Here is a 99,275-nt window from a genome sequence, read left to right on the forward strand (position 1 = left end):
TTTGGGGTCTATTTTTTTACGCTTGCGCCGGCCGCAATTTGCACCCCAACTTTTTGTGGTTTTGGTCGCCACCCTGGGGGTCGCCCCGACCGATGCGGGGCTCCGCCCCGCACCCCGGAGTATTTTCACCAAAATGAAGGGCAGCTTGCCACGATCTCACCTTGGAATGGGATCCTCCTCGCCTTGCGCCCGGCGCCACTGAATGAGGAGTTCCGGCACGCCACAACGATGCGCGACGATATCGCCCATCAGAAGCGGCGGGTGTCGGCGCGGGTTCTCTGCGTGATCGCGCATTGTGTCGGCGTCGTCCCAGAAGCCCGGGACAAGCGTGCTCTCGGCCATGGGTGAATCCTAGCGCGGATTTTCGGCGCCTGCTACGCGCGGCGGAGAAAAGTGATGTGCGTGCCACCGTATTGGCGGTGATCCGCCGTGACGAAACCAGGGGGCGCAGGCATTTCCGCCTCTTCCTCCCAGACGATCAGTGCATCCCTGCCGATCCACCCCGCCTCAAGCGTGGAGGTCAGTGCCCGTGATCCGAGCCCCCTGCCATAGGGCGGATCGAGGAAGACGAGTGTCGCCGGACCGGCAGGTGCCGCGAAGAGCCGGGTCGCATCATGGCGGACAAGGCTGGCACGATCTCCGGCCCGGGTGCGCGCGATGTTTTCGGCAATCAGCCTTTGGGCCGGCCGGCCGCTTTCCACAAAATCGGCATGTTCCGCCCCGCGGCTCAGGGCTTCGAGACCAAGCGCACCGGTTCCAGCGAAGAGATCGAGGACGCGCGCACCCGGTACCGGGTCGCCGAACCCGCCATGCTCCAGCGTCGAGAACAGGCTCTCGCGCACCCGATCGGATGTTGGCCGGAGATGTGCCGCGGGATCTCCCTTGCCCAGGCCGGCAAGTGCAAGCCCGCGCCATTCTCCGCCAACGATCCTCACGGGTTGAGAAGTGCCTTCAGATCGGTGGCTGGATCGCCGATTTTCGCCGGATCGGGGCTCTTTCCGGCCTCGATCAGCCGCTTGCCCACCATATAGGCGCGCGGGTCATTCATCGCGTCGACCGCAAGAAGCTTCCCCCCTGCATAGTACCAGTGACTCACCGCACCGTCCCGGTCGCCCGGGCGTACCGCCACGTGGTCATGGCCTGCGCCAAGCCCGGCGATCTGGAGTTTCACGTCATACTGATCCGACCAGAACCAGGGATGCGGATCGTATCCCTTGCCCGCGCCCAGCATGTTTTCGGCCACGCATTCCGCCTGGTCGATGGCGTTCTGGACGCTTTCAAGCCGCATCTGTACGCCGCGCCAGGGGAAGGACGCGCAATCGCCGGCGGCCCAGATGGCCGGGTCGGATGTCCGGCCTTCGGTATCGACCGCGATGCCATTCTCAAGGGTCAGCCCGGCGGTCTCGGCCAGCCGTGTGTCGGGCAGGATGCCGATTCCGACGATCACCAGATCCGCGGGAAGCTTCGTTCCGTCCGACAGGATCGCACCTGTGACACGGTCTTCCCCCGTAAGTCGCTCAAGCCCCATACCTTCGATGATCCGCACGCCCTGGGCCGTGTGCAGCGCCCGAAAGTAATCCGATGTCGCTTCCGCCGCCACGCGTTGCAGGATACGGGGCGCCATCTCGACAAGTGTGACATCCATGCCCCGCTGGCGCGCCACCGCGGCCGCTTCCAGCCCGATATAGCCGCCTCCGACGATCAGGGCTTGTGCCCCTTCGCGGACGGCCGGGGCCATAGTGTCGATATCGGCAAGCGTGCGAACGACATGGACGCCGGGCAGGACGCCCCCGATCGTGGCCGGAAGAGCCCGTGGGCGGGACCCCGTGGTCAGCGCAAGCTGATCGTAGGACAGCACGGCGCCTGAGGCGAGCGTCACGGTCTTCGCGTCCCGGTCGATGCCGGTCGCCGGATCGCCCGTCAGAAGCGTGATGCCTTCCTCGGCATAATAGCTTTCGGGGCGCAGGTAGAGGCGTTCGACCTCCATCTCTCCCAGCAAGTATTTCTTCGACAGGGGCGGTCGCTGATAAGGCGGCACCGGTTCGTCGCAAACAAGCGTCACCGCGCCGTCAAACCCAAGCGCCCGCAATTTCGCGACCAGCGAGGCGCCGGCCTGTCCGCCGCCCACGACGACTATCCCGCCCATGCCGCCCTTCCTTTTCCGGTGGTCTGTTCCGAGGCCGGACCCTATATGCCGGGGGAACGGAAACGCAATCGCTTGGGAGGCGAAATCATGACAATCGAGGTGGGGACACCCTTGCCCGCGGCGACGCTGGTGCGGCTTGGCGATGACGGGCCGGAGGCGATCGATACCCGCGACTATGTGGCGGGGCGGAAAGTCGTTCTCTTCGGGTTGCCCGGGGCGTTTTCGGGAACCTGCTCGACATCACATGTCCCAAGTTTCATGCGTACCGCGGAGGCGTTTCGCGAAAAAGGTATAGACGAAATCATCTGCGTCAGCGTCAACGACGCCTTCGTGATGAAGGCATGGGGCGAGGCGACCGGCGCGACGGCGGCAGGGCTGACGTTTCTTGCTGATGCCGATGCTTCGCTCACAAAGGCGCTTGGCATGGAATTCAGCGTTCCGGTGCTTGGTTTCTACGATAGATCGAATCGCTACGCCCTCGTGCTCGACGACGGAATTGTGACGGTCGCCAATGTCGACGAGCCCAACACCTGCAACCTCTCCACCGGTGAGAGCCTTCTCGAGGCGATGGCGATATGATCGCGGTTGGGGATAGAGTGCCGTCGGGAACGCTTCGCTGGAAAGACGGCGAGGGTGGGGTTCACGCGCAGGACATCACCGAACGATGCGCGGGCCGTACGGTTGTGCTCTTCGGGTTGCCGGGCGCCTTCACGCCGACATGCGACGGCGCGCATCTGCCCGGGTTCATCCGCGTGGCGGATGACCTCAGGGGCGCTGGCGTGGACGAGATCATCTGCCTCAGCGTGAACGATGTGCATGTGATGAAGCTTTGGGGTGAACAGAGCGGGGCGGAGGATGCCGGTATCGCGATGCTGGCCGACGGCGATGGCAGCCTCGCGCGGGCCATGGGCCTCGCCTGGTCAAACGCCGATGTCGGGTTTCACGACCGTTCGCGCCGCTATGCCATGCTTCTCGTCGATGGCGTCGTGAAGGTGATGCACCTGGACGAGCTTGGCGTCTGTGCCGTGTCCACCGGCGAGGCAATGCTTGAAGACGTGAAATCCGCGCTCTGACGCGGGTCCCTGCGGCGGGTTTCCATCGCCGCGGGGCTCTGGCACTCTCCACGCAGCATGTTTCTGCCGTTTTTCGATCAGCTTCGCGCTCACCGCGTTCCCGTCTCGCTGCGCGAGTACCTTAGTTTTCTCGAAGCTCTGACGCGGGATATCGTGACTTATGACATCGACGGTTTCTATTACCTCGCCCGCGCGGCGATGGCGAAGGACGAACGCGTGTTCGATCGGTTTGATCGTGCTTTCGCGGCTGCCTTCGAGGGGCTCGAAGCGATCAGCGCGGAAGACGTAATCGAGGCGATGGAGCTTCCCGAGGAGTGGCTTCGTAGGCTGACCGAAAAACATTTGAGCGAGGAAGAGAAAGCCGAGATCGAGGCGCTGGGCGGATTCGACAAGCTGATGGAGACGTTGCGCCAGCGACTCGAAGAACAGAAGGGCCGGCACCAGGGCGGTTCGAAGTGGATCGGAACGGGCGGCACCTCTCCCTTCGGGGCATATGGCTATAACCCCGAGGGGGTGCGGATCGGGCAGAATGAAAGTCGCCACCGGCGCGCCGTGAAAGTCTGGGATCGGCGAGAGTTCCGAAATTTCGACGATCAGGTCGAACTCGGTACCCGCAACATCAAGGTCGCGATGAAGCGGCTCCGGCGCTGGGCGCGTGACGGGGCGGAGGAGGAGCTTGATCTCGACGGCACGATCCGCGCGACGGCGGAACACGGCTACCTCAACGTTCAGACCAGACCCGAGCGTCGGAATGCTGTGAAGGTCCTGCTTTTCCTTGATGTGGGCGGATCGATGGACCCGCATGTGAAGCTGGTGGAAGAGCTTTTTTCCGCCGCACGCGCCGAATTCCGGCATCTTGAGCATTTCTATTTCCACAACTGCCTCTACGAAGGCCTGTGGCGGGACAACCGGCGGCGCTGGAGCGAACAGACAGCGACGTTCGATGTACTGAACACCTATGGCCCCGACTGGAAGTGCATCTTTGTGGGCGACGCCTCGATGAGCCCCTACGAGATCGCCATGCCCGGCGGGGCGAACGAACACTGGAACCGCGAGGCCGGGGCGGTCTGGCTGCAGCGTGTTCGGGATCACTGGCCCCATCACCTCTGGATCAACCCGGTGCCGGAGCAATACTGGGATTACACCCAATCGATCGGGATGGTGCAACAGATCTTCGGGTCCGATGCCATGGTGCCGATGACACTCGATGGGCTCGACCGCGGCATGCGCTTTCTCGGGCGGTAGCAGCCGTTCGCGGCCAAAAAAGGTGGATGACCCATCGCTTCGTTGGAAACCTGCGGGGGATTTTGTCCAGACGGAAGGGGCAGTGACGATTGCCTTGGCCCTGCCGGGGCCCCATATCCAGCCCATGATCAAGTTCCTGCCGATTCTTCTTGCGGTGGCCTACGGGCTTGCGATGTACCGTTTCTCGGTATGGCGCACGTCTCGGGAGCTTGATGCACGCTCCACCGAACTGGCCGACCCTAGGCTGAGGCGGATCTGCCAGGATCTTGCTGCGGCGCTCGATCTGCCAAGGGTCAAAGTACACATCTATGAGATCGACCCGGTAAACGGCCTGGCTGCGCCCGATGGGCGGATTTTCATTACGCGTGGTTTCTACCGCAAATACGCCAATGGCGAGGTCACGGCCGAAGAGATGGCAAGCGTCATCGCTCACGAGCTCGGGCATGTGGCGCTGGGGCATGCGCGAAAGCGGATGATCGACTTTTCAGGCCAGAACGCGCTTCGAACCGCGCTCGCGCTGATCCTGTCTCGGTTCATCCCGTTCATCGGCCCATGGATCGCAAGCTTTCTGACGATGCTCCTCGCCGCAAGATTGAGCCGCGGGGACGAGTACGAGGCGGATGCCTATGCGGCGGCGCTGCTGACGAAAGCGGGAATCGGGACCGGGCCGCAGAAGTCGCTTTTTGGGAAACTCGAGGCGCTCACACAGTCACGATCCGGCACGGCACCCGCATGGTTGATGAGCCACCCCAAGACGGAAGAGCGGGTGCAGGCCATCGAAGCCCTTGAAAAGAAATGGTCTGTGGTCAGCGCAGAGTAACTTTCGGCTATCCCGAAGCTTCGATTCACATTTTTTGCAGGTTTTGTTCGCGACCGTGAAACAGTTCGCAGATGGCGGACGGCGACTCAGTCATATTGGAAGCATACAAACCGGGGCGGATCGCGCCCACGACAAGGAGATTAAAAAAATGACATCGATCCCCCGTTCAGTGACCACACCCATTTTCGCCCGCATGCGCCATCGTGCCGAAGCCCGGAGGGCCATGCAGGCCATCCAGGAGATGCCGCGTCAGGAACTCGATGATATCGGCCTGACACCGGAACAGGCCGCAGACGCGATGTTCCTCAGCCGGATCGTCTTCTGATCATGGTATGATGTGATGCCGCCCGGGCGCCGGGCGGCACGGAAAGAGGCCCGACCTTACTGTCCGGTCGGTGCGCCGCAGTCGCCCACAAGTTCTTCATAGCGGGCGACGATCCAGCCCGGGGCTTCTTCGGGAATGTTATCGGCAACCGTATCCTGCAACTCGCCGAAGACCATGACGGTGCGGCTGTCGTCGACCGCTGCAATCGGATCGCCGATCAGCACCCGGTCGTAAATGATCAGCGCTACGACAACCAGAAGAACGCCGCGCAACACCCCGAAAAGAAACCCGAAAGCCTGGTCTATTCCGCTGACGCGCGATCGTTGCACGGCGCCCGAAAACAGCGGAATGAAAATCGCCAGAACGATAAGGCCGAGGACGAAAACGACTACGAATGCCGAGATGATCGACAATTCGCAGCTGTCGGCCAGGACCTCGTTGATGACGGGGATTTCCTTTACAAGCGGCTCCGCCATGGGAGTGAGGAAGAACGCCGCAACGGCAGCCGCAACCCAACCCAGGATTGCCAGAACCTCGCGCACGAAGCCTCGGGAATAGGCGAGGATCGCCGAAATCAGGATGACGGCCAGTACAACGCCGTCGACAATGGTGAACCCATCCATGTGCTCGCTCCGTTCGCGGGATTAGCCCGCGCCGAATATGCCCCCTACGAGCGCCGGCAGGTCGGGTATCTCTTGCACCCTGAGCCCTGTCGCCGACCCCGTTTTGCTTCGTTCCGGCAGAATGGCATGCGCGAAGCCGAGCTTCTGCGCCTCCTTCAGCCTGCTCTCGGTCTGCGTCACGGGACGCAGAGCCCCTGATAGACTTATTTCCCCGAAAACAACAGTCTCCGGGGGCAGGGCGGTGTCCTCGCGCGCCGAAAGTAGCGCCGCCGCCACAGCAAGATCGGCGCCCGGTTCGCTGATTCTCAGGCCGCCGGCGACGTTCAGATAGACGTCGAGACCGGTAAACGGGATGCCGCAGCGCGACTCGAGAACGGCAAGGATCATCGCAAGCCGCCCACCGTCCCAGCCCACGGTGGAACGTCGGGGTTGGCTGTGCGGCGTGGGAGCGACAAGGGCCTGGATCTCGCAAAGAAGTGGCCGCGTGCCCTCGATCCCGGCAAAGACGACCGATCCCGGCGCCTCGCTCTCGCGACCGCCGAGGAAAAGGGCGGAAGGGTTGGAGACTTCGCCAAGCCCTGTGCCCGTCATTTCGAAGACGCCGATCTCGTCAGCCGGGCCGAAGCGGTTCTTTACCGATCGCAGGATCCTGAACTGGTGCCCGCGCTCACCCTCGAAATAAAGCACGGTGTCTACCATGTGTTCGACGACACGGGGCCCGGCGATCTGGCCTTCCTTCGTAACATGGCCCACGAGGATGACGGAAACGCCCTTGCGCTTGGCGTGTGCAACCAGCTCATGGGCCGCCGCCCGCACCTGGCTGACGGAGCCGGGGGCCGCCTCGACGCTGTCGAGCCACATGGTCTGGATTGAATCGATGATTGCGAGATCCGGGGCCTCGGCGTCGAGCGTCGTGAGGATATCGCGCAGGCTCGTTTCGGCACCCAGCTGCACTGGCGCATCCTCAAGTTCAAGGCGGGCCGCGCGAAGGCGGATCTGCGCCGTCGCCTCTTCGCCGGAAATATACAAGACCTTCAAGCCCTGCTCGGCGAACTTCGCCGCGGCCTGCAGAAGAAGTGTCGACTTTCCGATCCCGGGATCGCCGCCCACCAGCGTGGCTGATGCGGGAACAAGGCCTCCGCCCAGCACGCGATCAAGCTCTGCGATCCCGCTTTCGGTGCGCGGGGGCGGGGCCTCTTCCGCCGAGAGGGCAGAAAGCTTGACGGTCCGACCACGCCGCGCGCCCACGGCCGCCTTGCCGTCAGGCCCCGCCGAAAGCGGCGTTTCCTCGGTTATGCTGTTCCAGGTTCCGCAGGCATCGCAGCGTCCCGACCACTTTGAGTGGACCGCGCCGCAAGCCGTGCATGCGAATGATGGAGATTTTCCCATGACGTGTCGTCTATCCCGCGCGCTTCGACCGGCGCAAGACCGTACAAGGGCGGGCGCTGCCATATCGTTGGCCAGTCCGCGAAATAGGCCGTGCTGGAGCCGGTGGTGCGGGCAAGTGTACAGGCGACAAGCCAGTACCAAAGCGAGCCGTAGGAAAGAACTCGGGTCGCCAAAAACATCTCCATGCTGCCGTCATCGAGCCTGTCGACGGCCGAGATCGCGGCGCAGGTGTAGAGGGCGACCGTGACGTAGAGAAGGCGGTTGAAACTTCGCGACATGACGGAGCGCCGGACGGAAACCCAAAGCACGGCAAGCGGCACGATGTAGATCAGGAATTTCTCGACATTGAGGGCGAACAGTATGGCCATATCGTCTCATTTTCTCGTCACCGCCCCGCGGCATAGAATGAGAGGACATGGTTAACAGGGGCTTAAGACGGCCTCGGTGACGGGGATTTTCGAGGTCGCTGTCAGCGTACGGCTTCGATCGGCCCCTCGGCCCGGCCATTGATGAACTGCTCGACGTAAGGGTCGCCGCAGGCATCCATCTCGCCCACGGGTCCCGTCCACCGGATCTTCCCGGCGTGAAGCATCGCCACCTTGTCGGCGATCGCACGCACACTCGTCATGTCGTGGGTGATCGTCATCGCGGTTGCCCCCATTTCGACGACGATCTCCCGGATCAGATCGTTGATCACGCCGGACATGATCGGGTCCAGGCCGGTGGTCGGCTCATCGAAGAAGATTACCTCGGGCTCGGCGGCGATCGCACGGGCGAGGCCCACGCGCTTCTGCATCCCGCCCGACAGTTCGGCGGGGTAAAGATCGGCCACATCCGGCGTCAGCCCCACGCGCCGCAGCTTCTCGATTGCGATGTCACGCGCTTCCGCCCGCGGCCGCTTGAGCGATCCGCGCAGAAGACGGAAGGCCACATTCTGCCAGACGGTCAGGGAGTCAAACAGCGCACCTCCCTGAAACAGCATGCCGAACCGGGCAAGAAAGGCGTCGCGCGGCTCTTTCTCCACATCCTTCCCGTCAAGCAGGATCTTCCCGCCATCGGGATGGATGAGCCCCAGGATGCATTTGATCGTCACCGACTTCCCCGTGCCGGATCCGCCGATGATCACCATGCTTTCGCCCGTGCCTACGGTCAGATCAATGCCGCGCAGCACCTCCTTCGGCCCGAACGCCTTTGTCACGCCCTTCATCTCGATCATGCGGAGAAAAACACCTCCGTCAGAAGGTAGTTCGAGGCGAGTATCAGAATGGAAGCGGAAACGACGGCCTGCGTCGTGGCGCGGCCCACGCCTTGTGCGCCCCGGCCTGAACTCATCCCGTGATAGCACCCCATCGTGGCGACGATGAACCCGAACACCGCCGCCTTCACCAGGCCAGACACGACGTCGCCTGTTTCAAGGAAGTTCAGGGTGTTCGTCATATACGCCCCGGCATTGAAGTCGAGCCGCAGCGTGCCGACGAGGTATCCCCCCATAATTCCAATGATATCTCCGATCGCGACCAGGATCGGAAGCGTCACGACCGCCGCAAGAATTCGCGGGACAGTGAGGTATTTCATCGGATGGGTCGAAAGCGTCGTCAGCGCATCGATCTGTTCGGTCACCTTCATCGTGCCGATCTCGGCCGCGATCGAGGCCGCCACGCGGCCGGCAACCATCAGCCCGCCAAGGACGGGGCCCAACTCCCGCACGATCCCGATCGCAACGATTGAGGGCACGACGGTTTCGGCATTGAACCGCGCGCCGCCGGCATAGATCTGAAGTGCCAGCGCGCCGCCGGTAAAGAGTGCCGTCAGTCCAACGACCGGAAGCGACAGCCAACCGATCAGAAACAGCTGCTGCACGAATTCCTTCGGATAGAATGGCGGCCGCACCACATGGCTCACCGCCGTCCCGGCATAGATCGCGATCCTGCCGATGGTGGCCAGCATCGAATGCGTGCCTCGGCCGATTGCGGCGAGCGGGTTCATGGCGCGCCTCCCACATACCGCCGCTCGTAGCGCGACCCGAGCGAGGTAAGGATCTCATAGCCGATCGTACCAGCCGCATGGGCCAGGTGATCGACCGTCTGTTCGCGCGACAGAAGCTGCAACGTGTCGGGCGTTTCGTCCAGCCCCGTAATGTCCACGGTCAGAAGATCCATCGAAACGCGCCCGGCAAGCGGGCAGGGCCGTCCGTCGTGCCAGAGGCGTGCGCGCCCGCCCATGGCGCGGATCAACCCATCCGCGTAACCCGCCGCAAGTGTCGCGATCCGCACGGGCCGCGTGGCGGCCCAGGTGTTGCCGTAGCCCACCGTTTCGCCCGCTGCGACCTCGCGCACCTGTATGACGGGCAGATCGAGCGTGACGACTGGCTCCGCCGCCGCGAAGGGTTCGCCGCCATAAAGGCCCACGCCCGGCCGGGTGCGGTGGAAATGAAATGCCTCGCCCAGAAGCGTCCCGCCGGTCGCGGCCAGCGACAAGGGCGCCTCCACCCCCTCGGTCATCCCGCGGAAGGCGTCGAGCTGGCGGGCATTCATCGGGTGATCCGGCTCGTCGGCGCAGGCAAGGTGGCTTGCGATGAGGCGCGGGTTTCGCGCCAGAAGGTCGTCCCGAAGCGCCGCCCATTCCGCGGGCTCCATGCCCAGCCTGTTCATACCGGTATCAAGTTGCACCGCGAAGGGGCGGTCGGCCATGCCCGAGACATGCCGTTTGACCTGCGCGCCCGAATTCAGCATCGGGATCAGATCGAGATCACGGATCATGTCGTGATCGCCTGCCATGTGGCCCGCGAAGACATAGATTTCAGGCCCCGGCCCAAGCGCCCGCCGAAGCGCGCCGCCCTCTTCGGCGACCGCGACGAAGAAAGCATCGGCACCTGCACGCCTGAGAACCGGCGCAACTTTCTCTGCGCCAAGGCCATAGGCATCCGCCTTCACCACTGCGCCCGCCCGGCCGCCGGCGCGCGCGTCAAGCGTCCACCAGTTCGCGGTGATCGCGTCGAGATCGATTGTCAGCCTGCCCGTGCCCATGGGCCTCTTCTGACAGGCCCGGGCGTGGCGTCAAGGCCTCCGCTCAGGGGCCCTCCCAGAAGCGGCGGTTCCGCTCCCAGATCTTTTCACCGATCATGCAGTCATAGCCGTCCGGGCCGGCCCCTATATGCTGGGCGTGCCAGAGCCGTGGCTGGCGTTCTCCGGCGATCTCCCAGACGAGTTTCTTGCGCACGGCGCCCGCGAATTCCGACCAGTCGCGAACAGGAATCGAGAAGGCGCCCGGCCCGCCGATCACGCAGGATGCATAGTAAAGATCCAGGTCCTCCAGGTGCCAGCGCACGCCAAGCCCGTCACGGGTCATGAGCGGCAGGCCGTTGATCGTTATGCCGCGTTCAAGCACCACACGGCGGGCGGCCAGAACCGGCGCGCCCGAATTGTTCGGCCCGTCACCCGAAACATCTATAACCTGCCGCAACCCTATGAATTCATTGTTCCGAAGCCCTTCGGCGGCATATCGTAACGCCCCCGAGATCGAGGTGCGCCTCAGCCCCGGATCAAAATGGGTTTCAATCCGGCGGGCGAAGGCCTCGGCTTCGGCGCGGTTGCGGATCAGCGTCCATGGCACGACCTCCCGCTGCGAGGTCGATCCGGCCCATTCGACATAGGTGAGTGCGATCTGCCCGATCAGCCCGCCTTCGATCGCCGCGATCACCTCGTCTGACCGAAGCGCCTCGGCATATCCCCTTCGCTGGATCTCGAGTTCCGCAGGCGACATCGAGCGCGACACGTCGACCGCAAGGAAAAGTTCCACGTCGACCTCCTCGGCCCGGAGCGGGGCGGTAAGGAGAAGAAGGCAGCACAAAACGAGGATCCGCATGATCCGATCATGACGCGGGCCCGAGGCCTCTGTCTATTCACTTCATCTTGGGCAGACTGCGCAAAAGGCATGACCTGGCCGCAAGGCCAGGCAATTCCCTTTCGCTCAGAAGTCGCTGTCGCCGCCCTGTTGCCACGGCTTGACGAGGTTGCCGAAACGGGTGAACCGGCCCTCGAAGCTCAGCTCAACGGTGCCGATCGGCCCGTGGCGCTGCTTGCCTATGATTACTTCGGCGCGGCCATGGAGGCGTTCCATCTCCTCCTGCCACTGCGCCATCTTCTCCAGCTCGTGATCGCCGGGCTTCTCGCGTTCCTTGTAGTATTCCTCGCGGAAGATGAACATCACCACATCCGCGTCCTGTTCGATCGATCCCGATTCCCTCAGGTCCGACAGCTGCGGGCGCTTGTCCTCGCGCGACTCGACCTGTCGTGAAAGCTGCGAGAGCGCGATGACCGGAATATCGAGTTCCTTCGCGATGGCCTTCAGACCTTGCGTGATTTCCGAAACCTCATTCACCCGGCTGTCCTTCGCGCTCGCGGGCCGCACAAGCTGCAGGTAGTCGACGAAAAGAACGTCAAGCCCATGCTCGCGCTTCAGTCGCCGCGCGCGGGCGGCAAGCTGGCTGATCGGCAGGGCTGGCGTGTCGTCGATGTAAAGCGGGCAAGCCTCGAGCGTCTTCGCGGCCTCGACGAAGCGCCGGAACTCCGCTTCGGTCATGTCGCCCCGCCGGATCTGTTCCGACGGCACTTCCGAAGCCTCCGACAGGATCCGCGCGGCCAGCTGTTCGGCACTCATTTCGAGGGAAAAGAAACCGACGCAGCCACCTTCGACTGCGCCGGTACTGCCATCAGGCTTCTGCCCTCGTTTGTAGGCTTTCGCGATATTGAACGCGATATTCACGGCAAGAGAGGTCTTGCCCATAGATGGACGGGCGGCGAGTATCAGAAGGTCGGACTTGTGAAGCCCGCCCAGTTTCTTGTCGAGGTCGATCAGGTCGGTGGGAATCCCCGCCATGCCGCCATCGCGCTGATAAGCGGCGTTCGCCACATTCACCGCATCCGTCACAGCCTTGAGAAAGCTCTGAAATCCCTGGCTGGCCTGGCCGGCTTCGCCAAGCTGGTACAGCGCCTGTTCCGCCTCGACGATCAGGTCCTTCGGTTCGCGGGCCACATCGACCTGCTGGGCTGAATCGGTCATCGACCGGCCGATGTCCATCAGGCTCCGCCGGATCGCCAGATCGTGGATCATCTGCGCGTAGTCGCGGGCGGCGAAAGATGAGATCGCGGCACCTGCAAGCCGCGCGAGATAGGCCGCGCCGCCAAGTTCCTTCAACCCCTCGTCGTCCTCAAGGAACGCTTTAAGCGTGACGGGTGAGGCCAGTGCATTCTTCGAGATCCGAGCCGCCGCAACCTCCCAGATCCGGGCATGCACCGGTTCATAGAAATGCGCCTCGGAAATGATCGAGGCGACCCGGTCGTAAAGCTCGTTATTGGTAAGGATCGCGCCAAGAAGCTGCTGCTCGGCTTCGACATTATGAGGGACCGTCGCCGCCTCTTCGGCAGGCACGTCACCTACACGCGCAACCTGGTTCATACCCGCTCCCGCCTTCTTTTCTCGTTAGGCCTAGCGGCGTAGCCCGAAGGCCAGGCAATTGGCAATCTGGAAATCCCTGTGGATAGCCTGTGGACCACCTCTATAACACAATATCACGTGGAAATCACGCAGTGACACACATGATACTGTGGGAATGCTGTTTAAAAAATTGTTACGAATGAGCCACTGCTCAATCGGCGATCTTCGCGCCTCGCGCCTCCTGCCAGGCCCGTGGTGCGGCCAAAAAGGCCTTCACTTCCGACAGGGTCGCAGCGTCGAATTTTCCTTCCGCGCGGGCCACTTCCACAACATCCTTCCAGGTGCACAGACGGTGGAGTCTGACGCCTTCCGAAGCCAGTTTCTCCTCCGCCCCGGGGAAGATCCCGTAGAAGAAGATCACGGCCGTGTGGCCGCAGCTTGCCCCCGTTTCCCGAATCGCCTCGACGAAGGAAAGCTTCGATCCCCCGTCGGTGGCGAGGTCCTCGACAAGCAGAACCCGGTCGCCTTCGCCCATCACCCCTTCGATCCGTGCGTTCCGCCCATAGCCTTTCGGTTTCTTCCGAACGTAGGTCATGGGAAGCGCCAGGCGTTCCGCCATCAGTGCGCCGAAGGGGATGCCTGCCGTTTCGCCGCCGGCCACGTTCGTGAAGGCTTCGAACCCGGCTTCCCGCATGACTGTCACCGCCAGGAAATCCATCAGCGTCGTCCGCACGCGCGGGAAGCTGATCAGCTTGCGGCAATCGATATAGGTGGGCGAGGGCAGGCCGCTCGAAAGCGTAAACGGCTCCTCTGCATTGAAATGGATCGCCTCGACCTCCAGAAGCATCGACGCGGTCAGCCGGGCGATTTCGTCTTGCGGGGGGAAGCTCGTGGGGATCATCTCTCGTTCCTTTGCGTGGTCCTCGGGGCAGTGTCTTCCAGTGGCGCTGCGTCTTCCAGTGGCGCTGCCCTCAGTCGACGACCCTCCAGTAAAGCGGCATGCCGGGGTCGAAAACGGTCACCGGGCCGTCGCCCGTCTCGATCTGGGCGGGGTACTCGACCGGCGGGCCCTTTTCGAGCGTCACCGTGCCGTCGTTCAGCGGCAGGCGATAGAAGCGCGGCCCATACTCCGAGACAAACCCTTCCAGCCGGTCCAGCGCGCCATCCTCCTCGAAGACCTGAGCGAGGATCGAAAGCCCATTGGGTGCTGTGAAACACCCGGCGCACCCGCAGGGTTGAAGCTTCGCCGCATCGGTATGGGGGGCGGAGTCTGTGCCGAGGAAGAAGGTCGGATCACCCGAAGTCGCGGCGGCCCTGAGGGCGATGCGATGCTCCTCGCGCTTCGCGACCGGCAGGCAATAGTAATGGGGCCGGATCCCGCCTGCGAGAATGTGGTTTCGGTTGATCACGAGGTGGTGGACGGTGATCGTGCCTGCGATCGTGTCGCCGCCCCCGGCCACGTAATCCACCCCGTCCTTCGTCGTAATGTGCTCCATCACCACCCGAAGCTCCGGAATCTCGCGCCGGATCGGGTCAAGCACGCGTTCGATGAACGCCGCCTCGCGGTCGAAGATGTCAACTTCCGGGTTGGTAACCTCGCCGTGCACGCACAACGGCAAACCGATCTGCGCCATCGTCTCCAGAACACGGGTGACCTTCTTGAAGTCGCGAACGCCGGACTGGGAGTTCGTCGTGGCACCTGCAGGGTACAGTTTCAGCGCGTGGATCAGGCCGATCTCTGCCGCCGCGCGCACGTCGCGCACCTCCGTGTCCTCCGTCAGGTACAGCGTCATCAGCGGCTTGAAATCAGAATTCTTCGGCTTCGCCCACATGATCCGGTCGCGGTAATCGGCGGCATCAGCGGCCGTGACCACCGGTGGAACGAGGTTCGGCATGATGATCGCGCGTGCGAAGTGGCGTGTGGTCTCGGGAAGGACGGCCTTCAGCATCTCACCGTCGCGCAGATGCAGGTGCCAGTCGTCGGGGCGGCGGATTGTAAGACGATCGGTCATGGGGCCGGGGCGTATCCGATACCCTCGTCAGACACCAGAGGCGAGGTTTGCATGTTTTTTGGGCACACGCCCGCGAAGGCGGCGAGCGCAGGCGAAATGACGCCGGGTGCCATTGCACCTCCCCTTGGCGTGACTAGGGTGGGAGCACCCGCAGTCACGGAACACCGCGCCGCCTTCTATGCTCGACACCCAGATGACAGCAATGCAGCGTATGCGCGGCCGCGCTGCGGTTTCAATCGGCACGGGCGGGCTTGAGCGCCTGGCGCAAGCCGGTTCCGCCAAGGCCTTCCTGCCGCGAACGCACGCGGCCACACCCGAGATCGTGTTTCTCAACACAGCCGGCGGTCTGACGGGCGGTGACCGGCTGAGGTATGGCCTGTCCGTGGGAAAGGGCGCGTGGATCACGGGCACCACACAGACGGCCGAACGCGCCTACCGCGCCGGTGCGGGCGAGGCAGATGTCGATGTTGACCTGCGCGTGGGCGCGGGCGGGCGCGTTGACTGGCTTCCGCAGGAGACGATTCTTTTCGAAGGTGCAGGGCTCGCCCGGCGGACCGAGATTCATCTCGATGCGGGGGCCGCTTGCCTGCTGTCGGAAATGGTCGTGCTTGGTCGGGAAGCCATGGGCGAGACGGTGACGAACCTGTCTTTCACCGATATGCGGCGCGTCTTTCGCTCGGGGCGCCCGGTCTGGACCGAGCCGCTCGAGATCGGGACATCCCAGCTGTCAGAGCCAAGCGCATCGGCCGGGCTCGAGGGCGCGCGGGCGTTCGCGACAGTGGCCTTCATCGCGCCCGCGGCCGAAGACAGGCTGAGCGCGCTCAGGGCGTGCATCGACGGGGCGCCGGACGGCCTGCGCGTCGCAGCAAGCGGATGGGACGGAAAGCTCATCCTGCGCGCCGTCTCAACGGAACCGGCGGCTTTGCGGCGTGTCTTGCGCAATGTACTTGAATACCTCCGGGGCGCACCGCTTCCCCGGGTTTGGCAAGGATAGGGACGGGACATGAACCTGACACCTCGGGAAAAGGACAAGCTTCTGGTCAGCGTCGCGGCCATGGTCGCACGCAACCGGCTGGCGCGCGGGGTAAAACTCAACCACCCCGAAGCGATTGCGCTGATCACCGATTTCGTCGTGGAAGGCGCGCGCGACGGCCGCTCCGTCGCCGATCTGATGGAGGCGGGCGCCCATGTCGTCCGCAAGGATCAGTGCATGGAGGGAATCGCCGAGATGATTCATGATGTACAGGTGGAAGCGACCTTTCCGGACGGAACGAAGCTCGTGACCGTCCACCACCCGATCCGCTAGCTGGGAGAATCCAGATGCTTGCAACCGTCATTCTCGGGATCGCCGCCGGTGCGGCAGCGCCCTACGCCGAACCTCATGTAAAGAAACTCCTCGAAGGCGTGCTCCTTTCCGATGCGCCGATGAGCGAACTCGAACTCCGTGTTTTCAGCTTCGCGATCTGCCTGATCGGCGCAGCTATCCTGGCCTCTGTCTTCGGCAACGGTTCGGCTTTCGCGCTGGCGGTCGGCGCTGCTCTTGGCGTCTTCGGGCCCCGGATCATCGATCGTATCCAGAAGCGCCAGGCGCCCGACTACGGAGACGAGCTGTGATCCCCGGAGAAGTCATCACCAAGCCGGGTGACATCACGCTCAATGCGGACCGGCCGCAGATCACTCTCGAGGTCGCGAACACCGGCGACCGGCCCGTTCAGGTCGGCAGCCATTATCACTTTGCCGAAACAAACGCCGCGCTCTCCTTCGATCGGGCGGCCGCGCGTGGCCACCGGCTCGACATCCCTGCCGGTACGGCGGTCCGCTTCGAACCCGGACAATCCCGCGAGGTGCGGCTTATTGCCTATGGCGGTTCCCGGATCGTCCAGGGGTTCAATCAGACCGTTATGGGCCCCCTCGACTGACCAACGATTCTCCCCACGAAAGGAATGCTCCCGTGAACTTTCCCGACCCGATGGACGCTTTCAGAAATCCGGTGCAGTTCTACACCGATCTCGCCCTCTTCCAGATTGATTTCGCGCGCCAGAGCTATGCCCTGGCCTGTGCCATGAACCCGTTTCTGCCCGAGGGGCTTCTCGCGGGCACGCCGGCCGCGGCGCCGTCGCGACGCTCGGCAGAGCGGAAAGCCTCCGCGCGCCGCGCCGCCGCCCGAAGCACAACAGCGCGGCAGGCCGCTACACCGGTCGCGAATGCGGTTGTGGAAGCGCCGAAGCCGGCCCCAAAACCGCCCGCCAAGATCAAGGCCAAACCTGTCACGAAGAAGCCCGCGGCCAAGAAGGCGGCTCCCAGGAAAAAAGCAGCCCCGAAGAAGGTGGCATCCAAACCCGCATCAGCGACACCCGCACCCTCGAAACCCACGCTCGTTCAGGTATCGCCCGCGCCGAAGCCTGCGGCGCCTGCACCTGCCCGCAAGAAGCCGGTCTCGCTCGCACCCGATCTGCCGCCCGCAAAGACTGCCGGCGACGGGTGATCGCAAACCACCGCGAACAATCACCGCTCTACGCATCCTGCCAGCCCTGAGGTGACAAATGCCCTCCAGTCTTTCCCGCGCCGCCTATGCCGACATGTACGGCCCCACGACCGGCGACATGGTGCGCCTCGCCGACACTGAGCTTTTCGTCGAGGTCGAGCGTGATCTGACGATCTACGGGGAAGAGGTGAAGTTCGGTGGCGGCAAGGTGATCCGCGACGGGATGGGGCAGGCCCAGACCACCCGCGCAGACGGCGCGGTGGACACCGTCATCACGAACGCGCTGATCATCGACCACACCGGCATTTACAAGGCCGACGTCGGCCTGAGGGGCGGGCGGATCGCGAAGATCGGCAAGGCGGGCAATCCCGACACCCAGCCCGGCGTCGATATCATCGTTGGGCCGGGGACAGAGGCGATCGCGGGTGAGGGCAGGATCCTCACTGCTGGCGGATTCGATGCGCATATCCATTTCATCTGCCCCCAGCAGATCGAGGATGCGCTCCATTCCGGGCTCACCACCATGCTCGGCGGCGGAACCGGGCCCGCACATGGCACGCTGGCAACAACCTGTACCCCCGGGCCCTGGCATATCGGGCGGATGCTTCAGGCGGCCGATGCCTTTCCGATGAATCTGGCCTTCGCGGGGAAGGGCAACGCCTCGCAACCCGCTGCCCTCGAAGAACAGATCAAGGCTGGCGCCTGCGCGCTGAAGCTCCATGAAGACTGGGGCACGACGCCCGGTGCCATCGACTGCTGCCTCTCCGTCGCCGATGCGATGGATGTGCAGGTGATGATCCACACCGATACCCTGAACGAAAGCGGATTCGTCGAGAACACGATCAAGGCCATGGCAGGCCGCACGATCCATGCCTTCCACACAGAAGGCGCGGGTGGTGGCCATGCGCCTGACATCATCAAGGTCTGTGGGCTCGACCACGTCCTGCCGTCTTCCACGAACCCGACGCGGCCCTATACGGTCAATACGCTCGAAGAGCATCTCGACATGCTTATGGTGTGCCATCACCTCGACAAGGCGATCCCCGAAGATGTCGCCTTCGCCGAAAGCCGGATCCGGAAGGAAACCATCGCTGCGGAAGATATCCTTCATGACATGGGCGCGTTTTCGATCATCGCGTCGGACAGCCAGGCCATGGGCCGTGTGGGCGAGGTGATCATCCGCACCTGGCAGACCGCCGACAAGATGAAGCGCCAGCGCGGGCAACTGGCCGAGGAAACCGGCCCGGCCGACAACCTGCGCGTCCGCCGCTACATCGCGAAATACACGATCAACCCTGCCATTGCGCACGGGCTGTCGAAGGAAATCGGCTCGGTGGAAGAAGGCAAGCGCGCCGATCTCGTCCTCTGGAATCCGGCGTTCTTCGGCGTGAAGCCCGAGATGGTGCTGATCGGCGGGTCGATCGCCTGCGCGCAGATGGGGGATCCGAACGCCTCGATCCCAACGCCGCAACCGGTTTATTCGCGACCCATGTTCGGGGCCTACGGGCGGGCGGTCGAACGCTCTGCCGTCACTTTCGTGTCGGCGGCGGCTATGGACGATGCCATCGACGACCGTCTTGGTCTCTCGAAGGCCGTGCTGGCGGTGGAAAACACGCGCGGCATCGGAAAGCGCGACATGGTGCTGAACGACGCGACGCCGGAGGTGGAGGTTGATCCCGAAACCTACGAGGTGCGCGCGAATGGCGAACTCCTGACCTGCGAACCGGCAGAGGTTCTTCCCATGGCGCAGCGCTATTTCCTGTTCTAACGTTTGTTGACGCAGGATGTTGTCCCGCCGCCGAAAGAGGATTGACCCATGGATCAGATGACCCGGCCGCATCGGACGATGGCGGAACTCAAGGAAGCAATGCCCCATATCCTCGACGCTCCGAAGGAAGAGGGTCGCGTCGACATGATCATTTCGCGCCCGGATCATGGCGAGCGGACGCTGCCTCAGCGCGTGCGCGTCACCGCCGAATTCGGGGTGGAGGGCGATCACTGGTCCCGCGGCTGCTGGATGACGGCGGACGATGGCACGCCTCACCCCGAAGTTCAGATCTGCATGATGATGAGCCGGGTGATCGAGGCGATCGCCGGTGCGCCCGAGAACTGGCCGCCCGCCGGTGACAATCTGTTTCTGGAGATGGATCTGACGCCCGCCTCGATGCCTCCCGGCACGCGTTTTTCGATCGGCAGTGCCGAGTTCATTGTGACGCCGGTCCCGCATAACGGCTGCGAAAGCTTCATTGAACGCTATGGCAGGGATGCCTGCGTCTTCGTGAACACCGGTGAAGGCAAGGCACACCGTCTGCGCGGCATATATGCGCGCGTCACGAGAGATGGAGAGATCGCGGTGGGCGATACCGTCCGCCGCCTCTGATCCGCCGGTTCGCTCTGCAAAGAAACCTGAAGGTCTTGCGCGGGGCGCAACCCGGCTTTGCCGATCTGTCCGTTGTTATGCGCAACCTGCGCGGGCACATACCCAGGCAACGACACAAAGCAAGGACCGGGTCGATGAACCTCCTCAATGGCATTTCTCACCTGTTCGGCGATATCGCCGAGGCCAAGCGCATGGCGCATCTCTTTTCGCTGACCGACGACGAACTGGCCGCCCGCGGGCTCACCCGCGACGCGCTCCGGAAGCAATACATCGCCGGTCTCGGCGCCCGCTGAGACTGCCCGCTTGCGCCTTCCCGCCAGTCCGTGCTTTCTGGCGGCGAACCGCAACCGGGAGAGGTCCATGAAGCGCATCCTGCCACTCGCAATCCTGGGGCTCGCAGCCTGTGAGCCTGCCTCCCCGCTCGTGGACACCTCGGGTGTGCGCGTCGTAACCCAGGCCGAGGTCGTGGAATGCACACCGGTCTCGACCATCACCACGACCACGGGTGTTTCAGGAGAACTTGTGCGGGAAAAGGCGCTGGAACTGGCGCGAAACGAGACGCTTGAAGAAATCCGCGCGACAGGTGCCGACACAGCGGTTCTCGAAGCGGGCGGGCCGGGCTCCGACGACTTCTTCGTCCGCGCCGCGGGCTACCGTTGTCTCGGCTGAGGTTATCAGCCTGCTGAATTTCCGGGCACCGCCGCTGCAGTGTGGTGTCCGACGCGGTGATGCTCTTGCCCTTCCTTTCTGAAGCCGACACTCTCTCTCCGGATAAGACGAGGCGGAGTGCCCAGATGACCCTTCCACGCGCCACGGGGATCGTGCCTGCCGATGCGGGCGGCGATTACGTTGCGCTCGATTACGAGGCACGGCTGATCCGCAGGAAGCGGCTTCAAAGCGTGGGGGGGCTCGGTTTTCTCGTCGACCTGCCTGAGGTGGTTTCGGTCGGCAGCGGCGAAGCGTTCCAACTCGACGATGGCCGCCGGATCCGCATCGAACCGGCCGCAGAGCCGCTCCTCAGGGTCGAAGGCGATCTGGCGCGCCTGGCCTGGCACATCGGAAACCGCCACACCCCCTGCCGCATCGAGGCCGACGCGCTCTACATTCGCGAGGATCACGTCTTGCGGCAGATGCTGGAACAGCTCGGCGCCCGCGTCACGGCCGTCACAGGCCCCTTTTCGCCGGAAGGCGGCGCCTACGGTCACGGGCGCACCTTCGGGCACTCCCACGATCACGGCCATTCGCACGCCTGATGCCGATCGACGAAGACACCGCGCTGCTGACCTTGACGCAATGGCTGTCACCGGCCTTTCCCGTCAGCGGCTACGCCTATTCACATGGGTTGGAGGCCGCTGTGTCCCGGGGGCATGTCAGCACCGCCGAGGATGCAAGGCGGTGGATCGGTACGGTCGTCTCCGACGGCTCGGGCCGCACCGATGCGGTGCTTCTCTGCCATGCGCTCCGGGACGGGGCCAACCACGAGGCTCTGAACGACCTCGCCTTGTCACTGAGCGCAAGCCGTGAACGGCATGACGAAACCCTGGCCCAGGGCCGTGCCTTCACCGAAACCGTGAACGCGCTGACGGGCCGCACCGATCCGCCCCTTGCCATGCCGCTTGCCGTCGGTCGCGCTGCCGCCGGTCTGGGCCTTCCGGCCGAGCTTGTGGCGGCCCTCTACCTTCAGGCTTTCGCCGGCAACCTCGTCTCCGTGGCGGTTCGCTTTATCCCGCTCGGCCAGACGGTCGGGCAGGGCGTTCTGCAAGCGCTGCGCCCTCTGATCCTCGCCACCGCCACGCGCGCTGCGGCCCCCCCCCTCGACAAGATCACCGCCTCGGCCTTTGGGGCCGACCTCGCCGCCATGGAACACGAAACGCTCGACGTCAGGATCTACCGCTCATGACAAGCGCGAACGGCCCTCTCCGCGTGGGCATCGGTGGCCCCGTGGGCGCCGGCAAGACGACGCTCACCGCAGCGCTCTGCGCCGCGATGAAAGACGACTATTCGGTCGCCGTCATTACCAATGACATCTACACCCGCGAAGACGCGGAATTCCTCATGCGGGCGCAGATCCTGCCCGAAAACCGCATCAGCGGTGTCGAAACCGGCGGCTGTCCGCATACTGCGATCCGCGAGGATGCCTCGATCAACCTCGCCGCGGTTGCGGCCTTCCGCGAAAGTATCCCCGATCTCGACGTGATTTTCATCGAATCGGGCGGCGACAATCTGGCGGCGACCTTCAGCCCCGAACTGGCGGATCTCACGATCTACGTCATCGATACGGCCGCCGGACAGGACATTCCGCGCAAGCGCGGCCCCGGGCTCGCGAAATCCGATCTGCTGGTCGTCAACAAGACAGATCTCGCGCCCCATGTGGGCGTCGACCGCACGCTTCTGGAAAGCGACACGGCGGCGGCACGGCAGGGGCGGCCCTACGTTATGGCATCCCTGCGCCAGGGTGTGGGTGTGCCGGAAATCGTGGATTTCTTGAAAGAGGCCGGGGGGCTTTAGACCCGGACGCGGGCCGCTATTCCCGCAGTTCCGGGAACCTGTCCGCTGCCCGCCCTTTCCGGTGGCGTGGCGGAAGCTTTCGGCCTTCTTCGCTCAGGCGATGCTCGCTCAGTTCCAGGTGATGGCGGAAGCGTGGCGCATTCTTCCGGTCAAGTACGGAACGGCAAAGCAGCGCGATCAGGTAATGGCGCTCTTCCACATGCAGCCGGTTCAGAACGTTCCGTAGGTAGGGCAGGTAATCGTGCCGCTTGCGCAGCGCGCGGAACAGCGTGCGCTCGCTCAGGCTTCCTGCGGCGGCGGCCCGGAAGATCTGGCCAAGAATGCTCATCTCCTGAACCGTGCGCCCAAGATTGCCGCCCCCGTGGCGCAGGCGGATCTTGTGGATTTGCTGCCCGCGGAACAAGGCGGCATGCATCGCGTCAAGCTCATCGAAGGGATCGTATATGATGTAAGCCGCCTGCGCGGCTTCGAGCATGTCGGGTGCGAAGCCGTAGCGCGAGGTGAAATCGCGCCGCCGTTCGGTGGCAAAGCGATCATCCCAGGATGCGATGGACGGGTCGAGGGTGGCCTGGGGCGACACGGCAAGAACGATTGCGCCCGGTGCAGCGACGGAAAAGGCAGAAGCCGCATAGCCGGACATACCTGCGCCATAGAAGATCACGGTTTCGAAGTCTTCGAAGAACGCGTCGTCCACCAGGCGGTCGAAATAGGCGAAGACGGCCGGATCGCGAAACCAGGTTGGGGTCTGCGCGATCAGGGAAAGATGGGACCAGCCGTTGATTTCCGCCTGAAGCATGCCGTGCGGAATACCCGATGCGCTTCCGGCACGGGCCGACGCGATCGTGTCGAAACTGACAAGAAGAACGTCAAGCGACTCATCGAGGAACAGCGCGGCATGACGATCGCCCACGCGCTCGAAATACCCGCGGTCCTTGCCGATCTCTTCTATCTCGGAGAGCCATTCCTCATCGGTCAGCTGTTCCGACAGAGTGACAAGCTCTGACATCGTTACTCACCCCAACCCTTACGACCGCCAAACTAGCGGGCGCCCCGAACCCATGGCAAATGAACCTGAATGGATGGTCAAGACTGTTTATGAAATAGAACCAACCCGCACGGTGTCGACCTTCCGTTTCGAAAACGGCACCGGATTGCGGCGGAAGCGCGACGGTCGGCGGGGGTTTGCTTAAGAAAAGCCGGTGTTGGAACCACGGCTGCCGCGCCAGAGTTTCCTGTGCAAGTCTTGGCCGTCAACGAAGGAGATGACTGGTGCCACACGTAAGATTCTTGCTATCCACGACCGTCGCGAGCGGGCTCTTGCTGGGGCTGTCCGGAGGCGTTTCCGCCCAGTCCGGACTGCCGGAGTGCGGCCCGGGCGGGGGGGTGCCCTGCCTTCTTGACGGCGAGAGGGTCAACATGCTGCAGGCACGCCGGCTCCCGGCCTGTGAAGCCGGTGAGGCTGCCGAATATCCCTGTCTGAGCGACGAAGGCGATGTGCTTGCAAGCGCTGAACAGGCGTCAGAGGCATCCGGTGCCGAGCCGACGGCTGAAGCGCAGGCAGACACGGGTGCAGCTGAGTCCGAAACTGCCGAAGCACCGCCGGCGGTCCCACCGGCACAGGAGCAACCTGTCGAGCAGGCGGCGGAGACGGCTGCACCCGCTGCCACTGATCCCCCTGCGGAACGTCCCGCTGAAACCGCCGAAACCGATGCACCTGCCGATGCCCCGGTTGCCTCCGCTGAAACAGAAACGCCCGTGGACTCAGCGGAAGATAGTGCGGCGGACGGAGACGCGACAGGAAAAACTCTGCGCGAGAAGCTCGAAAGCCGCGCGGCGGCGCGCGAGGCGACAGAGGAACCGGCCGACACAGGGCAAGCTGCGGAAACGGGTGACGGCGCAGATACTGCGTCGGCTGACACGGCCGTGCCTGCCGCCGAGGGTGCAGACACGCCCGGCCAGAAGCTGAGGGATCGCCTTGCCGAAGCTTCGGAGGCTGCCGCTGCAGCTGCCGCGGCATCCGCAGATACCGAGGCTGACACCGCCGACGTCGTCGTGGAAGAAAGCACTGTCGCTGAAGGAGAGACGCGACGCGCATCGGAAGAGTTCGATCGCACCGTTTCGTCCGGTACGGATGCCGCCACGGCTGCGCCCACAGGCCAGAAGGACGAAGGCCTCAGCACCTTCGAGAAGGCGCTGCTCGTCGGTCTCGGCGCCATCGCGGTTGGCGAACTCCTCGACAACGGCGACCGCATCGTCTCGAACACCGGTGACCGGGTCGTCGTCCAGCGCGGCGACGAGTTCCGCGTTCTGAAGGATGACGACACCCTGCTGCGTCAGCCCGGGTCCGAGGTCCGGACAGAACGGTTTTCCGACGGCTCGACGCGCGAGACGCTGATCCAGCCCGATGGACGCAAGATCGTGACGATCCGGGCTGCCGACGGCCGCGTCCTGCGTCGCGTCCGGGTGCTCGAAGACGGCACGCAGGTGCTTCTCTTCGACGATACCGAAACCTACGAACCGGTCGATGTCGCCACGCTGCCGCCCCCGGCAACCGAAACGATATCGCTTCGCGACAGTGCCAGCGACGATGCGCTCCGCGCCGCGATCGAGGCGGAACTCGCGCGCGATTTCGGGCGCAACTTCTCTCTCGCGCAGATCCGCGAGATCCGCGCCGTTCGCGAACTCGTTCCCACGATCGAGGTCGAGGCGATCACCTTCGCGCTGGGCTCCGCCGCGATCCGGCCGGAACTTGCGGGCGAACTCGCAGATCTGGGGATCGCGCTCAGGGATCTCATCGATGCCCGCCCCGGCGAGGTCTTCCTCGTGGAAGGGCATACGGATGCAACCGGCTCCGCCGCGCTGAACCTCGCACTTTCTGACAGGCGGGCCGAAACCGTGGCCCTCGCCCTGACGGAGTTTTTCGATGTGCCGCCTGAAAACCTCGTGGTGCAGGGCTATGGCGAAAGTGCGCTGAAGATCCAGACAGAAGCCGCGGAAGAGGCGAACCGCCGCGTCGTCGTGCGCCGGATCACGCCGTTGCTTGGCGATCGCCGGATCGCGAAAGACTTCTGATTGCCCGGCTTGAAGGGGCAGGGCGGCGTCGCCGCCCTGTCCCGCCACAACGTCTCGGGCGTGTGAGAAATCAGCTCATTTCTGCCTTGAGCCGTGCAAGAATTGATCCCCACCCGCGCTCGTGATTGTCGCGGATCTCTTCGTTCTTGAACCGTTCGTGGACGAGCGTCACCTCCGTCCCCCCGTCCTTCGGTGCGAAGGTAAGAGTAACCACGCTGTCCTCGAGTGACCATTCCGATACCCAGGTGAAGACAAGCCGTTTCGGCCGGTCGATCACCTTGTAGATCCCCCAGTGCGGCAGGTCGCGATCGGCTTTCATGATGATGTCGAACCGCCCGCCCTCGCGCGGGTCGTTCGAAACTTCGGGCTCGGCGAAGCCCGGGTCCGGCGTGATGAATTTCGTCAGCATCCTGGGGTCAAGCCAGGCGTCGAAAACGCGCTCGGGCGGGGCAGCAATCTGCTGGGTAACTTTCAGGGACAGGTCGGTTGTCATGTCTCGGGGTCCTCCAGAACCTCCTGAAGACGGTTCAGCCGAAGCTCCCAAGCAGAACGGAGTTGGCGGAACCAGGCGTCGATCAGGCGGGTTCGCTCCAATTCGGCGGCGATCAGGTGTTCACGCCACCGGGTTTCGCGGCTGACGAGACCGGCAGTTTCAAGAACGCGGATGTGTTTGGAAATCGCGTTCAGGCTCATATCGAACCGTGACGCGAGATCGGTGACCCGCAGGGGCCCCTCCTGGACAAGAATGGTCAGAAGGGCCCGGCGCGTCGGGTCGCTCACGGCCTTGAAGACTTCTGAAAGACTGTCCGATTCTCGTTCAACCATATGGGTGAATAAAATGCCAAATCCCTTCAGTCAACCAAAATGGTGAATGAGAAGCGGCATCGACGACGGGGCGGGGAAGGGGGCTCGTCGGAAGATCAGCGTCGAAAGACGAGAAGGCGATTGTCGGCGGGCATCGCCAGAATGTCCGGTGCGGTGAAGCCAAGGGGCGTAGCGATCCCGGCCAGATCCCCGACATCGCGAATTCCCCAGGCCGGATTGCGCGCCCGAAGATCCGCGTCGAATGCCGCATTGCCGGGGCCCGTATGGCGCCCGCCAATGGCAAACGGCCCATAGAAAAGCAGAAGCCCGCCAGGGGCCATCGCGGCGGCCGCACCGCAGATAATGCCTTGGGTCACCTCGACAGGGGCAATATGGGCGACATTCATGGAAACGACAGCGGTCAGCGGGCCCAATTCCCGAACCTCAGGCGATTCGGCCCAGTTGTCTGCCGCATCGATCTCCAGGGGCGGGCGCTCAGGCGCGCGAAGCATCGCTTGCCAGGCCGCGATCGAGGCGCGGTGCTGCGGGTCGGGATCGGACGGCACCCAGTCGAGTTCCGGGAAGGCGAGCGCAAAGGCGGCGGCATGCTGGCCCGTGCCCGCGCCGATCTCCAGAACCGGCCCGCGCCGCCCGTCAAGCAGACGGGCGAGGCGGGCCACCATGGGGGGATTGTTCCGCAGACAGGTGGCATTGAAGATCCGACCGTCCGGGAAGCGTTCGAAGTCTGAATAGGTGAAGCGCGGGTGCGAACCAGCGCCGGCCATCTACTTGGCCGGCCCGATCATCATCACCATCTGGCGCCCTTCCATCTTCGGCATGTTCTCGACCTTGCCGATCTCGACGACATCGGCGGCCACACGCTCCAAAAGATCGCGGCCAAGCTCCTGGTGGGCCATCTCACGGCCGCGGAATCGCAGCGTGACCTTCACCTTGTCACCGTTTTCGAGGAAGCGAACCACGTTGCGCATCTTGACGTCATAGTCATGCGTGTCGGTGTTGGGCCGGAACTTGACCTCTTTCACCTCGATGGTCTTCTGCTTCTTGCGGGCTTCGCTCTCACGCTTCTGCTGTTCATACTTGAACTTGCCGAAGTCCATGATCTTGCACACAGGCGGCGTTGCGTTGGGTGAAATCTCGACAAGGTCGAGACCGGCCTCTTCGGCCAGTTCCATCGCGCGCTCGGGCTTTACGACGCCGACATTTTCCCCATCTGCTCCGATGAGGCGAATTTCAGGGGCCCTGATGCGATCGTTGACGCGGGGGCCGGTGTCCCGCGTGGGCGGGGCGTTGTGGGGTCTGCGGGCTATCTCAAGCCTCCTTGGTTGCTAACAAATATGGCCCGGGAAAGTAATCGCTCCCGGGCCGGGCTTCAACAGGCAAACGTGTTTGAAGGCAATAGGTTTCAGCCGACGAAGGCCTTTTCCACCACGTAATGCTTCGGATCGCTGTTCGCGCCCTCCTCAAGCCCGAAACCTTCGAGGATTTCCTTGAGGTCGAGGTTCAGCCCCATGGAGCCACAGACCATCGCGCGGTCTGTGTCCGGCGAAATCCCGTCGATCCCCATATCTTCCAGAAGCGTGCCATCTTTCAGAAGCGTGGTGATCCGGCCCATCCTGGGGCTCTGTTCCCGGGTTGTCGTCGGATAGTAGGTCAGCTTGGCAAGGTGCTCTTGACCAAGCAGTTCCTGCATCAGCTCGTCGGATTTCAGGTTGTCGACAAGATCGCGGCTATAGGTCAGCTCCGCCACTTCGCGACAGGTATGGGTGACGATGACCTGTTCGAAGCGTTCGTATGTCTCGGGGTCGCGCAGCAGCGAGGCGAAGGGGGCAAACCCCGTGCCGGTCGCGAAAAGCCACAAGCGTTTGCCGGGCAGAAGCGCATCGTGAACCAGCGTGCCCACGGGCTTCGGCCGCAGGATCACCTGATCACCGGGCTTGATATGCTGAAGCTTCGAGGTCAGCGGCCCATCCTGCACCTTGATCGAATAGAACTCAAGCTCCTCGTCCCAGGAGGGCGAGGCGATGGAATAGGCGCGCAAGAGCGGCTTGCCGTTGTCGCCCAGGAGCCCGATCATCACGAACTCGCCAGAGCGGAACCTCAGCGAGGCGGGCCGCGTCGTGCGGAACGAGAACAGGCGGTCGGTGTAATGCCGGACGTCCGTCACGGTCTGGGCATCGGGGAGGGTGGGGGCCTTGGTGGCGGTGACTTCGTTCACGGGGCGTTGCTCGGTCATCTCATACAATCGGGCGCCGGGCGCCCGCCTTCGTTCGTATACCAACGGTTTCGGGGTGGAAAGTGCGCCTAGCCGCGCAGGCGCGCCTGATAGTCATGGCTGCGCCAGTCGGCCCGGCGCAGCCACTGTTCTTCCGGCTGTCGCGCGGCAAGATCCTGCGAAATCTCGATCTCGTCGAACCCCGCGCGGCGTGCCATGGCGTATTGATCGGCAATGACGTGGCCCGTGGCCCTGAGCCGGCCCTTGTAGCCCATCAGCCTCAGACGCCGCGCGATGGTGAACCCGCGGCCGTCGGCGAAACTCGGGAAGGCCACACGGATCAGATCCAGAGAGTCGAGGTGACGCCGAAGTGTCTCAGGGTCGGCATCGGATCCCAGGTTCACGGCGCGGGCCGGCGCATTCGCCGCCAGCGCTTCGGGCGCAACGATTTCCCCGGCCCAGTCGTCGGGCCCAAAGCCCGCGTCGTTCACAATCACAGTGGCTTCGCTCATCTCGGTCGTCCCATATCCTGGCTCACGTCCGCGACAGCACAGGCACTGCCTTGCCGTTCACGAAGTGTATGCCGCATTCCAGTTTCTCGCGTCCCCGCCAGCGCCCCGCCCGAGGGTCTTCCCCCTCGGCCACGCGCGACGTGCAGGGAACGCAACCGATCGATGGGAACCCCCGCGCGACCAGCGGATGCCGCGGCAGACGGTTGTTCGTCATGTAGTCAGCCACGTTCTCGGGGCTCCAATGCGCCAGCGGATTCACCTTGATCCACGATCCCGCCGCCTCGAAGAAATCCAGCGCCACGCGCTTGCCCCCGTGAAACCGCTTCCGCCCCGTGATCCAGGCATCGAAGCCGTCCAGCGCATCCTCCAGGGGGTCTATCTTCCTCAACGCGCAGCAGGCATCCGGATCCGACAGATGCAACTCGTTCTCAGGATCCCGCAGAAACAGCTCCGTCGGATCGGGCCGCGTGATGCGCAGGTTTGTCAGGCCCAGCCGCTCCGCCACCGCGCACTGGTAGTCGAGCGTCTCGGGAAAGATCATCTCGGTGTTAAGAAAGACTACCGGCACGTCCGCGTCGATCACCGACACCATGTGCAGCAGCGCCACCGATTCCGCCCCGAAGGACGAAACCACGGCGATCCGCCCCACCTGCGGGTCGGTCAGCGCATGCTCCAGCACCTCGGTCGCCGCATGGTGCCGATAGCGGGCGTTCAGGTCGGCGACACGTTCGGCCACCGGGGCAAGTGGGATCTCAAGCGGCATTGCGCGCCTCCGTTTCGGGGTAAAGGGCCGCCTTGAAGGGCGCGAGGCCGAGGCGGCGATAGGTGTCGAGAAACGTCTCTTCGGCGTCCGCGCGGTGATCGAGATAGGCCCCGATCAGCCGCTCGATCGCGGGCACGATCTCCTCGGCGGAAAAACCGGGCCCCGCGCGTTCACCGATGGCGGCCGTCTCGCTGCCATCGCCGCCCAGCGTGATCTGGTAATTCTCCACACCGGCCCGGTCGAGCCCGAGGATGCCGATATGGCCGACATGGTGATGCCCGCAGGCGTTGATGCAGCCCGAGATCTTGATCTTGAGCGGCCCGATCTCGTGCTCGAGCTTAAGTTCGTCGAACCGCATCGCGATCTCCTGCGCGATCGGGACAGATCGTGCGGTGGCCAGCGCGCAGTAATCCATTCCGGGGCAGGCGATGATATCGCTGACAAGCCCGATATTGGCGGTCGCAAGCCCCGCGTCGCGCAACGCGGCATAGATCTCGGGAAGGGCGTCGCGCGGCACATGCGGCAGGATCACGTTCTGCTCATGGCTGATCCGCAATTCGTCATAGGCAAAACGCTCGGCGAGGTCGGCCATCACCCGCATCTGATCGGCACTCGCATCCCCCGGCGTCGCGCCATGAGCCTTGAGACTGATCGAGACGATGGCGTGATCGTCCCGCCGGTGCGGCGCGATATTGGTGTCGAGCCACGAGCGGAAGCCGGCGCCAGGATCGGTTGTCGGCATCGGGCCCGCATCGCCGAATGCGGGGGGCGCGAACTGCGCTTCGATCCCGGCCAGCACGTCCTGGTCGATCCCGCTGAACGCTGGCCGGATTTCAGCGAAACGTGCCTCGACGAGGCGCGAAATCTCTTCGATCCCGTGCTCGTGCACGGTGATCTTGATCCGCGCCTTGTATTTGTTGTCCCGCCGTCCGAGAAGATTCCAGACCGAAACGATCGCCTCGACGTAGGGAAGCAGGTCTGCTTTCGGCAGGAAGTCGCGGATCACCTTGCCGATCATCGGCGTCCGGCCCAGGCCGCCGCCCACGATCACCTCGAACCCGGCTTCGCCGTCCCTCTCGACCATCCGAAGACCGATATCATGGGCCTTCGTCACCGCCCGGTCATTCGGGCTTCCGGTGATCGCGATCTTGAACTTGCGCGGCAGGAACTGGAATTCGGGATGGTCGGTCGACCACTGGCGCAGAAGTTCCGCCACCGGCCGGGGATCGGCGATCTCATCGGCAGCCGCGCCGGCGAAATGGTCGGCGGTCACGTTCCGGATCGTATTGCCCGAGGTCTGAATCGCGTGCATCCCGACATCGGCCAGCGCATCGAGGATATCGGGCACATCCCTGAGCTTGGGCCAGTTGAACTGGATGTTCTGGCGCGTGGTGAAATGGCCGTAACCCTTGTCCCACCGCTCCGCGATCATCGCAAGCTGACGCATCTGGCGCGCATTCAGCGTGCCATAGGGGATCGCGACCCGAAGCATGTAGGCGTGAAGCTGAAGATAGAGGCCGTTCATCAGACGGAGCGGTTTGAACTCGTCCTCGGTAAGCGATCCGTCGATGCGGCGCTCCACCTGGGTGCGGAACTGCGCGACACGTTTGCGAACGAAGGCTTCGTCGAACTCGGAATAGGTGTACATGCCTGGTATCTCCTTTGGCGTCCGTGGTGCGGGCTTCCCTCGAAGCCTGCTGACGATCCTCGGCGGATCTTCCTGTGCGGGGCTCAGACGCTCTCCTGTTTGCCATGGGCGTAGTTCGAGGGGCCGCGCGTGCGGAACGCCTCGCGAAAATGGGTGGGCTCGGGGCCCGAACCTCCCGAAACGGCATCGGCAAGGTAAGCGCCGACCACCGTATCCGGCTGGCTTTCAGCATGAAGAAGCCGAAGCTGCGCATGGGCCTCGTCATCCAGAAGCTCTGCCTCGCGCATGTCCCGTGTCCAGCGGTCGTCTTCCGTGAGCCAGACGGCATCGCCGTCGAGAAGGTGATTGGCGGTGACGACTTTCGGTGAAAAGGCGCGGCTCATCGGGCGATCTCCTGCACAGGAAGCGTTTCGGTTGCGGCAAGTGCCGCACGGGGGGCGAGGCCGTAAAGGGTGAGAGCAGGGCCCGTGAGGTTCGCCGCGCTCAGATCGGGTTCAAGGCACGCGAGCGTTGTCTCGAGCACGCGCTCATCCGGGCGCGAGGCATTCTCGATAACGGTGACGGGGGTCGCCGGATCTGCGCCATGCATCATCAACCGCCCCTGGATGAAGCGGGCGGTGCGCTTGCCCATGTAAATCGCGGCAACCTCGCCGGCACGGGCGAGGGCGGCCCAGTCGTGCTCGGCGAACCCCTTCATGTCGTGCCCCGTCAGGAAACGGACCGAGGCGTTGCGCCGCCGCTTCGTCAGGCTCTGGCCGATCGTTGCGACGGCGGCGGAGGCAGCGGTAATGCCCGGGATGACGGTGTAGGGGATGCCTTTTGCCGCCAGGGCATCGAGTTCCTCGTCCAGCCGTCCGAAAACCGTAGGGTCACCGGATTTCAGCCGCACGACATGCGCACCAGAGGCGGCGTGAACAAGGATAAGGGCGTTGATCTCGGTCTGCGTCATCGACGGCCCGAAGCCTTCCTTGCCGCCGTCGAGTATGAGTGCCTCGGGATTGGCGCATTCGAGGATCGCATCCGACACGAGCCGGTCGTGGATCACCACATCCGCCGCGGCCAACGCCTTCAACGCCTTTACTGTCAGAAGGTCGGGGTCGCCGGGGCCGGCCCCCACGAAATTGACATGGCCACGCGTCTCATCGGCGGCATCGGCAGGAGTGGCAAAATCTGAGTAGGTCATGGGCGCCTCGCTTCTGAGGAAAACATAGAATTATTTCCCGGATAATTGCATATTGGGATTGCAAATAAGAACATATGTTCCAATAACGTTTCCAGACGGAACAATAAATCTGAATTCTGGAAGAGGCGCGGATGGCTGTTCGCATCGACGAGACGGATCGAAAAATCATGGCAGAGCTGCAGCGCGATGCAGGCCGCTCACTCGATGATATTGCGAAGGCAGTGGGATCTTCCAAGACGCCGGTCTGGAACAGAATCCGCAAATTGCGGGAGGCCGGAATCATCGGTCCGCAAACCGTGCGGCTTGATGCCGACGCGCTCGGCTTCGAGGCTTGCTTCTTCGTGCTGATCCGAACGTCGGAACATGAGGCGGAATGGCAGCGCACCTTCCTCGCAGCCCTTCGCGCCCGACCCGAGGTGCAGGAGGCCCACCGTCTGGCAGGTGATATCGACTACATCCTAAAAGTGCGCGTCCAGAATGCGCGGGCTTATGACGCGTTTTACCAGGCGCTGATCTCGGAAGTTAAGATTTACAACGTTACAGCCCTGCTTTCGATGGAAGAAATCAAATCCACCACCGCGCTGCCGCTCTGAAAGAGCGGTGTACAGGTTGTGCCTAGCGTTGTGTACGCGCTGTGTACACGCGATTCCGGGGTTTCGGCGCCGGTCGTCAGACCAGCACCGAGCCCTTCGCGTCGATCACGCCCTGTGTTTCCGCCTCGCCCAGAAGCATCTCGTTATGCGCCTTCCCTGACGGGATCATCGGGAAGCAGTTCTCGTGCTTCTCGACCAGGCAGTCGAAGATAACCGGACCGTCGTGGTTCAGCATCTCCATGATTGCATCGTCTAGGTCGGCCGGATCCTTGCAGATTATCCCTTTTGCACCAAAGGCTTCTGCAAGCTTCACGAAATCGGGCAGGGCCTCGGACCAAGAGTGTGAGTAGCGCTCGCCATGCAGAAGCTCCTGCCATTGGCGGACCATCCCAAGCCGTTCATTGTTCAGGATGAACTGCTTCACTGGCAGAAGGTACTGAACCGCGGTGCCCATCTCCTGCATGTTCATCAGCCACGACGCCTCGCCGGCGACATTTATGACCAGCGCGTCGGGATGCGCGATCTGCACCCCGATCGACGCCGGAAACCCATACCCCATAGTCCCCAGCCCGCCCGAGGTCATCCAGCGGTTGGGGTCTTCGAATGTGAGAAACTGAGCAGCCCACATCTGATGCTGGCCGACCTCGGTGCAGATGTAGCGGCTTGGATGATCCCGGGTCAGCGCTTCGAGGCGTTCGAGCGCGTATTGCGGTTTGATCGAGGTGGTGGAATTCGCGTAGGTCAGGCACTTCACGCTTCGCCACTCGTTGATCTTCGACCACCAGCCGGTCAGGCCCTCGGCATTGGTCTTACGGCCGCGGGATTTCCAGATTTTCAGAATGTCTTCAAGAACATGGCCGACATCGCCGATGATCGGTATGTCGACATGGATGACCTTGTTGATCGACGACGGATCGATATCGATATGCGCCTTGACTGAACCGGGCGAGAAGTCGGCGATCCGGCCCGTGATCCGGTCGTCGAAGCGTGCGCCGACATTGATCATCAGGTCGCAGTCATGCATTGCGAGGTTGGCTTCATAAAGCCCGTGCATGCCCAGCATCCCCAGCCAGTTCTTTCCGCTGGCGGGGTAGGCGCCAAGGCCCATCAGGGTTGACGTGATCGGAAACCCGGTCGCATCAACCAGTTCGCGCAGAAGCTGGCTTGCCGCAGGTCCCGAATTGATCACACCTCCGCCTGTGTAGAAAATCGGTCGCTTTGCCGTTTCCATGGCTTCGACCAGAGCTTCTATCTGAGCCATGTCGCCCTTCACCCGCGGCGCATAGTGCGACGTACGCGCCTTCTTCGGCTGAACGTACTTCCCCTTGGCGAATTGCACATCCTTGGGAATGTCGACAAGGACTGGGCCGGGGCGACCGGAAACGGCAACGTGAAAGGCCTGATGGATCACGTCCGACAGGGCATCCGTTTCCTTCACCAGCCAGTTGTGCTTGGTGCAGGGGCGCGTGATGCCAACGGTATCTGCCTCCTGAAACGCATCCGTGCCGACCATGAAGGTGGGCACCTGGCCTGTCAGAACGACCAGGGGGATCGAATCCATCAGAGCGTCGGTCAAGCCGGTAACGGCATTGGTCGCCCCCGGTCCCGACGTGACGAGCACAACACCGGGCTTCCCGGTCGAACGCGCATAGCCTTCGGCCGCGTGAACGGCGCCTTGCTCATGCCGGACAAGGATGTGGCGGATTTCGTTCTGCTGAAAGATCTCGTCATAGATCGGTAGGACAGCGCCGCCGGGGTAGCCGAATACCACCTCGACACCCTGATCCTTCAGGGCCTTCACCACCATCTTCGCGCCGGTCATTGTTTCTGCCATCTTACCGAACCTTCATCTTTCGCGCATAAAAAAGCCCCCGGGGCTAACGGGGGCGCATGGGAACCATCATGGTTGTACCGTTACCGGCCCATGCGCCATCTTCCTACGATAAGTACAAGCGTACGCATCCCGCGACTCCGTTGACGTGCGCGCGAACTTAGGGTGCCCCTTTGGGCCCGTCAACAGCCTATCTCTGAATTTTCATGCGCGAACTATCAGAAATTTTGCGTGAAGTTGCGCGAAAGGTTGCGTTTTGGCAAGATTTCCACGCCGCCATGTCACTTGCTGTGGGGAGATCGCGCGCAGTCACAAGGCCGACGGCCGCCGTTTCACCGATCGTTGGTGCAAAGCATGCGGCGGGCTGGTGGCTTTGGCCTGTCCGCGGCGGCGCCTTTGAGAAAGCTCGTTCCGCGCACAAGTTCTGTAAGCGGGCGCGACCGCAGTACTTTCTTCTTTCGGCTTTCTGAAGTTTCGTGTGGGCGAAACGCGAAACATTGCTATCTATTCCGGCGTCTGCGGTGTATAGGAGCCGCGCACTTTAAGCGCGGTCCGCGCAAAGCGGGCCGACAAAACAAAAAATGACGGGAGAAACACTCTAATGGATCGTCGTTCTTTTCTGAAGAACTCCGCCCTTGGCGGTTCCGCCGCAGCGGCTACGGCACTGGCCGCTCCGGCTTATGCTCAGGGCAACCGGACGCTCACAATGGTTACGTCCGTTCCTGATGGTTTTGCGATCTTCGATGACGCGGCACAGATGGCCGCTACGGCGATCACCGAGATGACCGATGGACAGCTGACCATCAACAAGATGCCGGCCGGTTCGCTTGTGGGTGCATTCGAGGTGTTCGATGCCGTGTCCTCCGGACAGGCCGATATCTATCACTCCGCTGAATACTACTTCCTGAACCAGCATCCGGCTTTCGCTTTCTTCACCTCGGTACCGTTCGGCATGACCGGTGTCGAAATGCTCGCCTGGTACTACCACAAGGGCGGCATGGAGCAGCATCAGGAACTGGCGAGCCTCTTCAACCTTAAGCCTTTCCTGTGCGGGAACACGGCGATGCAGCCCGGCGGCTGGTTCAACTCCGAAATCACCTCTGCCGACGACCTGCAGGGCCTTCGCTTCCGGATGCCGGGGCAGGGCGGCCAGGTGCTTGGCGTCCTCGGCGCATCGGTGCAGAACATCCCCGGCGGCGAGATCTATCAAGCGCTTTCGTCCGGCCAGATCGATGGTGCCGAGTGGATCGGTCCGTTCGCCGACGAGCGCATGGGCTTCCAGGAAGTCACCAAGATCTACTACACCTCTGGCTTCCACGAGCCGGGCTCGGCGCTGGCCCTCTCGATGAACCTCGAAGTGTGGGAATCGCTGACACCTGCGCAGCAGCGCATCGTGCAGGTTGCGTGCGAGGCGACGCACGCGAACAACCTCGGCATGTCCTGGGCAGAGAACGGTGCGGCGCTTGGCCGCCTGCAGTCCGCCGGCGTGCAGGTTCGCGAATTCCCCGATGACGTGTGGGATGCCTTCGGCCGTGCCGCAGCGGAAGTGCGCGAAGCGAACATGAGCGACCCGCTCTATGCCGACATCGCGAACAGCTACTTCGGGGCTATGGAAGAAACCTCGTCCTGGTGGCAGATCGGTGATGGCGAATACATCCGCCAGCGCAACCGCGTGAACGCCGGCTGATCCGAACCACAGAGCAATATCCCGCCCGGCCCCTGCGCCGGGCGGGCCCAAACATGCAGCGAGCAGGCATGACGAAAGACCTGCCGCGCAATCGGCTTCACGGGGGGGCCGCGAGATGATCGATTTCGTGCTGTGGGTTCTGCAGAATATCGCATTGGCGCCATACCACCTGGCATTGGCCATCTCGAACCCCGGTGACTGGCTGAACTGGAGCAATCCGGAATCTGTCATGCGCTTCATCTATTACGGCGCATCGGTCGAATTCTTCTTTGTTGTATTCACGACATTCCTCGTCGTTACCGCGCTTGGAATGGCGTGGAACCGCCAGGTTCTGTGGTGGGGGGTACGGATCCTCGAAGGGATCGGGAACACCGTTGGCCGGGGGGCGGCCTGGGCGGGTCTGCTCATGGTGATGATTCAGGTGATGATCGTCTTCCTGCAGCGGATCTTCCGCGTGGCCGAAATCCAGTTGGGGCCCCTTGGAACCGCACTCGCGATGGACCTCAGCTGGTGGGCAGAGGGGCTTAAGTTCTACAACGCGCTCGTCGTGTGCCTCTGCGTATCCTACACCTTCGTGCAGGGCGGCCATGTTCGGGTTGACCTCGTCTATTCCGCGGTAAAGTTCCGCACCCGCAAGGTGATCGACATGGTTGGCTGCATCATTTTCATGATGCCCACGATCGTGATCACCTACCTTTACGCCTGGTTCTTCATGTGGCGCCATCTGATGACGCCGTCGGTAACCTCGACAAGCGACCTCGACAGGATGCTGATGCAGGCGCGGATCTTCCGCTGGAATGTCGAGACGATCGGCTTCAGCCCCAACGGGTTCAACGCCTACTTCCTCTTCAAGGTGCTGATCGTGGCGTTTTGCATCCTCGTATTCCTGCAGGCGGTGGCCTTCTTCTGGCGCAGTTACCTGGAATGGCTCGAGGGCGAGGAAAGCGCGGACAAGTATTTGGACAGAGATACGCTTGGCGACGAGGCCGAGGAAATCGAACACGCCATACATTCGGGCTCGACCTGACAGGCGCCGCGGGCGCACGGGACAGCGGAAGATCTAAGGGGACATCTGGGTAAATGATTTTCGGATTGGATGGGGTCGAGATCGGGCTAATCATCGTCTTCATGACGTTGTTTGCGGGGATCATGACCGGGTTCCCCGTGGCCTTTGCGATTGGTGGCGCGGGCGTGATTTCCTTCGCGATCATCGCGGCGCTCGACTCCGCGGGTCTTCTGATACACCAGGCGATCGACACAGGGTCGCAGGCCTACCGGGATCTGTTGGCAAGCGGGGTCGCGCGAGAGGCGATCTCCACCTTCCGATACCCCGACCTGCCGAGGATCGAGGAACCGCTCTTCATCGGCGGCTGGGAACAGGCGATGGAGCGCAACATCTCCTTCATCGTGAACCGGATGAATGAGCGCGTCATCGCAGGGCAGTCGATCGAGACGCTGCTTGCGGTGCTGATGTTTGTGATGATGGGCATCACGCTTGAGCGTTCGAAGATTGCAGAGGATCTTCTGACCACGATGGCCCGGGTCTTCGGGCCGCTTCCGGGCGGGCTCGCCGTATCGATCGTGATCGTGGGGGCGTTCCTGGCGGCTTCTACCGGAATCGTGGGCGCCACGGTTGTAACGATGGGCCTTCTTGCCCTGCCAACGATGCTGAGGAACAACTACTCGCCTGAGCTTGCGACGGGCGTTATTGCAGCCTCGGGAACGCTGGGGCAGATCATTCCGCCCTCGATCGTCATCGTCCTTCTGGGGACCCTGGTGGGCGACCTCTACGCGACGGGGCAGGAGACGCGGGCCCAGCTTGCCGGTTGCACGGATGCTTTGACCTATCTGGGTGAACCCGCCGTTCTGTCTGTCGGCACGCTCTTTCAGGCCGCCTTGCTGCCGGGGATCTTCCTGGCCGGGCTGTACGGCCTTTACGCCTTCGGCTTCGCGCTCGTGAACCCGTCCAAGGCCCCGCCGGTCCAGTTCGACGCCGAGGGTGGTGAGGTCGTCACCCGCGGCGAGGCGATGACCTGGTATCTTGCCGTCCCTGCCGCGATCCTTATCGCCGTGGGGCTTCTCGGATCCGGCGGAGTGATCGGAACTCAGACGATCGCCGTGTCGGATTACGCAGAGCGGGCCGCGGGCCCGGGGCTTCGGACAAACGTGTCCGAACGCTGCCAGGAAGCGATGATCGAGCTTCACGGCCAGGACGCCTGGGATGCGGCCGTCGCCGAGCGGAGCGCGCAACAGGCGTCCGGCGCGACCGACGAGGTCGTCGAACTTACCGAGGAAGAGCTTGCCGCCGCCCGCGCCGAAGCCCTTGCGAATGCCGCGCCGATTGGCACAGGTGTTGCTGTTGTCGCGGTTCTCTTCGCGCTCGTCCTTGCAATCGCGCGCGGGGTCTCTCCAATGGCCGCTCCCGCGCCACTGGTGATTGGCGCGGTTGGTGTGCTGCTGATGCTTCTTGCGGACATCCTGTTCATCTCTCCGCTCAGCAGCCCGGGTACGACGTTTCTCGTCATGGCCATCCCGGTAATTATCGCGCTCTATGGCTTGTCTCACGCCATGGGTCGACTGTCGCAGAACGAGCTTTTGCGCGTCGTATTCCCGCCGCTCGTCCTGATCATTGCCGTTCTGGGCTCGATCCTCGGCGGGATTACAAACCCGACGCCCGCGGCCGCGCTTGGCGCGGCGGGCGCGATCATGCTGGCGGCCTACCGCAAGCTGAAGGAAGAAAACGGCAAGTCGAAGATCGTGATCTGGGCCAGCTTTGCGTTGGTGATCATGATCCTTCTCGGGGTGAACTTCGATCTTCGCATCACCCGCGAAAACGTGCCGGTGGAAGACTGGGTCGCGTATGTGCTGGCGCAGTTCGCCTATCACTTCGCCTTCTTTGGCCTCTTGTTCTCGTGCTGGGTGCTGTTCCGCAGCAATATCCTTAGTCCGGTGGTGCGCGAGACGGCCAAGGTGACGTCCATGGTGTTCACCATTCTGATCGGATCGCAGCTTCTGAACCTCGTGCTCATCTCCTTCGGGGGAGAGCACTACATCCAGCAGTTCCTGAGAGCTTTCGACAACGAGATGGTTGTCTTCCTCGTGGTCATGCTGATCCTCTTCATCCTGGGCTTCGTGCTCGACTTCCTCGAGATCATCTACATCGTGATCCCGATCGTCGGGCCCGTGATCTACGGCGGCACCCTCGATCCGAAATGGGTGACGATCATGATCGCGGTGAACCTGCAAACCTCGTTCCTCACCCCTCCCTTCGGTTTCGCGCTGTTCTACTTGCGGGGAGTGGCACCGGCGGGGATCACGACAGGGCACATCTATCGGGGGGTTCTGCCCTTCGTCCTGATCCAGGTGGTGGCGCTGGCGCTTTTCTGGCTCTTCCCGGGGATCGTGACAATTATCCCCGATCTGATCCCGAACTGATCTCCTTCAGCTCGGTAGAAATACTCCTGTGCGCGGGGCATCGCCCCACATGGATCGTCGCCGCCCGCCAGGGCGGCGATGGCTCCCAAGGTGCTCTTTGCGCGGGTCAGACGCCGGTCGGGCGCGTGTCGGGCAGGGAAATCTGGGCCACCTGTTCCGCGATCGGGTCGGTCGACAGGGGGTGGGTGGCCGATGAATATGCCTCCGGGTCTCCGATCGGTTGCCACCGTCCTGCGGAATAGACCTCCAGAGCCGAGAACTTGGCCTTGTAACCCATCTTCGGGCTGCCCGGCACCCAGTATCCGAGATAGACATAAGGCAGCCCGGCCTCCCGGGCGATGCGGATGTGATCGAGGATCACGTAAGTGCCGAGGCTGTCGCCGGCCCGGTCCGGATCGTAGAACGAATAGACCATCGACAGCCCGTCATCGAGCACGTCGGTGAGGCAGACCGCGGTCAGGGATTTCTTCCCGTCACTATCCTTTCGCGCATATTCGATGACCCGGCTGCGGATCGGTGTTTCCTCGATCATCGCCGCGAACTCGAAAATATCCATATCCGCCATCCCGCCTTCGGAGTGGCGGCTGTCGAGATAGGCGCGGAACAGCGCGTACTGTTCTTCCGTCGCCCAGGGCGATGTTGCTTCGCGGTCGAGATCGGCGCTGCGGCGCAGGGTGCGGCGCTGGCTTTTCGACGGTATGAAATCGGCCACCCGGATGCGGGCAGAGAAGCAGGCAGAACATTCCGAACAGGACGGGCGGTAAAGCACGTTCTGCGAGCGCCGAAAGCCCTGCTTCGACAGGGCATCGTTCAGCTTCTCCGCATACTCACCCTGCAGCGAGGTAAAGAGCTTCCGCTCCATCCGGCCGTCGAGATACGGGCAGGGCTGTGGCGCCGTCACATAGAACTGCGGCGCGATCGGAAGCGTATGACGCATGGCAGTGCGGCCTCGTTGCTGAGACGGACGTTAGCAACACCGCTTGAGCCCGCCAACCCCCCGGATTGGCGGGAGTGAAGGATTGATTACCGATTGACGGCAGTTGTTCCCAGGAAGTGGTCGGTTAGCCCTTGTCCACGCTCCGTAATCAGCATGAGGGCAATCGACACGAGCTGTGCAGGAAAAACGGCGACGGAAACGGTGTAGCCGAGGGTGTGCAAGAGCGCCGTGCCGCTATCGAACCGCTCACCATAGCGGGTGCGGAATTCGACGGACATCACGCGCATTCCCAACGTCGCGGAGCGGCCAGTTATCGTAACCCAACGGTAGAGGAAGCTGATCACAAGCACTGTCAGCGGCAGGAAAAACGCGGCGATGAAGGCGGACAAGAGCACGGCAAGCGCTGTCAGAACGCCAATCACTGCGGCGTCGATCAACCATGCGAGGCCACGCTTCATCGGTACGCCATCGTAGAACTCGGGGCGCGCCTCGGGATCGGGAAGTCCGGGGAAAAGTTCGGTCGCAGTCATTTCAAGATCAGGTCCTGTCAGAGAAGTGAGATCCGGCGGCCGCTGGGGGACGGCCGCCGGGAGGGACGAAACCGGGGTCAGGCCTCCTTGGGCGTTTCGTCCGCTTTCGAGGCGCGTGCCTGTTCGTCCATGAACTGGTCGAACTCAGCCTTGTCCTTGGCTTCCCGCAGCCGGTTCAGGAACGCTTCGAACGCGTCCTGCTCTTCCTCGAGCCTGCGAAGCGTATCGGCTTTGTAGGCGTCGAACGCGGAGTTGCCGGTGGATTTGAAGGCCATGTGGCCGTGACGTGCGCGCCGGGCGCAGTTTCCGTTGAACATGCGGTTGCTCCAGATCATGTAGACCAGAAGGGCAAGGCCCAACGGCCAGAAGAGAATGAACCCGAGGATCATGGCGATGACCCAGGCGCCCTTGCCACGGGCGTCGAGCCAGGCCTCGCTCCGCCTGAGCCAGTTCTGGCCGGCGTGGGGTTCTGTTGCGGTCATCGTTGTCATCGGTGTGCTCTCCTTGAGAGGGTTTATGTAAATCGCTTTCACATCCTCGATATCGTGCGGTTGCGGGATTCGTTCAAGGGGTATGTGAATGTTTTTTACATTTTGTTTGATATGGCTGTGAAATCAGATACTTGAGCGCCTATTTCGGTGGCGAGGCGGGCCGGATTGACTGAAAAAACATGATGGGGCGTGCCCGCGGCGGCCCATACGGTATCAAATGTCATGAGATGCGGATCAAAGAAGGCGCGGGGCGTTGAAAGGTGCCCCAACGGAGCGACGCCGCCAATGGCGAAACCCGTCAGACGCCGCACGGTCGCGGGATCGGCGCGTGAAAGCGGTACGCCTGCGACGGCTCTTGCGCGGGCAGGATCGACCCTTTTGCCGCCCGCTGTCACGAAAAGAACGATCCCATCAGCCGCCTCGTCATGAAAGATGATCGATTTCGCGATCTGATCGATGGCACAGCCTACGGCGGCAGCCGCAGCTTCGGCCGTTCGGGTGCCGTCGCTCAATTCGCGGATCTCGGTTTCGATGCCCGCGGCGCTCAGTGCGGCGCGTACTCGGTTCAGGCTTTTGCTCATCGTCCTACCTCCAGACGGCTCGTCACCCGCCTCTTGCCGGGTCGGGGCGTGGGCGGCAAGCGGTTGACCCGGGCGGCAAGCCGGGTCTTTCCTCTCGACCATGTCTTTTGCAAGCCGGATCACCCGCGTTCCATTCGCCGTGCAGCCCGACCGGGGGCAGGAGGTGCGTGCCAGGTTTTCGGATGTCGCGCCCGAGATTGGCGATCTGATCGAAGGAACGGCGGGAACCAGCCCCTATCTCGCAGGTCTGATCGAGCGCGAGGCGGATTGGCTCGAAGAGGCGCTGGACATGGGCGCAGAGGCCGCGCGGGATGCCGTGCTGGATGGCATCGTCGTAGAAGCCGAGCATGCAACCGATCCGGGCGCGGCGCTGCGCGCGGCGAAACGGCGGATCGCCTTGCTTGCGGCGCTTGCAGACCTCGGGGGTGTCTGGCCGCTTGAAACAGTGACCGCTGCGCTTACCGAGCTTGCCGACAGGGCGACCCACCGCGCGCTTACCTTTGGAGTTGGAGCGGAGATACGACGCGGGAAACTCCCCTCCATCGCGCCGGAAGATGCGGCGATCGGTGCGGGCCTCGTGGCGCTCGCCATGGGCAAGATGGGGGCGCATGAGCTCAACTATTCTTCCGATATCGACCTGATTGTTCTCTTTGACGAAACAAAGTTCTCGGATGACGACGTGGCCGAGGTGCGGCCCGTCCTGATCCGGGCCACACGTCGCATGACGGCGCTTCTGGGTGATGTCACGTCGGAGGGATATGTCTTCCGAACCGATCTACGGCTTCGCCCCGACCCGGGGGTTATGCCCGTGTGTCTCTCGATGGAGGCGGCGGAACGATACTATGAAAGCGTCGGTCGAACGTGGGAGCGAGCGGCCTATATCAAAGCGCGGGCCTGTGCGGGAGACATCGCGGCAGGCGAGAAGTTTCTCGAGCGGCTGACGCCCTTCGTCTGGCGCCGCCACCTGGACTATGCCGCCATCCAGGATGCGCACGACATGCGCCTCAAGATCAGGGAACACAAGGCGCCCGCTCGCCGGGCGCTTGAAGGATTCAACGTCAAGCTGGGGCCAGGCGGCATTCGCGAGATCGAGTTCTATACCCAGACCCGCCAGATCATAGCCGGTGGTCGCGACCCGGGCCTCAGGCAGCGCGGCACTGAAGAGGCGCTTCGCGCTCTGGAGGCCAAGGGCTGGACGGGAGAGGCCGAGATCCTGATCTCGGATTACCGTGCCCATCGCGAGGTCGAGCATCGGTTGCAGATGCTGAACGATCAGCAGACCCACGATCTGCCGGCCACGGCGGAAGGGTTCGACAGGCTGGCGGCCTTCATGGGGCGCGAAAGCGCGGGCCTTAGATCCGAGATCCGCGAGCGGCTTGATCGGGTGCACCGGATTACGGAAGGCTTCTTCGCTCCGGGTACGGCCAAGGATGCACCTGAAGTCAGCGCCTCGATGTCGGAAGTGGTGGGCCGATGGCCAAGCTATCCCGCGCTTCGAAGCGCACGCGCGGCAGAGATCTTCGCGCGGGTGCGCCCGGAAATCCTGTCTCGGCTTGAAAGGGCGGCCCGTCCCGAAGAGGCGCTCAACCACATCGACAGCTTTCTCAAGGGTCTGCCCGCGGGTGTTCAGCTTTTTTCGCTTTTCGATGCGAACCCGCAGCTCATCGACCTGATCGTCGACATCGCGGCAACAAGCCCCGCCTTGGCAGAGTACCTGTCCCGCCACTCCGATGTCCTAGACGCTGTGATCGGCGGCGGGTTCTTTGCGGAATGGCCGGGTGAAAGGGTGCTTGCCGCCGATCTGTCAAAACGCCTTGCGGTCGAAGGAGATTACGAGGCTCGTCTGCTTGCCGCGCGCCGGTGGCGAAACGACTGGCATTTCCGTATCGGCGTTCACCATTTGAGGGGGCTGATCGACGGCCGGGATGCGGGTGCGCAATACGCAGATCTGGCCGGTGCCGTTCTTGCCGCGCTCTGGCCGGTGGTGGTGGATGAGTTTTCGCGCAAGCACGGGGCGCCACCGGGCCGGGGCGCGACCATTCTGGGCATGGGATCTCTCGGATCAAGCGCGCTGACGTCGTCATCCGACCTGGACATCATCGTGATCTACGACGATGCGGGAGTGGAAAGTTCCGAGGGCCGCCGGCCACTTCCCGCGCGCATGTACTATGCGCGCCTGACCCAGGCCTTCGTGACTGCGCTCACCGCGCAGATGGGGCCGGGCCGGCTTTACGAGGCGGATATGCGGTTGAGGCCATCGGGGCGCCAGGGGCCCGTTGCGACGAGCCTTGCGGGCTTCAAGACTTATCAGGAGACAGATGCCTGGACATGGGAGCATCTCGCGCTCACCCGTGCTCGCGCAGTGGCGGGATCGCCCGAGATCGGCGCGGAGGTGGAGGCGTTCCGGGTGTCGCTTCTGTCGCTGGAGCGCAGCGCAGCGAAGGTGATGGCGGATGTCGCCGAGATGCGCGGGCGGCTCGCGGCCGCGCGGCCCGGTTCGTCCTGGGATGCGAAATCGGGCCGTGGGCGGCTTCAGGATATTTCCCTTCTCGCGCAGGCCGGGGCGCTTCTGTCAGGCGCGGGCGTGCGCGGAGTGCAGGACCAGATCCTTGAAGGAGCGAATGCTCTTGGACTGGAGGAACGAGAGGCGCAGCGCCTTTGTGACGCCTATGCACTTTTCTGGTGCATCCAGGCCGCCCAGCGGCTGATGACGTCGGATGCCTTCGATCCCGATGAGGTGGGGCAGGGCGGGCGTTCGTTTTTGTTGCGCGAAACGCAAGCTGCGGATATGGCGGCGCTTGAACAGGCCGCGGCGGGGGCCGCGGCGCAGGCGGGCGATATCATCGACCGAGTTCTTGCGACATTTGGGGAGAATGGCCGTGGCGCGCAGCAGGGATGCGATTGATCCCAAGGGGTTGATCCGCGAGGCCTACAGGATCGAGGGGATCGGCCTGCCCGAGTGCCGCTCGATCTTCCTGGATTGGGCAATCGGCGTACCCGACGGGGAGGAGCCGAAGGCGCTGATCACGGCTCTGCTCGAACGCTACGCCGACGAGCCGTCAGACCATCCGATGACGCAGGTTCTGAGCGAGGGGCTGAATGCACCGGAGCGGACGGGGCGCCGCGGCGGGCGGCGTGCCCGGCAAGAGGCGGGGAAGGGCGAGGCCTAGCTCCCCCTTGCCCTCGCCCAGTCGGAAGGCGATATCCATGGATATCGATTAGGAAGGGAGCCAAAAGGTTCATGGCATTGCCCGTTAGAGAGCAGTTTACCTACTGGGGCATTGCAGCGGCTGTCTTCGTTCTGGCGCTCTGGGCGCTTGGCGACGTGCTGTTGCCGTTTATCCTTGGTGCAGCGATCGCCTATTGCCTCGACCCGATTGCGGATCGCCTGGAGGCAATCGGCATGTCCCGGATCGCCGCAACGGTCACGATTACCTTCTTCGCAATCCTCGTGTTCCTTCTGGCCGCGATCCTCGTCATCCCGACGCTGATTCAGCAGGCCGACGAACTGATCAGGGCGGCACCACAGATTTTCCAGAACCTGCAAAGCTTCCTGTCCGAACGCTTCCCGGCGCTTCTGGAGGAAGGGTCGACCCTCCGTCGTTCGCTTACGGATTTCGCCGAGATGCTCCGCTCCCGCGGTGGGGAACTTGCCAATCAGCTTCTGACAGGCGTCTCGAGCCTGGTGAACGTGATGGTTCTGGTGGTTCTGGTGCCGGTCGTCACCTTCTATCTGCTGCTCGACTGGGATCATATCGTTGCGCGGATCGACAGGCTGCTGCCGCGCGATCATGCCCCCGCGATACGCCAGATCGCCCGCGATATCGACCGGACGATGGCGGGTTTTGTGCGCGGGCAGGGCACGGTCTGCCTGATCCTCGGGATCTATTACGCCGTTGCCCTGATGCTGGTCGGCCTGAATTTCGGGCTGGTCGTTGGCTTCATCGCAGGCGCGTTGACCTTCATTCCCTATGTGGGTGCGCTGGTGGGCGGGGTTCTGGCCATCGGTCTTGCGCTGTTTCAGTTCTGGGGCGACTGGGTTTGGATCGTTGTCGTCTGGGCGATCTTTCAATCCGGTCAGTTTGTGGAAGGCAATCTTCTGACGCCAAAGCTTGTGGGCTCTTCCGTCGGGCTCCATCCCGTGACGCTGATCCTTGCGCTTTCGGTCTTCGGGGCGCTGTTCGGCTTCGTCGGTCTTCTTGTGGCTGTTCCGGCGGCGGCCGCGCTGGGCGTCATCGTGCGCTTCCTGATCGGGAAATACACCGAAAGCCGCCTTTACCGCGGCCTCGAAGGGCGTGACGACGACGTATGACGCATCGTCAGCTGACATTCGACCTTCCTGTGCGCGAGGCACGGGGGCTTGCGGATTTCTTCGTCTCGCCGGCGAATGAAACTGCGCTCGCCGCGATCGAGGGATGGGAGGACTGGCCTTTCGGAAAACTCGTGCTGACAGGTCCGCAAGGGGCGGGGAAGACGCATCTGGCCCATGTATGGGCCACTTTGTCGGGCGCAGAGGTCCTTCCGGCCTTCGATCTGCGGGAAAGCGATGTCCCGGCCCTTTCGGACGCCAGAGCGATTGCACTTGAAGACATGGATCGCGGGCCGCTCGACGAACGTGCGATCTTTCATCTTCACAATATGCTGGCCGAGCGGGGCAGGGCCCTTCTGATGACCGCGCGCGTGCCGCCGCGGGACTGGAATTTGCAGTTGCCTGATCTCTTCAGTCGTGTGAGTGCGGCAACCGTCGTTTCGGTGTCCGCACCCGATGACGCCTTGCTGCAGGCCGTTTTGATCAAACAGTTCACGGACAGGCAGCTTTCCGTATCGCCCGATCTGATCGGCTGGCTTTTGCGCAGGATCGACCGGTCTTTCGATGCAGCACGCCGTGCGGTTGAAACCCTTGACGCCGCAGCACTTGCCGAAGGGCGCCCCGTTACTCGCGCCTTCGCAGCGCGTTTGCTGGACAATCTGACGGAAGATCGCGCATAACTGTCATCCTACCGTTACAGAGTGACCATTAGGCCCGTGCCATGCGTGAGTCGGATTTTCTAAAAGCTGCTTTTCCTGCGCCCAAGCCGCCGGATGGCGACATGGAAGGGCCGAAACGGTTCTTCAATCGCGAGCTGAGCTGGCTGGCTTTCAACTGGCGGGTGCTTGAGGAGGCGTCGAACCCGCGGGTTCCGCTTCTGGAGCGGCTGAGGTTCCTCTCGATTTCCGCCTCGAACCTCGACGAGTTCTACACGGTTCGCGTGGCCGGCCTGCGCGAACTTGCTCAGGCGGGAAACACGACGCCCGGGTCAGACGGTCTTTCCCCCGCCGAGCAGCTGGTTTTGATCGATCGCGATGCGCGAAACCTGATCAAGAGCCAGGGCGATGCATGGGATGCTCTGAAACGCGAGATGGAAACAGCCGGGATAAGCCTGCTGGATCGCCACGGCCTGACTCAGGACGATACGGAATATCTGGATGACGTGTTCCTGCGCCAGGTTTTCCCGATCCTGTCGCCGCTTGCGATCGACCCCGCGCACCCGTTCCCGTTCATCCCGAACGGCGGCTTCAGCCTCGCACTTCAGTTGAAACGCAAATCGGATGGACGCAATCTTCAGGCGCTTCTGCCGATTCCGCATCAGATCAATCGCTTTGTGCGCCTACCGGCTGAACCGGGGCAGCACCGCTTTCTGCCGCTCGAAGAACTTCTGCTTCTCAGGCTCGAAATACTGTTCCCAGGTTACGCGCTGAAGGGCCAATGCGCGTTCCGCGTTCTGCGCGACAGTGATCTGGAGGTCGAGGACGAAGCCGAAGATCTGGTTCGCGAATTCGAGGTGGCGCTGAAGCGCAGGCGGCGGGGCGAGGTTGTGCGCCTGAAGATCTCGTCCGGTGCGCCCGAGGGCCTGCGCGCGGTAATCCAGGACGAGTTGATGGTCCGCGACCCTGAGGTGATCGAGATCGACGGTCTGATCGGCATGAATGCGCTGTCGGAGCTTGTGCTGGACGAGCGGCCCGATCTGCTCTGGCCGTCCTTTACCCCCCGTGTGCCCGAGCGCGTGCAGGATTACGAAGGCGACATGTTCGCGGCGATCCGTCAGAAGGACATGCTGCTCCATCACCCATACGAGACTTTCGACATGGTCATCCGGTTCCTTAAACAGGCCGCGACCGACCCGAATGTCGTGGCGATCAAGCAAACGCTGTACCGCACGTCGCGCGATAGCCCGATCGTCGAGGCACTTTGCGAGGCGGCGGAAGACGGGAAGTCGGTGACGGCGTTTGTCGAACTGAAAGCGCGGTTCGACGAGGCTGCGAATATCCGCCAGTCACGCCGGCTGGAACGCGCAGGCGCTCATGTCGTCTATGGCTTCATCAACTACAAGACCCACGCCAAGATCTCGACCGTCGTTCGGCGCGAGGGTGGGGAACTCGTGACCTACACGCATTTCGGCACAGGCAACTACCACCCGATCACTGCGAAAATATACACCGACCTGTCCCTCTTTACCTGCGATACGGCGCTCGGGCGGGATGCGACGAAGGTCTTCAACTACCTCTCGGGCTATGCACAGCCATCGCGGCTCGAGAACCTCTCGATCTCGCCTCTGACGCTCAAGACGACCCTTCTGGAGCGGATTGCAGAAGAGGCGGAATATGCACTGGCGGGCCGTCCGGCCGAGATCTGGGCAAAGATGAACTCGCTGATCGAAGAGGATGTGATCGACGCTCTTTACCTTGCAAGCCAGGCAGGCGTGAAGATCAATCTCGTGGTTCGCGGAATCTGCGGTTTACGACCAGGAATCAAAGGCCTATCCGAAAATATCCGCGTGAAATCCATCGTTGGGCGGTTTCTGGAACACTCCCGCATTGTCTGTTTCGGGGCCGGGCACGGCCTGCCGTCCAAACGGGCACGTGTCTACATTTCCTCGGCGGACTGGATGGGACGGAACCTTAACCGGCGCGTCGAGACACTTGTCGAGATCACCAACTCTACCGTTCAAAGCCAGATCGTCGGCCAGATCATGTCGGCCAACCTTGCCGACACGGCGCAAAGCTGGATCCTGCGGCCCGACGGCACCTTCGACCGGCCGGATGACGGAAGCGACGGAGAGCCGTTCAGCTGTCACCGGTTTTTCATGGAAACACCGTCCCTGTCAGGCCGCGGATCGGCAGGCGCGTCGGATGCGCCGGTGCTGGCACGGGCAAAGGATTGACATGACCGGCACCGTGCCGGACCGGATTTCTCTTTGACGGCGGTGTGGCTCTGCGCCAAGGTCCGGCACGGACAGAGACCTGCGTGAAGAAGGCTGATGGACGGAGCGACAGACGACCCGAGCGACGATTGGGGCCCGTTCGGGCGCCCGTTATTCGATGATCCTTCGGCACGTGCGCTGTCGCGCGTGGGTGTCATCGACGTGGGATCGAACTCAGTGCGGCTTGTCGTGTTCGACGGCGCGGCGCGAAGCCCGGCCTACTTCTACAACGAAAAGGTCATGGCGGGGCTTGGCGCGGGGCTTGCCGACACGGGGCGCCTGAACCCCGAGGGCCGCGAACGCGCGTTTGCCGCGATCAAGCGGTTCTGCCTTCTGGCGGATGGAATGGGGATCAGCCCGCTGACGGCTGTGGCCACGGCGGCGATGCGCGAGGCCGAGGATGGCCCGGCCTTCCGGAGAGAAATCGAGGCAGCGACCGGTCTGAAGATCTGGGTGATCGACGGCGAGGAGGAGGCTCGGCTTTCGGCACAGGGCGTGCTTCTGGGCTGGCCAGGGGCCTACGGTCTGGTCTCCGATATCGGCGGGTCGTCGATGGAACTTGCCGAACTCAAGGACGGCCGGGTTGGGCGGCGCGTGAGTTCACGGCTCGGACCGCTTCGGCTCAAAACGATATCGGGCGGCAACAAGGCAATTGCCAAGCACATCAAGACCGTGATGTCCGATCTCAAGGATAGGATGGGCGAGCAAAAGGACCGCCTGTTCCTTGTCGGTGGATCCTGGCGGGCGATTGCGAGGATCGATATGGTGCGGCGCTCCTATCCGCTCACCGTGCTTCACGAATACCGGATGACCCGCGAGGATGTGCAGGAGACGCTGCGCTTCATTGCCGAAACCGACGTTGACGAACTTCGCCAGATTACCGGGATCGGGGAGACGCGGATGGCGCTCGTGCCGCTCGCGTCCGAGGTTCTGAGCGCGATGTTGAAGGCCTTCGATCCCCATGACATCGCCGTTTCAAGCTACGGCATTCGGGAGGGCATGCTTTACGAGCAGATGCCGCAGCGGTTGCGCGAGCGCGATCCTCTGATTGAGGCCTGCCGCTTCTATGAACAGAAAGACGCGCGTTTGCCGGGCTTCGGCCGCCGCCTTTACAAGTTCATCGAACCGCTATTTCCGGGGGCGCCCTACGAAGAATTGCGGCTCGTGCGTGCGGCCTGCCTTTTGCACGATGTCAGTTGGCGCGCGCATCCCGATTACCGCCACGAGGTGACGTTCGAGGCGGCGACGCGCGCCAACCTCGGCGGCGTCACGCATCCGGAGCGCGTGTTCCTCGGTCTGTCTCTTCTCCATCGCTACAAGAATTCGCGCGCCGGTGTTCGTCATGAAGAACTGATTGATCTTCTCTCGGAGGACGAGATCCGGAGTGCGGAGATCCTGGGCAAGGCGATGCGTTTCGGTGCGATGCTTTCGGCGCAGAGCCCCGATCTGATGGGGCGGCTCGACTGGGATGCCGGCGCGGGCAAGCTGACGATGTATCTTGCGCGCGGGGCCGAGGATTTGCTTGGCGAGGTTGCCGAGGCAAGGTTCATGTCCCTCGCCTCGGCGCTTGGTGCAGAGCCGGAGATCGTGCGCCCCGAGGGCCCCTAACCGGCGAGCGCCTTGCCAAGTCTTGGCAGACGTGCGCGCTTCAGCAGGGTGCGAAGCGGCAGAGGATCGGGAGACAGCCGTTCGGCGGTCGCGTGAACCGCACCGATGACAGCACGTACGGCATCCGGATTGGCCTTCAGCGCCTCCAGAAGAAACGGATCGGGTGCACGCAGGAAGATGCCTTCGCGGGACAAGGCACGCGGTGGAAAGTCGCGCAGGTTCTGGGTCAGAAGGCTGTCTGCGCCGCCGTCGATTGCCGCCGCGAGCACGTGGGTGTCCGCAGGATCAGGGAGTCTCAGCCGGGCTTCGGTTTCTACTGAGACTTCGATTTCCGCATCCGGCCAGGCATCGCGCACCCGCGCGATCTCAACCCGGGCCAGATCACCGTCGCCGCGGCGCTGGGCGGCCCGCGCCCATTCCTCGAGTATCCTGCCCGACCACAAGGGCGTGAAGAAGCCGGTTGCGGCCACGCCCAGCACGATTTCGCGCAGGACGGTCGGGTAAAGCACGTTAGCGTCGATCAGCACACGGCTCATGGCAGAAGTCGGAAGAACAGCGCCTTGAGATAGGCGCTTTCCGCCAGGTGGGGGTGTTGCGGGTGATCGGGGCCGGCGGCCCCGGTGTGAATGAGTTGCGCCTCGCGCCCCGCGCGCCCGATGCCCCGAAGCGACGCCGCGCGGAAGGCCGCCAGATCGACCGCATGCGAGCAGGAACAGAGCACGAGATATCCGCCTTTCGCGACGAGAGGGGAGGCAAGGCGCGCCACCTTTTCATAGGCCCTCAATCCTGCATCGAGCGCCTGGCGCGAGGGTGCAAAGGCGGGAGGATCGCAGACAACCAGATCGAATTCCCGGCCTTCTCCGGCGAGTGCTGCGAGTGTTTCGAACGCGTCACCCTGCTTTGTGCTGAAGCGGGCGTCCATGCCGCTTGCGCGCGCACCCGCTTCTGCCAGCGCAAGGGCCGGGGCCGAGGCGTCGACGGCGAGCGCAGAGGCCGCGCCACCCGCAAGAGCAGCAAGGGCGAAGCCGCCGACATGGCTGAACACGTCAACCACACGCGCCCCACTGGCCAGCCGCTGCGCGAAGGCGTGGTTCGGTCTCTGATCGTAGAACAACCCGGTTTTCTGCCCAGCCACGATATCGGCAAGGTAGGTGGCGCCGTTCATCGGCACCGGAAGGGCATCGCCGAGTGCGCCCGACAAGAGCATGCTCTCGTCGTCAAGACCTTCGAGCGCCCGGGCGCGGCCGCTTGCGTTCTTGTAGACCGTTGGCATGCCGAGCCCGGAAAGCGCGTCACGAAACATCTCGCATCGCTGGTCGGCCCAGGCGGCATTGGGTTGAAGGACGGCCACGTCGCCGAACCGATCGATCACCACGCCGGGCAGACCATCGGCCTCTGCATGAACAAGCCGGTAATGCGGACTGTCGAACAGCCTTTCGCGCAGGTCGAGCGCCGTTTTCAGCCGCCGGGCAAGCCAATCCGCCTCGATCGTTTCTTTGGCATCCCGATCCAGTATCCGGGCGGCGATCTTCGACTGCGGGTTGATGGCGACCAGGGCCACATCGCGCCGCTCTGCATCTTCCAGTATGGCGATTGCGCCCGCTGGAATGGACCGCGTGCGGCGATCCATGACAATCTGATTGGCATAGACCCACGGCGCACCGCGCCGTATCGGGCGCGGATCGGTCTTCGGCAGAAGGCGGATTCGGGGCAGGGCGTCTGTCATCCGCTCCGCCTACGCGATTCTGGGCAGAACGAAAATCCCGGGCGCGGCGAAAGGCACCGGCCCGGGATCTTGCGGCGAGGCGCAGCCCGTCGCCGGGCGCAGCCTCAACTCTATTCTGTCTCAGATCGCCCGTGTCACGCGGTGAAACGGCAGGGCCGCCCAGCGGGTGAGCTTCGTCACCCCGTTGCGCACGGCTTCGGCACGCATTTTGCGCGCTTCCAGTTCGATTGCGGCATAGTCGATCGGTGAATTGGGATCGAACGGTTTCATATTCCTTATCCTCTTCCGGAGTGTCTTGCGTTTCCTCCTCGTGACAAGAGGTAAGAAAGCGCACTGCGTTGAACCACCACCATTGCGGCAACTCCGCTATGCGTTTGCTGCAAGCATAATCTTGCGGATGCGGGTGGAATTGTTAGCGCTAACTATGTATGAACTGAACAAACGCGTGATAATGATCCGGAGACAAGCCAATGGCCCTCAACCAGACCGTCGCCCGTGTAACCGAGCGGATTGTCGAGCGGAGCCGCGAGCGACGGCACCTCTATCTCGACCAGATCGCACGGGCTGCAGAGGCAGGGCCGAAGCGTGCGCATCTCACCTGCGGAAATCAGGCTCACGCCTATGCGGCGATGGGAGAGGACAAAACCCGGCTTGTCGAGGGGCGGGTGCCCAATATCGGGATCATCACGGCTTATAACGACATGCTGTCAGCGCATCAGCCGTTCGAAACATATCCTGCCCGCATCAAGCAGGCGGCCCGCGACGCGGGCGGCACGGCGCAGGTTGCGGGCGGCGTGCCCGCCATGTGCGATGGTGTCACTCAGGGCCAGACTGGAATGGAGCTTTCGCTGTTCTCGCGCGACGTGATCGCAATGGCGGCGGGCGTGGCGCTCAGCCACAATACGTTCGACGCGGCGCTTTATCTCGGTGTCTGTGACAAGATCGTGCCGGGGCTCGTGATCGCTGCCGCAACCTTCGGCCATCTGCCAGGGCTTTTTGTGCCCGCAGGGCCGATGGTAAGCGGGCTGCCGAATGACGAGAAGGCGAAGGTGCGCCAGCAGTTCGCCGCCGGTGAAGTCGGGCGCGACAAGCTTATGGAAGCCGAGATGGCATCCTACCACGGGCCAGGCACCTGCACATTCTACGGCACGGCGAACTCGAACCAGATGCTGATGGAATTCATGGGGCTTCACCTGCCCGGGTCGAGCTTTGTGAACCCGGGCGCGCCGCTGCGCGATGCGCTGACAGAAGCCGCGACACGGCGGGCGCTTGAGATCACGGCCCTCGGAAACGATTTCCGCCCTGTAGGCCATGTCCTCGATGAGAAGGCCTTCGTGAACGGGATCGTCGGCCTGATGGCGACGGGCGGATCGACGAACCTAGTGATTCACCTCCCGGCGATGGCGCGGGCCGCCGGTGTTCTGCTTGATATCGAAGATTTTAACGATCTGTCGGCGGTGGTTCCGCTTATGGCGAAGGTCTATCCGAACGGTCTGGCGGACGTGAACCACTTCCACGCGGCAGGTGGGCTTGCCTACATGATCGGCGAACTCTTGTCGGAGGGGCTGCTCCATTCCGATACGCTGACGGTCGCTGGCGACGGTCTCGGCGCCTATAGCAAGGAGCCGAGGCTCATCGACGGCGAACTGAATTGGGCCCAGGGCCCGCGCGTCTCGGAGAATGACAAGATCCTGCGGCCGGTGTCAGACCCGTTCCAAGCAACCGGGGGGCTGCGCGAACTGAAGGGCAATATCGGGCGGAGCGTCATGAAGGTGTCTGCCGTGAAGCCCGAGCACCGGGTGATCGAGGCGAATGCGCGCGTGTTCCACGACCAGGAAGATGTGAAGGCGGCGTTCAAGGCCGGGGCCTTCACCGAGGATACGATCGTCGTTGTCCGGTACCAGGGCCCGGCAGCGAACGGAATGCCGGAACTGCATTCTCTGACCCCGATCCTTGCAGTGCTTCTTGACCGGGGGCTCAAGGTGGCGCTCGTCACTGATGGCAGGATGTCCGGGGCTTCGGGCAAGGTGCCTGCCGCAATCCACGTAAGCCCCGAAGGCGCGAAGGGCGGGGCGATCGCGAAACTGCGCGATGGCGACCGTGTTCGGGTCGATGCGGAGGCAGGGGTGCTCGAGGTTCTGGAAGAGGGCTTCGAGGCACGCGAGATCGCCGAGGCGGATCTCAGCGCCAATGAAAGCGGGTTGGGGCGCGAGCTTTTTGCGATGTTCCGCGAAAGCTGTGGTCTTGCCGCGGAAGGTGCGGGTGTGGCAGTGCGATGACGGACGGAACGGAGAAGACGCAATGACCCCAAGCGAAGCTAGCGAACGGGCGCTTGAAATCTGTCGGCTGGCGCCGGTGATTCCGGTTCTCGTAATCGAGGATGCAGAACGTGCCGAGGGGCTGGCCCAGGCGCTCGTCTCCGGCGGTCTGCCTGCGCTTGAGGTGACGCTGCGAACGCCTGCTGCGCTTGATGTCATCCGCGAGATGGCGCGCGTCGAGGGCGGCGTGGTCGGGGCGGGAACACTTCTGACACCGGCCGATGTGCATGCGGCAAAGGAAGCCGGTGCGCTTTTCGGCGTGTCGCCCGGCGCGACCGACCGGCTTCTCGATGCCTGCGAGGACGCGGACCTCCCGCTTTTGCCCGGCGCCGCCACGGCGACCGAAGCGATGCGCCTTCTGGAGCGGGGCTACACGGTACAGAAATTCTTTCCAGCCGAGGCATCGGGCGGCGCGCCTGCCCTCAAGGCGATCGGCGCGCCCCTGCCGCAGATTACATTCTGCCCGACCGGCGGAATCGATTTGACGAAGGCGCGGACATACCTTGCCCTTCCGAATACCGTCTGTGTCGGTGGATCGTGGGTGGCGCCGAAGGAAAGCGTTGGCCGCGGAGACTGGAATGCGGTCGAAGCCCTCGCGCGCGAGGCTTCGGCACTCGGAGGTTAACGAAGGTCATTTCAGCCGGAGAGAGTGGGGCTCCGCCCCACACCCCGGAGTATTTACGCCAAAATGAAGATTGGATCAGAACGGGATCTCGTCGTCCATGTCGCCTGCGGGAGCCGGGCTGCCATAGCCGCCGCCACCGCCGCGGGACTGGTCCTCCATGTAGCCGCCACCGCCGCCGCCCATGCCGCCACCGCCTTCGCCGCGGCCATCGAGCATGACCATCGTAGAATTGTAGGGCCGCAGGACGACCTCGGTCGAGTACCGGTCCTGCCCCGACTGGTCCTGCCATTTGCGGGTTTCAAGCTGGCCTTCGAGATAAACCTTCGAGCCCTTGCGCAGATATTGCTCCGCTGTCCGCGCCAGCGGCTCCGAAAAGATTGCCACCGAATGCCACTCGGTCCGCTCGCGGCGTTCGCCGGTGTTCCTGTCCTTCCAGGTCTCCGATGTCGCCACTCTCAGGTTGCAGACCTTGCCGCCGTTCTGAAAGGTGCGCACTTCCGGGTCGCGCCCAAGATTGCCCACCAGGATCACCTTGTTAACCGAGCCTGCCATCGCTTTCGCCTCCCGTCGATTCTGTTGGTTCAGCCGACCCTACACTTGGCCGAACGTGGTTAACAGTAGGTCAATTGAGGCGTGATCACGGAGGGTTGGCTGATTGCGGCGAACCGGCTAGTCTGGCGCGGTCTTTTATCTTGGGGGACAGTGAATGAGACGACTTGCCATCGTCACGCTCTCGTTTGCATTTTCGGCGGCGGCCTTGCCGGTTCTTGCCGAAACGCTAAGCGTGTCATCCAAGAGCCGGCAGAAGCTTTTCAAGAGCCAGACCAGTGTCCTGGATTCCCGGGCAGCGCAGCAATACGCGAACTCGGTGCGGCTGACGCCGAGCTACACGATCCCCGGGCGTGATCCGGTTTTGCCCGCATATGCCGGATCCTATCGTGGTCAGTATCTCAACGTCGCGACGCAGATTGCGCGCAAGCACAACGTGCCGGTCGATCTTTTCCTGCGGCTCGTGCAGCAGGAAAGCGGCTGGAACCCTCGTGCGGTCTCTCACAAGGGCGCGCGCGGTCTTGCGCAACTGATGCCGGCGACCGCGCGCGTGCTGGGCGTCAATCCGGACGATCCGGTGCAGAACCTCGAAGGTGGCGCGCGGTACCTGAGGATGCAGTACGAAAAGTTCCGCTCGTGGCGGCTTGCCCTCGCCGCATACAATGCTGGCCCGGGCGCGGTCGAGAAATACGGTGGCATTCCACCCTACCGCGAGACGCAGGGCTATGTGAAAGCGATCCTCGGCTCCTGAGGCGCCCGGCCGGAGAGGTGCGCGATTTCTTCGACGGTCCGGGCGATTTCGTCGGTCAGCCAGGCCACGAACCTTTGCAGTTGCGGACGGGCCAGTGCCTCGGGCCGGATCGCAAGGCGGTAGGGTTCAGGCGCAAGAAGATGCTGTTCGCGGGGCAGAGGCAGGACGACCCGCCCTTCGGCGACGTCGCGGGCGGCAAGCGAAAGCCCACAGACGAGGAAGCCCACATTATCGCGCACAGCTTCAAGCGCGACACGCGCATGTTGGTAGTGCGGCCCCCGGTCGGGGCCCTCGCGGCGGTGACCGAATGTTTCGAACCAGGCAACCCAGCCGGGGTGGTTGTCGCTGCGCCGGTGCGCTTCGAGATGCAGAAGCGGCATACCCTGCATCTGAAGCACAGGGTCCCAGTCGCCGATCCGCCGAACGTTGTCCGGCCCCGTGATCGGCATCAGGATGTCGGTGTAAAGCGGTTCGCCGGAAGTCCCGCCGTATTCGATCCGGCAATCCGGCGCGCCAAGGCGAACCGGAACATCCCCTTCGCCGTTGATGCAGAAAAGGATATTGGGATGCTCGGCACGAAACGTTTCGAGCCGGGGCAGGAGCCAGAGTTCCGCCCAATCCGGCTCGGCGACGATATGAATTTCGGTGACTCTTTGAAAATCCAGCTTCTCGGTGACACGGTCGAGTGCCGCGAAGGCGGTTCTGAGATCATCAAGCGCCGCTTCCAACTCGCGGGTGGGCCATAGGCCGGACCGCCCCCTGAGGAGGAGTTCGGTTCCGAGGTAATCTTCGAGCCCGCGAATCCGCTGGCCCACGGCCGCCGGCGAAATGCCGATTTCACGCGCGGCTTCGGTGAGGGAGCCGCGGCGCAGTGCGATTTCGAGCGCCTGAAGGGCGCGAAGATGCGTGGTTGCCGGCATTTGATAAAGCTTACCTTTAATTCGATAAGATTTCCATGTCTTTACCAAAGCTTGGCTTCAGTGAGGAAAAGAAAATTGGGTTATACCCGCCGTGCTATGTCCGGCAGACTGGGGCCATCGACATCGGAGGAGTAACGCCATGACTATGAAACGCTTCATCATCGAACGTGAGATCCCGGGGATCGGCGCGATGTCCCTGACCGAGCTTTGCGGCGCCGCCCGCGCATCGAACAAGGCACTGAGCGAGATCGGGACGGGTATTCAGTGGCAACACAGTTACGTTGCCGGCGACAAGACCTATTGCGTCTACCTCGCCCAGGATGAAGACGCGATCCGCAAGCATTCCGAACTGAGCGGCATTCCCGTGGGATCGATCACGGAAGTGCCGCAGATCATCGATCCGCTGACCGCGAACAACTGACCCCTGGCGATCCGGGGATGGATACGCCCGCCCTGCGTCCGGCGCAGGGCGGGATTGTCCCTGCGGCAACGGCGCACGGGTGACACAGCACTCCTCTTGTGGCAGATAGTTTAACGTCAAACAATCTGGCTCGATGCTGATCTCCGGAGGGATTCATGGCAGGAAAATCGTTCGATGTCGTTGTGATCGGGGCGGGCCCCGGCGGATACGTGGCCGCGATCCGGGCAAGCCAGTTGGGTCTGAAGGTCGCGATCGTCGAGCGGGAGCATATGGGCGGGATCTGCCTGAACTGGGGCTGCATCCCCACGAAGGCGATGCTGCGGTCCTCGGAAGTGTTCCACCTGATGCACCGGGCGAAGGAGTTCGGCCTGAAAGCCGAGGGTATCGGCTATGATCTCGACGCCGTGGTGAAACGCTCGCGCGCCGTTGCCAAGCAGTTGAATTCCGGTGTCGGCCACCTGATGAAGAAGAACAAGGTCGAGGTGGTGATGGGCGAAGCGACCCTGCCGTCGAAAGGCAAGGTCAGCGTCAAGACGGACAAGGGCACCGAAGAGCTTTCGGCCAAAAACATCATTCTGGCGACCGGAGCGCGCGCGCGTGAGCTTCCAGGGCTGGAAGCCGACGGTGATCTCGTCTGGACCTACAAGCACGCCCTGATGCCGCCGCGGATGCCGAAGAAACTCCTCGTGATCGGATCGGGCGCGATCGGAATTGAATTTGCGAGTTTCTACAACACGCTGGGCGCCGAAACGACGGTTGTCGAAGTCATGGATCGGATTCTGCCGGTCGAGGATGCCGAAATCTCGGCCTTCGCGAAGAAGAGTTTCGCGAAGCAGGGCATGACGATCATGGAGAAGACCATGGTCAAGCAGCTTGATCGCGGCAAGGGCAAGGTGACGGCCCATATCGAGGCGAACGGAAAGGTCGAGAAGCAGGATTTCGACACGGTGATCTCGGCTGTGGGCATCGTCGGAAATGTCGAGGGCCTGGGGCTTGAAGCGCTGGGCGTCAAGATCGACCGGACGCATGTGGTGACCGATGCCTATTGCCGAACCGGCGTCGAAGGACTTTACGCAATCGGCGATATCGCAGGCGCGCCCTGGCTTGCCCACAAGGCCAGCCATGAAGGCGTGATGGTGGCCGAACTGATCGCGGGCAAGAACAACGTACATCCCGTGAAGCCCGAAAGCATTGCGGGCTGCACCTACTGCCACCCGCAGGTGGCCTCCGTCGGGTATTCCGAAGCGAAGGCGAAGGAACTCGGCTATGACGTCAAGGTCGGCCGTTTCCCGTTCATCGGGAATGGCAAGGCCATCGCGCTGGGCGAGCAGGAGGGCATGATCAAGACGGTGTTCGATGCCAAGACGGGCGAACTGCTGGGCGCGCATATGATCGGTGCGGAAGTGACGGAGATGATCCAGGGCTACGTGGTTGGCCGCCAGCTCGAAACGACGGAGGAAGACCTGATGGAAACGGTCTTCCCGCATCCGACGATCTCGGAAGCGATGCACGAGGCCGTGTTGGATGCCTATGACCGGGTGATCCACATCTGATAGCACGAAGTTGCCGGGGCTCTCAGGGGAGCCCCGCCTTCTGCTTGGTGACCGCCGCGGGCGTATTGACCTTGTGGCCCGCGCGGCGGAAAACGGCGCATGCGCACTGACTGGCGGCTGATCCTCCTTTTATTCGTCGCCGGCCTTTTCGCCGCGGCGCAGTTCGCGAAGATTGCGCTGACGCTTGATGATCTCGCGCTGATCTACCCCGACAGACCGGTGGCGTTTGCCGTTTCGGCCCAATCGGTGATGGGAGTTCTGTTTGGTGTGACGGCGGGCGTCATCGTGGCGCGTCTAGGGGCAAGGCGTGTTCTGTTGGCGGCGCTTCTCGCGGGGGCCGGCTTTTCTGCGGTGCAGGCCATGCTGCCGCCCTTTCCGCTGTTCATGGCCCTGCGCCTCGCGGAGGGCGCGGCCCATCTGGCGCTCGTCGTTGCGGCACCGACACTGATGGCGGCAGTCGCGGCGCCGCGCGACATCTCGGTCGCGATGGGGCTTTGGGGCACTTTCTTCGGCGTCGGCTTTGCTGCCGCTGCCGCCGCGGTGCCGTTTCTCGGCGGGCCGACGGCGGTATATCTCGTTCATGGGGCTGGGCTTCTCGTGCTCGCCGCCGTGCTCTGGCCTATCCTGCCGAAGGTCATGCCGCCCTCTCAGCCGGGCGAAGGCCTGCTTGCACGCCACCTTGCCATTTACCGTAACCCGCGTGTCTTCGCAGGGGCTGCCGGATTCCTATGGCATGCGGCGACGTTTCTCGGTCTTCTGACGTTCCTGCCCCGGTTTCTCGGTGGGTGGACCGGCCCTGTTCTACCTCTGGCAGCGCTCGTAGGAACGTTCGGGGCAGGGGTTCTGGCGAGGCGGATTTCCCCGGCACGGATCACGGCGTTTGGATACGGGGCCAGCATTCTGGGGCTGGGTCTGCTGCTTATGGTGCCCGAAACGCTGCGCGCGCCCCTCGCGCTGCTTGTCTTCGTTTTCATAGGGCTGATTCCGGGAGGGGCCTTTGCCACGATCCCGTGGCTCAACCCCGATCCCGCAGATCGCGCCCGTGGCAACGGCGCGCTCGCACAGATGGGCAATGTCGGAACCTTCCTGTCCGTGCCTCTCTTCTCCGTAACGCTCGGGGCCGGGCTCGCGGGGCCCGTGGCGCTTGCCGCCGCGATCTCTGCCGCCGGTTTGGGCGCGCTTTGGCTTATCCACAGAAAGATTGCCAAATCCGCGTGACGGGCGACCGATGTTCGCTTAATGTTCCGCTAACGCCATTGAGTCTCGCCAAGGCGTTGCTATCTAGTGCGCTTGCCCCTGAACGAGGACGACGATGCCCGAGCTTAAGAAGATCGAGGTGCGCGGCGCGCGCGAGCACAACCTCAAGAATGTCGATGTGGATATCCCGCGCGACGAGCTTGTGGTGATCACCGGACTGTCGGGGTCGGGCAAATCCTCGCTTGCCTTCGACACGATCTATGCCGAGGGGCAGCGCCGGTATGTGGAAAGCCTGTCGGCCTATGCGCGGCAGTTCCTCGACATGATGGAAAAACCCGATGTCGATCACATCACGGGCCTCTCGCCGGCGATTTCCATAGAGCAGAAGACCACCTCGAAGAACCCGCGTTCCACCGTGGGGACGGTGACCGAGATCTACGACTACTTGCGCCTTCTTTTTGCGCGGGCAGGCACGCCTTACAGCCCGGCCACCGGTCAGCCCATCGAGGCGCAGCAGGTGCAGGACATGGTCGATCGCGTCATGACGATGGAGGAGGGGACGCGCGCCTATCTTCTTGCCCCCATCGTGCGGGATCGGAAGGGGGAATACCGCAAGGAGTTCCTCGAATTGCGCAAGCAGGGTTTCCAAAGGGTCAAGGTCGACGGTGAGTTCTATGAACTCGACGAGCCCCCGACGCTCGACAAGAAGTTTCGCCACGATATCGACGTGGTTGTCGATCGCATCGTGGTGCGCGAGGGGGTTGAAACACGGCTTGCCGACAGTTTCCGTACCGCGCTCGATCTCGCCGATGGAATCGCGATCCTCGAGACAGCTCCGAAAGAAGGCGACCCTGAACGCGTGACATTTTCGGAGAACTTCGCTTGCCCGGTGTCAGGATTCACGATCCCGGAGATCGAGCCGCGTCTCTTCTCGTTCAACGCGCCCTTCGGCGCCTGCCCCGACTGCGATGGCCTGGGCGTGGAGCTCTTCTTCGATGAACGGCTTGTCGTTCCCGACCAGAACCTGAAGGTCTATGACGGGGCGCTAGCACCATGGCGCAAGGGTAAAAGCCCTTATTTTCTGCAGACGATCGAAGCGATCGCGAAGCACTACGAGTTCGACAAGAGCACCAAGTGGAAGGATCTGCCGGCCCACGTGCAGCAGGTTTTCCTTTACGGCTCGAACGGCGAAGAGATCCAGTTCCGCTATGACGAAGGTGGCCGGGTCTACCAGGTGAAGCGGCCCTTCGAAGGCGTCATTCCCAATATGGAACGGCGCTATCGCGAGACCGATTCAAGCTGGATCCGCGAGGAATTCGAGCGCTACCAGAACAATCGCCCCTGTCATACCTGCCACGGGTTCCGCCTGCGGCCCGAAGCGCTGGCGGTCAAGATCGCCGGGCTGCACGTGGGCGAGGTGGTACAGAAGTCGATCCGCGAAGCCCTGGAATGGATCGAGGATGCGCCGAACCATCTGACAAAACAAAAGAACGAGATTGCCTACGCGATTCTGAAGGAAATCCGCGAGCGTCTAGGCTTTCTGAACAACGTGGGCCTCGAATACCTGACACTCAGCCGGAATGCCGGAACACTGTCAGGCGGTGAGAGCCAGCGTATCCGCCTTGCAAGCCAGATCGGCAGCGGGCTGACCGGTGTGCTCTACGTCCTCGATGAACCCTCTATCGGGCTTCACCAGCGCGACAACGGACGGCTTCTGACGACGCTCAAGAACCTTCGCGATCAGGGCAATACCGTAATCGTCGTTGAACACGACGAAGAGGCGATCCGCGAGGCGGATTTCGTTCTCGACATTGGCCCTGGCGCCGGTGTGCATGGCGGCGAGATCGTGGCCCAGGGTACACCTGCGGAAATCGCGGCGAACCCGAACTCGATCACCGGCGAATACCTGACCGGCACGCGCGAGATCGCAGTGCCAGCAACCCGCCGGAAGGGGAACAAGAAAAAGGTTACCGTCGTCAATGCCGTGGGCAACAACCTGAAGTCGGTGACGGCCGAGTTTCCCCTCGGCAAGTTCGTCTGCGTTACAGGGGTTTCGGGGGGCGGCAAGTCGACGCTTACAATCGAAACGCTGTTCAAGACTGCCTCAATGCGCCTGAACGGCGCGCGGCAGACGCCGGCACCCTGTGAAACGATCAAGGGGCTCGAGCACCTGGACAAAGTGATCGATATCGATCAGCGTCCGATCGGCCGCACCCCGCGGTCGAACCCGGCCACGTACACCGGCGCCTTCACGCCAATCCGCGACTGGTTCGCCGGATTGCCCGAGGCAAAGGCGCGCGGGTACAAACCCGGCCGCTTCAGCTTCAACGTCAAAGGCGGGCGCTGCGAGGCGTGCCAGGGCGACGGCGTCATCAAGATCGAGATGCACTTCCTGCCGGATGTCTATGTCACCTGCGAAACCTGCAAGGGCGCGCGCTACAACCGAGAAACGCTTGAGATCAAGTTCAAGGGCAAAAGCATTGCAGACGTGCTCGACATGACTGTCGAGGACGCACAGGAATTCTTCAAGGCTGTGCCATCCATCCGCGAGAAGATGGACGCCCTCGTGCGCGTGGGCCTTGGCTACATCAAGGTCGGGCAGCAGGCGACAACGCTGTCAGGTGGCGAGGCGCAGCGCGTGAAACTTTCCAAGGAACTGTCGAAAAGATCGACGGGGCGGACGCTGTATATCCTCGACGAACCCACAACGGGCCTTCATTTCGAAGACGTGCGGAAGCTTCTGGAGGTTCTTCACGAACTCGTCGAACAGGGCAATTCCGTTATCGTGATCGAGCATAACCTTGATGTCATCAAGACAGCCGACTGGATCATCGATATCGGCCCCGAAGGTGGCGATGGCGGCGGAACGATCGTGGCGGAAGGTACGCCCGAGGATGTGTCGGATGTTTCGGAAAGTCACACCGGGCACTATCTCAAAGAGATGCTGAGCGCCCGGCGCGTTGCGGCAGAATAAGGTCAGACCCAGCTTTTCGATTTGGTATGACGCGACCACTTGAGGTGGTCTTTCAGCCGCGCATCTGCGCGGCGCTGGGATTCGGTACGAACGTAACGGGCGATACGAAGACCCGCATAGATGGCGAAAATCGTTCCGCCGACAATGAATGTGAATTCGGCCATGGGATTATTGTTCTCCGCGTTCCTATGGTCGTGAGGTGCCCCCATCCACCTAGGTCGAAACTTGGGCGAAATTGCGGCCGAAGTCCAAGTTCCGTCAAGTTTTCGCAATCATCTGGTGTCGAACGTGAAACGGTGCGCGGCGGAACTCGGAAAGTGTTGTCAAAATGTAAAAGGCGGACGCGTCGCGCCCGCCACAATTGATCATTTCGCCGGAGACTGTCGAACGTCGTTCAGTTCGACAGAACGATATCCGCCAGCCGGATCAGTTCAAGCACGCGGCGCGTTTCGTTATCGACACGAAGCACGACGCGGCCATCGCGGTAATACGCTTCGTTCTCGTCGAGCCGCGGCAGGCGGTAGCGGTCGTAATCGCGCAACCGGTCATACCGATCCGTCCAGACGTAGCGATCGCCTGCGCGATAGCCGTCGTATTCGCCGATATACTCATAGTCGGGCGCACGTACCCCCTTTTTGGCCAGCCCCGGTGGAACACATGGCGTGGCCTTCTTGGCCAGCCCCGGTGGACAATGGCCGTTGTTCTTTGCAAGCGCAGGGTCGGCCGCGCCAACAGTCAGTGCGAGGGCGGCAGCCGCCGCCAGGGTAAGCCGAAGCATCGATTTTCTCCTTATGTCCCGACGTCTTTAGGACGGGTGGGGCTGATAGGACATATCACCCGAATATCGGGGCTGATTTGGGCGGAATTTCGATCAAACCTTACCGATCCGCGGTGCCAAGAACCCGCATTGTGGCGGGATCAACCTTCAGGATTGAATGATCCACACGGAAGTACCAGAACGACCCATCCGTTGCCGGAAGGCCGTGATACTCTGTGTTGAGAATGACGTTGAACTGGCCACGGGGCAGTGTGTCGCCGATGTCGTAGGTGAGCGATTGACTTGATGCAGCCGGCGTCAGGCATTTCCCACCGGTCTCGCAAGCCAGTCCGACAGTGCCGACGAAAGACACGGCAACCGAAATCAACGCTGAAGCGCAGCAAACCCTGTACATGAACAATACTCCTTGTCTGCGGGATCAACGCAGATGTCAGGAGTCTGTTCCGTGGCCCCGGCGTTTGCGCTGCAGGACGGTCAGAGGCCTGTAGGCTTCTGGATGTTCGCTGATTCCTTCAAGAAGACGCGAGGCAACCAGCCGCAGAATGTAGATCCCGAATGCGGGGTTCTGATGATGAAGCCTTGCGAAATCCTGTTCGCGGATCACCATCACTTCGCAATCGCTGACACACCGCGCCGTCAGCGTGCGCTCATGAGCGTCAGTGAAGAAGGCGATCTCGCCGAAGATCTCACCAGGCCCGAGGGTCACGTCCACCTCGTCCAGCGCGACTTCGCCGGATTGAAGGTAGTAAATGTAATGGGGCGGATCACCCTTCCGGAACACGAGTTCACCGGCCGAGAATTTCACCGGGCGCATAACGCTTCGGATCCAGTCGAGCGAAAAATCACCTTCCCGGGCTCTCTGTGCCGCGTCATTGCTGCGCCTCAGCTGGGCCAGCCGGTAAAGGTTGAAGGGGATGATGGCGAGATGGAGCGCCATGATGCCGTAGGCATCCGTCATGGCGCCGTAAAGAGCGAAGACAGCACTGGACGCGAGGATCGCAATCCTCAGCGGAACCATCGTGCGCATTGCGACCGCCACGAGCGTCAGGCTGGCCGCGATCCATCCGAGGATTTCGACGGGGGGGATCTCGCTCATCACACTACGCCGCGAGCTCCACCCAGACGGGAACGTGGTCGGACGGTTTTTCGCGCCCGCGCACGCCGGCGTCTATCCCGCAATCAGTCATCAAATCAGCGGCCTGCGGGGTCAGAAGCACGTGGTCGATGCGGATCCCGTCGTTCCGGTCATAAGCATTGGCCTGGTAATCCCAGAAAGTGAAATGGCCCGGCCCGGGCATCCGCGTCGCCACCGCCTCGGTAAAGCCGAGATTGAGAATCCGGCGAAACGCTTCACGGCTCTGGGGCAGGGCAAGGGCGTCCTTGCGCCAGGCATCGGGCCGTGCCGCATCCTCATCCTGCGGGATCACATTGTAGTCGCCGGCCATCAGGGCAGGGGCCTCGTCGGCCAGCAGGGCCGCTGCGCGGGCCTTCAGCCGCTCCATCCAGGCAAGCTTGTAATCGTACTTGGGGCCCGGTGCCGGATTGCCGTTGGGCAGATACAGCCCGCAAATCCGCACAGGCGTTTCTTCGCCCACAACCGTGGCTTCGATCCACCGGGCCTGTTCGTCACCGTCGTCACCGGGCAATCCCCGGCGCACATCCTCAAGCGGATACTTCGAAAGGATCGCGACCCCGTTGAAGGATTTCTGGCCATGGGTGGCGACGTTGTAGCCGATGTCTTCGAACAGATCCGACGGAAATGCCTCATCGACCGATTTGATCTCCTGCAGCACGGCAACATCGGGCGACGCCTCGTCAAGCCAGTCACGCAGGGCCTGTGCCCGGGCCTTGATGCCATTGATATTGAAGGTCGCGATCTTCATGCCAACTCCGGTAACCCGCCTTTCGCCGGCGGCCGCGTCGCCCGCGGCCGCCGCAGGCGGATTCATTCACAATGCCGGGAGTATGGCAATGAAATCGTGATTAATTTCTCAAGATCGGCGGTGTGCTGCAGGTTCACATGGAAAACGATGTGCCGCAGCCGCAGCTTGAGGTCGCGTTGGGGTTCTCGATCGTGAATCTCGCGCCGATCAGTTCCTCGGTAAAATCGATGACCGCATTTGAAAGGAAGGACAGCGAAACGCTGTCGACGACAACCTTTTGGCCCCCGCCCTCAAGCACCAGGTCATCCTCCGCCGGTTCATCCAGCCGGATATCGTACTGAAAGCCGGAACATCCGCCGCCTTCAACGGCCACACGCAGCGCCTTCGGCAACTCCGCATCCGCGTTGATCTCCGCCAGACGCGCAAAGGCGCGCTCGGTTACGGTCGGGGGAAGTGTCAGGTCCATGGGCTCGCCTCGTCGCTCACGAACCCGGGATATATGGGTCGCAGCGGCCGCCTGCAAGAATTCAGCCTTGCGCCGCCTCTTCCACGAACCCTGCCAGATCGCCGTAGCCGGTGAAGCGTCGTTCAAAGCGCAAGCCCAGGCGCTTCGCGCATGCCTCGGCCTTCGACGTCAGGGCGGGGTCGTCCGTCTGTGCCTGGTAGACGAGCGTTTCGTAATTGCCGAAATACATGTCGCGAAGCTCGGGATGCCGGTCGAGACCGAGTGGTTTGGTCACGAAAGCATCGAACTGTCGCACGAGGAAATCGGTCAGGTAGAACGCCGTAAACTCGTTTTCCGCGTGCGCGGCGAAGACGTCGTTGCCTTCGAAGAACGAATAGCAGTGCGGTCCTTCTATCATGCGAACGCCCAACTGTTCGCATGTCGATTGAAGCAGCCCGCCTGTTCCGCAATCGGCGTAGACGACGAAGATCTCGTCATAGGTAGAGCGATGTTTGTCCACCGCCTCGCGCACCGCGCCGGGTATCTTTTCGGGCGTGTTGTGGAGGATCGCGGGCAGACAGGCGAGATCAAGATGCTCCCAACCATTTGCGCGGATCACTGCGAGTATCTCGCGGGCAAGGGCGCCGCAGGCCAGAAGTAGGATCCGGCCTTGGCGCGACGGGGCGAGCCCATCGCTCGTCAGTGCTGCATCATATGTCATCCCCGCGACTGGAGAGCCCGAATGCAGGCGGTGTCAAGCGCATTGAGGCGTTCCGGAGGGCAGTTGACACGCCTGCGGTCGATCGGATGGAAGACACCGCTGCGCCGCCAGCGATCGACGTCGGTTGCGTGCCGTCAGGCCTTGGCGGCTGGGGCGTTCCCCTCCTTCAGCGCCTTCATCCGCTCGTGCGATTGCTCGAACTGCGCCATATGGTTGGCAAGCATCTCCTCGTCCCGCGCATTGTCCGGATGATGAATGGCCTTCCGGAACACCGCGAGCGTCCGGTCCTCATGTTCTTCCAGTCCGCTCACCAGCGTCTTTTCCTTGTTGCTGACGTAAGCGCTGGCCTGCGTCGCGACTTTCATCGTCGATTCCATAGCCGAACCTTCCTTCACCTCACCGCCCACATCTTCGATGATGTTCGAAAGATCGCGGGCAACGGTTTCGCGCAATTCGGCATGTTGAAGGAAAAGCTGTGACAGGTCGCCGTCGTCGCTCTGGCGCGACGCCTTGCGATAGAAGTCAGCGCCGCCTTTGAGCACGGCGATGATGTCGTTCAGGTTGTTCAGCCTCTGGGCCATTTCGCTGTTCTCCCGCTGTTTGATGACAGCGAGAGAACGCCCTGAACCGCATACTGGTTCCTGTGCTCGGAAAGCGGAATATCCGTAAGGACTTAGTTCGCAGCCATCTGGTTATGCTTGCGCGACACGAAGGTTTTCGCCGTTTCGACCGCCACCGCCGCATCCCGGCAGTAAGCGTCGGCCCCGATTGCCTTGCCGAACTCCTCGTTGAGCGGCGCACCGCCAACCAGCACGATGTAATCGTCTCGGATGCCCTGTTCGATCATCGTGTCGATGACCACTTTCATGTAGGGCATCGTCGTTGTCAGCAGGGCCGACATGCCAAGGATGTCGGGCTTTTCCGTTTCCAGCGCTTCAAGGTATTTCTCGACCGGGTTGTTGATCCCGAGGTCGACCACTTCGAAGCCCGCGCCCTCCATCATCATCGACACGAGGTTCTTGCCGATGTCGTGAATGTCGCCCTTCACCGTACCGATAACCATCTTGCCAACACGCGGCGCGCCGGTCTCTGCCAGGAGAGGCTTCAGGATGGCCATTCCGCCCTTCATGGCGTTCGCGGCCAGAAGAACCTCGGGAACGAAAAGGATACCGTCGCGAAAGTCGTCGCCGACAATCTTCATCCCGCCGACAAGCGCTTCTGTAAGGACGCGGTAGGGGGCCCAGCCACGGTCGAGGAGGATGTTAACGCCTTCCTCGATCTCTTCCTTCAACCCGTCATACAGATCGTCGAACATCTGCTGGACAAGTTCTTCGTCGTCCAGCTCGGACAGGATGATTTCGTCATCATCGGACATATGTTAGCGCTCCCCTCGGACCACGCGGTTTCCAGCGTCCTATACGCCTTTTCCCGGGGCAAACATAAGGATTGCGACAGATTAGCGCTAGCTCGCGACCGGTGAATTGCGGCGTTGGCGCAAGAAGATAAGGCCCAAAAGCCCCCCGGCAAGAAGTGGCGCCGACGGTGGAACGGGGACCGGCGCAAGAAATTCGGCAGCGATTGCCCCAGCGACGAGCGCATGGGCGGCCTCGGTCGGATGAATGCCGTCATAGAACAGGTGTCCGTCGCAAGAGGGCAGTGTCGCGCATGGGATCTGTTCCTCGTCGAAGAGATCTTCATCGAGGATCGACGCGAACAGCCCGAATGTATCGACATACCGCACATCCAGCCCGGTCGAAACTGCCAGGTTGCTGAGCGCATCGAACAGGAACGAATTGAACCCGATCGACGCCATCATGGCATCGAACTGGTCGCCGGCCGACTTGGCCAGATTGAGGGGAATTTGCCCAAGATCGGGGAGGCCCGGTACGATAAAGCGATCGACACCGAAGCTGTCGGCAAGAAATTCAATCCCTTCGATGATCTCGGCCACGGCGTTCGGAACCGCAAACGGGCTCGACACGTTCAGAAGGTCGTTGCCGCCGAACCAGATCACGGCTGTGTCGTACGCGTCGAAGGCCGGGCTGGTGTCCGTAAACAGTTGAAGCTGGTCATCGAAGCTGACGACTGTTGGTTCGTCTTCTACCGACGCCCAGGCCCGGGCCCCGCCGATTGCGAAATTCTGGCCTGACGTCGTGTCGAGGCCAAGCTGTGTGGCCCAAACATCGCCGTCCGTGAACTGGATGCCGAAGAATCCGGGATCACTGAGGGAGTCGCCAAATACGACGGTCTTCTCCACGATCTCTTCGAGTGTCGCGGCTGTCGCAGCCACTGGAACGGCGGCAAACCACACCGCAACAAAGGCACGTAGCATCATCGTGCAACTCCTCCCCACCGACGCATATCAGCGCCCAACGCGCCGAAAATGGCGTCATGAAATGCCTTCGAGTCCAGCCTTCGGATCAGTTGACGTTGCTGTGGTTCATGTTTTGTTCTACACATCCGCCGATGGAACACCCCTCCGATCCAAATCGCGTGCCGGTTGAGCGGCGCAAAGGCCGCGGCGTGCTGTCGAACCGCACGAACCGATTCGAGCGCCTGGTTGCAGAACCCGTGGATGACGGATGGGATGCCGACGAGCCGCTTCCGCCCCTTCGCACGGAAGTCTCGGAAGAGCGCCCCCGCAAAGTCATCACCCGCAATGCCTCACCTGATCTGCACTTCGATCGCTCGATCAACCCCTATCGCGGATGCGAACATGGCTGTGTCTATTGCTTCGCTCGGCCGACGCACGCGTATCTTGGTCTCTCACCTGGCCTCGATTTCGAGACGCGGCTGATCGCCCGCCCGGATGCGCCGGATGTCCTGGCGCGCGAACTGGCAAACCCGCGCTATCGCCCCGCAACGATTGCCATTGGAACCAACACCGACCCATATCAGCCGATCGAACGCGAGCGACAGATCATGCGCCGTATTCTCGAGGTGCTGGAGGCGTTCAATCACCCGGTCGCCGTGGTCACCAAGGGCACCCTGATCGAGCGCGATGCAGATATCCTTGGGCGGATGGGCCGGAAGGGGCTCGCGCGTGTCGGCATTTCCGTCACCACTCTGAAGCGGGGTTTGGCGCGATCAATGGAACCGCGGGTGCCTGCGCCGGAGCGCCGCCTGCGCGCGATCCGCAAGCTGACCGACGCCGGATGTCCGGTGCGTGTAATGGCGTCGCCCCTTATCCCGGCGCTGACGGATCACGAGTTGGAAGGGATCCTGGAAGCCGCGGCAAAGGCGGGCGCCATTGCCGCAAGCTATATCCTTCTGCGCCTGCCGCGAGAGGTCGCCCCGCTGTTCCGGGAGTGGCTGGAAGAGGCCTGCCCGGATCGCGCCCGACGGATCATGGGCCGGGTGCGCGACCTGCATGGCGGGCGCGACTACGATCCGGAGTGGGGCAGGCGGCTGACGGGTGCCGGCCCATTTGCCGATCTGGTGCGGCACCGGTTTCAGATCGCGCTCAGGCGAAATGGCCTTCAGCGCGATCTCCCGCCCCTTCGCACCGATCTTTTTGCGGTGCCGCCCAGGCAAGGAGATCAGATGTCGCTGTTCTGATGGTGCAAGCTCAGATCGCGATCGGTACAAGCACCTCCGGCTCTCGCACATCGACGCCGGGAAGCCCGGATCTAAGCTCTTCGGCATCTTGAGCAAGAAGCGGGAAGGTTTTGTAATGGCATGGGATTACGGTCGAGAAGTTGAAGTATTTCCTGGCAGCCCAGGCCGCCGCCTTCATGTCCATCGTGAAGTGCCCGCCTGCGCAGAGGATGCCGATTTCCGGGGCATGGTATTCGCCCATCCACGCCATATCGGCCATGATGTCGGTGTCGCCTGAGACATAGATCGTCTTGCCTTCACCACGGATCATGAACCCGGCTTCGGCCCCGGCATAGACCGGCCCCGACGCGCCGCCGACCGAAGAGGAATGCGTGGCGTTCACCATGCTGACGCTCACGCCGCCCAGCGTCACGGTGCCGCCTTTGTTGAAGCCGATGACTTCAGCGCCCTCGGTCTCCGCCCACCACGACATAAGGTCGTAGATGCCCACGATCGGCGCACCGGTTTCCTTGTGAATGCTAAGGGCGTCGCCGGAATGATCGCCATGTCCGTGGGTCAGTAGAATATGGGTCGTGCCGCTTACCGCTTCGGCGCGGCGGTCCTCGGGAAACACGGGATTGCCCGTCATCCACGGGTCGATCAGAAGCACCTGATCCTCGATTTCGATACGGAAGCCGGAATGTCCAAGCCAAACGATGTTCAAAGGGGTTCTCCTTGCATAGTCTTCTTTGAAACATAGCAGGACAGGCAGGGCAGTCACGTGGATTGGACGGCAACGATCGACGGATATTGCGAACGGCTGGATCCGGGCTTCTGGGCCGAGCCCTTGAATGCCGTCTCGAACATCGCCTTTCTGATCGCTGCCTATGTTATGTGGCGTCGGAGCCGGGCGGATGGCTTTCCCATAGTGACGCTTCTCATCGCGATCCTGACATCCATCGGGATCGGCTCTTTCCTGTTTCATACCTTCGCGACGCGCTGGGCGGCGCTGGCCGATGTGCTGCCGATCGCGCTTTTCATCCTCATCTATCTCTACGCTGCAAACCGCTACTTCTGGGGCCTCGGGTCGGCCCTCTCCGCCATCGGAACCGCCGCCTTCATCCCCTACGCCGCGCTGACCGTCCCAGTGTTCCAGGCCCTGCCGTTCTTCGCGATCTCGGCGGCGTACTGGCCGGTGCCTGTTCTTATCTTGGCTTACGCGGCCGCACTCGCCCGCTCCGCGCCCCAAACGGCGCTTGGCCTCGCCATCGGCGGAAGCCTTCTCTGCCTTTCGCTTGTCCTCCGCTCGCTCGATGAACCGCTCTGCGAAACCATTCCCGTCGGAACGCATATCTGGTGGCACGTCCTCAACGGTATTCTCCTCGGCTGGATGATCGAGGTGCTGCTGCGCACGCGCCTTGCAGCCCGGGGTGACAGCGGCTAAACGCCAAGCCCGACAGGTCAATCGCGTCTCAAGACAGGACTTCGCATGTCAATCGATCTCGAAACGGCCCGCAGGGTCGCCAAGCTCGCCCGGATCAAGGTTGAGGAGGAGGATCTTCCGGCTCTTGCGGGAGAGTTCAACGCGATCCTAGGCTTCATTGAGCAACTGAACGAGGTCGACGTCGACGGTGTCGAACCGATGACCAGTGTGACCCCGATGCGCCTGAAGCGGCGCCAGGACGTGGTGACATCCGGAGGCATGCCAAAAGAAATCCTCTCGAACGCGCCCGATGCGCGCGAGGGGTTTTTCGCCGTGCCGAAAGTGGTCGAGTAGATGGGGGCGGACGTGATCGGTGCACTGAACAAACTGACAATCTCCGATGCGCGCGACAAGCTTCGCGCGGGCGAGGTTTCGGCGGTCGAACTGACCGAAGCCTGTCTTGCCGCAATCGAAGGGGCAGGGGCGCTGAACGCCTTTGTCCACAACACGCCCGAGATAGCGACGGAACAGGCCCGGGCGGCGGATGCGCGCCTCAAAGCCGGTGATGCGCCGTCGATGTGCGGCATCCCGATTGGCGTAAAGGATCTTTTCTGCACGAAGGGCGTGCCTTCGCAGGCCGCAAGCGGGATCTTGAACGGCTTCCTGCCTGAATACGAGTCGACCGTTACGCGACAGTTGTTCGAAGCCGGCGGGATCATGCTCGGCAAGCTCAACATGGACGAATTCGCCATGGGCTCGTCCAACGAAACCTCCGTCTACGGCAACGTGGTAAACCCCTGGCGTCGCGGCAATGACGATACGCCGCTGACACCCGGCGGCTCCTCGGGCGGGTCTGCATCGGCGGTCGCGGCCGATCTTTGCCTGGCCGCGCTCGGCACCGATACGGGCGGTTCGATCCGCCAGCCGGCCGCCTTCGTCGGAATTACCGGGCTCAAGCCCACCTACGGCCGGGTGTCGCGCTGGGGCATCGTGGCTTTCGCCTCCTCGCTCGATCAGGCCGGGCCGATGTGCAAATCGGTCCGTGACTGCGCGATCATGCTGCAGGCCATGGCCGGCCATGACCCGATGGATTCAACCTCGGCCGATCTGGCGCTTCCCGATTTCGAGGCGGCGCTGACAGGCGACATTCGCGGCAAGACGATTGGTATTCCGCGCGAATACCGGATGGACGGGATGCCCGAGGAGATCGAGGCTCTTTGGGCTGATGGCCGCAAGATGCTCGAGGACGCCGGGGCAAAAATCGTCGATATCTCTCTGCCCCATACGAAATACGCGCTTCCGGCCTACTACGTGATCGCGCCCGCCGAGGCTTCGTCGAACCTCGCCCGCTATGACGGCGTCCGCTACGGCCACCGCGCCAAGCTTGCGCAGGGCGACGGTGTGACGGAGATGTACGAGAAGACTCGTGCCGAAGGGTTCGGCGCAGAGGTGAAGCGGCGCGTGATGGTTGGCACCTACGTGCTCTCTGCAGGCTTCTACGACGCCTATTACAACCGGGCACGGAAGGTGCGGGCGCTGATCAAGAAGGATTTCGAGGATGCCTTCGCCAACGGCGTCGACGCCATCCTGACCCCGGCCACACCGACGTCCGCTTTCGGGCTTGGTGAAATGGCGGATGCCGACCCGGTGCAGATGTATCTCAACGACGTCTTCACGGTGACGGTCAACCTGGCCGGGCTGCCCGGTATTGCCGTGCCCGCAGGGCTCGACAAGCAGGGTCTTCCGATGGGCCTGCAACTCATTGGGCGTCCCTGGGACGAGGCGGACCTTCTGAATACCGCCTATGCCCTCGAAAGCGCGGCGGGCTTTGTTTCCAAACCCGTCAAATGGTGGTAGGCTGACACCACATAAAGTGGGCAGAGCAGAACCATGACATTTGTGAACATGACCTCGCGCGCCGCGCTGGTCGCCACCGGGCTGGCGCTTGCCGCCTGCGCGCCATCCACTCCTCCTCAGCGGGGCGTAGGGTTTCAGGACTATTCCACCTATCAGGCGCAGGAGCGCGCCCGTGCCGCGCGCGAGGCGCAATTGTCCCGCACGGCGGGCCCGGTGCCACCGACGCTCGCGGTGTCGAACGAAGTGCCTGCGCAGACGCAGGCCGCGCCAACCGCGCCACCGGTGGATGTGGTTGCTGTCGCGTCGGAAGCGCTCGATGAACCGACCGCGACTACGAACAATCCGGCCATTTCTGACGAACAGAGCTTCGAGGCCGTCGCAAGCCGCGAAACCATCGAAAGCGATGCAGAGCGTCTCGAACGCCAGCGCGCACAGTTCCAGCCGGTCGCGCCAGAGGCTCTGCCAGAGCGAAGCGGCTCTTCCAGCCCCAATATCGTGGAATTCGCCCTGGCCACGAACCACGCGATCGGGCAACCGGTTTACAAGCGTGGCCGCACGTCGCCGTCAAGAACCGAACGGAACTGTGCCGAATATCCGTCGCCTGACCGGGCCCAGATCGCTTTCATGGAAATGGGCGGCCCGGATCGCGACCGTCGCGGGCTCGACCCGGATGGTGACGGCTTCGCATGCGGCTGGGATCCCCGCCCGTTCCGCGCCGCGAGGGGTGGCTGACGGCGGATGCCTGACACGGGCCCGGTGTATCTGAACGCCTGCAGTCACGGGCTGCCATCGGCTGCGGTCCTTGATGCTGTTGCAGACCATACCGGGCGCGAACGACACGATGGGCCGGTCACCGCGTTCCGTAATGCGGCGGAACGGCTTGAGGTGCTCTACGACCGTGCAGGTCGGATCCTCGGCGCTCCGCCATCGGAAATCGATATTGCTGCGACGACGACATCGGCCTGGCTCGGGGTCGTGCTGCGTCTGAACCTCGTGGGGCGTCGCATTCTCGTGGCGCCGCACGAATGGGGCCCGAACGTCCGCATGCTCGAGAGGCTTGCGGCTTCAGCAGCGGCATCCATCGAAGTGCTGCCCGATCCCACCTCGGGTGCACCTCTCTCCGACTGGGCGGCACGCTTCGACGAGGATGTGGCGGCGATCTTCACCCCCATGGTGTCCAGCATCGAAGGCCGCCGCTATCCGGTGGAGGAGATTGCGGACGTTCCGCGGCCCGAGGGATGCCGGCTGATCGTCGACGGGGCACAGGCCATCGGTCAGACCGACATCGACCTTGGCGGCATCCCTTGCGATGCCTTCCTCGCCACAACCCGAAAATGGGTGCGGGCACCCCGGGGCACAGCGCTCGCGTGGGTGAACCCGGCCCTCGGCGCACCGCGTCCTCCGCGTGATATCGAGCCGACGGATATGCCGGTTTCGGCGCATCTTGCGCTTTCGGAGGCATTGGGCGAGGCGCTCGACGACGGCATTGCAGCCCGTGCGGTGCGGATCGGTCACCTGCGCGATCTTGCCCGCGCCGGGGCGCGGGAGCGCGGTTTCGACGTGCTGCACGGGCATGAGCCGATGACGGGCGCGCTCGCGCTCTTCGTACCTCAGCGATACTTAGAGGATGTGAAAACCGGCCTGCAAGCCTCTGACGTCGTGGTGAAATTCCCCGATCCGGAGCGGGACGAACCCGCATCCCCGCCGGTCACGGGCGGGTCAGTCCTTCGCGTCTCACCGCACATCTACAATACGGAAGCCGAGATCGAATGCATGATCGAGGCATTGCCCCGGATCGCGTGACCGTGCATCTGACCCATCCATCTCCCAATCACGGCACCAGGCGCGATGGCCTGATCCCGTCACTCATCGTGATCCACTACACGGCCATGGCGACGGCGGAAGAGGCGTTGGATCGGCTTTGCGACCCGGCGACCGAGGTGTCCTCACACTACCTGATTGACGAGGCAGGCCGCATATGCCGGCTCATTCCCGAGACCCGCCGGGCCTGGCACGCCGGGGCGGGCCGGTGGGGATCACTGAGTGATGTGAACTCCGCCTCTGTGGGGATCGAGCTTGCGAATGACGGCACCTGCCCGTTTCCGCCGGAACAGATGGCGGCGCTGGTTGCACTTCTGGCCGAGATCCGCGGGCGCTGGAACATCCCGCCAAAAGGCGTGATCGGCCATTCCGACATGGCGCCGGGGCGGAAGACGGATCCCGGCGCCTTGTTCGATTGGCAGAGTCTGGCAGAAGACGGTCAGGCCGTCTGGCCAGAGACGCATGAAACCCTGCGCGGGACGGACGACTTATGGGGCGATCTCGCACGCTTCGGCTACCCGCTGGAGGTCGGTATGGATGCGGTCCTCGACGCGTTCCGCCTGCGCTTCCGCCCCGGCGTGACGGGCCCCGCGGATGAGACGGACCGGGCCATTGCCGCCGATCTCGCCCGCCGCTTTCCCGTTGACCCGCCCCGCCGTGATGCTTAGCTCTGCCCTCGCATGCGGAGGGCCGGATGGCCGCTGCCGTCTTCGGGCGGGAGAGGAAAGTCCGGACTCCACGAAGCAACGGTGCCGGGTAATGCCCGGGCGGGGCAACCCGACGGAAAGCGCCACAGAAATCAGACCGCCCCGGATCTGATCCGGGGTAAGGGTGAAACGGTGGGGTAAGAGCCCACCGCGGCCCTGGCGACAGGGACGGCACGGCAAGCCCCACCGGGAGCAATGCCGAATAGGGGACCCGCATGGGCGGCTTCGGCCCGGGTCCCGGGTAGGCAGCTTGAGCGCGCCGGCAACGGCGGGCCTAGAGGAATGGTCATTCAGGGGGCCCCGGCCCCCGGACAGAATCCGGCTTACAGGCCCTCCGCATGCATTCCTTCGCGTTTCAGCCCTGCGCCCATCCCCCGGATCGCATCACCGGTACCCGCGTTCCGTCCGCGGTGATCCCGTCGATATCGATCTCGGCGGAGCCGATCATCCAGTCGACATGGATGATCGACGAGTTGCCGCCGCGTTGAGCGACCTCTTCCTTCGACAGGGTCTTGTCCTCAAAACATTCTGCGTAGCACTGACCAAGCGCAATATGGCTCGCCGCGTTCTCGTCAAAGAGCGTATTGTAGAACAAAAGCCCCGTATCCGAGATCGGCGAGCGGTGCGGGACGAGCGCGACTTCCCCCAGCCGGCGCGCCCCCTCGTCATTGTCGAGAAGCGTGCGGAACACGTTCTCTCCGGACGCCGCACGCGCCTCTGTGATGCGCCCGCCTTCGAAGCGCACCTCGATCTCCTCGATCAGCGTGCCCTGGTAGGAAAGGGGCTTCGTCGCGCGCACGTATCCGTCTGCTCTTTCGGCATGGGGTGTCGTGAACACCTCTTCAGTCGGGATGTTTGGGGTGCATATCACGCCGTTCCGCGCTTCTGTCTCGCCGCCGACCCAGGCGTGGCCGTCGGCAAGGCCTATGGTCAGATCGGTGCCGGGGCCGGTGTAATGCAGGGCGTCGAAGCGGTTCCCGTTCAGCCAGGCGGCACGTTCGGCAAGTGTCGCATTGTGAGCCCTCCAGGCTTCTACCGCGCCCCCCTGATCCACCCGGCTTGCCTTGAAGATCGCATCGGCAAGCGCCGCCTGCGCGGCCTCAGGCGCAAGATGGGGAAAGACCTGCCGCGCCCAGGCGAGGCCTGGCCACGAGACGATGTTCCAGTTGATCCTGAAATTCGCGATGTGATTCAGCGCAGGCCGCGAGGCTGCGGACATGGCCTTGGCCGCTCGTCCCACGTGATCCGGGTTCCGACCGGCGAGCAGGGCAGGGTCGTCGCCCTTGATCGCAAGGCGCGCCGCGCCCTTTTCGAAGGCCTGCGCCATGCCCTCGTAAAGCCACCCGGGCGCGGTATCGAACCCGTCTGACGTTCCGCTTCGATAGCGCGCAAGCGTCACCTCGTCGTCGCTCAGCAGCGGTGTGACCAGGCTCGCCCCAGCCTCATAGGCGGCTTCGGTGATCTCGCGAACAAGTGGCAGGGCCTCGACCGGCGCAGTCATCACAAGTTCCTGCCCGGGTTGAAGGTTGAGCCCGACCTTCACGGCCACATCCGCGAGGCGCTTGAGTTTCTCTCGGTCGATTGTGTGTGTTGTGAAGGTCATCATCTGCTCCTGCCTGATGCGGTGCACCCTAGCGCCTTCGCAGCCCCGTGCAACAACGGTCGCCGCCTCAGGCTCGGCGTGCTAGTCTCGATGCGGAACACCAAGCCCTTTTGCCCGAATTCAGGAGAGCCCCAATGAGTTTTGTCCGGACACTGGCGGCGCTGGCCGCAGGTTTTGCAGCTGCCAAAGGCGTGGAGCAATACAAGAAAATGGGAGGACTCGCGGGCCTTCAGGATGCAATGAAGGACAACCCGGCCTTGTCCAACATGCAGGCCCAGATGGGCGAGATGATGGAGCGGTTCGGCGTGCCCGGTGGCGCGGACGGCCTGAAGAGGATGATGGATCAATGGACGGGCGCGACCTCTGCCGGAGGAGAGCAGGCGGCGGCCGGTCTGGGCAGCCTGCTCGCAGCGCTGAACGGTGGTGCGGCGGCAGGAGCCGAACAGGCAGCGGCCATGATGGATACATTGACCGGCAACAGCCGCACGACCGAGACGATGGAAGACAACGCCAAGCTGATGATCCGCGCCATGATCCAGGCTGCGAAGGCGGACGGCACCTTCGATGCTGAAGAACAGGCGCGGCTGATGGATCATCTTGGAGAGCTTGATGCGGACGAACGGGCATTCGTCGAGGCGGAGCTGGCCAAACCGGTCGATCTGTTTGGGCTGGCAGCCGATACCAGCGATGCGATGAAGGCGCAGGTCTATGCAACCTCGTTGATGGCCGTGCGCGTCGACACCACGCAGGAGGCGGCCTACCTTGACGGGCTTGCCGCGGCCCTCGGCCTGTCCGACGAAACGCGCGCCCGTGTCCACGCGTCCATGGGGGCCAAGTAACCCTTCCCGCTTGACAGCCGCGTCCGCGCCAGTAAAAGGCGGGCTTCACGAGATTTGACGGCGTAGCCCCCGTGGACGGGGCCGCACGAGGAGTAAGAAGATGGCGAAACCGACGACGATCAAGATCCGCCTGAACTCGACCGCCGATACGGGCCACTTCTATGTCACGAAGAAGAACGCCCGCACGATGACCGAGAAGATGACCGTGCGTAAGTACGATCCGGTGGCGCGCAAGCATGTCGAGTACAAGGAAGGCAAGATCAAGTAATCTACCGATCTGCGAACCGAACACGGGGCCGCGCCATTGGGCGCGGCCTTTTCTTTTTGCCTCTCGCGAAAGGATTGTGGGCGTAGAAGTTCACAGGCAGAACAGCCCCGTCGCCCTGGCTGCGCCCGAAGCATTGGGGTCGCGGCCTCCGGCATTGAAGCCGGCAAGTACGTCGTTGCCCGTCTCGACGGGGCCACGCCCCTTCCTTCAGCCCGACAGGCCGGGCTTCCGCCAGCCTGAATCGGTTTTCTTGTGCGCGCCACTCCGATAGGCCAGTGACAGATCCTCTTGCGCGACGGAGACGCAATGACATTCGGCACGGCCCTTGCTGTTATCGGCGCACTCATACTGCCGGCCCTCGTGGCCGTAGCGGCCTGGCGGGCGATCGCGACCGCCCGCACGCCTCAGGGCGCCGTCGGTTGGGTCGTATTCCTTCTCTCCGCGCCCTGGTTCGCCCTGCCATCCTATATCCTCTTCGGGCAAAGCAAGTTCCGCGGCTATGTCGTTTCGCGCCGGAACAGCCAGCGGGTGATCGAAGCGCTTGATGATTTCGCCGAATCCCACGCCCCCAGCGGCGCGCCGGACCCATCGATTCCCGCCTTCGAGAAGATCGCTGGCATGCCTGCCGTCGGTGGAAACACCATGGAAATCCTGGTCGATGGAACCGCGACCTTTGCCGCGGTTTTCGATGCGATCGACCGCGCGAAGACCTACATCCTCGTCCAGTTCTACATTCTCAGAAACGATACCATCGGCCGCGATTTCGCCGACCGCCTGAAAGCCGCGGCCTCGCGCGGCGTGACCGTACGCGTGATCTATGACGGGGTCGGAAGCTACAGCCTTGACCGGTCCTATACCGATGGGCTCGAGCGGGCGGGCATCCGCGTCGTCGATCCGGGCTCAGCCCGCGGTCCGACCTCCCCCCTCCAGATCAATTTCCGTAATCACCGCAAGACCGTTATCGTCGATGGTCAGATCGGCTTCACAGGCGGGCACAACGTGGGCGACGAATACCTGGGGCGTGACAAATCCATAGGGCGCTGGCGCGACACCCATGTTGCCATTGAGGGCCCCATGGTCCAGCAATTGCAGCTTGCCTTTGCCGAGGACTGGCACTGGGCAACGGGCGAAACGCTCGACAACAGCCTGCGCTGGACTCCGCAGGATGCGGACGATGACATGACCGGTCTCATCGTGCCCACCGGGCCCGTCGATGAGATGGACAGCGGCAGTCTTCTGTTTCTTACGGCGATCATCGCCGCACGGCGCCGCATCTGGATCGCCAGCCCCTATTTCGTGCCCGACAGCATCGTCCTGTCGGCGTTGATTCAAGCCGGTCTGCGTGGCGTTGACGTTCGCCTTCTCGTGCCCGATCAAATCGATCACTACCTGCCATGGCTCGCGGCCTTCGCCTATTTCGACGAGGTGCGCGATGCCGGTGTGACGGTCTACCGCTACACCGACGGTTTCATGCACCAGAAGGTCTTCCTCGCCGATGACGGGATCGCCGGCATCGGCACCACGAACCTCGACAACAGATCGTTTCGGCTGAATTTCGAGGCGATGGCGGTTTTCTTCGACGCCGTGGCCGCCGCGCGTGTTGAAGAGATGCTTGAGAGCGATTTCGCCAAGGCGCGGATGATGACCGAACGGCTTTCCGAGCAAGGTCTGAAACTTCGGGTCGGAGCCCCGCTCGCGCGGCTGTTGGCTCCGCTGCTTTGATGCGTCTCAGGATCGCAAGCTACAATATCCACAAGGCCGTCGGTCTTGACCGTCGCCGCGATCCTGCGCGCATCCTTGAAGTCCTGAACGAGATTGCCGCCGATGTGGTCGTTCTGCAGGAGGTCGACCGCAGGCTGGGCGCGCGCCCCTCGGCTCTGCCGCGCTTCCTGATCGAGCAGGAGACCGACTATGCCGTCGTCGATCTTGCGCGAAACGATGTGAGTCTCGGCTGGCATGGAAACGCCGTTCTCGTGCGGCCCGGGCTCGCCATCGGTGATGTGGCCCACATAGACCTGCCCGGGCTCGAGCCGCGCGGCGCCGTGCGTATCGATGTCGACGGTGGGCTTACGGTGGTGGGAACGCATCTCGGGCTTCTGAGACCCTGGCGAATCCGCCAGCAGCGCGCGATCCGCGATGCGGTGGATGCACGCGCCTCCCGCACGGTGATCGCGGGCGATTTCAACGAATGGGCGGTGCGCACAGGTTTCGAACCCTGGGATGGGGTGTTCGACGTGCAGACACCGGGGCGCAGTTTTCACACAGCCCGTCCGATTGCGCCTCTCGATCGCTTCGCCCTGGGCAAGAAGCTTCGGCTGCACGGGGCGGGAGTGGTCCGGCAGGGTGCTGCACGGGTTGCGTCCGATCACCTTCCCGTTTGGGCGGATGTCGAGGTGAGCGGCTGACCCTTTCCTTGGGCTGGCGTCGAGCTATCTGAACCGAATGGCGTCAGATGTCATCACCCTCAGAACGGCGATCAGCGCGGATATTCCGCCACTCCGTCGCATTCTGACAGGAAGTTACACGCGGCTTCTTAAGTCGAGCTATCCGCCATCCACCCAGGTGACGGCCGTGCCGATCATCAGCCAGGTCAATCCGGCCCTCGTAACCAGCGGTACCTACTATGTCGCCGTTGATCAGGAGGACAGGGTTCTTGGCGGCGGCGGCTGGACGCGCTCGATCAAGGGCGGTGGCATTGCCGATGTCCGCCACATGGTAACGGATTACCGGTATCTCCGGCGCGGAATTGCGCGGCGCGTCATGATGGGCATCGTCTCTGAGGCACGTCACACCGGGATCAGCCGGCTGGAATGTCTTTCGACACGCATGGCCGTCCCGTTCTACGAGGCGATGGGTTTTTCGATCGATGCGAATGTGACGATCGGCCTGCGCCCCGGCATCGATTTCGCGGCCGTGCGGATGGTGAAAGACCTATAGGCAAACGGGGCACGCTGAACCGGATTTCGCGTCTCTCTCGTCATCTCCTATTCGGCGGCAGCCTGCGTGCGTTCCATCGCGGGCCGACCCCTCTCTTCAAACCCCAGTAACGCCGAGATTCGCGCCAGAATGCCCGTCCTCCCGCGCGGTGGTGCAAATGCGTCATTCGCCTTCATGCGCCTGCGCCGTTCCGTCAGATCGGCCCTTTGCGCGGCGTCCATCGCGGCAACAAAGGCGCCGGCTTTTGTGCAGGTGCTGAGGTCTCCAAACATTTCGCGGTCTCCGTCGGTTGTAATTGGCAGAACTGCCGGACTTGGTTTCATGAACCGTAGGAGACGGGCGTGAATGCGGCGTGATTTCCGTCGTGAGGAATTCCGCGCCTTCGCTATGCGAACCGTGAATCCGCCGTTAATAATCGACCCATGATCCGCAATCCGCACAATTCGGGCCCTGAATGTATCGGCTGATCCTGTCTGCCGACGTAACTCTGGTGAACCCGGAAGGGGTGGAGATCGCGCTTTCCTCTGCCAAGGCAAAGGCCCTTCTCGCATTTCTTGCGATGCCGCCCGGAAGGTCGAGAACGCGCGATGAGATCGTCGCTCTCCTGTGGTCCGACCGCGGGGAAGAGCAGGGCCGCGCCTCCTTGCGGCAGGTGCTGACACAGCTTCGCAAGGCGCTTGGGGCCGATGACGACCTGCTGCACATCGCACAGAACGCTCTCGCCCTGAACGCGAAGCGACTGACGGTCTTGCCGGGCACAGGGGACGCGGAATTCCTTTCGGCGCTCAGAATCCGTGATCCAGCGTTTGAAGAATGGGTCCGGGACGAAAGGTTGCGCCTCGACACCGCCGAAGATGCACGGGAACAGGCGACGCCGTCACCCGCCGTACCAAGCCTGCCGTCCATCGGCGTTCTCCCATTCGAGACCCTGTCGCAGGATGCCGGGCAGGAGCGCTTCGCGGATGGAATGACGCAGGATGTCATCACCGCCCTCTCGAAAATACCCAAGCTGTTCGTCGTCGCGCGAAGCTCCACCGAGATCTACCGGGGCGCGGAACCTCAGGTTGATCGGGTCGGCCAGGAACAAGGCGTCAGATACGTTCTGAAAGGCAGCATTCGCCGCGAGGGAAACCGGCTTCGCCTCTCGGCTCAACTGATCGATGCCGTGTCGGGGCAATACATCTGGGCACAACGCTATGACCGGGATGTTGGAAGCCTGTTCGATCTTCAGGACGAGATGACGCGGCAGGTGGCGTCGGCCCTTCAGGTCGAGATCACGGAAGGCGATCAGGCGCGTCTTTGGGCCAGCGGCACGACTGTCCTGGAAGCCTGGGAATGCGTTGCGCAGGTCGCGTCGCTTATGTTCGGGCACCGCAGGGAGGATCTCTTGAAGGGCCGGGCCCTGGCCGAACGCGCGCTTCAGCTTGACGATACCTACGCCTCCGCCTGGGTGTGGCTGGGATGGTCGCATGTCGAAGAGGTGTTCAACGGCTGGGCGGTGGATGCCGAGCGGTCGCTCGACCTTGCCATGAACGCCGGGGCACGAGCGCGTGACATCGATGCGTCCAATCCCGAAGTTCACATCGCGCTTGGGTTCACGGAGCTTTGCCGACGCAATTTCGATGCCGCACGCGCGCATGTGAAAACGGCCATTTCCCTCGGCCCCAACAACGCGTTCGCCTATGGCGTGGCCGCCTGCGTCGGCCAGTATTGCAACGCGCCGGACGAAATGATCCCGTTGCTGGAAAAGGCCAAGCGTCTCTGTCCGATCTATCCGGCCTGGTACGCGGAAACCCTGGGTTGGGCCCATCTTCTGAAAGGCCGCTATGCGGAAGCAATCTCCCTTGCCCGCGAGGCCGTTGCCCGCGATCCGGAGTATATCTACAGCTTCATCGTCCTCGCCATAGCCTATCAGGAGACGGGCCGAATGGCCGAGGCGCAGGCGGCGGTTGCCGAAATCCTGAGGGTCGCCCCGGATTATTCCCTGTCGAAATTCGCGAAGACACAGCCATTCAGCGATAAGGCCGTGCTCGACCGGCACCTCGCCGGCCTCGAAGGAGCGGGGCTTCCGAAATGACGCCTCCTGCATGGCGACAAAAGAAAAGGGCCGGCGGTGGCCGGCCCTCTCGTCGCACCAGGGGTGCTGGTTATTCTTGGTTGCCCAGGAACATCAGCAGGAACTGGAACATGTTCAGGAAGCTGATGTAGAGGCTGAGCGCGCCATCATAGGCAGCCTTGTCGAGCCACTCCTGATCGTTATGCGCCGCGTGGGCAACATAGGTGTTCTTGATGTCCTGCGTGTAGAACGCGGTCAGGCCCGCGAAGATCAGGATACCAAGGATCGAGATCGCGAACATCATCGCCGGGCTGGCGAGGAAGATGTTGATGATCATCGCAACGATCAGGCCGATCACGCCCATGATCAGAAACGCACCCCAGCCAGAGATGTCGCGCTTCGTCGTGTAGCCCCAGAGGCTGAGGCCCGCGAAAGCGATCGCCGTCACCAGGAACGTCTGAACGATCGAGAAATCGGTGAAGACGAGGAAGATCGAGCTCATCGACAGGCCCATCAGCGCCGCGAAGGCGAAGAAAGAAACCTGAACCGCAGCCGCCGAACCCCGGCGCATCATCGCGCCCCAGCCAAAGAACACAAAAGCCAGCGGCGCAAGCATGATCACCCAGCGCAGCGGCGTCGTGTAGATCAGCGCGCCGAGTGCCGACAGGTATTCCCCGTCTCGGATCATGATGCCGGTGGCAGACGGATCGGCCGTAACGGCCAGGCCGGCGATGGCCCAGGCGGCCAGCGCGGTAATCACCATGCCGATCGACATGGTGCCATAAACCTTGTTCATGTGGGTCCGCAGACCCTCATCGATGGCGGCACGGGCGCGGGCGTCAACTCCAACACGCTGTGCCGTCTGATATTCAGCCATTAAAGCCTCCACATAATCCCTGCTCAGGCCGGAAGCGCCGCCCCCGACCGTCGCAGTTTATATTGGCAGGAAAGGAGGCCATTTCAAGGCTTGCGGGCCGTTTTATGACTGTTTTCGTCAGGTTTCGCTTAATTCAGCGCCACCAGTCTGGAATATCTCAGAAAGGACGCCGAATCTCGTCCTCGATCTGCCGATTGCTCAGGCCGATGTCGCACCTCAGATGTTCGGGCATTTCGGCGAGCGACACCCGGTCGTTCTGGACGCGAAAGACCGCGTCGATCCAGCGAAGGCGTTTCCCGCGTCTGTGGCGCTGGAGGCTTGCCGGGCAGGTCTGGCTCAGGCTTTGCATGGGGATATCCTTTTGAAAAGTTGATCGTTGCGGCGGTATTCATCACGCTGCTTGATGTTTCTGGCGAACCATTGTTCATATTGGAAACGAATAATCTTGAGCCGATTCATCACGAATCTTGATATGCGTCGGAATCTCTATCTCACCCAGCTCCGTTCATTCGTGGCAGTCGCTGAAGCGGGCGGCGTTACACGGGCTGCCGGCCTTCTGAACCTCACGCAATCGGCCGTATCGATGCAGCTCAAGCGGCTGGAGGAGACGCTTGATCTCAGGCTCTTCGATCGCGCGAACCGCCAACTTCGGCTCACGGCCCATGGTGAACAGCTTCTAGGCTACGCGCGCCGCATGCTTGCGCTTAACGACGAAATCGTCTCGCGAATGACCGATCCGGGCTACGAGGGCAAGATCGTCCTCGGTGTGCCACATGACATCGTCTATCCCGTGATCCCGGAAATCCTTCAGAAGTTCCATGCCCAATACCCGCGGATGCGCGTGAACCTCCTGTCATCGAATACCCGCGAATTGAAAGGGCTCTTCGCGCATGGCGACGCCCAGATCATCCTGACGACCGAAGACGCATCCGATGCGGGGGCCGAAACCCTTGTCGAACTGCCGCTGATCTGGGTCGGTGCCCCCGGCGGCGTCGCGTGGAAAAGCCGGCCACTTCGCCTGGCTTTCGAACATCGCTGCATCTTCCGGCAAAGCGTGCAGCGCGCGCTCGACGAGGCCGACATCCCTTGGGAAATGGCGGTCGAATCAGAAAGCACCCGCACCGTCGAGGCGAGCGTCAGCGCCGATTTGGCAATCCATGCGGCGCTCGACATGACATGCCCGCCCTACATGGTGCCCGTGCCTCACGACGGCACGCTCCCCGATCTGCAATCCAAGCAGATCAACATGTACCACGTGACGGGAGAAGGCGGGCAGGGCGTCCTGAAGCCCCTTCAGGTGCTGACGGATATGCTTCGATCCGGCTATCGCACCAGGCTAGGTCGTGATCACGACTTTGCCGGTCGCACGGCGGCTGCGTAGGAATTCAAGCCCGTCGATCGCACGTTCTAGCGGAAAAGTCTGGCTGACATGCGGCCTAAGGTGGCCCTCGTCATACAACTGGAACAGCTCTTTCAAAGAATTGACAAGCACATCTGGGGCAAAGTTAAGATAACCTCCCCAATAGAAACCGTGAACGCTCACGTTCTTGACCAACAGGTGGTTCGCCGCAATCTCGGGGACCTCTCCGCTCGCGAATCCGATCAGGAGAATGCGGCCCTCGGGGCGCATCGCGCGGAATGCAGCCCTGAACTGATCCCCGCCAACCGCATCATAAACGACGTCTGCGCCGCCCTGCGCCTTCACGGCCTCTCGGATATCGTCGGTCTCGGGATCGAGAACGAATTCAGCCCCCGCAGCGCGCACCACCTCGGCCTTTTCAGCGCCGCGCGCGGCACCGATCACCCTGGCGCCGATCTGCGCTCCGATCTCGACCGCAGTCAGGCCCACACCCCCCGACGCTCCGAGAACCAGCAATGTCTCACCCGCCGTCAGGCGACCCACCCGTGTAAGCGCAAGGTGGCTCGTCCCGTAGGCAATAGGCATGGCCGCGGCAACCTCGAACGGCATACGCTCCGGAAGGGGAATGCACCGGTCGGCGGGGAAAACGCCGAACTCCGCGAGGCCGCCCTGGCCGCAATAGACGGCCACCCGCTGATCGACCTCTAGAGCCGTCACCCCCGGGCCGAGGGCAACGATTTCGCCCGAAACCTCCATTCCAAGCGTCACCGGAAGGTTCGGCCGTTCCTGGTAGCGCCCTCGGATCATGAGAAGGTCCGCGAAGTTCAATCCGCATGCGCGAATCCGTACGAGCACCTCGCCGGCCGCCGGTACGGGGGCCGGGACGTCTTCCAGGACAGGCGCCGACTCTAGCTGATGGAGGCGAAGGGACTTCATTCTAGGGCTTCTGTCCTCAGACGAACGTGACCATTGTCAGGTCGCTGGAAGGTGGCTATGCTGTACACGTATAAGGAGAGCTTCGATTGTGCTTTCGCATTCAGATTGCATGCAAGGCCCATTATGTTGTCCAGTTTCCATGGATCCGCAAAGAATCCATGTCAATTCAATTGGGAATATTTGTGTAAACTTGACGGCCCATTATTATTGTGAAGCCTAACGAAAAGGACAGGTTGTGCAACCCAAGCGGGTTCCTAGATATAGTGGGCTCATCCGTTACGTGAGAAAGACATCAAGAGAGAAGAGCTGATGAAACATCCGGTAGACGTCCATGTCGGCAAGCGTATCCGCCACCGCCGTTGGATGATTGGAATGACCCAGCAGCAGCTCGCGGAACGCGTTGGCATAAAGTTTCAGCAGATCCAGAAGTACGAGACGGGGATGAACCGCGTCAGCGCCTCGCGCCTTTGGGATATCGCGGAATCGCTCGAGGTGCCGATTTCCTTCTTTTTCGAAGGCATCGATGAGCGTGTTGGCACGAACGAGAACGTGCCGCGGGATCTGATGGCAGACAAGGAGGCGCTCGAACTCGTTCGATCCTATTACGCCATTCCTGAAACACAACGCCGCCGTCTGTTCGAACTGGCGCGCGTGCTCAGCGACGCAGACTGATCGTCATCGGCCCCGCGCCGTTGACGTGACCGCAGCACTCAAGTAGCGCGGAACCATGACAGGGCCGCGCCATTCTTTGACGGATCGCCCCGACAGCGAAGAGCTTGTCGAGGTCGTGCACGCGCTGTGCGACGCCGCGCGTGCAGCGACGCTGTCCTATTTCCGCTCCGATGGCCTGAACATCGCGTCCAAGGCCGAGGCGTTTGATCCCGTAACCGAGGCAGATCGCGCTGCTGAAGAGGCAATGCGCGATATCCTTCATCGCCGTCGCCCCGATGACGCGATACTGGGCGAGGAATTCGCGGCAAAACCGGGCACGTCCGGTCTGACCTGGGTTCTCGATCCTATCGACGGCACCCGCGGCTTCATGTCGGGTACGCCCACATGGGGCGTGCTCGTTGCCGTCGCGACAGAGACGGGGCCGATCCTCGGGGCGATCGACCAGCCCTATATCGGCGAACGCTTCTTCGGCGGGCTCGGGCACTCCTTTGTCACGGGTCCGCTCGGACAGCGCCCGCTCGCAGTCAAACCGCCCCGTCCCCTGGCCGAGGCCACGATGCTCACGACATTTCCCGAGGTCGGGACGGCCGAGGAAGGGCGCGCCTTCCGCAACGTTGCCGGCAAGGTGAGGCTCGTGCGCTACGGCCTTGATTGCTATGGATATGCGCTTGTCGCCGCCGGGCAGGTCGATCTTGTGATCGAGGCCGGGCTTCAGCCCTATGACATCGCGGCCCCGCTCGCGGTGGTCGAGGCTGCGGGCGGCGTTGTGACCGATTGGGCCGGGGGCCCGGCCCACGGTGGCGGTCGTGTCATCGCCGCGGCAAACGAAGCGATCCATGCCGAGGCTCTCACCCTCCTGCGCGAGATTGCGGGGTAGGGCAATGCGCCCCGCCGCCTGATCTCCGGCGAGTTTTCCACAGATTGCCCCCGATGTCGGCGAGGTTTCGCCGGTCGCTTTGCGATTCCCTGCCAGTTTCACGTCAGCGCCAGCTTTGTGCCCAACTCGGTCCCTAGCGTGTCCCGGTCGAATCTGCTGCAAGGACATCGGGATGCTTGCGAAACACTTGGTACGGGGGGCCATGGCTGCGCTGCTTCTGAGCGCTTGCGCCACGACCCCGGAGAAGAATACATCGGTTGTCGTGACGTCATCGGGCAGTGCCGTGACCGCGAACTCGGAAGCGACGCAATTCGCTGCGACGCTCAATCGCTATCGCGCGCAGAAGGGCAGGAAGCCCCTGACGCCGAATCCGGAACTGACGCGTGCGGCCCGCGCCCATGCGATCGACATGGCGCGACAGGATTACTTCTCGCATCGCGGCAAGGACGGATCGCTGCCCCAGCACAGGATCCGCAAGGCCGGATACCGTGCCTGCGCCACGGGTGAAAACCTTGCCTTCGGGCAACCTACCGCCCTTGATGCGTTCGAAGCATGGGTCGACTCGCCCGGTCACAACCGGATCCTTCTCTACCGCGACTTCGACGAGTACGGCTTTGCCCGCTACGGTCGTTTCTGGGTTCTGAACGTCGGTCAGCGCTGCTGAGGCTGATCGGACCTCAGCGTTTGCCCTTCGATGACATGGCCCGCGCGCGCGCGGCTGCGGCGCGAATCTCCTCGGCGATCTCTTCCGCCTCGCTCGGGTCGAAATCGAGCGGCACCTCGAACCCGTCGCCTTCTATGAACAGGCGCACCATGCCAAGGGATGTGGGGCCGATCTGAAGATTGGCGGTCGTGTCGCTTTCGTCGTTGATGCCCATGGATCCGGCTCCGATAGCTCAGAACGGCGGCCTAACGCCGCCGCAGCGCATTGGCAAGATGGCATCGCGCCGTCGGCCATGGCCAAGGGGGCACCTTACTCCGTGACAATGCGCCCTGCCGTGTGACAGGTTTCGGTCCATGAACATCGAACTCGCGCCGCTCATGCCGGTAGACGAAGGGTGGATCGTCGAATTTCACAAGGCCCACTACGCCCGAACCCTGGGCTACAACGATGCGTTCGGAACGCATGTGGCGAGGATCGTTCATGCGCTCGTCACCGAACCCAGGCCGGGCCGCGACCGTACCTGGATCGCACGTTGCGAAGATCGGCCGGTCGGATCGATCACCTGCAACGGACTCGGCGCCGAAGACGCGAAGCTCAGGCTCTTTTTCGTTGAACCCGGCTGGCAGGGCCGCGGCATTGGGCGTCTGCTGATTTCCGCCTGTATCGGGTTTGCGCGTGACGCCGGGTTTGAAACCCTGTCGCTGACCACGACCAAGGCACAGGCAAAGGCGCGCAGCCTTTATGCCCGTTCGGGTTTCGAATTGATCGGGTCACGGGAAAGCACTGATTTCGGCTCTCATCAGATCGAGGAGACGTGGCGTCTATCGCTCTGAGCCTCTTGCATTCATTCTTCGCCATGCTTAGACGGAGAGACCATCAAGTGCCGCCTTAGCTCAGTTGGTTAGAGCGCTGGATTGTGGATCCAGAGGTCCCCCGTTCAAGCCGGGGAGGCGGTACCATGAACTTCCCGCGAACGGCGCGGGGCCAGGCGAGTGAAGAGGCGAAACCAATGCGCCTTGCAGTTATGTCGGATATCCATGGCAATTCGGCCGCCCTGGACGCTGTTCTTGCCGACATCTCCCGCCTTGGCGCCGACATCATCGTCAACCTTGGGGACAGTCTTTCCGGCCCGCTCGATCCGGTGGGAACGGCCGAACGCCTGATCCCGGCCGGCTTCACGACGATCATGGGCAACCATGACCGCTGGCTCATCGACCGTCCTTTTGAAGAGCAGCCACTGTGGGAACAGTGGACAACGCCGCACCTGAGCCAACCGCATTTCGACTGGATCGCGGGCCTGCCGGCGACAAAGGTCGTGGAAGGCGTTCTGCTGACCCATGGCACGCCCAGAAGTGACAGCGAAGACTGGCTTCACGTGCGCGGTGAAATGGGCGTGATGCGCCAGGCCTGGCTATCGGAAGTGGCCCCCAAGGCCGAGGGTCATGATTACCCTGTCATCCTGTCGGGGCACACGCATTTCCCGCGCGTCGTCCGTCTTCCGGATGGTCGCCTGCTCGTTAATCCCGGCGCCGTCGGCGTCCCGTCCTATCTCGATGACCGGACCGATCCGCCCTTCGTGGCCGAAACCGGTGCACCCGATGCGCGCTATGCGATGCTCGACCGCGTGAACGGAGAGTGGCGGCCAAGCCTGCATGTCGTCCCCTACGATCCGACCGACATGATCGCGCGGGCCGAAGCGACCGGGGCCGCAAGTTGGGCCCAGGCCCTCAACACCGGCTGGATGCTCGAGCGCTGATGCCCCGCGACGTCGCGCCGGCCTAGCCGTCCGACACCCGTCCCATCATCCGCCCCGCGACCCAGCGGCCCGCAATTGTAAGAAGCGACCAGCGATGCGCCGCTTTGAGTGCAAGCGTCTCGCGCTTCTCGATGATGTCCCGCAGGTAAACCAGCCCATCGGTCTGGAAATCGTTCATCCAGAGCGAAACTGTCTGGCCGAGTGGATAGCTGTCGGGCGTCTCCGTTTCCGTCACAAGGCAACCCGCCTTTCCCTGCTTGAACCGGTGTTCGACCACGGCCTCGGTCTGCCAGCCGCCTGTCGGATCGGGCGTCAGAATGAGGGTTTTCTGAAGCTCCGGCGCGTCGGCGTCGATCTTCGCGAAGAAGGTCGGATCGGCCTCTCCTGCGGCCGAAGACGACAGGGTCGCATCCTCCCCGCCGTCGAAGTCGCAAAAGCCATCGAAGATATCTGTGCCCGGCATGTCGTACCAGACGGGGAAGATGCCGTCCCGGCCGGCCGCGCCGCAGCGATACTGTCCGATGTCTCGGCCGGGGCGCAGTGGAATGATATCGCGCACCGTTTCGATCGGCGCGTCCACGCGAACCCGGCTCGTGAAAACGGGCCGCTCCCGGAATTTTTCATTGAATGCGGTCAGGATCCGTCCCTGCATGGACATCACGAAGAATGGTGCGCAGATCAGAAGAACGATCCAGGCAAGAACCGACCCGCCGAAAATCGGCAGGAAGACCGCCATGATCACCAGGAGAAGAGAGATTGAAAGCGTCTCCTGCCATGCATTCGGAAACAGAACCGCATGAGCCCCGACCACGAGGAAAAGCACGACAAGCGTCAGCGCCAACCCGAAGGTTGTCGTGGCCGGGCCCCCAAGCCCGACAAGCCCGACAAGCGCAAACAGAACGAATGGCAGCACGGTTGCGACCGCGATCAAGCGGCGCAAGCGCCAGAGGCGATAGAGGATATGGGGAAGAGAGGGAAGGTCGAAGGGCATTGGTGTGCTCCGCGGCGCAATGAGTCCGCAGCGGGATTATCACCGAAATAAGGCAAGAAATCGGCCATGGGCCTAGAACCCGCTAAGGCGAGGTAAGGTCGATCTCTCCCAGAAGTTTGCCGTCGCGCGCGTAGACGAGAAGCCGCCCGCCCTCCGTCGCCACCGCGACCCAGCCTTCCGCGAATGTCAGTGCTGCCGGGCGCGCACCCTCCGGCAGGACGATCGCCTCAGGCAACGCTGGAAGCGGCGCCGGAGCCTGGAGCCGGATGACAAGCAGCACGATGATCGCTAGAACGCCCGCGATCATCGTGACCGTCAGCACGGTCACCAACGTTTTCAGAAAGCCGATCGTCCGGGCGTCGCCCGGCGCGAGCGGGGGGTCTTCATCCATGCCGCCATCCGTTCTCGAGGTGACCATCTGCGACGGGCCGCCCGACAGGCTTGATAAGGCACTGGCGCGCTCGGTGCCAGAGGCCGCGCATCTTTCGCGTTCCCGCCTCGCGCGCATGATTGCGGCCGGCGACGTGGCCGGGCCGGGCGGCGTCGTGCGCGATCAGAAGGCCCGGGCCGAAGCGGGCGAGGTCTACCGCGTTACTCTGGCGGAGGCACAGGCAACCGAAACCCGGCCAGAGGCGATCCCGCTCGACATCCTGTTCGAAGACGCCGACCTTGTCGTCGTGAACAAGCCTGCGGGAATGGTCGTCCACCCGGCGCCCGGCACGCCGGGCGGCACGCTTGTCAACGCGCTCCTCCATCACTTCGGCGGCGACCTGTCCGGTGTCGGCGGCGTCGAACGTCCCGGCATCGTGCACCGCATCGACAAGGACACGTCCGGTCTTCTCGTCGCGGCGAAATCGGACCGGGCACATCACGGCCTCGCCGCCCAGTTCGAGGCGCATTCCGCGGAACGTCGCTATCTCGCGCTCTGTCACGGCGTCCCCGATGCCGGCGATCCAAGGCTGCGCGGTGTGCGTGGCGTCAGCATCGAACCGGGCGGCATCATCAAGATCCAGTCCCAGCTTGCCCGCCACAAGAGCGATCGACAGAGGCAGGCCGTGGTCTGGTCCGGCGGCCGGCACGCTGTCACCCGCGTTGAGGTGCTGGAGAGTTTTCTTGATCAGGCCGCGTTCTGCGCGTGCCGCCTCGAAACCGGCCGCACGCATCAGATCCGCGTTCACATGGCGCATGCCGGTCACGGGCTGATCGGTGATCCTGTCTACGGTGGGCGCCGCAAACTGAAGGCATCAGCCATGGGAGAAGCGGCGGCTTCGGCCGTCGCGGCCTTTCCGCGCCAGGCGCTTCACGCCGCCGCGCTCGGCTTCGAACACCCCGTTACGGGCGAATGGCTCGCTTTCGAGGCAGAGATGCCGCCGGACATGTCAGATCTGCTCGGCACCCTTCGAGCCGGCGCAATTTCGGCCTGAACGGCGTGACGTTCCGCGGGGCAGGGGCCAACGTGCGGAACATGCGTGCTTATCCGGCGTTAGAAGAAGGGGTCGGGTCCGACCCCGTCCTGTTTCGAACCTGAAGAGAGCCAATTGCTGACACGAACCCTTTTCAAGGCGATCGCTCCCGAAGACGCAGAGCCGGGGGACGGGGCGGCAGAGCGGTTCTCTCGCCACTTCCTCTCCCTCAGCAGCACGAAGATTGCCGACGGTCTCATCGACCCGAAACTCGTGCTCGCCTGGGTCATGGGCGCGGTCGGCGCCCCCGGCTATCTGATCGGTTCCCTCGTTCCCGTCCGCGAGGCAGGTGCGCTATTGCCGCAGATTCTGCTTGCCCGGGAAATCCAGAGGCGCGCTGTGCGCAAGTATTTCTGGGTGGCGGGTTCGATCATCCAGGGCCTTGCGGCGTTCGGCATGGCGATCGCGGCGCTGACCCTTGAGGGGGCGGGTGCAGGCTGGGTGATCCTGCTTTGCCTTGCGATCTTCGCGTGCGCACGCGCGGCATGTTCGGCCAGCCACAAGGATGTCCTGGCGCGCACGGTCGAAACGGGTGCGCGCGGCACCGTTTCCGGCGCGGCCGGCACGGTCGCGGCGCTCGTCGTGTTTGCTTTCGCGGTTCTCCTAAGTTTCGGAGTGATCCCCCGCGAACTCGGTGCGATTTCGATCGCGATCATGGTTGCGGGCGCGCTCTGGCTGCTGGCCGCGATGACCTATCTGGGGATCGACGAGCCACCCGATCGGGATGCGGGGGACGAGGGCACGACGTCGAAAAACGTGCTGGAGCCACTTTGGAAGGACGGCGAGTTCCGCCGTTACATTCTCGTGCGCGGCCTGATGATTTCCACGGCACTCGCTCCGCCGTTTCTCGTCATGCTCAGCGAGGGGGCGGGGGAAGGTGCGCCCGGCAATCTCGGCCTCCTCCTCGTCGCTTCCTCACTGGCCGCGATTGCGTCCAGCTATCTCTGGGGGCGTCTCTCCGACCGATCCAGCCGCCAGACCCTTGCAGGCGCGGGTGCGCTCGCTGCGATCGCGCTCGGCACCGCGGCGGCGATCGGTCTCATGACCGGCGGCTTGCTCAATGGGGCCATTGCCGCGGTTGCCGTCTTCGTGGCCCAGATCGGCTATGAGGGCGCGCGCGCCGGACGAAAGACGCACCTCACAGATATGGATACGCCGGGCGGCAAGGCGCGATACACCGCCCTGTCCAACACGATGATCGGCGTCCTCCTGATCGCCGGTGGTGGTTTCGGCTTTCTCTCCGACATCGTCGGTCCCTCGGCGGTACTTGCCCTGTTCGCGGTGATGAGCCTTCTGGGGGCGTGGGCTGCACTGGGGCTGGATGAAGTGCAGGGCGACAGCGGTGCAAGGGCAGGATGATGGCTTGAGGATTTGCAAAAATGCACACTCAGGCTGTAAAGTGCGAACCAATATTGTATTATGCACACAAATGCGTGAGATGACTGACACAAGATATCATCCACCGCTTTGGCGGATTAACCTCTTGTTAACGGAAATGCTGAAGACCTACTTGAACTGAACTGACCAGTTCACTATCTGCATGTTAAGCCTTGATACATCGGGCGCAGTTACAGGGATATCGATGATGTCGAACTACGCTAATCTTCCTGCCCCCAGTCCTGAGGGGGGCCTGAACCGGTACCTCCAGGAAATCCGGAAGTTTCCGATGCTGGAACCGGAAGAGGAATACATGCTCGCCAAGCGGTGGGTGGAGTGCGAGGATACCGAGGCCGCTCACAAGATGGTCACCTCCCACCTCCGCCTCGCAGCGAAAATCGCGATGGGGTATCGCGGATACGGCCTGCCCCAGGCCGAAGTGATCTCCGAGGCGAATGTCGGTCTCATGCAGGCCGTGAAGCGGTTCGATCCCGAAAAGGGTTTCCGCCTCGCAACCTATGCCATGTGGTGGATCCGCGCCTCGATCCAGGAATACATCCTGCGGTCGTGGAGCCTGGTGAAACTCGGAACGACGAGCGCCCAGAAAAAACTGTTCTTCAACCTTCGCAAGGCGAAGGCTCGAATCGGGGCTCTCGAAGACGGTGACCTGCGGCCAGAGCACGTCGAAAAGATCGCCACCGATCTCGGTGTGACCGAGGACGAGGTGATTTCCATGAACCGGCGTCTGTCGGGCGGCGATGCCTCGCTCAACGCCACGATTTCGGCCGATGGCGAAGGGGCGGCCCAGTGGCAGGACTGGCTCGAGGACGAAGATGCCGACCAGGCTGCGGATTATGAAGCGAAAGACGAGCTGGAAACCCGCCGTGAAATGCTGGCCAATGCGATGAGCGTTCTGAACGAGCGCGAGCAGGATATCCTCACCCAGCGGCGTTTGCAGGATAACCCCGTCACGCTGGAAGATCTCTCGGGCGTCTACGGCGTCAGCCGCGAACGCATCCGGCAGATCGAGGTCCGTGCGTTCGAGAAACTGCAGAAACGCATGCAGGAACTTGCGCGCGAAAAGGGCATCTCCAGCGCCGCGTGAGCGCGCCCCTTTGCGGGCGAACGGATAAGTGCATCGAAGGGTCCCGCAAATGCCGGGGCCCTTTTTTCATGACGCGTAAAGGCCCGGCGCCAGGAAATCCCGGCTCCCTGCGGATCGAGGTTTAAGCCGGTCCGTCCGCAGGCTACTGTTAGCGCGAACAAGAGTCGGAGGCTGACAAGATGACGGATACGGTGCGCTGGGGCGTTCTCGGGGCGGCAAAGTTTGCCGAAGGCCACATGGCGCCTGCGATCAACGCGGCGAAAGGCGCGGCACTTGCGGGCCTCGCCACGTCCTCCCCGGAAAAGGCCGGCCCTTTCCAGGCCATTGCACCGGGGCTGACGGTGTACGACAGCTATGACGCGCTGCTCGCGGATCCGAAAATCGACGCGGTCTATGTTCCCTTGCCCAACCACCTCCATGTGGAGTGGACGTTGAAGGCGCTCGCCGCCGGCAAGCCTGTGCTGACGGAAAAGCCGATCGCGATGCAGGCGGGAGAGATCGATCAATTGATCGTAGCCCGCGACGACACCGGGCTTCTGGCGGCAGAGGCATATATGATCGTCCATCACCCGCAATGGCAGCGCGCCCGCGAACTGGTACAGGGCGGCGCGATCGGCGACCTCGTCTTTGTCGACAGTGTCTTCAGCTACGACAATTCCTCCGATCCGGGCAACATCCGCAACCGTCCTGAAACCGGTGGCGGCAGCCTGCCCGATATCGGCGTCTACACGTTCGGCGCCGCGCGCTGGGTGACGGGGGAAGAACCGCAACGGCTGGAGGCGCATATCCGGCGCGAAAACGGGGTAGATGTCTTTTCGCACGTTACCGGGGATTTCCCGTCCTTCCGCTACTCTTCGGTGACGTCGATGCGGGCCCATCCCCGGCAATACGTAACGTTCCAGGGGCGCGAAGGCGTCATCACCCTCACCGCCCCGTTCAATGCCGGTGTCTTCGGACAGGCGGAACTCGCCTTGCACCGGAATGCCCATGGCGGCGGCGCGCCTTCGGTGACGGTGGAGCGCTGGCCTTCGGTCAACCAGTACGTCAATCAGGTCGAAACGTTCGGGCGCAGCATCCAGGAAGGTATGCCCTATCCATGGCGCCTCGAAGACGCCAAGGGCACTCAGGCGATGATTGACATGGCCTTTGCCGCGGAACGGGGAAACTAGGTCGGCGCGTCACCTTCGCAAAGGCCCGACGGTAAGGTAGGCTTTGCCGAACCGACGGGAGAGATGGAGCACGGAAATGGCAGAGCGGGGAGAGTTCGATCACGTCATGCCGGATCTGCCGGAGCCGCAGGAGCGGCGGCCGGACAAGATCGGCGAGAACATGGGCCTCAGGTTCGTCCACTCGGTGATCCTCGCGATCATGATCAACCTCGCGCAGTCGGTGCTCCTGCTCGTGACGGTGGTGCAATATGTCCTGACGCTGGTGAACACCAATGCGCCGAACGCCCGGCTCACCGAGTTCGGCACAGATCTCGGCACATGGCTCGCCAAGGCCGCCCGCTATCAGGCGATGGGCACCGAAGAGAAGCCCTGGCCTTGGGAGCCCTGGGACGCGTAACGACTGCGGGGGCGGGGCAGTGCCCGCCCTCTGAACCGAACCGGTGACGCGGCGCTAAAGCATCCGACTGAAAACCTGAATCGCGGGGATTCCTGTTGGAGCTGATTTGTGATTCATCCTGTCTGGGAGGA

At 62.8% G+C, this 99,275-nt stretch carries 110 protein-coding genes, 1 tRNA gene, 1 other RNA gene and 1 pseudogene; 61 read left to right on the top strand and 52 right to left on the bottom strand.

All coding sequences use genetic code 11. From position 1 onward, the window contains the following. Positions 1 to 156 precede the first annotated feature (156 nt). The 3 genes from RXV90_RS18105 to RXV90_RS18115 are packed head-to-tail and all read right to left on the bottom strand — an operon-like array spanning position 157 to position 2,146. Entirely contained in the window at positions 157 to 342 is a 186-nt protein-coding gene (locus RXV90_RS18105; protein WP_316650344.1) for a hypothetical protein, read from the bottom strand. A gap of 32 nt (positions 343 to 374) precedes the next feature. Beyond that, positions 375 to 935: a 16S rRNA (guanine(966)-N(2))-methyltransferase RsmD gene (gene rsmD / locus RXV90_RS18110; protein WP_316650345.1), complete on the bottom strand. Its 561-nt coding sequence runs from the start codon at positions 933 to 935 to the stop codon at positions 375 to 377. Then, a complete protein-coding gene (locus RXV90_RS18115; RefSeq protein ID WP_316650346.1) occupies positions 932 to 2,146 on the bottom strand; it encodes an NAD(P)/FAD-dependent oxidoreductase in 1,215 nt (404 codons plus the stop codon). Before RXV90_RS18115 ends, rsmD begins: the two co-directional genes overlap by 4 nt. 87 nt (positions 2,147 to 2,233) lie before the next feature. On the opposite strand from RXV90_RS18115, the gene RXV90_RS18120 reads away from it, so the two are divergent. From RXV90_RS18120 to RXV90_RS18140, 5 genes are all read left to right on the top strand, one after another. Continuing rightward, positions 2,234 to 2,725, top strand: coding sequence for a peroxiredoxin (locus tag RXV90_RS18120; protein WP_316650348.1), 492 nt, complete (start codon positions 2,234 to 2,236; stop codon positions 2,723 to 2,725). Beyond that, positions 2,722 to 3,219 (top strand): peroxiredoxin, encoded by a 498-nt coding sequence (locus tag RXV90_RS18125; protein WP_316650349.1) that lies wholly within the window; start codon positions 2,722 to 2,724, stop codon positions 3,217 to 3,219. Before RXV90_RS18120 ends, RXV90_RS18125 begins: the two co-directional genes overlap by 4 nt. Positions 3,220 to 3,276: 57 nt before the next feature. Further along, positions 3,277 to 4,464, top strand: coding sequence for a vWA domain-containing protein (locus RXV90_RS18130; protein WP_316650351.1), 1,188 nt, complete (start codon positions 3,277 to 3,279; stop codon positions 4,462 to 4,464). A gap of 124 nt (positions 4,465 to 4,588) precedes the next feature. Further along, positions 4,589 to 5,284 (top strand): M48 family metalloprotease, encoded by a 696-nt coding sequence (locus RXV90_RS18135; protein WP_316650523.1) that lies wholly within the window; start codon positions 4,589 to 4,591, stop codon positions 5,282 to 5,284. 169 nt (positions 5,285 to 5,453) lie between these two features. Continuing rightward, positions 5,454 to 5,609 carry a DUF1127 domain-containing protein gene (locus tag RXV90_RS18140; RefSeq protein WP_316650353.1) on the top strand — a complete coding sequence of 52 codons (156 nt, stop codon included), beginning with the start codon at positions 5,454 to 5,456 and terminating at the stop codon, positions 5,607 to 5,609. Between the two features lie 56 nt (positions 5,610 to 5,665). Here the strand turns inward: RXV90_RS18140 and RXV90_RS18145 are convergent, their stop codons facing one another. From RXV90_RS18145 to pyrC, 10 genes are all read right to left on the bottom strand, one after another. Next, positions 5,666 to 6,232, bottom strand: a complete 567-nt coding sequence (locus RXV90_RS18145; RefSeq protein ID WP_316650354.1) for a CvpA family protein — start codon at positions 6,230 to 6,232, stop codon at positions 5,666 to 5,668. 21 nt (positions 6,233 to 6,253) lie between these two features. Continuing rightward, the gene (gene radA / locus RXV90_RS18150; RefSeq protein WP_316650355.1) at positions 6,254 to 7,621 is read right to left on the bottom strand and encodes a DNA repair protein RadA; all 1,368 of its coding nucleotides are present in this window, start codon (positions 7,619 to 7,621) and stop codon (positions 6,254 to 6,256) included. Then, entirely contained in the window at positions 7,525 to 7,989 is a 465-nt protein-coding gene (locus RXV90_RS18155) for a hypothetical protein (protein ID WP_316650356.1), read from the bottom strand. The genes radA and RXV90_RS18155 overlap by 97 nt, the downstream gene beginning before the upstream one ends. 101 nt (positions 7,990 to 8,090) lie before the next feature. Next, complete coding sequence (locus RXV90_RS18160; RefSeq protein ID WP_316650357.1) at positions 8,091 to 8,837, bottom strand: ABC transporter ATP-binding protein; 747 nt, start codon at positions 8,835 to 8,837, stop codon at positions 8,091 to 8,093. After that, entirely contained in the window at positions 8,834 to 9,607 is a 774-nt protein-coding gene (locus RXV90_RS18165; protein WP_316650359.1) for an MlaE family ABC transporter permease, read from the bottom strand. The genes RXV90_RS18160 and RXV90_RS18165 overlap by 4 nt, the downstream gene beginning before the upstream one ends. After that, complete coding sequence (alr, locus tag RXV90_RS18170) at positions 9,604 to 10,647, bottom strand: alanine racemase (RefSeq protein WP_316650360.1); 1,044 nt, start codon at positions 10,645 to 10,647, stop codon at positions 9,604 to 9,606. Before alr ends, RXV90_RS18165 begins: the two co-directional genes overlap by 4 nt. A gap of 43 nt (positions 10,648 to 10,690) precedes the next feature. Beyond that, entirely contained in the window at positions 10,691 to 11,485 is a 795-nt protein-coding gene (locus RXV90_RS18175) for a DUF1194 domain-containing protein (protein ID WP_316650361.1), read from the bottom strand. A gap of 105 nt (positions 11,486 to 11,590) precedes the next feature. Further along, positions 11,591 to 13,078 carry a replicative DNA helicase gene (locus RXV90_RS18180; RefSeq protein WP_316650362.1) on the bottom strand — a complete coding sequence of 496 codons (1,488 nt, stop codon included), beginning with the start codon at positions 13,076 to 13,078 and terminating at the stop codon, positions 11,591 to 11,593. A gap of 190 nt (positions 13,079 to 13,268) precedes the next feature. Then, positions 13,269 to 13,958, bottom strand: a complete 690-nt coding sequence (locus RXV90_RS18185) for an orotate phosphoribosyltransferase (RefSeq protein ID WP_316650363.1) — start codon at positions 13,956 to 13,958, stop codon at positions 13,269 to 13,271. 70 nt (positions 13,959 to 14,028) lie between these two features. Further along, entirely contained in the window at positions 14,029 to 15,069 is a 1,041-nt protein-coding gene (gene pyrC, locus RXV90_RS18190) for a dihydroorotase (protein WP_316650365.1), read from the bottom strand. A gap of 193 nt (positions 15,070 to 15,262) precedes the next feature. Between pyrC and RXV90_RS18195 the strand changes: the two genes are divergently transcribed. From RXV90_RS18195 to ureG, 12 genes are all read left to right on the top strand, one after another. Continuing rightward, positions 15,263 to 16,063 carry an urease accessory protein UreD gene (locus RXV90_RS18195; protein ID WP_316650366.1) on the top strand — a complete coding sequence of 267 codons (801 nt, stop codon included), beginning with the start codon at positions 15,263 to 15,265 and terminating at the stop codon, positions 16,061 to 16,063. 9 nt (positions 16,064 to 16,072) lie between these two features. Then, positions 16,073 to 16,375 carry an urease subunit gamma gene (locus RXV90_RS18200; RefSeq protein WP_316650367.1) on the top strand — a complete coding sequence of 101 codons (303 nt, stop codon included), beginning with the start codon at positions 16,073 to 16,075 and terminating at the stop codon, positions 16,373 to 16,375. A gap of 14 nt (positions 16,376 to 16,389) precedes the next feature. Next, complete coding sequence (locus tag RXV90_RS18205) at positions 16,390 to 16,683, top strand: hypothetical protein (RefSeq protein WP_316650368.1); 294 nt, start codon at positions 16,390 to 16,392, stop codon at positions 16,681 to 16,683. After that, the gene (locus tag RXV90_RS18210) at positions 16,680 to 16,988 is read left to right on the top strand and encodes an urease subunit beta (protein ID WP_316650369.1); all 309 of its coding nucleotides are present in this window, start codon (positions 16,680 to 16,682) and stop codon (positions 16,986 to 16,988) included. The genes RXV90_RS18205 and RXV90_RS18210 overlap by 4 nt, the downstream gene beginning before the upstream one ends. 32 nt (positions 16,989 to 17,020) lie before the next feature. Next, positions 17,021 to 17,554, top strand: a complete 534-nt coding sequence (locus RXV90_RS18215; RefSeq protein ID WP_316650370.1) for a hypothetical protein — start codon at positions 17,021 to 17,023, stop codon at positions 17,552 to 17,554. Positions 17,555 to 17,612: 58 nt separating this feature from the next. Beyond that, positions 17,613 to 19,322 carry an urease subunit alpha gene (gene ureC, locus RXV90_RS18220; RefSeq protein WP_316650372.1) on the top strand — a complete coding sequence of 570 codons (1,710 nt, stop codon included), beginning with the start codon at positions 17,613 to 17,615 and terminating at the stop codon, positions 19,320 to 19,322. 57 nt (positions 19,323 to 19,379) lie between these two features. After that, positions 19,380 to 19,934, top strand: coding sequence for an MOSC domain-containing protein (locus RXV90_RS18225; protein WP_316650373.1), 555 nt, complete (start codon positions 19,380 to 19,382; stop codon positions 19,932 to 19,934). Between the two features lie 134 nt (positions 19,935 to 20,068). Continuing rightward, complete coding sequence (locus RXV90_RS18230; RefSeq protein WP_316650374.1) at positions 20,069 to 20,227, top strand: hypothetical protein; 159 nt, start codon at positions 20,069 to 20,071, stop codon at positions 20,225 to 20,227. Positions 20,228 to 20,294: 67 nt separating this feature from the next. Further along, positions 20,295 to 20,603 (top strand): hypothetical protein, encoded by a 309-nt coding sequence (locus RXV90_RS18235; RefSeq protein ID WP_316650375.1) that lies wholly within the window; start codon positions 20,295 to 20,297, stop codon positions 20,601 to 20,603. Positions 20,604 to 20,728: 125 nt separating this feature from the next. Then, positions 20,729 to 21,187, top strand: a complete 459-nt coding sequence (locus tag RXV90_RS18240; RefSeq protein ID WP_316650376.1) for an urease accessory protein UreE — start codon at positions 20,729 to 20,731, stop codon at positions 21,185 to 21,187. Further along, positions 21,187 to 21,834 carry an urease accessory protein UreF gene (locus RXV90_RS18245; RefSeq protein ID WP_316650377.1) on the top strand — a complete coding sequence of 216 codons (648 nt, stop codon included), beginning with the start codon at positions 21,187 to 21,189 and terminating at the stop codon, positions 21,832 to 21,834. Before RXV90_RS18240 ends, RXV90_RS18245 begins: the two co-directional genes overlap by 1 nt. Next, the gene (gene ureG, locus RXV90_RS18250) at positions 21,831 to 22,442 is read left to right on the top strand and encodes an urease accessory protein UreG (RefSeq protein ID WP_316650378.1); all 612 of its coding nucleotides are present in this window, start codon (positions 21,831 to 21,833) and stop codon (positions 22,440 to 22,442) included. Before RXV90_RS18245 ends, ureG begins: the two co-directional genes overlap by 4 nt. A gap of 16 nt (positions 22,443 to 22,458) precedes the next feature. Here ureG and RXV90_RS18255 read toward each other — a convergent pair whose 3' ends face one another. Next, positions 22,459 to 23,448 (bottom strand): phosphoadenosine phosphosulfate reductase, encoded by a 990-nt coding sequence (locus RXV90_RS18255; RefSeq protein ID WP_316650379.1) that lies wholly within the window; start codon positions 23,446 to 23,448, stop codon positions 22,459 to 22,461. Positions 23,449 to 24,197: 749 nt separating this feature from the next. On the opposite strand from RXV90_RS18255, the gene RXV90_RS18260 reads away from it, so the two are divergent. Next, on the top strand, positions 24,198 to 25,514 hold the full coding sequence (locus tag RXV90_RS18260; protein WP_316650380.1) for an OmpA family protein: 1,317 nt from the start codon (positions 24,198 to 24,200) through the stop codon (positions 25,512 to 25,514). Between the two features lie 70 nt (positions 25,515 to 25,584). Here RXV90_RS18260 and RXV90_RS18265 read toward each other — a convergent pair whose 3' ends face one another. The 10 genes and pseudogenes from RXV90_RS18265 to cobA all read right to left on the bottom strand — a co-directional run. Continuing rightward, positions 25,585 to 26,007 carry an SRPBCC family protein gene (locus RXV90_RS18265; RefSeq protein WP_316650381.1) on the bottom strand — a complete coding sequence of 141 codons (423 nt, stop codon included), beginning with the start codon at positions 26,005 to 26,007 and terminating at the stop codon, positions 25,585 to 25,587. Continuing rightward, positions 26,004 to 26,339 carry an ArsR/SmtB family transcription factor gene (locus RXV90_RS18270; RefSeq protein WP_316650383.1) on the bottom strand — a complete coding sequence of 112 codons (336 nt, stop codon included), beginning with the start codon at positions 26,337 to 26,339 and terminating at the stop codon, positions 26,004 to 26,006. The genes RXV90_RS18265 and RXV90_RS18270 overlap by 4 nt, the downstream gene beginning before the upstream one ends. A gap of 95 nt (positions 26,340 to 26,434) precedes the next feature. Then, a complete protein-coding gene (locus tag RXV90_RS18275) occupies positions 26,435 to 27,103 on the bottom strand; it encodes a DUF938 domain-containing protein (RefSeq protein WP_316650384.1) in 669 nt (222 codons plus the stop codon). Next, positions 27,104 to 27,646: a translation initiation factor IF-3 gene (gene infC / locus RXV90_RS18280; protein WP_316650524.1), complete on the bottom strand. Its 543-nt coding sequence runs from the start codon at positions 27,644 to 27,646 to the stop codon at positions 27,104 to 27,106. 95 nt (positions 27,647 to 27,741) lie between these two features. Beyond that, positions 27,742 to 28,572, bottom strand: coding sequence for a ferredoxin--NADP reductase (locus tag RXV90_RS18285; RefSeq protein WP_316650385.1), 831 nt, complete (start codon positions 28,570 to 28,572; stop codon positions 27,742 to 27,744). A 68-nt stretch (positions 28,573 to 28,640) separates the two neighbouring features. Further along, entirely contained in the window at positions 28,641 to 29,063 is a 423-nt protein-coding gene (locus RXV90_RS18290; RefSeq protein ID WP_316650386.1) for a DUF934 domain-containing protein, read from the bottom strand. A 22-nt stretch (positions 29,064 to 29,085) separates the two neighbouring features. Beyond that, on the bottom strand, positions 29,086 to 29,826 hold the full coding sequence (locus tag RXV90_RS18295; protein WP_316650387.1) for a phosphoadenylyl-sulfate reductase: 741 nt from the start codon (positions 29,824 to 29,826) through the stop codon (positions 29,086 to 29,088). Further along, the gene (locus RXV90_RS18300) at positions 29,816 to 31,474 is read right to left on the bottom strand and encodes a nitrite/sulfite reductase (protein ID WP_316650388.1); all 1,659 of its coding nucleotides are present in this window, start codon (positions 31,472 to 31,474) and stop codon (positions 29,816 to 29,818) included. The genes RXV90_RS18295 and RXV90_RS18300 overlap by 11 nt, the downstream gene beginning before the upstream one ends. 83 nt (positions 31,475 to 31,557) lie before the next feature. Further along, positions 31,558 to 31,857 carry a DUF2849 domain-containing protein gene (locus RXV90_RS18305; RefSeq protein WP_316650390.1) on the bottom strand — a complete coding sequence of 100 codons (300 nt, stop codon included), beginning with the start codon at positions 31,855 to 31,857 and terminating at the stop codon, positions 31,558 to 31,560. Continuing rightward, positions 31,854 to 32,621: pseudogene (cobA, locus tag RXV90_RS18310) on the bottom strand (uroporphyrinogen-III C-methyltransferase); the annotation flags it as partial. The pseudogene cobA and the gene RXV90_RS18305, both read right to left, overlap by 4 nt. A 167-nt stretch (positions 32,622 to 32,788) precedes the next feature. On the opposite strand from cobA, the gene RXV90_RS18315 reads away from it, so the two are divergent. Then, entirely contained in the window at positions 32,789 to 33,250 is a 462-nt protein-coding gene (locus tag RXV90_RS18315) for an Lrp/AsnC family transcriptional regulator (protein WP_316650391.1), read from the top strand. A gap of 76 nt (positions 33,251 to 33,326) precedes the next feature. On the opposite strand, the gene RXV90_RS18320 is transcribed toward RXV90_RS18315, so the two are convergent. Further along, positions 33,327 to 35,084 (bottom strand): acetolactate synthase 3 large subunit, encoded by a 1,758-nt coding sequence (locus tag RXV90_RS18320; protein ID WP_316650392.1) that lies wholly within the window; start codon positions 35,082 to 35,084, stop codon positions 33,327 to 33,329. Positions 35,085 to 35,682: 598 nt separating this feature from the next. Here RXV90_RS18320 and RXV90_RS18325 point away from each other — a divergent pair. From RXV90_RS18325 to RXV90_RS18335, 3 genes are all read left to right on the top strand, one after another. Continuing rightward, positions 35,683 to 36,768: a TRAP transporter substrate-binding protein gene (locus tag RXV90_RS18325; RefSeq protein WP_316650393.1), complete on the top strand. Its 1,086-nt coding sequence runs from the start codon at positions 35,683 to 35,685 to the stop codon at positions 36,766 to 36,768. A gap of 115 nt (positions 36,769 to 36,883) precedes the next feature. Next, positions 36,884 to 37,795, top strand: coding sequence for a TRAP transporter small permease subunit (locus RXV90_RS18330; RefSeq protein WP_316650395.1), 912 nt, complete (start codon positions 36,884 to 36,886; stop codon positions 37,793 to 37,795). 53 nt (positions 37,796 to 37,848) lie between these two features. Further along, a complete protein-coding gene (locus RXV90_RS18335; protein ID WP_316650397.1) occupies positions 37,849 to 40,203 on the top strand; it encodes a TRAP transporter large permease in 2,355 nt (784 codons plus the stop codon). 106 nt (positions 40,204 to 40,309) lie between these two features. On the opposite strand, the gene RXV90_RS18340 is transcribed toward RXV90_RS18335, so the two are convergent. The 4 genes from RXV90_RS18340 to RXV90_RS18355 all read right to left on the bottom strand — a co-directional run bounded on the left by RXV90_RS18340 (position 40,310) and on the right by RXV90_RS18355 (position 42,742). Next, positions 40,310 to 41,140 (bottom strand): arginyltransferase, encoded by an 831-nt coding sequence (locus tag RXV90_RS18340; RefSeq protein ID WP_316650398.1) that lies wholly within the window; start codon positions 41,138 to 41,140, stop codon positions 40,310 to 40,312. 86 nt (positions 41,141 to 41,226) lie between these two features. Further along, complete coding sequence (locus RXV90_RS18345) at positions 41,227 to 41,670, bottom strand: RDD family protein (RefSeq protein ID WP_316650399.1); 444 nt, start codon at positions 41,668 to 41,670, stop codon at positions 41,227 to 41,229. Between the two features lie 77 nt (positions 41,671 to 41,747). After that, entirely contained in the window at positions 41,748 to 42,161 is a 414-nt protein-coding gene (locus tag RXV90_RS18350; RefSeq protein WP_316650400.1) for a DUF2852 domain-containing protein, read from the bottom strand. Positions 42,162 to 42,256: 95 nt separating this feature from the next. Continuing rightward, the gene (locus tag RXV90_RS18355) at positions 42,257 to 42,742 is read right to left on the bottom strand and encodes a YbaK/EbsC family protein (protein ID WP_316650402.1); all 486 of its coding nucleotides are present in this window, start codon (positions 42,740 to 42,742) and stop codon (positions 42,257 to 42,259) included. A gap of 100 nt (positions 42,743 to 42,842) precedes the next feature. On the opposite strand from RXV90_RS18355, the gene RXV90_RS18360 reads away from it, so the two are divergent. The 6 genes from RXV90_RS18360 to RXV90_RS18385 all read left to right on the top strand — a co-directional run bounded on the left by RXV90_RS18360 (position 42,843) and on the right by RXV90_RS18385 (position 51,591). Then, positions 42,843 to 45,647, top strand: coding sequence for a [protein-PII] uridylyltransferase family protein (locus RXV90_RS18360; protein ID WP_316650404.1), 2,805 nt, complete (start codon positions 42,843 to 42,845; stop codon positions 45,645 to 45,647). After that, on the top strand, positions 45,622 to 45,912 hold the full coding sequence (locus RXV90_RS18365) for a hypothetical protein (RefSeq protein ID WP_316650406.1): 291 nt from the start codon (positions 45,622 to 45,624) through the stop codon (positions 45,910 to 45,912). The genes RXV90_RS18360 and RXV90_RS18365 overlap by 26 nt, the downstream gene beginning before the upstream one ends. Positions 45,913 to 45,983: 71 nt before the next feature. Continuing rightward, a complete protein-coding gene (locus RXV90_RS18370) occupies positions 45,984 to 47,054 on the top strand; it encodes an AI-2E family transporter (protein WP_316650408.1) in 1,071 nt (356 codons plus the stop codon). Continuing rightward, on the top strand, positions 47,051 to 47,731 hold the full coding sequence (locus RXV90_RS18375; RefSeq protein ID WP_316650412.1) for a P-loop NTPase family protein: 681 nt from the start codon (positions 47,051 to 47,053) through the stop codon (positions 47,729 to 47,731). The genes RXV90_RS18370 and RXV90_RS18375 overlap by 4 nt, the downstream gene beginning before the upstream one ends. A 41-nt stretch (positions 47,732 to 47,772) precedes the next feature. Further along, on the top strand, positions 47,773 to 49,944 hold the full coding sequence (locus tag RXV90_RS18380) for an RNA degradosome polyphosphate kinase (RefSeq protein ID WP_316650414.1): 2,172 nt from the start codon (positions 47,773 to 47,775) through the stop codon (positions 49,942 to 49,944). Positions 49,945 to 50,040: 96 nt separating this feature from the next. Beyond that, complete coding sequence (locus RXV90_RS18385; protein WP_316650415.1) at positions 50,041 to 51,591, top strand: Ppx/GppA family phosphatase; 1,551 nt, start codon at positions 50,041 to 50,043, stop codon at positions 51,589 to 51,591. Here the strand turns inward: RXV90_RS18385 and RXV90_RS18390 are convergent. From RXV90_RS18390 to RXV90_RS18400, 3 genes are all read right to left on the bottom strand, one after another. After that, a complete protein-coding gene (locus RXV90_RS18390; RefSeq protein ID WP_316650417.1) occupies positions 51,588 to 52,127 on the bottom strand; it encodes an RSP_2648 family PIN domain-containing protein in 540 nt (179 codons plus the stop codon). The two genes, RXV90_RS18385 and RXV90_RS18390, sit on opposite strands and share 4 nt — an antisense overlap. Next, positions 52,124 to 53,317, bottom strand: a complete 1,194-nt coding sequence (locus tag RXV90_RS18395) for an RSP_2647 family RNA methyltransferase (protein WP_316650418.1) — start codon at positions 53,315 to 53,317, stop codon at positions 52,124 to 52,126. Before RXV90_RS18395 ends, RXV90_RS18390 begins: the two co-directional genes overlap by 4 nt. Positions 53,318 to 53,437: 120 nt before the next feature. Continuing rightward, positions 53,438 to 53,587, bottom strand: coding sequence for an RSP_7527 family protein (locus RXV90_RS18400; RefSeq protein ID WP_316650421.1), 150 nt, complete (start codon positions 53,585 to 53,587; stop codon positions 53,438 to 53,440). 200 nt (positions 53,588 to 53,787) lie between these two features. Here RXV90_RS18400 and edd point away from each other — a divergent pair, with 200 nt between their 5' ends. Beyond that, positions 53,788 to 55,596 carry a phosphogluconate dehydratase gene (gene edd / locus RXV90_RS18405; protein ID WP_316650424.1) on the top strand — a complete coding sequence of 603 codons (1,809 nt, stop codon included), beginning with the start codon at positions 53,788 to 53,790 and terminating at the stop codon, positions 55,594 to 55,596. Between the two features lie 22 nt (positions 55,597 to 55,618). Continuing rightward, the gene (gene eda, locus RXV90_RS18410; RefSeq protein ID WP_316650427.1) at positions 55,619 to 56,260 is read left to right on the top strand and encodes a bifunctional 4-hydroxy-2-oxoglutarate aldolase/2-dehydro-3-deoxy-phosphogluconate aldolase; all 642 of its coding nucleotides are present in this window, start codon (positions 55,619 to 55,621) and stop codon (positions 56,258 to 56,260) included. A 75-nt stretch (positions 56,261 to 56,335) separates the two neighbouring features. Here eda and ssb read toward each other — a convergent pair whose 3' ends face one another. Then, positions 56,336 to 56,812 (bottom strand): single-stranded DNA-binding protein, encoded by a 477-nt coding sequence (ssb, locus tag RXV90_RS18415; protein ID WP_316650429.1) that lies wholly within the window; start codon positions 56,810 to 56,812, stop codon positions 56,336 to 56,338. 154 nt (positions 56,813 to 56,966) lie between these two features. On the opposite strand from ssb, the gene RXV90_RS18420 reads away from it, so the two are divergent. Then, complete coding sequence (locus RXV90_RS18420) at positions 56,967 to 57,560, top strand: lytic transglycosylase domain-containing protein (RefSeq protein WP_316650433.1); 594 nt, start codon at positions 56,967 to 56,969, stop codon at positions 57,558 to 57,560. On the opposite strand, the gene RXV90_RS18425 is transcribed toward RXV90_RS18420, so the two are convergent. Next, positions 57,533 to 58,480: a LysR family transcriptional regulator gene (locus RXV90_RS18425; RefSeq protein WP_316650435.1), complete on the bottom strand. Its 948-nt coding sequence runs from the start codon at positions 58,478 to 58,480 to the stop codon at positions 57,533 to 57,535. The two genes, RXV90_RS18420 and RXV90_RS18425, sit on opposite strands and share 28 nt — an antisense overlap. A gap of 139 nt (positions 58,481 to 58,619) precedes the next feature. Between RXV90_RS18425 and RXV90_RS18430 the strand changes: the two genes are divergently transcribed. The 4 genes from RXV90_RS18430 to uvrA all read left to right on the top strand — a co-directional run bounded on the left by RXV90_RS18430 (position 58,620) and on the right by uvrA (position 64,625). Beyond that, positions 58,620 to 58,901, top strand: coding sequence for a DUF4242 domain-containing protein (locus RXV90_RS18430; protein ID WP_316650438.1), 282 nt, complete (start codon positions 58,620 to 58,622; stop codon positions 58,899 to 58,901). Positions 58,902 to 59,056: 155 nt separating this feature from the next. Continuing rightward, entirely contained in the window at positions 59,057 to 60,454 is a 1,398-nt protein-coding gene (gene lpdA / locus RXV90_RS18435; protein ID WP_316650441.1) for a dihydrolipoyl dehydrogenase, read from the top strand. A gap of 99 nt (positions 60,455 to 60,553) precedes the next feature. Then, entirely contained in the window at positions 60,554 to 61,672 is a 1,119-nt protein-coding gene (locus RXV90_RS18440; protein WP_316650443.1) for an MFS transporter, read from the top strand. Positions 61,673 to 61,766: 94 nt separating this feature from the next. Continuing rightward, positions 61,767 to 64,625, top strand: a complete 2,859-nt coding sequence (gene uvrA, locus RXV90_RS18445; protein ID WP_316650445.1) for an excinuclease ABC subunit UvrA — start codon at positions 61,767 to 61,769, stop codon at positions 64,623 to 64,625. Between the two features lie 2 nt (positions 64,626 to 64,627). On the opposite strand, the gene RXV90_RS18450 is transcribed toward uvrA, so the two are convergent. From RXV90_RS18450 to RXV90_RS18495, 10 genes are all read right to left on the bottom strand, one after another. Beyond that, entirely contained in the window at positions 64,628 to 64,789 is a 162-nt protein-coding gene (locus RXV90_RS18450; protein ID WP_316650446.1) for a hypothetical protein, read from the bottom strand. A gap of 230 nt (positions 64,790 to 65,019) precedes the next feature. Next, entirely contained in the window at positions 65,020 to 65,403 is a 384-nt protein-coding gene (locus RXV90_RS18455) for an excinuclease ABC subunit A (RefSeq protein WP_316650448.1), read from the bottom strand. 100 nt (positions 65,404 to 65,503) lie between these two features. Continuing rightward, positions 65,504 to 65,797 (bottom strand): hypothetical protein, encoded by a 294-nt coding sequence (locus RXV90_RS18460; protein ID WP_316650450.1) that lies wholly within the window; start codon positions 65,795 to 65,797, stop codon positions 65,504 to 65,506. A gap of 36 nt (positions 65,798 to 65,833) precedes the next feature. Then, positions 65,834 to 66,499: a cyclic nucleotide-binding domain-containing protein gene (locus RXV90_RS18465; RefSeq protein WP_316650452.1), complete on the bottom strand. Its 666-nt coding sequence runs from the start codon at positions 66,497 to 66,499 to the stop codon at positions 65,834 to 65,836. A gap of 4 nt (positions 66,500 to 66,503) precedes the next feature. Next, complete coding sequence (xth, locus tag RXV90_RS18470) at positions 66,504 to 67,286, bottom strand: exodeoxyribonuclease III (RefSeq protein ID WP_316650454.1); 783 nt, start codon at positions 67,284 to 67,286, stop codon at positions 66,504 to 66,506. A 133-nt stretch (positions 67,287 to 67,419) separates the two neighbouring features. Continuing rightward, complete coding sequence (locus RXV90_RS18475) at positions 67,420 to 67,746, bottom strand: HesB/IscA family protein (protein ID WP_316650525.1); 327 nt, start codon at positions 67,744 to 67,746, stop codon at positions 67,420 to 67,422. Positions 67,747 to 67,813: 67 nt separating this feature from the next. Next, positions 67,814 to 68,452, bottom strand: a complete 639-nt coding sequence (locus RXV90_RS18480) for a DUF1638 domain-containing protein (protein WP_316650455.1) — start codon at positions 68,450 to 68,452, stop codon at positions 67,814 to 67,816. A gap of 134 nt (positions 68,453 to 68,586) precedes the next feature. Beyond that, a complete protein-coding gene (locus tag RXV90_RS18485) occupies positions 68,587 to 69,033 on the bottom strand; it encodes a PA2169 family four-helix-bundle protein (RefSeq protein WP_316650458.1) in 447 nt (148 codons plus the stop codon). Positions 69,034 to 69,125: 92 nt separating this feature from the next. Next, entirely contained in the window at positions 69,126 to 69,827 is a 702-nt protein-coding gene (locus RXV90_RS18490; protein ID WP_316650459.1) for a corrinoid protein, read from the bottom strand. A gap of 87 nt (positions 69,828 to 69,914) precedes the next feature. Next, positions 69,915 to 70,787: an SGNH/GDSL hydrolase family protein gene (locus RXV90_RS18495; protein ID WP_316650461.1), complete on the bottom strand. Its 873-nt coding sequence runs from the start codon at positions 70,785 to 70,787 to the stop codon at positions 69,915 to 69,917. Between the two features lie 131 nt (positions 70,788 to 70,918). Here RXV90_RS18495 and RXV90_RS18500 point away from each other — a divergent pair, with 131 nt between their 5' ends. After that, positions 70,919 to 72,010, top strand: a complete 1,092-nt coding sequence (locus RXV90_RS18500) for a PA0069 family radical SAM protein (RefSeq protein ID WP_316650463.1) — start codon at positions 70,919 to 70,921, stop codon at positions 72,008 to 72,010. A gap of 10 nt (positions 72,011 to 72,020) precedes the next feature. On the opposite strand, the gene RXV90_RS18505 is transcribed toward RXV90_RS18500, so the two are convergent. Further along, positions 72,021 to 72,713: a metal-dependent hydrolase gene (locus tag RXV90_RS18505; protein ID WP_316650465.1), complete on the bottom strand. Its 693-nt coding sequence runs from the start codon at positions 72,711 to 72,713 to the stop codon at positions 72,021 to 72,023. Between the two features lie 57 nt (positions 72,714 to 72,770). Between RXV90_RS18505 and RXV90_RS18510 the strand changes: the two genes are divergently transcribed. The 7 genes from RXV90_RS18510 to rnpB all read left to right on the top strand — a co-directional run bounded on the left by RXV90_RS18510 (position 72,771) and on the right by rnpB (position 78,139). Next, positions 72,771 to 73,433 (top strand): ceramidase domain-containing protein, encoded by a 663-nt coding sequence (locus tag RXV90_RS18510; protein ID WP_316650467.1) that lies wholly within the window; start codon positions 72,771 to 72,773, stop codon positions 73,431 to 73,433. A gap of 45 nt (positions 73,434 to 73,478) precedes the next feature. Next, positions 73,479 to 73,766 carry an Asp-tRNA(Asn)/Glu-tRNA(Gln) amidotransferase subunit GatC gene (gene gatC, locus RXV90_RS18515; RefSeq protein ID WP_316650469.1) on the top strand — a complete coding sequence of 96 codons (288 nt, stop codon included), beginning with the start codon at positions 73,479 to 73,481 and terminating at the stop codon, positions 73,764 to 73,766. A gap of 15 nt (positions 73,767 to 73,781) precedes the next feature. Beyond that, positions 73,782 to 75,269, top strand: coding sequence for an Asp-tRNA(Asn)/Glu-tRNA(Gln) amidotransferase subunit GatA (gene gatA, locus RXV90_RS18520; protein ID WP_316650528.1), 1,488 nt, complete (start codon positions 73,782 to 73,784; stop codon positions 75,267 to 75,269). Between the two features lie 33 nt (positions 75,270 to 75,302). Beyond that, the gene (locus tag RXV90_RS18525; protein WP_316650471.1) at positions 75,303 to 76,001 is read left to right on the top strand and encodes a hypothetical protein; all 699 of its coding nucleotides are present in this window, start codon (positions 75,303 to 75,305) and stop codon (positions 75,999 to 76,001) included. 6 nt (positions 76,002 to 76,007) lie between these two features. Further along, entirely contained in the window at positions 76,008 to 77,072 is a 1,065-nt protein-coding gene (locus RXV90_RS18530; protein WP_316650473.1) for an aminotransferase class V-fold PLP-dependent enzyme, read from the top strand. Next, positions 77,039 to 77,758 (top strand): N-acetylmuramoyl-L-alanine amidase, encoded by a 720-nt coding sequence (locus RXV90_RS18535; protein WP_410482384.1) that lies wholly within the window; start codon positions 77,039 to 77,041, stop codon positions 77,756 to 77,758. Before RXV90_RS18530 ends, RXV90_RS18535 begins: the two co-directional genes overlap by 34 nt. Positions 77,759 to 77,772: 14 nt before the next feature. Beyond that, an RNA gene (gene rnpB, locus RXV90_RS18540) (RNase P RNA component class A) lies at positions 77,773 to 78,139 on the top strand. A 13-nt stretch (positions 78,140 to 78,152) separates the two neighbouring features. On the opposite strand, the gene RXV90_RS18545 is transcribed toward rnpB, so the two are convergent. Further along, positions 78,153 to 79,400 carry an aminopeptidase gene (locus RXV90_RS18545; protein WP_316650477.1) on the bottom strand — a complete coding sequence of 416 codons (1,248 nt, stop codon included), beginning with the start codon at positions 79,398 to 79,400 and terminating at the stop codon, positions 78,153 to 78,155. A 134-nt stretch (positions 79,401 to 79,534) separates the two neighbouring features. Here RXV90_RS18545 and RXV90_RS18550 point away from each other — a divergent pair, with 134 nt between their 5' ends. The 6 genes from RXV90_RS18550 to RXV90_RS18575 all read left to right on the top strand — a co-directional run bounded on the left by RXV90_RS18550 (position 79,535) and on the right by RXV90_RS18575 (position 85,521). After that, on the top strand, positions 79,535 to 80,239 hold the full coding sequence (locus RXV90_RS18550; protein WP_316650479.1) for a DUF533 domain-containing protein: 705 nt from the start codon (positions 79,535 to 79,537) through the stop codon (positions 80,237 to 80,239). Between the two features lie 100 nt (positions 80,240 to 80,339). Then, positions 80,340 to 80,507, top strand: a complete 168-nt coding sequence (rpmG, locus tag RXV90_RS18555) for a 50S ribosomal protein L33 (protein WP_008330537.1) — start codon at positions 80,340 to 80,342, stop codon at positions 80,505 to 80,507. Between the two features lie 306 nt (positions 80,508 to 80,813). Further along, on the top strand, positions 80,814 to 82,229 hold the full coding sequence (gene cls, locus RXV90_RS18560) for a cardiolipin synthase (protein ID WP_316650484.1): 1,416 nt from the start codon (positions 80,814 to 80,816) through the stop codon (positions 82,227 to 82,229). Then, positions 82,229 to 82,912, top strand: a complete 684-nt coding sequence (locus tag RXV90_RS18565) for an endonuclease/exonuclease/phosphatase family protein (RefSeq protein ID WP_316650486.1) — start codon at positions 82,229 to 82,231, stop codon at positions 82,910 to 82,912. The genes cls and RXV90_RS18565 overlap by 1 nt, the downstream gene beginning before the upstream one ends. A gap of 37 nt (positions 82,913 to 82,949) precedes the next feature. After that, positions 82,950 to 83,444, top strand: coding sequence for a GNAT family N-acetyltransferase (locus RXV90_RS18570; RefSeq protein WP_316650488.1), 495 nt, complete (start codon positions 82,950 to 82,952; stop codon positions 83,442 to 83,444). A 454-nt stretch (positions 83,445 to 83,898) separates the two neighbouring features. Continuing rightward, on the top strand, positions 83,899 to 85,521 hold the full coding sequence (locus tag RXV90_RS18575) for a tetratricopeptide repeat protein (protein ID WP_316650490.1): 1,623 nt from the start codon (positions 83,899 to 83,901) through the stop codon (positions 85,519 to 85,521). A 70-nt stretch (positions 85,522 to 85,591) separates the two neighbouring features. Here RXV90_RS18575 and RXV90_RS18580 read toward each other — a convergent pair whose 3' ends face one another. Both RXV90_RS18580 and RXV90_RS18585 read right to left on the bottom strand, forming a co-directional pair. After that, entirely contained in the window at positions 85,592 to 86,377 is a 786-nt protein-coding gene (locus RXV90_RS18580) for a Bax inhibitor-1/YccA family protein (RefSeq protein WP_316650492.1), read from the bottom strand. 157 nt (positions 86,378 to 86,534) lie between these two features. Next, positions 86,535 to 86,726, bottom strand: a complete 192-nt coding sequence (locus tag RXV90_RS18585; RefSeq protein ID WP_316650493.1) for a DUF1127 domain-containing protein — start codon at positions 86,724 to 86,726, stop codon at positions 86,535 to 86,537. A gap of 123 nt (positions 86,727 to 86,849) precedes the next feature. Between RXV90_RS18585 and RXV90_RS18590 the strand changes: the two genes are divergently transcribed. Beyond that, positions 86,850 to 87,758 carry a LysR family transcriptional regulator gene (locus tag RXV90_RS18590; RefSeq protein WP_316650495.1) on the top strand — a complete coding sequence of 303 codons (909 nt, stop codon included), beginning with the start codon at positions 86,850 to 86,852 and terminating at the stop codon, positions 87,756 to 87,758. Here RXV90_RS18590 and RXV90_RS18595 read toward each other — a convergent pair. Then, the gene (locus RXV90_RS18595; RefSeq protein WP_316650497.1) at positions 87,714 to 88,673 is read right to left on the bottom strand and encodes an NADPH:quinone oxidoreductase family protein; all 960 of its coding nucleotides are present in this window, start codon (positions 88,671 to 88,673) and stop codon (positions 87,714 to 87,716) included. The genes RXV90_RS18590 and RXV90_RS18595 overlap by 45 nt on opposite strands. Before the next feature lie 309 nt (positions 88,674 to 88,982). On the opposite strand from RXV90_RS18595, the gene RXV90_RS18600 reads away from it, so the two are divergent. From RXV90_RS18600 to RXV90_RS18610, 3 genes are all read left to right on the top strand, one after another. Then, the gene (locus RXV90_RS18600; RefSeq protein ID WP_316650499.1) at positions 88,983 to 89,345 is read left to right on the top strand and encodes a helix-turn-helix domain-containing protein; all 363 of its coding nucleotides are present in this window, start codon (positions 88,983 to 88,985) and stop codon (positions 89,343 to 89,345) included. Between the two features lie 55 nt (positions 89,346 to 89,400). Further along, complete coding sequence (locus tag RXV90_RS18605; RefSeq protein ID WP_316650501.1) at positions 89,401 to 90,222, top strand: inositol monophosphatase family protein; 822 nt, start codon at positions 89,401 to 89,403, stop codon at positions 90,220 to 90,222. Positions 90,223 to 90,424: 202 nt separating this feature from the next. Further along, a complete protein-coding gene (locus RXV90_RS18610; RefSeq protein ID WP_316650503.1) occupies positions 90,425 to 90,886 on the top strand; it encodes a CAP domain-containing protein in 462 nt (153 codons plus the stop codon). A gap of 13 nt (positions 90,887 to 90,899) precedes the next feature. Here the strand turns inward: RXV90_RS18610 and RXV90_RS18615 are convergent, their stop codons facing one another. Continuing rightward, a complete protein-coding gene (locus tag RXV90_RS18615) occupies positions 90,900 to 91,100 on the bottom strand; it encodes a DUF6324 family protein (RefSeq protein WP_316650505.1) in 201 nt (66 codons plus the stop codon). Between the two features lie 139 nt (positions 91,101 to 91,239). On the opposite strand from RXV90_RS18615, the gene RXV90_RS18620 reads away from it, so the two are divergent. From RXV90_RS18620 to RXV90_RS18630, 3 genes are all read left to right on the top strand, one after another. Continuing rightward, positions 91,240 to 91,719: a GNAT family N-acetyltransferase gene (locus RXV90_RS18620; protein WP_316650506.1), complete on the top strand. Its 480-nt coding sequence runs from the start codon at positions 91,240 to 91,242 to the stop codon at positions 91,717 to 91,719. Between the two features lie 49 nt (positions 91,720 to 91,768). Then, a tRNA-His gene (locus tag RXV90_RS18625) sits at positions 91,769 to 91,845 on the top strand. Then, the gene (locus RXV90_RS18630; protein WP_316650508.1) at positions 91,845 to 92,642 is read left to right on the top strand and encodes a metallophosphoesterase family protein; all 798 of its coding nucleotides are present in this window, start codon (positions 91,845 to 91,847) and stop codon (positions 92,640 to 92,642) included. The genes RXV90_RS18625 and RXV90_RS18630 overlap by 1 nt, the downstream gene beginning before the upstream one ends. A 22-nt stretch (positions 92,643 to 92,664) precedes the next feature. On the opposite strand, the gene RXV90_RS18635 is transcribed toward RXV90_RS18630, so the two are convergent. Further along, a complete protein-coding gene (locus tag RXV90_RS18635) occupies positions 92,665 to 93,633 on the bottom strand; it encodes a hypothetical protein (protein ID WP_316650509.1) in 969 nt (322 codons plus the stop codon). Between the two features lie 82 nt (positions 93,634 to 93,715). Continuing rightward, a complete protein-coding gene (locus RXV90_RS18640) occupies positions 93,716 to 94,024 on the bottom strand; it encodes a DUF6476 family protein (protein ID WP_316650512.1) in 309 nt (102 codons plus the stop codon). On the opposite strand from RXV90_RS18640, the gene RXV90_RS18645 reads away from it, so the two are divergent. The 5 genes from RXV90_RS18645 (at position 94,023) to RXV90_RS18665 (ending at position 99,144) form a co-directional block, all read left to right on the top strand. Then, entirely contained in the window at positions 94,023 to 95,057 is a 1,035-nt protein-coding gene (locus RXV90_RS18645; RefSeq protein ID WP_316650514.1) for an RluA family pseudouridine synthase, read from the top strand. The two genes, RXV90_RS18640 and RXV90_RS18645, sit on opposite strands and share 2 nt — an antisense overlap. A gap of 114 nt (positions 95,058 to 95,171) precedes the next feature. Further along, entirely contained in the window at positions 95,172 to 96,455 is a 1,284-nt protein-coding gene (locus RXV90_RS18650; RefSeq protein WP_316650516.1) for an MFS transporter, read from the top strand. A 226-nt stretch (positions 96,456 to 96,681) separates the two neighbouring features. Next, entirely contained in the window at positions 96,682 to 97,578 is an 897-nt protein-coding gene (rpoH, locus tag RXV90_RS18655) for an RNA polymerase sigma factor RpoH (protein ID WP_316650518.1), read from the top strand. A gap of 179 nt (positions 97,579 to 97,757) precedes the next feature. After that, positions 97,758 to 98,747 (top strand): Gfo/Idh/MocA family protein, encoded by a 990-nt coding sequence (locus tag RXV90_RS18660; RefSeq protein WP_316650520.1) that lies wholly within the window; start codon positions 97,758 to 97,760, stop codon positions 98,745 to 98,747. 76 nt (positions 98,748 to 98,823) lie between these two features. Then, positions 98,824 to 99,144 (top strand): DUF4389 domain-containing protein, encoded by a 321-nt coding sequence (locus RXV90_RS18665; RefSeq protein WP_316650522.1) that lies wholly within the window; start codon positions 98,824 to 98,826, stop codon positions 99,142 to 99,144. Positions 99,145 to 99,275: the final 131 nt, after the last annotated feature.

Origin of the sequence: Ovoidimarina sediminis, from assembly GCF_032586175.1 — a bacterium.
Taxonomy (GTDB): domain Bacteria; phylum Pseudomonadota; class Alphaproteobacteria; order Rhodobacterales; family Rhodobacteraceae; genus Ovoidimarina; species Ovoidimarina sediminis.

Excerpts from the sequence above, each read along its gene's own strand:
- RXV90_RS18105 (WP_316650344.1), bottom strand. The coding sequence starts at position 342 with ATGGCCGAGAGCACGCTTGTCCCGGGCTTCTGGGACGACGCCGACACA.
- RXV90_RS18115 (WP_316650346.1), bottom strand. The coding sequence starts at position 2,146 with ATGGGCGGGATAGTCGTCGTGGGCGGCGGACAGGCCGGCGCCTCGCTG.
- RXV90_RS18120 (WP_316650348.1), top strand. The coding sequence starts at position 2,234 with ATGACAATCGAGGTGGGGACACCCTTGCCCGCGGCGACGCTGGTGCGG.
- RXV90_RS18125 (WP_316650349.1), top strand. The coding sequence starts at position 2,722 with ATGATCGCGGTTGGGGATAGAGTGCCGTCGGGAACGCTTCGCTGGAAA.
- RXV90_RS18130 (WP_316650351.1), top strand. The coding sequence starts at position 3,277 with ATGTTTCTGCCGTTTTTCGATCAGCTTCGCGCTCACCGCGTTCCCGTC.
- RXV90_RS18135 (WP_316650523.1), top strand. The coding sequence starts at position 4,589 with ATGATCAAGTTCCTGCCGATTCTTCTTGCGGTGGCCTACGGGCTTGCG.
- RXV90_RS18145 (WP_316650354.1), bottom strand. The coding sequence starts at position 6,232 with ATGGATGGGTTCACCATTGTCGACGGCGTTGTACTGGCCGTCATCCTG.
- radA (WP_316650355.1), bottom strand. The coding sequence starts at position 7,621 with ATGGGAAAATCTCCATCATTCGCATGCACGGCTTGCGGCGCGGTCCAC.
- RXV90_RS18155 (WP_316650356.1), bottom strand. The coding sequence starts at position 7,989 with ATGGCCATACTGTTCGCCCTCAATGTCGAGAAATTCCTGATCTACATC.
- RXV90_RS18160 (WP_316650357.1), bottom strand. The coding sequence starts at position 8,837 with ATGATCGAGATGAAGGGCGTGACAAAGGCGTTCGGGCCGAAGGAGGTG.
- RXV90_RS18165 (WP_316650359.1), bottom strand. The coding sequence starts at position 9,607 with ATGAACCCGCTCGCCGCAATCGGCCGAGGCACGCATTCGATGCTGGCC.
- alr (WP_316650360.1), bottom strand. The coding sequence starts at position 10,647 with ATGGGCACGGGCAGGCTGACAATCGATCTCGACGCGATCACCGCGAAC.
- RXV90_RS18175 (WP_316650361.1), bottom strand. The coding sequence starts at position 11,485 with ATGCGGATCCTCGTTTTGTGCTGCCTTCTTCTCCTTACCGCCCCGCTC.
- RXV90_RS18180 (WP_316650362.1), bottom strand. The coding sequence starts at position 13,078 with ATGAACCAGGTTGCGCGTGTAGGTGACGTGCCTGCCGAAGAGGCGGCG.
- RXV90_RS18185 (WP_316650363.1), bottom strand. The coding sequence starts at position 13,958 with ATGATCCCCACGAGCTTCCCCCCGCAAGACGAAATCGCCCGGCTGACC.
- pyrC (WP_316650365.1), bottom strand. The coding sequence starts at position 15,069 with ATGACCGATCGTCTTACAATCCGCCGCCCCGACGACTGGCACCTGCAT.
- RXV90_RS18195 (WP_316650366.1), top strand. The coding sequence starts at position 15,263 with ATGACAGCAATGCAGCGTATGCGCGGCCGCGCTGCGGTTTCAATCGGC.
- RXV90_RS18200 (WP_316650367.1), top strand. The coding sequence starts at position 16,073 with ATGAACCTGACACCTCGGGAAAAGGACAAGCTTCTGGTCAGCGTCGCG.
- RXV90_RS18205 (WP_316650368.1), top strand. The coding sequence starts at position 16,390 with ATGCTTGCAACCGTCATTCTCGGGATCGCCGCCGGTGCGGCAGCGCCC.
- ureC (WP_316650372.1), top strand. The coding sequence starts at position 17,613 with ATGCCCTCCAGTCTTTCCCGCGCCGCCTATGCCGACATGTACGGCCCC.
- RXV90_RS18225 (WP_316650373.1), top strand. The coding sequence starts at position 19,380 with ATGACCCGGCCGCATCGGACGATGGCGGAACTCAAGGAAGCAATGCCC.
- RXV90_RS18230 (WP_316650374.1), top strand. The coding sequence starts at position 20,069 with ATGAACCTCCTCAATGGCATTTCTCACCTGTTCGGCGATATCGCCGAG.
- RXV90_RS18235 (WP_316650375.1), top strand. The coding sequence starts at position 20,295 with ATGAAGCGCATCCTGCCACTCGCAATCCTGGGGCTCGCAGCCTGTGAG.
- RXV90_RS18240 (WP_316650376.1), top strand. The coding sequence starts at position 20,729 with ATGACCCTTCCACGCGCCACGGGGATCGTGCCTGCCGATGCGGGCGGC.
- RXV90_RS18245 (WP_316650377.1), top strand. The coding sequence starts at position 21,187 with ATGCCGATCGACGAAGACACCGCGCTGCTGACCTTGACGCAATGGCTG.
- ureG (WP_316650378.1), top strand. The coding sequence starts at position 21,831 with ATGACAAGCGCGAACGGCCCTCTCCGCGTGGGCATCGGTGGCCCCGTG.
- RXV90_RS18255 (WP_316650379.1), bottom strand. The coding sequence starts at position 23,448 with ATGTCAGAGCTTGTCACTCTGTCGGAACAGCTGACCGATGAGGAATGG.
- RXV90_RS18265 (WP_316650381.1), bottom strand. The coding sequence starts at position 26,007 with ATGACAACCGACCTGTCCCTGAAAGTTACCCAGCAGATTGCTGCCCCG.
- RXV90_RS18270 (WP_316650383.1), bottom strand. The coding sequence starts at position 26,339 with ATGGTTGAACGAGAATCGGACAGTCTTTCAGAAGTCTTCAAGGCCGTG.
- RXV90_RS18275 (WP_316650384.1), bottom strand. The coding sequence starts at position 27,103 with ATGGCCGGCGCTGGTTCGCACCCGCGCTTCACCTATTCAGACTTCGAA.
- RXV90_RS18285 (WP_316650385.1), bottom strand. The coding sequence starts at position 28,572 with ATGACCGAGCAACGCCCCGTGAACGAAGTCACCGCCACCAAGGCCCCC.
- RXV90_RS18290 (WP_316650386.1), bottom strand. The coding sequence starts at position 29,063 with ATGAGCGAAGCCACTGTGATTGTGAACGACGCGGGCTTTGGGCCCGAC.
- RXV90_RS18295 (WP_316650387.1), bottom strand. The coding sequence starts at position 29,826 with ATGCCGCTTGAGATCCCACTTGCCCCGGTGGCCGAACGTGTCGCCGAC.
- RXV90_RS18300 (WP_316650388.1), bottom strand. The coding sequence starts at position 31,474 with ATGTACACCTATTCCGAGTTCGACGAAGCCTTCGTTCGCAAACGTGTC.
- RXV90_RS18305 (WP_316650390.1), bottom strand. The coding sequence starts at position 31,857 with ATGAGCCGCGCCTTTTCACCGAAAGTCGTCACCGCCAATCACCTTCTC.
- RXV90_RS18315 (WP_316650391.1), top strand. The coding sequence starts at position 32,789 with ATGGCTGTTCGCATCGACGAGACGGATCGAAAAATCATGGCAGAGCTG.
- RXV90_RS18320 (WP_316650392.1), bottom strand. The coding sequence starts at position 35,084 with ATGGCAGAAACAATGACCGGCGCGAAGATGGTGGTGAAGGCCCTGAAG.
- RXV90_RS18325 (WP_316650393.1), top strand. The coding sequence starts at position 35,683 with ATGGATCGTCGTTCTTTTCTGAAGAACTCCGCCCTTGGCGGTTCCGCC.
- RXV90_RS18330 (WP_316650395.1), top strand. The coding sequence starts at position 36,884 with ATGATCGATTTCGTGCTGTGGGTTCTGCAGAATATCGCATTGGCGCCA.
- RXV90_RS18335 (WP_316650397.1), top strand. The coding sequence starts at position 37,849 with ATGATTTTCGGATTGGATGGGGTCGAGATCGGGCTAATCATCGTCTTC.
- RXV90_RS18340 (WP_316650398.1), bottom strand. The coding sequence starts at position 41,140 with ATGCGTCATACGCTTCCGATCGCGCCGCAGTTCTATGTGACGGCGCCA.
- RXV90_RS18345 (WP_316650399.1), bottom strand. The coding sequence starts at position 41,670 with ATGACTGCGACCGAACTTTTCCCCGGACTTCCCGATCCCGAGGCGCGC.
- RXV90_RS18350 (WP_316650400.1), bottom strand. The coding sequence starts at position 42,161 with ATGACAACGATGACCGCAACAGAACCCCACGCCGGCCAGAACTGGCTC.
- RXV90_RS18355 (WP_316650402.1), bottom strand. The coding sequence starts at position 42,742 with ATGAGCAAAAGCCTGAACCGAGTACGCGCCGCACTGAGCGCCGCGGGC.
- RXV90_RS18360 (WP_316650404.1), top strand. The coding sequence starts at position 42,843 with ATGTCTTTTGCAAGCCGGATCACCCGCGTTCCATTCGCCGTGCAGCCC.
- RXV90_RS18370 (WP_316650408.1), top strand. The coding sequence starts at position 45,984 with ATGGCATTGCCCGTTAGAGAGCAGTTTACCTACTGGGGCATTGCAGCG.
- RXV90_RS18375 (WP_316650412.1), top strand. The coding sequence starts at position 47,051 with ATGACGCATCGTCAGCTGACATTCGACCTTCCTGTGCGCGAGGCACGG.
- RXV90_RS18380 (WP_316650414.1), top strand. The coding sequence starts at position 47,773 with ATGCGTGAGTCGGATTTTCTAAAAGCTGCTTTTCCTGCGCCCAAGCCG.
- RXV90_RS18385 (WP_316650415.1), top strand. The coding sequence starts at position 50,041 with ATGGACGGAGCGACAGACGACCCGAGCGACGATTGGGGCCCGTTCGGG.
- RXV90_RS18390 (WP_316650417.1), bottom strand. The coding sequence starts at position 52,127 with ATGAGCCGTGTGCTGATCGACGCTAACGTGCTTTACCCGACCGTCCTG.
- RXV90_RS18395 (WP_316650418.1), bottom strand. The coding sequence starts at position 53,317 with ATGACAGACGCCCTGCCCCGAATCCGCCTTCTGCCGAAGACCGATCCG.
- RXV90_RS18400 (WP_316650421.1), bottom strand. The coding sequence starts at position 53,587 with ATGAAACCGTTCGATCCCAATTCACCGATCGACTATGCCGCAATCGAA.
- edd (WP_316650424.1), top strand. The coding sequence starts at position 53,788 with ATGGCCCTCAACCAGACCGTCGCCCGTGTAACCGAGCGGATTGTCGAG.
- eda (WP_316650427.1), top strand. The coding sequence starts at position 55,619 with ATGACCCCAAGCGAAGCTAGCGAACGGGCGCTTGAAATCTGTCGGCTG.
- ssb (WP_316650429.1), bottom strand. The coding sequence starts at position 56,812 with ATGGCAGGCTCGGTTAACAAGGTGATCCTGGTGGGCAATCTTGGGCGC.
- RXV90_RS18420 (WP_316650433.1), top strand. The coding sequence starts at position 56,967 with ATGAGACGACTTGCCATCGTCACGCTCTCGTTTGCATTTTCGGCGGCG.
- RXV90_RS18425 (WP_316650435.1), bottom strand. The coding sequence starts at position 58,480 with ATGCCGGCAACCACGCATCTTCGCGCCCTTCAGGCGCTCGAAATCGCA.
- RXV90_RS18430 (WP_316650438.1), top strand. The coding sequence starts at position 58,620 with ATGACTATGAAACGCTTCATCATCGAACGTGAGATCCCGGGGATCGGC.
- lpdA (WP_316650441.1), top strand. The coding sequence starts at position 59,057 with ATGGCAGGAAAATCGTTCGATGTCGTTGTGATCGGGGCGGGCCCCGGC.
- RXV90_RS18440 (WP_316650443.1), top strand. The coding sequence starts at position 60,554 with ATGCGCACTGACTGGCGGCTGATCCTCCTTTTATTCGTCGCCGGCCTT.
- uvrA (WP_316650445.1), top strand. The coding sequence starts at position 61,767 with ATGCCCGAGCTTAAGAAGATCGAGGTGCGCGGCGCGCGCGAGCACAAC.
- RXV90_RS18450 (WP_316650446.1), bottom strand. The coding sequence starts at position 64,789 with ATGGCCGAATTCACATTCATTGTCGGCGGAACGATTTTCGCCATCTAT.
- RXV90_RS18455 (WP_316650448.1), bottom strand. The coding sequence starts at position 65,403 with ATGCTTCGGCTTACCCTGGCGGCGGCTGCCGCCCTCGCACTGACTGTT.
- RXV90_RS18460 (WP_316650450.1), bottom strand. The coding sequence starts at position 65,797 with ATGTACAGGGTTTGCTGCGCTTCAGCGTTGATTTCGGTTGCCGTGTCT.
- RXV90_RS18465 (WP_316650452.1), bottom strand. The coding sequence starts at position 66,499 with ATGAGCGAGATCCCCCCCGTCGAAATCCTCGGATGGATCGCGGCCAGC.
- xth (WP_316650454.1), bottom strand. The coding sequence starts at position 67,286 with ATGAAGATCGCGACCTTCAATATCAATGGCATCAAGGCCCGGGCACAG.
- RXV90_RS18480 (WP_316650455.1), bottom strand. The coding sequence starts at position 68,452 with ATGACATATGATGCAGCACTGACGAGCGATGGGCTCGCCCCGTCGCGC.
- RXV90_RS18485 (WP_316650458.1), bottom strand. The coding sequence starts at position 69,033 with ATGGCCCAGAGGCTGAACAACCTGAACGACATCATCGCCGTGCTCAAA.
- RXV90_RS18490 (WP_316650459.1), bottom strand. The coding sequence starts at position 69,827 with ATGTCCGATGATGACGAAATCATCCTGTCCGAGCTGGACGACGAAGAA.
- RXV90_RS18495 (WP_316650461.1), bottom strand. The coding sequence starts at position 70,787 with ATGATGCTACGTGCCTTTGTTGCGGTGTGGTTTGCCGCCGTTCCAGTG.
- RXV90_RS18500 (WP_316650463.1), top strand. The coding sequence starts at position 70,919 with ATGGAACACCCCTCCGATCCAAATCGCGTGCCGGTTGAGCGGCGCAAA.
- gatC (WP_316650469.1), top strand. The coding sequence starts at position 73,479 with ATGTCAATCGATCTCGAAACGGCCCGCAGGGTCGCCAAGCTCGCCCGG.
- RXV90_RS18525 (WP_316650471.1), top strand. The coding sequence starts at position 75,303 with ATGACATTTGTGAACATGACCTCGCGCGCCGCGCTGGTCGCCACCGGG.
- RXV90_RS18530 (WP_316650473.1), top strand. The coding sequence starts at position 76,008 with ATGCCTGACACGGGCCCGGTGTATCTGAACGCCTGCAGTCACGGGCTG.
- RXV90_RS18535 (WP_410482384.1), top strand. The coding sequence starts at position 77,039 with ATGCATGATCGAGGCATTGCCCCGGATCGCGTGACCGTGCATCTGACC.
- RXV90_RS18545 (WP_316650477.1), bottom strand. The coding sequence starts at position 79,400 with ATGACCTTCACAACACACACAATCGACCGAGAGAAACTCAAGCGCCTC.
- RXV90_RS18550 (WP_316650479.1), top strand. The coding sequence starts at position 79,535 with ATGAGTTTTGTCCGGACACTGGCGGCGCTGGCCGCAGGTTTTGCAGCT.
- rpmG (WP_008330537.1), top strand. The coding sequence starts at position 80,340 with ATGGCGAAACCGACGACGATCAAGATCCGCCTGAACTCGACCGCCGAT.
- cls (WP_316650484.1), top strand. The coding sequence starts at position 80,814 with ATGACATTCGGCACGGCCCTTGCTGTTATCGGCGCACTCATACTGCCG.
- RXV90_RS18565 (WP_316650486.1), top strand. The coding sequence starts at position 82,229 with ATGCGTCTCAGGATCGCAAGCTACAATATCCACAAGGCCGTCGGTCTT.
- RXV90_RS18570 (WP_316650488.1), top strand. The coding sequence starts at position 82,950 with ATGGCGTCAGATGTCATCACCCTCAGAACGGCGATCAGCGCGGATATT.
- RXV90_RS18575 (WP_316650490.1), top strand. The coding sequence starts at position 83,899 with ATGTATCGGCTGATCCTGTCTGCCGACGTAACTCTGGTGAACCCGGAA.
- RXV90_RS18580 (WP_316650492.1), bottom strand. The coding sequence starts at position 86,377 with ATGGCTGAATATCAGACGGCACAGCGTGTTGGAGTTGACGCCCGCGCC.
- RXV90_RS18585 (WP_316650493.1), bottom strand. The coding sequence starts at position 86,726 with ATGCAAAGCCTGAGCCAGACCTGCCCGGCAAGCCTCCAGCGCCACAGA.
- RXV90_RS18590 (WP_316650495.1), top strand. The coding sequence starts at position 86,850 with ATGCGTCGGAATCTCTATCTCACCCAGCTCCGTTCATTCGTGGCAGTC.
- RXV90_RS18595 (WP_316650497.1), bottom strand. The coding sequence starts at position 88,673 with ATGAAGTCCCTTCGCCTCCATCAGCTAGAGTCGGCGCCTGTCCTGGAA.
- RXV90_RS18600 (WP_316650499.1), top strand. The coding sequence starts at position 88,983 with ATGAAACATCCGGTAGACGTCCATGTCGGCAAGCGTATCCGCCACCGC.
- RXV90_RS18605 (WP_316650501.1), top strand. The coding sequence starts at position 89,401 with ATGACAGGGCCGCGCCATTCTTTGACGGATCGCCCCGACAGCGAAGAG.
- RXV90_RS18610 (WP_316650503.1), top strand. The coding sequence starts at position 90,425 with ATGGCTGCGCTGCTTCTGAGCGCTTGCGCCACGACCCCGGAGAAGAAT.
- RXV90_RS18615 (WP_316650505.1), bottom strand. The coding sequence starts at position 91,100 with ATGGGCATCAACGACGAAAGCGACACGACCGCCAATCTTCAGATCGGC.
- RXV90_RS18620 (WP_316650506.1), top strand. The coding sequence starts at position 91,240 with ATGAACATCGAACTCGCGCCGCTCATGCCGGTAGACGAAGGGTGGATC.
- RXV90_RS18630 (WP_316650508.1), top strand. The coding sequence starts at position 91,845 with ATGAACTTCCCGCGAACGGCGCGGGGCCAGGCGAGTGAAGAGGCGAAA.
- RXV90_RS18635 (WP_316650509.1), bottom strand. The coding sequence starts at position 93,633 with ATGCCCTTCGACCTTCCCTCTCTTCCCCATATCCTCTATCGCCTCTGG.
- RXV90_RS18645 (WP_316650514.1), top strand. The coding sequence starts at position 94,023 with ATGCCGCCATCCGTTCTCGAGGTGACCATCTGCGACGGGCCGCCCGAC.
- RXV90_RS18640 (WP_316650512.1), bottom strand. The coding sequence starts at position 94,024 with ATGGATGAAGACCCCCCGCTCGCGCCGGGCGACGCCCGGACGATCGGC.
- rpoH (WP_316650518.1), top strand. The coding sequence starts at position 96,682 with ATGTCGAACTACGCTAATCTTCCTGCCCCCAGTCCTGAGGGGGGCCTG.
- RXV90_RS18660 (WP_316650520.1), top strand. The coding sequence starts at position 97,758 with ATGACGGATACGGTGCGCTGGGGCGTTCTCGGGGCGGCAAAGTTTGCC.
- RXV90_RS18665 (WP_316650522.1), top strand. The coding sequence starts at position 98,824 with ATGGCAGAGCGGGGAGAGTTCGATCACGTCATGCCGGATCTGCCGGAG.